A 109,218-nucleotide genomic window follows, 5' to 3' on the forward strand; every position below is an offset into this window, starting at 1 on the left:
CCCAGCGAGACCAGCTGGTGGATAGGCACGGTGTGGACGCGCCGCAAGGCGTTGAGCTAACGTGTACTAATGGCCCGTGAGGCTTGACCATATAACACCCAAGGGGTCTGCGACCCGCGCGCCGGAACGCCCGGCGTATCACGCCAGCATGATTCACCGCTTTTCGCCTGACGACCACAGCGTGCGGGAACCACCTGATCCCTTGCCGAACTCAGCAGTGAAACCGCTCAGCGCCGATGGTAGTGTGGGGTCTCCCCATGCGAGAGTAGGTCATCGTCAGGCACCCTATCCCGACCCCCGCGCCCACAAGGCGCGGGGGTCTGCGTGTGCATGGAAGGAAATGGGCCGAGCAGTGCAATAATTGTAAACACAAACGCCAGCCCTCAGGTTGGCGTTTGTGTTTGAGACGAGAGTGTTTGTGTTGAACCGAGAAATTAGCCGCACAGCAACTCAAGCGTCTCTACCAGGCTGTCCATCTCATCATCGGTGCCGATGGTGATGCGCAGGTAGTCTCGCAATACGTCTGTATTGAAATGGCGGACCAGGATGCCGCGCTCGCGCAGTCCTAAGAATAGCTGCGCCGCGTCGAATTGAGGATGGTTGACGAGGATGAAATTGGCCTGGGACGGCAATACTTGAAAACCCAGTTTTTCGAGGCGAGTCCGAGTGCGCTCGCGTGTCGTGATTACCGCCTCGCGGCAGGCCTCGAAGTGTTCGACGTCATCGAGGGAGGCAATGGCGACGGCACTGGCCAGGCTGTCGACGGGGTAGGAGTTGAAGGAATTCTTTACCCGTTCGAGACCTTCAATCAATTCCTGAGACCCCACCGCATACCCCAGCCGCAGGCCGGCGAGGCTGCGCGACTTGGAGAAAGTGCCGGTGACAAGCAGGTTAGGAAAACGAGCCATCAGCGGTACTGCACTCTCGCCGCCGAAATCGACGTAAGCCTCGTCGATCAGCACGACCGACTCCTTGGCCCGTTCCAGCAGCCCGGCGATGGCGTCACGCCCATGCCCGTGGCCGGTAGGGGCATTGGGGTTGGCGAAGATAATGCCGCCGGCATCGGCGCTGAAGGCATCGAGATCGACGCACCATTGCGAATCGAGTGGGTGAGTGCGGCGCTCGACGCCGTAAAGCTTGCAGTAGACAGGATAGAAGCTGTAGGAAATGGCTGGCATTTCCAGCGGCCTGGCTTGACAGAAGAAGGTCTGAAAGGCGAGAGCCAACACTTCATCGGAGCCATTGCCGACGAACACGTGCTTTCGTTCGACCCCCAAATCTGCCGCCAGCGCATCGCGAAGGGCGCGAGACTCTGAGTCGGGATAAAGCCGAAGATGATCGACGGGATAATCCCGCAGGACAGTGCCAACGCCGGATGCCGGCGGATAAGGGTTCTCGTTGGTATTCAGCTTGATCAGGCGTTCGCGGGGCTGCTCACCAGGCACATAGGGCGTCAGCTCGCGAACCGCGGGGCTCCAGAACTTGCTCATGGTTTCTCGCTAGATGGCACGGGGGTTATACAGCCATGGTGACCGGTGCGACGCGACCGCGCAAGCGACTGACGTGCTAGGATAACGGCCTTTTCCCGCATGCGAATTCACTGGATCTGTTCATGACCGCCCAAATTCTCGCGACCCTGCTGCCGGTGTTTCTTATCTCCGGCTGCGGGACGCTCTATGGCCGCTTTCGTACGCCCGACATACGCGGACTGAACACACTCAACATGGAACTCTTCGTGCCCATGCTGGTGTTCGCCGTGCTTGCCGACGGACAAGCGCCGCTGGAAGAGTATGCCAAGCTGGCCCTGGGCGGCGTGGTGGTCGTGCTGGGCTCGGGCCTCGTGCTTTGGCCGGTCGTAACGTGGCTGAAGCTGACCCCCAAAACCTTCCTGCCACCGATGATGTTCAACAATTCCGGCAATATGGGTATCCCGCTGTTGCTGCTCGCCTTTGGTGAGTCGGCGCTGCCTGCAGCCGTCGTGCTGTTCATTGTCGAGATGTTGCTGCACTTTTCGGTGGGGCTCTACATGCTCAGGCCCGGCACTTCTCTCTGGCGCTTGCTGCGCATGCCCATCGTGCTGGCAAGCATCGCTGGGCTTGCCGTCAACCTGAGTGGCCTTTCGCTCCCGGGCTGGTTGCTTGAGGCGTTGCACATGCTCGGCGGGGTCTGTATTCCCTTGCTGCTCTTCGCGCTGGGAGTGCGAATGCTGGACATCGACTTCGGCGACTGGAAGACCGGGTTGCTGGGCGCCTTGCTGTGCCCACTGTCGGGTCTGGTATTGGCGGCTCCGATGATCTGGCTGCTGGATCTGAGCGGCCTGCAGGCGGCTTCTCTCTGGGTCTTCGCGGCACTTCCTCCGGCGGTGCTCAATTACCTGGTGGCCGAACAATATCGTCAGGAGCCGCATACCGTGGCGTCGTTGGTATTGATTGGCAATCTTGGTAGTCTGATAGTGATGCCGGTGGTACTAGGGCTGGTATTCGTCTACGTTCATTCAGGCGTGTGATCGCATGGAACGCCCGGGAGCCGATGCTGTCCGCTGAAGGCGTGAGAGAGTATGCTATCAATCAGTCAGCCGTGGATTACGGTGTTAGGCCCATTGTTTAGGAGGAGCTACATGCAAATCAGAACGTTGCTGGCCGGGTCGGCCTTTATCGCCCTGTTGGCCGGCTGTGCTGCTGGACCCGGTGAGCAGGCAGCGGCCCCTGAGATGGCCGAGCCGCAAGCGACTTATCAGGGCACCTTGCCGTGTCGCAACTGCGACGGTATCGACATTAATGTCGAAATGACCGGTGATGAGTCCTCTGCGCCGGAAGATCGGACGTTTACCCTGGATGCCACCTATCGTAACCACCCGCAAGACCCACCCGACGAGAATTACGCCGGCAACTGGGAAGTGCTGAGCGGGACGGCTGAAAACCCCGACGCGACCGTCTACGAGCTCACGCCCGATGGCGATGGCCAGATCTACTACTTCATGCGTATCGATACCGATACCCTGGAACTGATCGACCCTCAGCGTCGACGCTTCCAGAACAACGACATGCTCCAACTGCAGCGCCAGTAACGGCTGTTCGTTGGCATGCAAGGGCGGCCCTCGGGCCGCCCTCGTCGTTTCTGGTGCTGTTAGAATAGGCGCCGTATCCGTAACGAGAGCAGCGTATGGCCAAAGCGAAAAGCGCCTTCGTGTGTACCGAATGCGGCGCCGAATTCCGCAAGTGGCAAGGACAGTGCAACAGCTGTCAGCAATGGAACACCCTGAGCGAGGTGCGCCTGGCGGCCTCGCGCCCCGGTGGGGCCGCAACTGTCAGTGCCGGACGTGGCGGCTATGCCGGCGACCTGTCGCGAGAAGTGGTCGACCTAGGCAGTGTCGATCTCACCGAAGTGCCCCGGCTTTCCTCGACTTTCGATGAGTTCGATCGGGTGCTGGGCGGCGGGCTGGTCCCGGGGTCGGCGGTGTTGCTGGGAGGTAATCCCGGCGCCGGCAAGTCGACGCTGCTGCTGCAGACTGCCTGCAAGCTGGCCCAGGCGCGCCGCGTCGTCTATGTCACCGGCGAAGAATCGCTCTCCCAGGTGGCGATGCGGGCAAATCGTTTGCAGCTGCCAACGCACGGACTCAAGATGCTGGCCGAAACCAGTGTCGAAACCATTCTTGCCGTGGCCGAGCGTGAACGGCCGGACATCCTGGTGATTGACTCGATCCAGACCATGCACCTGGAAGATATCGCCTCGGCCCCGGGGGGCGTGGCGCAGGTGCGGGAATCGGCAGCCGCCCTGACCCGCTTCGCCAAGCAGTCGAACACCGTGCTGCTGCTGGTGGGGCACGTCACCAAGGACGGCACCCTGGCAGGCCCCAAGGTCCTCGAGCATATGATCGATGCCTCGCTGTTGCTCGAGGGCGGGGCCGATTCGCGTTTTCGCACCCTGCGCGGCCAGAAGAACCGCTTCGGGGCGGTCAACGAGCTGGGTGTCTTCGCCATGCTCGAGCAGGGCCTGCGCGAGGTAAAGAATCCTAGTGCCATCTTTCTCTCGCGCAACGAGGAGCAGAGTGCCGGCAGCCTGGTGATGGTGGTCTGGGAAGGCACGCGACCGATCCTTGTGGAGGTGCAGGCACTGCTCGACGATTCCGCACTGGGCAATCCGCGCCGCGTCGCCGTGGGGCTGGACCCCAACCGCCTGGCTATGCTGCTGGCGGTGCTTCATCGTCATGGTGGGCTCTTCACCGGGGATCAGGATGTCTTTCTCAACGTGGTCGGCGGGGTCAAGGTGCTGGAGACCAGCGCCGATCTCGCCGTGCTGCTGGCAGTGGTATCCAGCCTGCAGAACCGCGCGTTGCCGCGTGAACTGGTGGTGTTCGGCGAAGTCGGGCTTTCCGGCGAGATCCGCCCTGTACCCAGCGGTCAGGAGCGTATCGTCGAGGCTGCCAAACACGGTTTTACCAGGGCGATCGTGCCTCGCGCCAATGCGCCCAAACGCCCTCCCGCCGGCATGGATGTCATCGCTGTGGACAAGCTCGCCGATGCCCTGGAGGCCTTGTGACTATCCCCGATTACCGCAAGGCATGTTGTAGACTGACAGAAATGCTGTTGCCAAGGAGAACGACATGAGCGCCATACGTCTGACTCAGTACAGCCAGGGAGCCGGCTGCGGCTGCAAGATCGCGCCCGACGTGCTCGACGGCATCCTGGCCAAGGCCGGGCCGGGCGCTAACCATGCCCGCCTCGTCGTCGGCAATCAGGACCGCGAGGATGCCGCTGTCTACGACCTCGGCGATGGTCGTGGGATGGTCGCTACCACCGATTTCTTCATGCCCATCGTCGATGATCCCTTCGATTTCGGCCGCATCGCCGCCACCAATGCCATCAGTGATGTCTACGCCATGGGCGGCAAGCCGCTGATGGCGCTGAGCATCCTGGGCTGGCCGCTGGAAAAGCTGGACGCCGATATTGCCGGCGATGTGGTGGCCGGTGCCCAGGCGGTGTGCCGTGAGCTGGGTGTGGCGCTTGCCGGCGGTCATTCGATCGAGTCGTCGGAGCCGATCTTTGGCTTGGCCGTCAATGGCCTGGTGGATCTGTCGCATCTCAAGCGCAACAAGGGGGCGCAGGTCGGCGACATGCTGTTCCTGACCAAGCCGCTGGGCATTGGGTTTTTGACCACGGCAGAGAAACAGGGGCTGATCCAGGCGGGCCATCAGGGCCTCGCCCGGGAGACGATGCTCGAGCCCAATGACATCGGTATCGAGCTCGCCCGGGTGAAAGGTGTGCATGCCATGACTGACGTCACTGGTTTCGGGCTGGCTGGACATCTCGCCGAAATCTGCAAGGCCAGTGGCGTGGCGGCGCATATCGATTTCCGGCGCCTGCCGCGTCTGGCTGAGGCCGAGGCCTATCGACGCCAGGGCGCCGTCCCCGGTGGTACCCGGCGCAATCGTGATGCGCTGGGGACGAGCCTGCCGCCAATGGATGAGGCGCACTGGCAGTGGCTATGCGATCCCCAGACCTCCGGCGGCCTGTTGCTCTCGGTACATCCTTCCTGGGAGGACGATGTCGAGCGTATCGGTCGCGAGCACGGTATCGATCTCGTGCCCTTCGGCGAAATCGTCAGACCCGACGGCCCGGCCCTGATCACGGTGCGCGGATGAGCCTGCCGCTGATCGAGCCTGACCTGGAGCTGCTGCGCGAGAATCGAGTACTGATTGATGTTCGCGCTCCGGTTGAGTTTGGCCAGGGTGCCCTGCCGGGGGCGATCAACTTGCCGCTGATGGACGATGACGAGCGTCGCCGGGTCGGCATCGAGTACAAGCAGCAGGGCCAGGACGCCGCCATCGCACTCGGCAAGCGGCTGGTCAGTGGCGCCGTCAAGGAGCAGCGCGTCGCCGCCTGGATGAAGTTGCTCGACGCCCATCCCGACGCGGTCGTCTACTGCTTTCGGGGCGGGCTGCGCTCCCAGGTATCGCAGCAGTGGCTGGCGGAGGCGGGTATCACGCGCCCGCGGATCCGCGGCGGCTGGAAGGCCGTGCGTCAGGCGTTGTGTGAGCGCATCGATGCCGCCGCGGAGCAGCCATTATTGGTGGTGAGCGGGCTGACCGGTTGCGCCAAGACGGCGTTAATCCTGCAGCTGGAAAATGGCCTGGACCTGGAGGGCTGCGCGCGGCACAAGGGCTCGGCCTTCGGGCGTCATCCGCTACCCGCCCCGTCGCAGATCGACTTCGAACACAGCGTCGGACGAGGCCTGCTGGACCTAGAGGGGCCTTTGGTAGTTGAGGACGAATCCCGCCACATTGGTGCGGCCAATATTCCGCTGCGCTTCTGGGAAGGGATGGTCAGAGCTCCGCGGATTCGCATCGAAATGCCGCTGGACTGGCGGCTCGAGCAGATCCGCAAGGATTACATCGACGATCTCTGGGACATCTATCGGGCCCAGTATGGCGACTGGCTGGGCTGGGCGCTGATGCGCAAGCAGCTCGCAACGGCACTGGGCCGGCTGCGAAAGCGCCTGGGCAGCGCGCGCCTGGCACGGCTTTCCCGCTTGCAGGCGCTGGCCTTTCGTGAGCACGAGCGCGGCAATCGACAGGCTCACGAGGCCTGGCTCGCGCCGCTATTAACCGAATACTACGATCCTCTCTATCGCCATCAGCTGGAAAAGCACACCGAGCGCCGCTTTCTGCATGTGGGCGACTGGGAGAGCTGTCTCGAGGCGGTGCGCCACTGGTCGCACGAGGCGAGACGCATCCCTGCAGTGGCGCTGCCGGCCTGAATATGACTGCGACGCGCTCAGGACGCGGTGCTGCGCAGCCACTGACTCAGTACTCGATCAAGCAGCGGGGCGAGGCGGTCGAAGCGCTTCGGATCGTCGAGCATCGCCGCGCTGTCCTGGGCATGGGGGCTGGTGTCGCTGCCGAGGGGCGCCGGCTGGTGGTCGAGCAGCGCAGTGACACTCGCGGCGGTCGCTTCCAGGTGGCACAGCAGGGCGACTACCCGGCCGTCGTCCCAGGTGAAGCCCTGCAATGGGCTCGCCTCGCTGCGGCCCAGCGCCAGCGCATAGTCGGGGAGCGCGAAGACGTCGCGGTGCCACATGAAGGCCTCGAAGGTGTCGGGCAGGTCGACGGGGCTCAACGGGGCGAGGTCCACCCGGTGCCAGCCGGTCTCGGCCATGGTGCCGCGGGCCACCACCGCTCCCAGCGCCTCGGCGATCAGCCGGGCGCCGAAACCGATGCCGAGTAGGGGTTTGCTGCTGTCCAGCGCGCGTTCGATGAGCTTGCGCTCTTGACGCAGCCAGGAGAGGGCGGCAGCGTCATCGATCGCGAGCGGTCCGTCGAGCACGACCAGGGCGTCACAATCGGCCAGGCGCGGCGTCAGTTCGCCCGCATGCAGATAGAACACCGTGTGGCTGTGGCCCATGCTGGTCAACCAGTCGGCGAGCCGGGCCGGTCCTTGATGAGGGCAATGCTGGAGCAGATGAAGATGCATCGGTGACCTCGCCGTTGATGAGATGGCAGGAACGACATGACAAGGGAGCGCAAGGGTACATGAAGCCGGCGCTGCGAGAACAGATATTGACCATCCTGGCCGAGATTCCCGCCGGGCGCGTCACCACCTACGGACGCATTGCCGCGATGACCGAGGGCGGCACGCCGCGGCTGGTGGCGCGAGCGCTGCGCGACCTGCCGGCAGGCCACGACCTGCCCTGGTTTCGGGTGATCACCGCCTCGCGTCGGCTTGCCGACCATGGCGGTGCCGACGAGCAGCGCCAGCGACTGGTCGCGGAAGGCGTGATCTTCGACGCGCTGGGTCGCGTGCCGGCCGAGCACCTATGGCCTTGAGGGCCATCACCCATTTCGATATTCCAGGCGGGGAAGCGTCTCATGATTGAGGATCGTCGTGACTTTTTTCAACGGCTGCGCCAGCTTGACAGCCGCCGCCAGCAGGCATTCATGGCCGCACTCTGCGAGCGGCTGCAGCCAAACTACATGCTCTTTGCCGAGAACAGCGGCGATGGTAATCCCACCGGGCTGAGGGCGATCCTCGATCTGGTCTGGGAGCGTCTGGCCGTCAAGGAGGCCCATATCGACTTCGATCGTCAGGCCGATAAGCTGGCCGAGCTGGAGCCCGCCGCGGGCGACGACAGTTTCGGTGCCCGCCGAGCGCTGGACGCCGTCGTGGCCCTCTCCGCGCTGCTCGATACCTTGCGTGGTGATGCGCCCGACGCCGTGTTCGAGGTCAGCCGTGTCTCCAGGGGCGGGGTGCGCGCCTTCATCGAGCTGACCGAAGGCGAGGACGATGCCGAGCGACTCGGTGAACTGGTGCGCCGACATCCGCTGATGGCGGACGAGCTTGATTTCCAGGAGGCCGTGCTGGAAGCGGTGGAGGGGCCTTTCGATCGCGAGTCGCTCAAGGCGCTGCGCCGCCTGGGGCGCAACGAGGGCGTCAGCAACCTCGGGCTCTCGGCCGACTGAGGGCTCTCTCGGCCGACTGACCCTATAAACGCATCTCGATGCCGCGCTCGGCCATGTAGCGCTTGGCCTCGGGGATGGTGTACTCGCCGAAATGGAAGATGCTGGCGGCGAGTACGGCATCGGCCCCACCCTTGGTCACCCCTTCGACCAGATGATCCAGATTGCCGACCCCGCCTGAGGCGATCACCGGCACGGTGACGGCCTCGCTGATCGCCAGTGTCACGCCCAGGTCGAAGCCGACCTTGGTGCCGTCGCGGTCCATGCTGGTCAGCAGCAGCTCGCCGGCGCCGTAGTCGACCATCTTCTTCGCCCATTCCACGGCGTCAAGGCCGGTGGGTCGGCGTCCGCCATGGGTGAAGATCTCCCAGCGGTCCGGCTCGCCCTCGGCGGACACCTTCTTGGCATCGATGGCCACCACGATACATTGGCTGCCGAAACGCTCGGCCGCCTCATGGACGAAATCGGGGTTGGTCACCGCCGCGGTGTTGATCGATACCTTGTCGGCGCCGGCGTTGAGCATGGTGCGGATGTCGTCGCAGCTGCGGATGCCGCCGCCCACGGTCAGCGGAATGAACACCTCGCCAGCGATGCGCTCGACCATCTCCACGGTAGTGTCGCGATCCTCGTGGCTGGCGGTGATATCGAGAAAGGTGATCTCGTCGGCGCCCTGCTGGTTGTAGCGTTGGGCGATCTCCACCGGGTCACCGGCGTCGCGGATGCCGATGAAGTTGACACCCTTGACCACGCGGCCGGCGTCGACATCGAGGCAGGGGATGATGCGCTTGGCGAGTCCCATAGTTCAGCTCCCGGTCCGGTTGACGAGGTCATCGCATAGCCGCTGGCCGGCGGCCAGGTCCAGCGAGCCCTCATAAATGGCCCGCCCGGTGATGGCGCCGAGAATGCCCGGCTCGCCGGTGGCGACCAATTCGCGCAGGTCATCGAGGTTGGTGACGCCGCCCGAGGCGATCACCGGCAAACCGCCTTCGCGGGCAAGCTCGGCGGTGGCTGCGACGTTGACGCCGGACAACATGCCGTCGCGGGCGATATCGGTGTAGACGATGCTGGAGACGCCGTCGTCGGCGAAGCGCTTGGCCAGGTCGGTCGCCTTCAAGGTGGAGACCTCGGCCCAGCCGTCGGTAGCCACATAGCCGTCACGAGCGTCCAGGCCGACGATTACGTGGCCGGGAAAGGCGCGGCACATCTCGCCGACGAACTCGGGTTCCTTGACGGCCTTGGTGCCAATGATCACGTAGGAGACGCCTGCCGCGAGATAATGTTCGATCGTCTCGGCGGAGCGAATCCCGCCACCGATCTGAATCGGCAGTTCAGGCCAGGCGCGGGCGATGGCGGTAACGGCCTCGCCGTTGACCGGGCTGCCCTCGAAGGCACCGTTGAGATCGACCAGGTGCAGGCGACGCGCGCCAGCTTCCACCCAGCGGGCAGCCATGGCCACCGGATCATCGCCGTAGGTGGTGGCGTCGTCCATGCGGCCCTGCTTGAGACGCACGCACTTGCCGTCCTTGAGATCGATGGCGGGAATTACCAGCATATCAGTGTCCTTGGTTGGCGCGGTCTCGGGCGCCTGTAAATGCGCGGCCTCGGGTGCCTGTAAAGAGCAGCGCCGTTCAGGGCGCCCAGTTCACGAAGTTTTCCAGCAAGCGCAGGCCAGCACGAGAGCTTTTTTCCGGGTGGAACTGGACCGCAAAGGTGGCGTCGCGACCGATGGCCACATGAGCCGTGACTCGGCCATAGTCGGTGCTGCCGAACACCGTGGCATCGTCGGCGGCCGCTACATAATAGCTGTGGACGAAATAGAAGTGTTCGTCCTGGTCGATGCCGTTCCAGAGCGGGTGGGCATGGTGCTGGTGAGCCAGGTTCCAGCCCATGTGCGGCACCTTCAGCCGGTGGCCGTGATCGTCGCGCATATCGGCCGGGAAGCGCTTTACGTTGCCGGCCAGGAACCCCAGGCAGTCGATGCCACCATTTTCCTCGCTGCGGTCCAGCAGCATCTGCTGGCCGACACAGATACCGAGCAGCGGCTTGTCCTGGCGGGCGAGCAGTTCCTGGACCAGGCCGCGCAGGTCGGTGCGCTCCAACTCGCCCATGCAGTCGCGAATCGCCCCCTGGCCGGGAAGCACCAGACGCGTTGCGCCGCGGATGCAGCGGGGGTCGCGGGTGATGATCACGTTCTCGTGGGTGACGTGCTCCAGTGCCTTGGCGACAGAATGCAGGTTGCCCATTCCGTAGTCGATGACGGCAATGGTCATGAAGCGCTCCTCGTGTGATCGTTCGGTGTGCTCAGAGGCAACCCTTGGTAGAGGGCATCTGCCCAGCCATGCGCGGGTCTTGTGTCACGGCCATGCGCAGCGCGCGGCCGAACGCCTTGAAAACGGTCTCGGCCTGATGGTGGGCATTGTCGCCCTTCAGATTGTCGATATGCAGAGAGACCCGGGCATGATTGACGAAGCCCTGAAAGAACTCCCGGAACAGCTGGGTATCCAGCCGACCGACGGCGGCGCGGGTGAATTCGACATTCATGAACAGTCCCGGTCGCCCGGAAAAGTCTACCACGACCCGCGACAGGGCTTCGTCCAGCGGAACATAGGCGTGCCCGTAACGATAAATGCCACGCTTGTCGCCGATGGCCTGATCGAAGGCCTGGCCCAGGGTAATGCCCAGATCCTCGACAGTATGGTGATCGTCGATATGCAGATCGCCTGATGCGGTGATGTCCAGATCGATCAACCCATGGCGGGCCACCTGATCGAGCATATGATCGAGGAATGGCACACCGGTATCGCATGTCAGGCGACCCTCTCCATCGAGGTTGATTGTCGCCGTTATCCGGGTTTCGGTGGTGTCACGGATGATCGTCGCGATACGCTCGGACATGTCGGGGCTCCAGCGCTATGGCGCTTGTCATAGGTAACCGATGCCTGCACCGGAATAAGTAGCACGGCGACTGACAGCTGTGCCTGACGCCGCGAGCCTGCCATTATAGAGAATCGCCCGCCCCATCCGCTACAATGCGCCCCATTCAGTATTGGCCGGTCCGCTTCATGGCCAGGGAGGTCCACACATGCCGGTGACACTCCAGCAGCTCGACCGGAGCGCCTGGGAGGCCGATCCCCAGGCCAGGCTCGATCTCGCCCGCATCTATGCCGACGCTCCCAGCGAGCGACTACCGCTGCCGGTGGATGATTTCATCCATGAACACCTGTTTGCCGGGCATTTCTATTTCTGTGCCCGGTTCGGCGAGCACTTGCTAGGCGCCGTGGCGGTACAGGACAGTGGCGAGGCCTGGTGGCTTTCGCACCTGTGCGTTCGCAAGTCGACCCGACGTAGCGGGGTCGGATCACGCCTGCTGGCGTTGGTCGGCGAGTCAGCGAGTCTCCAGGGACGCTGGATGCGGGTATTTGCCTCACAGCTGCCCGTGGCCGATCAGGTGCTGCTCTCCCGGCTCGGCTATCGGCTGACCCCGGCGGGTGATTATTTCGAACTCAACCTTCCAGGCAAGGGAGATAGTGAATGAAACGGATTTTGCGGACCCTGCTGGCCGCGGTCGGCATTCTCGCGCTGGTGATGGTCGGGGCGGTGATCTATGTCACCACCTTCTTCGATCCCGAGGATTTAAAGCCCCGATTGATCGAAGTGGTCCGCGAGCAGAGCGGCCTTGAGCTGACGCTCGAGGGCCCGCTGAGCTGGTCATTCTATCCGCGCCTGGGTGTCAGGGTGGAAAAGGCTGAGGCCTGGCTGCCAGACCAGGAAATCGAGGAAGAAACCCATTTTGCCGCCTTCAACCATGCCGAAGTCAGCCTCTCCTTTACGCCATTGCTGCGCGGTGAGATCGCCATCGATGGCCTGACGCTGGACGGCCTGCGGCTGAATCTGGAGCGCGACGAGCAGGGGCGTGGCAACTGGGAAGTGCTGGTCGAGCGGCTCTCCGAACGCAGCGAGGAGGCGGAAGGAGCCCTGTCGCCGGCCAGCGCTGGCCCCAATCCCGAGGGCGACGCTGAAGAGGGCCGGCTGGCCGTGGCACTCAATATCGCCAGCGTCCGACTGCGTGACGGTGAGGTTCGCTTCCGCGATCTGCAGGCGAACCAGGAGTGGCGGCTCGACAGCCTCGATATCGGCGGCAGCAACGTCAATCCCAGCGGTCCCTTCCCGCTCGAGGCCTCATTCAAGGCTTTCCTGTTTGATGAACTCGACTCGGAAGAGCAGGCGCTCGAGCCGCAGCTGGAGAGCGATGTCGCTTTCAAGAGCCGGGTGGACCTAGGGCTTGCCGAGGAGCGTTATGTGCTCGAGGACCTCAACCTGACCAGCGCCACTCGCCTTGGTGAATACGTCGACGAGCAGCAGGCTAACCTGCAGAGCAGCGAGATGATCATTGATGTCGCCGAGAATCGCTGGCAACTCGAGGAGGCCAAGCTCGACGTCAGCCTGCACCACCCGCGCCTGGGTGAGAAGCCCATGCCGCTGTCACTGGGCTTCGAGCTGGATGCCGACCTCGCGGAACAGGTGGCCCAGTTCCGCGAGCTGGAGTTGACCGGGGAAAATGGTCTGGAGCTCAGCGGTACACTCAAGGTGACCGAGCTGTTCGACGCACTCTCCTACAGTGGCCAGATGAACCTGGCACCACTGTCGCTGCGCCCCTGGCTGACTCGGCTCGATATGCTGCCCAACATGGCCAGCGATTCGGCACTAGGTGACGTGGCGCTGACCAGCCCCTATGAAGGGGATCTGGAACGTCTCGACTTGACCGGACTAACCCTCGTACTGGACGACAGTACTTTCACCGGTCGCCTGGGAGCCGCTTTCGATGGCGAGTCACTGGATTTCGATCTGGAGGGCGATAGCCTCGACCTCGATACGTATCTGCCACCCGCCGAGCCGAACGCTGACACGGCACGAGTGCCTTCCTTGCCGGGTATCGAGCGGGCCTATGCGCAGCCGTCGGGCGCCCTGGTGCCCGACGAATGGTTGGCGGCGCTCGACCTGGAAGGTGAACTGCGCCTCGCGGAGCTTCAACTGATGGATCTGGAGTTTCTGGATGTCCAGCTGACGCTATCCGGCAGTGACGGCCGCCAACGGTTGGTCGATTTCGCCTCGAGCTTCTACGAGGGCGAGCTGGCGGCCAGTGGCGAGCTGGACCTGCGTGAAGCGCCGTTGCGCTGGTCGCTGTCTCCGCGGCTCTCGCGCGTAGGTCTCGAGCCGCTGCTCGAGGCGCTGGGCGAACAGTCTCCGCCGCTGCGTGGTCGTCTGTCGATGGACGGCGATCTCGGCGCCCGAGGTAATGTCCTGGCTGAGCTCAAGCGCAGCCTGAGCGGCAACCTGGCGGCTCGCCTGGAGGAAGGCGCCATTCTCGAGACCAACGTGTCCCAAGTGCTGTGCAGCGCCGTCGCGACCCTCGAGGGCGAGCAGACCAGCCGTGAGTGGAGCGAGGACACCCGTTTCGATCGCGCCGAGGCGAGCTTCGTGATCCGTGACGGCACCGTGGAGAGCGACGATCTGACCGTCACGATTCCCGGCATCGAAGTGGGGGGTGAAGGGCAACTCGACATCGTCAGCGAGCAGTTCGACGTGCGCGCCGCGGCCCGCTTCGTGAATACCGCCGATGCTGCCTGCGAAGTGAATCCGCGTCTCGAGCGGGTGCCTTTCCCGGTGCGCTGTGAAGGCAGCCTGAGCGGCGACAATAGCGAGTGGTGCCGTTTCGACCGCGGGGCGCTGCAAGATACGCTGGCCGAGTTCTTGCGTAACGAAGCCTCGCAGCGTGCCGGTGAGGAAGCTGAACAGCGCCTCGAAGGCGCCCTAGAGGGGCTCGACGAGCGTATTGGCGAGGAGGCGGGTGGGGAGCTCCGCGATGCCCTGCGGGGTCTTTTCAACTGAGCACAAGATTTGTCCCGCATCGGCCCTGACCGACGCTTTTTTTCGCCTTGATTCTGGAGCAAGCATGACGCAAATGCCGCCCCCAGTGCTCGCACCCGACGTCTTCCAGCGTCGCCTGCTGGGGTGGTTCGACGCTCACGGGCGTCATGACCTGCCTTGGCAGCATGAACGCACGCCCTACCGGGTCTGGGTCTCGGAAATCATGCTGCAGCAGACCCAAGTCGCCACGGTGATTCCTTATTTCGAACGTTTCATGGCACGCTTTCCTAATGTGCTGGCGTTGGCGGGCGCCTCGCAGGATGAAGTGCTGCATTTGTGGACCGGGCTTGGCTATTACGCGCGCGGGCGCAACCTGCACAAGGCGGCGCGAGTGGTCGTCGACGAGCATGGCGGCGAGTTCCCCGTTCACAATCTGGACGACATGGCCGCCTTGCCGGGCATCGGGCGCTCCACCGCCGGGGCAATCATCGCCCAGAGCACCGGCCAGCGGGCGACGATCCTCGATGGCAACGTCAAGCGCAGCCTGAGTCGCTTGCATGCCGTTGAAGGCTGGCCCGGGCGTCCGGCGGTGGAGCGCCGGCTCTGGGCCCTGGCCGAGCATTTTACCCCTCGCGAGCGGCTGGTCGACTATACCCAGGCGATGATGGATTTTGGGGCAACGCTGTGCCGCCGTGGTCGCCCCGATTGCGCCCGCTGCCCCTTCAACGATGTCTGTCTCGCCCATGAGCGCGGCGAGGAGCGACGCTTTCCCGAGTCCAAACCCAGCAAGGCCCTCCCCACGCGCACGACCCTCATGCTGTTGCTGTGCGACGACGACGGCCGTGTGCTGCTCGAGCAGCGTCCGCCCTCGGGGCTCTGGGGTGGGCTCTGGGGCTTGCCGCAGTTCGATGACGGCGAATCGCTGCGCGCCTGGCTGGATGCCCGAGCGCCAGGTGCCAAGCTGGCCCCGAGCTGGGCGTCTTTCACCCATGTGTTCAGTCACTTCCGCCTGGACATCACGCCTCAGCCGGCACGGATTGCCCGATTAGATGCCGTCGGCGAAGCCCAGCGCTGGTACGATCCCGAGCAGCCGGACAGCATCGGCCTGGCGGCCCCGGTGAAGGCGCTCTTGAGCTCGCTTGCGCCCTTCACGCTCACCGCCCCCGCCGGCCCCGAACCCCTTCACCAGGAGTATTCTTCATGAGCCAGACCGTTTTCTGTCGCAAGTATCAGCAGGATCTAGAGGCCCTGCCGTTTCCCCCTCTGCCTGGCAAAAAGGGCCAGGAGATCCAGGCCAGTGTATCGAAACAGGCCTGGGAGGAATGGCAGGCGCTGCAGACCCGGTTGATCAACGAAAAGCATCTCAACATGCTCGAGCCTTCCTCCCGGGAGTACCTGATGGAGCAGATGGAACGTTTCCTCGACAATCGCGAGACCGACCAGGCCGAAGGCTATGTGCCGCGCGACAACTGACCTGGCTTCTGGCCTTCGCTGAGCGCCAGGCCCCGCCATCTTTTTGAAACGAAAGGGGGGTTGACGAAAACGGCCCCTTGGGGTTTAATACGCACCGTTGGCAGCGGCCAGATAGCTCAGTTGGTAGAGCAGGGGATTGAAAATCCCCGTGTCGGCGGTTCGATTCCGTCTCTGGCCACCACAACTGCTGGGGTATAGCCAAGTGGTAAGGCACCGGTTTTTGGTATCGGCATTCCCAGGTTCGAATCCTGGTACCCCAGCCACGCCAACCCTTTTCCGATTCTGTATCTCGTGCGAGTCGGTCCCGAGCCGGCATAGCTCAGTTGGTAGAGCAACTGACTTGTAATCAGTAGGTCCCGGGTTCGACTCCTGGTGCCGGCACCATAGAAACATCGGGAAAAACAACGAGATAGTTATTATGAAAACCGCCTTCCGGGGCGGTTTTTTCGTTTATGCGTAACACCATGCGTAACAACTCGGCGCTTCCTACCTATCTCTACTACCCTATCTCTGCAGTAACTAAAAAAACCATACGCAGAGTTGGCTTATCTCATGCTCGATTCGCAATACATGAAGGATCTGCTGCAGTCACTAAATGATGGCGGTTATGTCGGCGTCAAAAATGACTCTTTATGGCATCAGTTCGTGGGTGACGACGATGACCAGCAGGGCCAAGCCCACAAGTTCGTGTATCACATGGACGAGTTATACGGTGCGGGTCTGATGAGGCAAAGGAGCAGTCAAGCGGATGGCTGGGGGCACTGCCCAACGCTTTCCGGTAATTTCGATATCGCGTCAGTGCCCTTGGTGTTAACTCCTCTGGGTCAGGAGCTACTCGAAGAATTGAACAAGCCGAAAGGCTTGGAACGCTTTAAACAGGCTCTGCGGTCTGCGGGGGCTACGGCTGGCACTGAGGCTGTTCGTTACGCGACAGGTGCGATGCTGTCTGGGGGAGGCGCTGCAGCCGGCCTTGCCTAATCAGTCTTCGCCGGGGTGCGGTACCAGGGGGACGCTGAGGTCGTAGGTGTCCATCATGGAGGCAGATCGGTGGCCGCTGGCCTCTTGCTTGTCGTGCCGCGTGCCCCTGGTGTCGGTGATACCGCGGCGCTTGAGATCGTGTAGTCCGAAGCGCTGCCCGGCGGTGATCACCTTTTCGTCGATGGCCATCTTGATCAGCCGTTGCCAGGCGGTGTCGAGGCTCGACTTGCGCAGCTCACTTCCATCAGCGGCGACGATCAGCGGGCGGCTCTCGGGGTGCATGGGTACCGGGCGGCCCTTCGACTTCCAGATCCCGTCGCGTCGTTCGGTGGCGGCTTGCCAGGCGTTACGAAGGCGTGGGTACCAACGCACCACGTTGTCGCGGCTGCCCTTGCGGCGGTTTGTCAGCACACCGTCGACGGTGCTGTTGGCGTCGGAGAGCGTGACGACCTCGATGCCGCGCAAGCGCAGGATGTATGCCAACTCCATCACGATCCAGAGGTAAGGGGCGCAGGCGCCTTTTTCACCTCGGGTGCGCTGTCCGCGTTCTTTGGCGAAGGCGGTCAGCGTCGCAATGGTGGCCAGCTCTGGCAGGCGGCGCTGTTTCCGTTCTCGGGCCTGCTCGACGCCAGCCGCTGGGTTGATGTCGCAATGACCACGGTTGATTCCCCAGCGGAATAGCCTGCGCAGGTAGCGCAGCAGGTGATTGGCCTTGCTGGGTGTGCCTTCGGCGGCGATCTTGTCGACGAGACGTTGCACCAGGGCGGGCGTGAATTGCCGGGTGGGCAGGTCGCCCAGCGGCTTGCCGAGCTTGGTGGGTCGCTCGAGCAAGGCGTCGCGGCAGTAGTCATAATCGCTGCGAGTCTTGGGCGCGAGCGCCAGGTACTGCGCCGACTGGTGAAAACGATCGGCCAGGTAACGCAGCGTATTGCGATCGATGCCATGGCGCTGCTCGACGATGCGATGCAGCTCGGAGAGCGTTGCCATGTGATCGGCGATGTTCTGCCGACGCTGGCGGCCGCCTTCGTCGCGGCTCAACAAATACCAACGCCCGTGACCACGGTGATCAAAATAGATACCCGCAGGGATCCGGCCCTGGTCGATATGGGCCGGAATGTGCGGGTTGTGCTTGCGTCGCCTGGCGGAAGACTTCATAGGATATCAGCCGGATCCATGAGCTCGGTATTGCTGGCCGGCGTGATGCCGCCAGCGTGGTTGATCAGATCCAGCGTCGTCCAAGGCCCACCTCGACCATTGAACACGCGCACGCCTTGCTCCCTCAGGCAGCGAGCGACATCGGCGGGTCGCTGGTACCCGGTAATCTCCTTGAGATCCCTGCAGGATAATACGGTGGTATGGCTCATGCCTGCCCCCTTTGCTTCGCTCTCCAGCGGTTAAAGCGGTTGCGTACCTGTCGGAAGGTTCGCTCCGCCTCATAATCGTGATCCAGCTCGGCGCGGCTGCGGATATTGCAAGCCGCGCACAGCCAGTCGCGGGCGTCCTGCTCGCTATGGGTGCCGTCCGGCAGCTGGCTCTCGTCGAGCTGCAGCTTGTGGCGGCGTCGACGGTCCAGGTAGAGCCGAAAGGCTGGGTCCTGGCAGAGCATGGCCGCCGAGCGTGCCACGTGGCCGCCTTGTGGTGCGTTAGCGGACATGGCGACACCTCCGCTCACGGATGCCCTGGCATTCGATGCAGGTGGTCGCCCAGGGCGCCGCTTCGCGACGTGCCTTGGGAATCTCCTGACCGCACTCCTCGCAGTCGGGGTCGGTTGCCACCGGTAACGGCCGGCGTTGGCTGGCCAGGGCGTGAGCCAGGCGGCGCTCGGCGATGTCGGTGGCGATGTCAGCGTTGTCAGCCATTGTTGATTCGCTCCTGGATATCCTGGCCGTGGTGGTAGGCGCACTGGTGGCGATCGAGGGCGCGGCGCAGATCCGCCTCGCTGGCGAACGACACGACCATGGCGTGCCGGTGCCGCACGGCGCCTTGGTGGGGCGATAACACCTCGACTTCGCCGGCGTCCTGCAGGATGCCGTTGGGCTTATGGTGGTTTCGATTGGGCATGGTTGCCTCCTCATTGTGGTGAATGTCAGCACAGCTCGGGCGGGAAGAACTCTTCCGGCTCCGGTATCGGGGGTGGTTCGAACAGGCGCCGCGCAGCGGCGCGAGCGAGTTGGGTCTCGAGCTCGACGGATTCCATCTCGGCGCGGACCTCTTCGCTGGCTCGCCATTGGTGATAGCGCTCGATCTGGCGGGCGAGCTCCTCGTCGCTGGGTTTTGTGGGGGTCGTGTCGACCCGTGGGGCGGTGGTTTGCCCGTCGCGCCGGGGGCGCTCCGTACAGTTAGTGACACAAGTCCAAGGGGCCCCGACTTCGTCGGGTCCCGAACTACCCGCCCCCGAGCGGTGGTGCTTGGAGCGCACCTCCCAGCGATACAGGCGGGTGAGGTACTCGGATTCATGACCCAGGCCATCGCTGACGACCAGGCCCCAGGTGGTGGCCACCGGCTCGCCGTAGCGGCCCAATGCCTCGAGGCCCTGGCGCTCTTCGCCGGTGGCGTGACTGAACTCGGCGCGGCCGGTGTCCATGCGCTGCACAGTCCAGGGGCGGATCGGACGATCCTTTCGAGGTAGGTTGGGGCCGCCCATCAAGCGCAAAAACTTGTCCCACTCACCGGCATTCGCTGCTTGGCGGATCTCATGCAAACGGGCGGCGGCGCGTGGCTCGGGTCGGGTCGCTTCTTCCCACTGGCGGAGCTGGTCGGCCTGCTTCTCGGTAAGCCGGCGCACTTCACGCCAGACTGTGACCGACGGCAGCCCCACGAATTGAAACTGCCGAATACCCCACACGGCCGCCCAGGCCTCAATGCGGGGGGCGACCTCGTTCAGGTCGTGCTCATACCGGTCAAGGTGATCGTCCTCGACGCCGGCACGATCGAACTGCTCGCCGTTGATGTTCTTGCTGATGTATTTCGCGACGTAGCCGGTCGCCGTGCCCTTGGTGAAGTCGATCCGTTTTGCATCGAATCGCGCCGTTGTCTTGTTACCGCGTCGATCGAACAGCTCTTCCGGGGAATCCTGCTCGACATGGCAGCGTAGGATCTCGGTGACGTTTTCTTCGTCTTCCGATTTCATCCAGATGAGCAGGTGCCAGTGAGGCGTGCCGTCGTGATGCGGCTCCACCACACGGATGCCGTAGATCGCCAGCCCCTCGCGAGCGAGCTTGGCGCGCGCCTTGGCCCATGTTTGCTGCAGATGTTGCTGGGCTTCACGGGGCGTGCTGCCGTCGTACTTGGGGTTGCGGCGGCAGTGGTACCGGTTTCGTTTCCGCTTGGCATCCCAGCGTTTGTTAGCAATGACCGGATGGAAGCGGCTCGGCGTCGTCAGGGTATAGAACATGCCGACATGGCCGATGCGGCGCGACTCGGCCTCGGTGTCGGCAATTCGCAGCATGAGCTCGGCGCGGCGGTGATCGGGATTGGCCAAACCCAGCTCGGCGAGCTCGGCGAGGGTATAGGTCTGCCCCTCCTGGTTAATGGCCTCAAGGGTTTCGAGCAGGGTGCGGTTGCGTACCTTTTGCTGACGACGGCGCTCGATGGTCATGTTGCTGCAGTAGATGCCGGCCTGGGCGTGCACTCGGTGCGCCTCGCGCTGGACCTGCTCGAGGCGGCGCCCGGCGACCCGGCGAAGCTTGCGCCGCCACCATAGCGAGCAGCTCAGGCGGGCGAGTTGCACGGTGCTGGGAGTTTTCAAGCTAGGGGGCTCGACGCCATGCAGGCGGGCGCGCTTGCGCGCTTTGGCCAAGGCCAGCTCGTCGGCCACGGCGAGGCTCATCACCGGGGCGCGATGCCAGGCGAACACCGCCATGAGCGGAATACCGAACGGCGGCGGGGTGAGCGGATTGCGCCGCTCGGCGATCACGTTGGCCAGGTAGCGGGCCTGATCCGAAAGGCGGTCGCCCTCGAGGCGTGGTTTATCGGGCGAGGGCGGCAGCAGCCCCAGCCGCAGGCGGCGGTTGTGTTCGGCGATGCTACCGATGATGGCGTTCCGCTCGTCATCCACGGCCCGGGCGTGCGCCTCGGCGTAGCGGACCAGCGCATCGTCATCGTGGGTCGCATTGAGCGCGCCGACCGTCAGGCGTTTCTGCACACTTTCCAGCCACGCGCAGCCGGCCTTGATGCCCTCGAGGGTGGTCGTCTCGCGGTTGCGCAGCGCCTTGAAGCCGCGCGTTAAGTCGCCGGCGATGGGCGCGAAGCGTCGATACACACGATCGGGATCGATCAGCCCCTTGGCGTTGCGAGCCAACCAGCGGTTACCCGCGGCGTTGCCATGGCGTTTGGCCACCTGCACGAAGCCGCCGGCGAGATCCTCCGCCAGGCCCGGCAACGCGTCGAAGAAGGTGGCGCGCCATTGCCGGCACTCATGGGTGCCGAATTGCAGGGATTGCTCGAGCGCTCTCATGCTTTCCCCTGCCGGTCGCCAGTGGCCTCGTCGGCTTCCTGGAGGATGCCGTCGATGGTCAGCAGCTCGCCGCCAAGTGCGTGTGCGCGTTGACGTAGATGCTGGGCGAGGTCGGTCATGCCGTCGCGTTCGAGCTGTTTGGCGGTGGCTTCGAGCACCTCGAGGCCGCGATACATTTCGGTTATGGTTTTCTCGATCATCACGCCACCCCCTTTTCGATCAGGGCCAGCCAGTGCTGGGCGGCGCGGGTATCGCCCTCGGCGAGCGCCTGGCGGGCGAGGCTTGCCAGCTCTCGGCTGGGATGGGGCTTGTCGCCCTCGAGCTGGCGGCGCAGGCGGTTGGCGTACTGGCTCATGCGCTGGATGGCCCCGCGGATCGCCTCGCGGTTGAACTTGGCCATCTGCTCTATGGGCGTGAGCGCCTCGCGCGGGCTGAGTTTGGCGCTGGCCAGCAGGGCCTTGCGCTCGCCAGTGGCCAGGCTCGACCACAGCTCGGCGAGATCGTGATCGGCACAGCGTTGATGCAGCTCGGCACGCAGGGCGCCGAAGTCGGCGCGGTCCCGCTGGACGGCCGGCGGCTGGCTGGGTGTCGGTAGCTGATGAACGGACGCAGACATGGCAGCGGCTCCTGGAAGTGGGGTTTCAGTGCTCGAGGATGTGCGCGCTCTCAAAGCGCTCCGGATCGATGCGCGGCAGGCACTCATCGCGGCGGAGCTGGTCGACCAGGCGGCGCAGGTCGGTCACGGTCAGCGCGATGCTGCGGTTCTCGGCGTCGCGGAGCATCACCAGGTCGGAGGTGGTGGCGGCGATGTCGACGCGCATGCGGTGATTGACGCTCTCCAGTGCGGCGTAGGCTTGCAGCGCCTCGCGCTCGGCAACGTGCGCGGGCATGTCGTGCCGCTCGGTCAGCCGGCGGGTGCAGTGGGCCAGCGCGCTGTGGCGGCATTCCCAGCGCACCTCGAACAAGTAGCCGATGGCGAGGCTTTGGGCGTCCAACTGCGGGGCAGTGGCGGATTTCTGGCGTAGCGAGGTCACGATTCCCATGGGAATGCTCCGGTGTTGGTGCTGGTTAAGGGGTATCAGCTGGTTTCGGGCAGTAGTTGATCGAGCAGCAGACGGCGGCTAGCGGCTTCGATGGGAATGCGCACCTGCGGGTCCGGCTGGCGGCTGGGCGCCGTGGTGGTGGCGAATTCCACATAGATCTTTCCGGCCCAGCCGCATTGCGGGTTCGCGCACTGCACGTACACCTCATAAAACACCGGGGCGGGGCGCCGGCTGGTACGCGTGATCGCGCGGTCTTTGCAGTGGGGGCAGGTGATCCTCACCGGCGGCCTCCTTGATCGTTGATGTCGTATAGCGCTCGCCCGCGACCAGTGAGCCCAACGGTGCCCTTGCGCAGGCGACGGCGCGTCAGCCATTCGGCTGCCTGGTCGAGAGACTCGAGCCCCTCCTGGTCGCACACTTCCTGCAAGGCGATTTCCAGTTGCGGGTCGAGCATCAGGCTCAGTTCATCGGGCATTTTTGGGTGCTCCTTGGGGACCTTTTTCATGCCTGCCTTTATGGCGCGCGATGGGCCACAGTGGAGATACCGAGGTCGCTGAGGCCGAGCGTTTCGAGGGCCTCCTTGAGGACCAGCTGGCGGAGCAGCGTGGCGCGTGACATGCCGGTGTAGTCGACGAGGGCGTCGATCAACTTGGCCTCGTAGTCGTCGAGGTTGATGGCGGCATATCGGGAACGAATGCGACGGGTGTCCTGATGCATGACGGCGATTCCTTTTGCAGCGATTCAGTCAGCGACAGCGCTTTCGGTTTGGTACTGCTCGATGCCGCGCAGCAGCAACATGCGGGCGGTAGCGGAGAGGGAGCGCATCTCACGTTGTGCCAGTCCTTCCAGCTCGTTCCGCTCACTCTCAGTGAGGTGAGCCATCACTGGACGGTTGCAACCTCGCGGAGCGCGAGAAACGGGGGTGATGATGGTTTCAGTAGTGGCCATGGGTTAGGCTTCCTTAACATAGTGAAAGACAACGGCGCTTGTGAACGTATGTGCAATACAAAGAGAAATCTAATGCACGTTCGTGCATCTGTCAAAGGGTGCGAGGTAAAAACGTGCACTTAAACGATCGCCTCAAGGAAGAACGGCAGCGTATGTCCCTTTCTCAGGACGAATTTGCGCGATTGGGGGGTGTGTCCAAACGTGCTCAGGCGAACTACGAGAGCGGAGATAGAAGCCCTCAAGCTGATTATTTGGCCGCTTTAGATGCCGCTGGCGTGGATACGCACTTTGTACTTACCGGGCATCGAGAAACGGGGAGGCCTCCAGCGATAGCTGAGGCGGTCGGCCCGGGTGATTCACCCTGCCCGGTGCCGATGTACGACATCGAAGCCGCCGCCGGGGCGGGCCGATCGTTCGAAGGCGAGCCGATCGAGACGACGCTCTATTTCCCGAGCGACCAACTGGCCGCCCAGGGGCTGGACCCCGCTCAGGTGGTGGGCATTAAGGTGCGCGGAGATTCGATGGACGGCACCCTCGCCGATGGCGATTGGGTGCTGGTGGACCGTAGCCGGCGAGAAGTGCGCACCGATGGGGTGTTCCTTCTATTGATGCACGGCGAGCGGCGCATCAAGCGCGTGCAGCGGGTGGCCGGCGGGGCCTGGCTGCTAATCAGCGACAACCCGCGCTACGATAAAGAAATGATCAAGCCGCAGGATATGCGGGACGTAGAGATCTTGGGGCGGTGTGAAATAAAAATATCAAGGATTTCCTAATATTCTTTACGCAGGAGGCTCTAATGATCGATTTTTCAAAATTGACTGGAAGCTCAAGTACTACCGCATTAACTGATCCTTCTCTCATTTACGAAAATTCAGATCGGGAAACGGACAAAGGGCCTCTTCGACCAGCACAAGAATATGTATTAACTGACTGGCATACGAATAGGAGAAGTGACAAAGACGTTCTTGTTAAGCTGCATACAGGACAAGGGAAGACTTTGGTCGGTCTTCTGATGTTGCAGTCAAAACTGAATGAGACTGGAAACCCTAGTCTATATGTTTGCCCGAATAACTATTTGGTTGGGCAAACTTTGAAGCAAGCTAAATCGTTTGGCATTAGTTGCATTGAATTTACTAGTGACCTCCCTGTCGAGTTTGAGAACGGAGAGTCGATACTTGTATGTAACGCATCAAAAGCTTTTAATGGCTTTTCAAAGCTTGGAACAAGGCGTAGCAAGGTTGAAAACATTAATATTGTAATTGACGATTCGCATGCTTGCTCTGAAACAATAAAAAATGCGTGTATAATAACGCTGAAAAACGGGGAAGATGCGTATCGTGATATAATTTCTCTATTCGAAGAAGATCTTGAAGGGCAGGGTGAAGGAACTCTTCGAGAAATTAAGGATGGTGGCCGAGATGCACTTCTTCCAGTTCCTTACTGGGCTTGGTATGAGAATACTGGGAAAGTGGCTGATATTCTATCGAAAAATTTAAATAGTAATGATGTGAAGTTTGCTTGGGAGATTATAAAGGATGCCCTTTCAAATTGTCAGTGCTTAGTCTCCGGGAAAGAAGTAAGTATTGTTCCATATACCACGCCAATAAGGAATTTTGATTTTTATGAATCAGCTGGCCAGCGAGTTTTTATGTCGGCCACTATGGTTGATGATTCATTTCTTATAGCTGATTTAGGTATTTCTATACAATCTGTACAGAAACCTCTTGTGTACCCTGACGAAAAGTGGTCTGGTGAAAAAATGGTTCTAATTCCGAGTGAAATAGACTCCGAGGTGAACCTGTCTACGTTAGGAGAGCTTTTTTGCCAAGACAAAGAGTCAAATTCCATTGGTACATCGATTCTTGTTTCAAGCGAGCCTAATTCAAGAATGTGGACGCAATATGGCGCTATTTATGTAAGCAAAGACAATATTGATGCTGAGGTTGCAAAGCTACATAATGAAGAAGAGCGATATAAAGCTAGGGTGTTCGCGAATAAATATGACGGAATAGATCTTCCAGACAGTGCATGCCGCGTATTGGTGCTGTCTGGAAACCCTTATTCTAACGATCTTTCTTCTCAATATGAAAACACTGTCAGGGTGGGCAGTGATGTGGTTGAAAAACGCCTTGCTAGAAGTATAGAGCAAGGTATGGGGCGGTCGGTCAGGGGGGATAAGGATTATTCGGTAATAGTGTTGATTGGTCCCGATTTGGTTAAACAGGCTCGCTCGAAAAAGACCAGGCGTCACTTCTCCCCTCAAACAAACAAGCAAGTCGATATTGGGCTAAAGATTGTTTCCTTGGCCAAGGGGGAGCTAGAGCATGGTGGTGACATCAAGGATGTGTTAAAAAGCTTGATCAACAAATGCCTCAGCAGGGATAGTGCATGGAAAGATTTTTATAGGCAAGAAATGAACTCTATAAAAAGTACACATGCATCAAGTGAGTTCTTGGGTCTTTTCATGGCTGAGAGGCAGGCAGATGAAGCTTACCGAAATGGAGACTACTCTACGGCAGCACAAGTTATGCAGTCTGCGTTAGATAAGGAAGAGCTGAGTCAAAAAGAGAAGGCATGGTACTTACAAGAAATGGCTCGTCTCGTTTACCCATACAGCAAGACGGAATCAAATAAATTTCAATTGGCTGCTTTTTCTTCTAATAGACTTCTTCTAAAACCCAGGGATGGTATTAAGTACGACAAGATTTCATACATTCCAGAGGCTAGGGTTTCAAGGGTTATCTCTTGGGTAAATGGCTTTGATGAGCCACAAGAAATGGTAATTGAGATAGATGAAATTTTGTCAAATCTTCGGTTTGAGGGTGACTCTAAAAGGTTTGAAAGAGCTTGGGATTCGCTTGGTAAATCGCTCGGATTTACTACCCAGATGCCTGACAGTGAATGGAAGATGGGGCCAGATAACCTTTGGGTTGTGACAGACGGTACTTACCTTCTTGTTGAAGCAAAAAATGAAGTAAAGAAGACTAGATCTGAAATAGTCAAATCGGAGGCAGAGCAAATAGACTCTTCTATCGCTTGGTTCAAGGAACAATATCCTGGCGCAAATTCTGTAAACGTGCTAATCATTCCTGCTCGAAAATTTGCTAGAGGTGTCGCGGTCAACAACCCGATTAAAATCCTCGACGACAGTCGGCTCAGAGCGTTCAAGAAGCAGATCAGAAGGTTTTTTGTCGATCTTTCAAGAGTGAAGCCTGATCAACTTTCAGAGGATGGGGTGGCCGCACGACTGCAGGAGTATGAGTTGTGTGAACAAGATATATTGGATAAGTACTTAATTGGAATGATGCGGTAATAGTCTAAATATTCTTCCCGTTTGAGGTTTATATGTGCGGCCGCTTCGCTCTCTACAGCACTTACCCCAAGCTATCCGAATCTCTGCGCTTGCCGCTGGAGGCCGGGGAGGTAACGCCGCGCTACAACGTGCCGCCGGGTACCTTCATCTCGGCGGTGCGCCGCGCCGATGACGAGGCACCGCTGGTCATGGACGAGCTGTGGTGGGGCTACAAGCCGCATTGGGCGGGTGAGAAGGCGCCGCAGCCGATCAACGCCACTGTCGAGAAAGTGGCCACCTCCAACTACTTCAAGGGCGCGTTCGCCCATCACCGCTGCCTGGTGCCGGCCGATGGCTGGTATGAGTGGTTGCCGGTCGATGGCAAGAAGCAGCCGCATTTTCTGTGCCGCGAGGATCGTGAGCCGCTCTGGCTGGCGGGGATCTGGGCCGAACGGGCGGATGGCACGCCCGGCTGCGCGATCATCACCGAGCCGGCGCGTGGATCTGCCAAGGAGATCCACTCGCGCATGCCGCTGGCCCTGGATGCCGAGAGCCTCGAGCCGTGGCTCGACCCTGACCTGACCGACCGCGAGACGATCCGCAACGTCGTGCATCACCTGGATGCCGAGTTGATCACGCACTGGCCGGTGAGCACGCGGGTGAACCGGCCGGGGAATGACGAAGATGCGGCGCTGCTCAATCCTGCCTGATCTTTTTGTGCGAGAAATCCCATATTAGAAATCTCTTCACTTCCTATTTGATTGTAGCGTCAGCAATGTAACTATCCGTAAGTAGGCTATGGACAGCTTATCAGGGAAGCACGGGCAGGATGCTCCACTTTTTGCAGGGACGCTCATTAACCTGTTTCGACGTTTTTATTACGCTTGCTGTCGGCGATTTCCTACATGCTAAATTAATGCATGTTAATGTCTTCCTCATTTGGTCGTTGCTAATGTCAACACAGAGCCAAGGAGGGCTCAACGGGGGAAGATCGATTCGGGAAAGCTCGATCTAAACAAGGACGCGCGAGCGGGATGTTTGCGACAAGCCACCATGGAAGACAAGGCAAAAGCCCAACCTGTGAAGGTTGGGCTTTTTAATGTGTATCAGGTTCTTCCGTTGCTACCGCGCTTTGACGTTGGCTAGCTCACTCCACCGCGTGGTCCAGCGCGGCGTGCGATTCGCACAGCGCAGGTGCCAGGCGGCGCCGGGGCTGGGTCGCCCCAGCGTGACGGTGCCGCGCCCCATCTTTTGATTCAGCTCGTCCATCGCGGCCATCAGCCTGGCGCTGCGCTCGCGCTCGGCCTCGCTTTGTGCCGAATCGAGCAACGAGAGCTGCTGCCGGTTGGCATCGATCAGGTCGATCAGCATCACCCCCGCTTTCATGAAGCGATACCTAGGCTGGTAGATGGCCTGCAGGGCGCGGCTGGCCGCATGGAGGATCTCACGGCTGTCGTCGGTGGGCCGCTCCAGCTCGATGACGACGCTGGGCGAGTACTGCCGCAGGTCGGGGCGATGCGGATTGGTCTTGAGGAACACGTAGACCGCCCGGGTCAGGCTGTCTTGCTGGCGGAGCTTCTCGGCACTGCGCTGGGCGTGCTGGCGGATGGCTTCACCGATCTCGGCCAGGTCGCCGGTGAGCTTGCCGAACGAGCGCGAGGTCATGATGCGCTGGCGGGGTGCGTCGCTATCGTTCATGTCGATGGCGGCGCTGCCCTGGAGCTCGAGAACGGTGCGTTCGAGCGTGGTGCTGAAGCGCCGCTTGATGGTCTTGTGATCCTGCTGGGCGAGATCCCAGGCCGTGCGGACATCCCGCAGCGCGAGCTTTTCAACCAGGCGTCGGCCCACCCCCCAGATATCACCGAGCGCGGTGCGCTGCAGCAGGCCGCAGGTTTCCGGGCTGCCGGGGTGGAGCACACAGACGCCTTGATAGCCGGGAATCTTCTTCGCGGCACGGTTGGCCAGCTTGGCCAGGGTGCGCGTGGGGGCCACCCCCACGCAGACCGGGATGCCGGTGAACTGGCGCACCTGGTGATGCAGCGCCCGGGCGTGCTCGAGCAGCGGGCCCGGCGCGAAGCCATCGAAGCGCACGAACATCTCATCGATCGAGTACGGCTCCACCCCGGCGGAGAACTCCTCGAGGATAGCTTGCACGCGTGACGACATGTCGCCATAGAGCTCGTAATTGGACGAGAGCAGGTGGATTTGCCCGCGCCTGATCAGATGCTGCAGTTGAAAGGCGGGCGTGCCCATCTCCACCCCCAGCTGCTTGATCTCGGCGGAACGGGCGATCACGCAGCCGTCGTTGTTCGACAGCACCCCGACCGCTCGGCCGTTCAGCCGCGGCTGGAAGACGCGCTCGCACGAGACGTAGAAGTTATTGCAGTCCACCAGGCCGATCATGGCGCCGCTCATACCGTGTATTCGTGGATCACGGCGCGCACCACTCCCCAGACCTGGCAGTCGAGGTTGGCCAGCGGGATGGGCGGGTACTGGGCATTTCCGGAACACAGGTAAGGGCGGCGTCCGAGCATCTCGTAGCGTTTGACGATCAGCTCGCCTTCGACCGAAGCCACCAGGATATGACCGGGGCGAGCATCGATAGAGCGGTCGATCAGCAGCAGGTCATCCTCGTGGATGCCCAGCGAATCCATGCTGTCACCGGTAACGGTCATGAAGAAGCTTGCCGAGGGGCGCTTCACCAGGCGCTCATTGAGGTCCAGAGTCCGGCCCTCGTAGTCCTGGGCAGGGCTGGGGAATCCGGAAAGCCCCGCGCGGGTAAGGGCCAGGGGGTGGGGCAAGGCCAGGGTGAGTGGTGAGGGGTGGGGAAGAAAAAAGTCGTCGCGCATGGCCTGGCCTCTTGTGAATGACTGTTCTTTTATACAGTATTCACCACTGTGCGCCACACAGGCAAACGCTAATGTAGCGTGCAAGCCGAGCATTGAGACCGTAAATCCCGCGATGGCGGAGCTGAGTGAACAAAAGAAAAGGCAGGGGCGATGCGAGTGAATTACCTGGGCCCGCTCTGTGCGGGCATCGACCACCCGGCGCTGGACGGTTATGACCTGACCCGCTTTGCACCGACATGCTACCTGGTCGAAGTGAGCGATGAAGCCGGCGTGGCGGGGCCGCTGATGGAGGGGGATCTGCTGGTGGTGGATGAACAGAAGGCGGCGCAGCATGCCGACTTGGTGATCGTTGACGTGGAGGGCGAGCAGCGGCTGTTCAGCAGCCACCGGATCGGTGGCCAGCTGCGTATGGTTCCGCCGGTGGATCGCAGCGGCTCGTTTCCCGCGCGGCAGAGCGAGCTGCGCGGGGTGGTGGTCAGCCAGGCGAGGAGGTATGCGTTCTAGTCAGATTGGTCGGCTTCGAGGATCAAGCGAGCGACGATCGCGGACGGCAGCTCGCCGGTTTCATCTTCCAGCCGTTTCAGGGCTCGCTGTGCGTCGGGGTACAGCCGCACGGCAAGTTGCACGTACTTCGGCCCGAGGTCATAGCGGTTCTTCTGTGGTATCTCTAGCCACTCTTCAACGGCTTGTATGCCATTTTTCCCAAGCCCGTGCGGTGAGAGAGTCCCTTTCGGGTTCAGTTCGCCGTTGTGGTAGGCCTTCAGGACCTGCTCACGATCATCAAAACCGGCGGCAAGCAGCGCATTGGCGGCCTGTACCGGGAGTCCATAATGCCATTGCGCCTCGAGCCAGGCTTTTCGCTCACACTGTTTGACGTAGCGGCGGGCCATATTAGTCGTGATACCGAGTTCTTCGGAGATCTGCTTGAAAGTGAGACCTTGCTCGTGACACAGGTCGTAGGCTTGTTGCGGCGTTGAGCTTGTCATCGTCAGCCTTAAGTGCGGTTTTCCTCATTCTACCAGTTCAGTTTGCTCAAATTGGAGATTCGGCGCCTTGGCGGATCTCCATCTCGAGGGCGTTGATGTAGGCGGTATCGGTCATGTCGTGGGTGACTTGGGTGATCAGGCGGGCAAGTATGCCGCCAAGGATAGATGCGGATGCGCCATGCAGCGAAGAAGCGGCCTTTGCCAAAGATGGGGCGACTTTTTCTGTTACGTTCTCTAAAATTTCTATTCCATCACTATATTCGCCGCTAAATTTACTCTTATACGAGACATTCTGAAACCCCTTTGGGTGCTTGCCACTAAATAAAAGTACGTCATTGATAATATTTTATAATTACGCCATGCTTAATGAGTGAATTTAGTTAATCAAGCTTGGCGTTTATTTGGGGGAGAGATGAAAAAAACAACATTTATCTTATCAGCGTTATTAGCTACTACATTCGCGCTACTTCTATGGGTTCTAATGGATGGCTTTTCCCAGATTGGAAGTGCGAAAAAATATGAGCTAGCTTTTTCTTTTCTGACGAGTCTTATTGGTGTTTTAGTGGCAGCTGGTTTGGCGTATTGGTTTGCTTTGAAACAGTTTAGTATTCAAAAAGAACAGGAGGTGGCGGAGAATAAACTAGCCGCGACCATTGATCATCATAATTATTTTAATAGCCATGATATGCTTGCATGTCGTGGGCAGGTAGAGCGATTGCTCTATGAAAATCCAGAAGGTGACTTTCAAAAGCTATATGATAGGTTGGGTGAGGAAAGAACTCGAAGCTTGTTTGTTCTATCTAGATTTTATCAGCGGCTTCAGATTTCGATTGAGAATGATTTGGTTGAAGAGAGATTGGTTGTGCCCCTTTTCGGTGAGCTTTTTTATTGGTGGCACGAGAAGTGCTTTAGCTCAAGGTTGATGGGTCTTAATTGGGGGATGTGTGATAATATAAAAAAGCTAAAGGATTGGTTTGATAATAATGCTAGTGAAGAGGATAAGAAGAAGTGGAAGGAAAGGGCGAAAGAATCTCCAGCGAGTCAGGCTTCAACGTGAAGTGCCTGCGATGAGACTAAAAACTAATCATCTTATTTAAGGAATTAATTCGCACTGCACCGAGCTGGTATAGGCGGTGTCGGTGAGATCATGGGTCACGTTAGTGATTAACCAGGGCGTGGCGTCGATGGTGGCCTTGAAGCCTTCTAGCCGAACGGGCGTTTCGGGGTAGAGGTCGGGGCGGCCCTCGGCGATGTTCAATGAACACTCGGCGCCGCCGCGTTGGATGCGCTGCCACTCGCTCTTGGCGGCGTTCACGGCTGCGTCTTCGCTGGCGTAGGTGTGGCGCAGGCGCTTGAGGTTTTCGTCGCTGCCGGCGATGACTTCGCGGCGCTCGGCGGCGTCGGGGTCGTGCCAGTAGGCGAGCACGCCGGTGTAGGCGTCGCGGTCGGCTTCGATGTAGCGATGTCCATCGCCGTGGTGGCGGCGCAGGGTGACCGGGGCGATGGCCCGGCCGCTTACGGTGCTGCCCTGGCCGGCGGGCATGAACAGCAGGCGGCCGGCCTTGATGGTGGCGATGGCGTCATGCTGCTCGGCCAGGCGGGTGAGGAAGTGCAGGTCGCTTTCGTCGGTCTGGTCGAGGTGCTCGAGGTAGACGCCCTCGAGCAGCTGGCCGATGGCGGGGGTGAGGTCGTGGCGGGCGGCGATGGTGGTGACGATCTCGCCGAGGGTGACCTCGTGCCAGCTCTGTGAGCGCTTGCCGGGCAACTGGCGGCGCATGTTGGCGCTGCGCGCGCGGATGACGACGACATCGGGAGCGCCGGAGTGCTCGACCTCGTCGACGATGAACGACCCGCGTTCAACCAGGCCGGCATCCTGCCAGCCGAGTGCCAGGGTCAGCTCGGCGCCGTGGGGCGGCAACGCCAGGCGCCCGTCGTGGTCGCTGAGGGTGATATCCAACTGGTCGGCCTCGAGGCCGCGACGATCGGTGAGCCGAAGGCGCATCAGGCGGGCGTCGAGCTCGGGGCTGATGACCTGGCCGGCGAGCGTCAGGTGGTAGCCGGGGCGGCGTGCGGGCCTCATGCCAGAATTCCGGTGGCAGCGCGGGCCAGCGCGCCGGTGAGGCTACCCAGCAGGTCGGCGCGGCCATCATCCACGCGCTGCAGGCTGAGGGTGAAGCCGATGCGCTGCGCGCTGCCGTCGCGCATCTGGTGGCTCTTGTTTTCGTTCAGCGACTCGATGACGTAGAGCCCGTAAAACGACCCGTTGCCCTCGATCAGCGGCCAGGCGGCGCCTTCGTCGGCCATGGTGCGCAGCTGGTCGAGGTTCTGCTGGCCGCCGGTGAAGTGGGGCAGCAGGGTGCCGGTGAGGGTGATAGTGTCGTCGCCTGGGCCCAGGAATTGGCGCGCCGGGCGCTTGCCCACGCGGCCCTGGCCTTCGTGGCGCCAGGCGGTCTGGCGTTGCAGCTCCTGGTAAGGCGCGGTTCCCAGGGCGAACACGAACATGCCGAAGGCCATCATCATGGACAGTCTCTCCTATGAAAAATGAAATGCGATTTCAACTTGGCGCCCTCTTTTTTATTCTGTTCCTAATGGGTATCAGCATTTGGTTAGGTGACTGGAGATACCCCATCCGCATCGTGCAAGACGGTAGCCATGAGTCGCTTTTCATTCTCTTGGGCCTAGTGCTTGGCTTCACTATGCAGTCACGTACAGATGACGATTCCATCAGTGCCCTAATCTGTGCGATCGGTATGGCTGTCTCGAGCCTGTTAGTAGAAGGATTGGATATCGACCAACCCAACGTCGCAGAGATTGGTTTCGTTCTGTCTGGAATGTTTTTCATCACTATGTTGGGCACCGTTGTATTCCTGCTTCGGGCGTTGCGGTCTAGGATCCGTTACGAGCGAGATGCAACCCGTCTAGATGGCGAGTAATCAATCGAGGTCAAAGAATGCGCTCCGTTGTCGGGCCTCGGCGTCGCGCTGTGCCCCGGCCATGGCGCGCTGCACCTCGCTGGCCACGCGCTGGGCGAGGGCCTGCTCGTCCATGCCGGGCGCAGCATTGATGGTGATGTTGATGCCACCGTTGAGCGTGGAGCCACCGGTGGCGGGCGCGGACAGCGGGGCGCGGGCGTCGAAGCGGGGTGACCCCAGGGGGTCGGCGCTGGCGGCGCCACCGGCGGTGAGCGCGGCGCCGAGCATCAGGCCGCCGCCGGCCTGACGCAGGCGACTGACCATGGCGCGGGTCTCGTTTGCTGGGCCGTCCTGATTACGGCGGATGCCCAGGGCCAGTCCATCGGTGACATCGCCGCCGATGCGGGCGAACACTTTCGAGGGCGAGTGGGTGTCCAGCTCGTAGCGGGCGACATTCTCGGTGCCGTTAGCGAAGTCTTTCACCGCGCCCCAGGCGTTGCCGGCGCCGTTCTTGATGCCCTCGCCGAGTCCCTTGGCGACATCGACCCCGGCATCCTTCATGCGACCAGGCAGGCCTTTCAGGTAGCCGATGGCGGCGTCCCACTTCTCCTTAATGGCGCCCTTGAGATCCCAGTCGGTGAGCATGGACCCTACCGCCTCGATGGCGGCGCCGGGCGCTTGCTTGAACCAGACCCAGAACTTGGCGCCGCTGGCCTTGATGCCGTCCCACAGCTCGCTGAACCAGGGGCCGATCCAGTCCCAATTTTCGTAGAGCAGGTAGGCGACCCCGGCGACGGCGGCGATACCCGCGACGATCCAGCCGATCGGCGTGGCGGCGAAGGCGAGGCCCAGCGCCTTGATGGCACCGGTGGCCACCGGCAATGTCTTGGCGAAGGCGAGCAGGGCGCCGCCGGCCTTGACCAGCGAGGCGCCGAAGGTGAGCATTGAGAGCAGCGCTTTGCTGGCAAACAGACCGCCGGCGATCATCGCCAGATTGTCGTAGCCGCCGACCATGCCGGCGAGCTTGGAGACGACCTCGCCGATGCCGGTGGCGAGGCGGGCGGTGCCCTTGGCCAGGTCGGTGATGATCGGCACGGCGGCCTTGAGGTTGTCGCCGAAGCTCTTGGCGAACTGCTTGACCTGGTCGCGGTTCTCGGCCAGCCAGCCGGAGAGGTCACGCATCATGTCTTCTACCCCCGGCATCAGCTCGGCGCCTATGGTGTTCTTGATGCCCTTGAGGCTCAGCCCGGTATCGAGCAGGGCGTCCTTGAAGCTCTCGCTGCCGGCGGTGGCCTCGTCGCCGAGCATGTACCCGGTTTGCCGGGCGGCGCGGTTGTACTCGTCCAGCCCGGCGCTGCCGTCCTTGAGGACGTTGACCAGACCTACCCCGGCGCGCGAGTAGAGCTGGGCGGCGATGGCGTTGCGGCGGGTGGGGTTCTCGATCTCGGCCATCCGGTCGGCGACTTCGCGCATCGCCGCGGCGACGGGCATGTCTGCCAGCTTTTCAGCGTTCAGCCCCAGAGCTTCATAGCCCTTCACGGCAGCTCCGGTACCGTCGGCGGCTTCGCCGAGGCGCTTGGTGAACGCCAACAGGCTCGAGTCCATGGTCTTGGTGGCCACGCCGGAGCGCTCGCCGGCATAGCGGAACTCCTGCAGCTCGGCGTTGGTCAGGCCCAACTTGGCGGCGGTCTTGCCGACATCGTCGCCCAGGTCGGCGGTGGAGTTGGCCAGGCCGAAGATGCTGCCGGCGGCGGCGCCGGTGGCGAACACGGCCCGGCGGCCGAAACGCCCGACCTCGCCGGTCATGTTGCGGAAGCGCCCCGACACGTCGGCGTCGCTGAGGCGCTGCAGGGCGTTGCGCTGTCGGTTGATGCGCTCGTTGGTGGCGCGGATCTGGCGGTCGAGGGCCTGCTGCTGCGCGGTGAGCCCGCGGGTGCCATCCTCGGCCTTGGGCAGGTTTCGCGAGAGCTCGAGCACGCGGTCGCGCTGGTCGCGGTACTCGGCGTTGAGCTTGTCGACGGCGGCCTGTGCCTTGGCCTGCTGGTTGGTCAGGCGCTTGGTGGGGCCGGTGGCTGTCTTGATCTCTTGCGTGACGCGGTCGAGCTCCTGGCGCTTCTCGCGCAGGGCGTTGCGGGTGTCGAGGCTCTTGCGTGTCATGTCGCGGAAGGCGCTGATGCGCTTCTGCTGGTCGTTGAAGCCTTTCAGCTCCTCGCGGCTCTCGCGCATGGCGCGCCCGACGCCGCGGCTACCCTGCAGGATCTTCTTCAGCGGGCCGGTGGCCTGGTTGATGGCCTTGAGGGTGACGGATAGGTTCAGGTCCTTGGCCATGCCGGCTCCTGGTTAGCGACTGCGTTGCTTTTGTGGCTCGAGACGTTGGCGGGCGCGCTCTCGCCAGTCGGCGAGCTCTTCCAGGGGCATGGGGTCCATGTCGGCAGGACCCCAGTGGAACACCATGGCGATGTCGGCCATGGCGTCCTCGACCTGGTTGGGCAGGCTTAGCTCGCGGCGTCCGCCTGCATGCGCCTGGGTAGCAAAAAATTGGCCACCACGGTGCCCAGCTGGACCAGGTCGGCCGGGTCCATGTCGCGGATCTCGGGCTCGGTGAGCGCAGGATCGGTGATGCGCGGCAGCACCTTGGTGAGCGCCTGAACGTCCATCTGCAGCACATCGGTGAGGGCGACACCGCGCAGCGCGCCGCTCTTGGGCTTGCGGACATGGATCTCGGTGACGGTCTGCTTGCCGCGGGTGATCGGCGAGTCGAGCTCGACGGTCTCGGTGGGCACGCTGGGCAGCGGGGGGACCGGTGTTTCGGTTTGGGTGTCGGCGTGCTCGGTCATGGCGGTGTCTCTCCTGGTGATGGATCACGGCCCCGGTGGTGCCGGGGCCATGGTGAGGCGATAGCGGTGCAGTGGCGGGCAGCCTTACAGGCCAAGGTTCTGGCGGCGCTCGGCGAGGCGGTCGACGCCGCGCACGCGAAACACATAGCCGGGCACGTCGATCTCGATCAGCTCTTCGTCATCGACCACCAGCTTGTAATAGGTGCAGGTGGTGGTGACCTCGATGCTGTTGCTGTCGCCGGCGGTGACCTCGCCCATGGCGATGGTCTTGTGGCGGCCGCGCACGGTGACCTCGACCGGAATGGCCTGGCTGGTCTCGTCGGATTCATAGGAGCCGGCGAAGCGCAGCAGGTTGGCGTCGTGCTGGGCGGTGCCGTACTCGGTGAAGATCTCCTTGATGATGCCGCCGACCTGCCAGGCGAACTCGATGATCTCGTTGCCCATGTCGAGTTCGACGCCGCCGTCCATGCCGCCGCCGCGGTATTCCTCGACGGCGCGGGCGAGCTCGGGCAGGGTCAGCGAGGGCACCTGGCCCTGCCAGTTGTTGCCGTCGCCGAACAGGTTGAAGTCTTTCAGCTTGCGGGGAAGTGCCATGGTGTTGGCTCCTTGTGTGGGTTCCCGATGCCGAACCGGCTATCCGGTTCAGGCGGCGGCGACGTGCTCGGCGAAGTCGACGAGGTAACGGTCGGTGATGCGCTGCTGGAACATCAGGTTCTCGAGCGGCGGCACCGGCGTGTAGTCGTAATCGATGTAGAGCTTGCCGGCCTTGAGCACCTCGGGGGTGTTGAGCTCGGCATCGAACCAGGCCGAGCCGCCCAGCAGGTAGCCCTGGCGAATCCACTCGCGAAACTTGGCGTTGATGCCCTCGATGATGTCCTTGACCAGGCTGGGGTGCATTGGCAGATCCACGGCCCACAGGTGCGCCTCGGCGATGGTGTCGGCGATCACCTGGGCGGAGCGGGTGTAGTTCTCGAAGGCGAACAGCGGATCGATCGAGCAGGTGCGCGAGCCCCAGAAGCGGTAGCCGCCGCGGTTGATCAGCGTGGTGACCTCATGGCTGTTCAGGTAGCCGGCGTCGGTATTGGGGTCCTGCAGATCCCAGAACACGTCGCGACTGATGCCGGTGACGCCGTTGACCGGGCGGTTGGAGAGCGTCTTGTGCCAGCCGATGTCGTTATCCAGCTTGGCGCGCATGCCCATGGCGCGAGCCACGGCGGAGAGGTTGCGGGTGCTGTTCGTCGCGGTGTCCCAGCCGGTGAACTCGGGCCAGAGGATCATGGCTTCGCGGGCGCCGAAGTTCTCTCGGTACATCGCCGCCTCTTCGATGGTGGCGGAGTCGCCGGCGGAGGCGTAGACGAAGGCGCGCAGCTTTTGGGCGATGCCGATCAGCGCGGCGGTGACGTCGGCGTCGTCGAGCTCGGGCGCGCCGAGGATGCGCGGCTTGACGCCGAACGTCTGCTCGGCGGCGAGCAGCGCCTGCAGGCCGGTTTTCTTGCCGCTGGCGTCGACCCCGCCGATGACGTTGGACTTGGTGTCCTCGTCGGTCTCACCTTCGGCGACACGCACCACGACCACCAGGGTCTTGGCCTGGTCGGCGATGGCGTCGAGCGAGCGGGCCAGGGTGCCCTCGCTGCCGGCGTCGCCCTGGGCGGCCAGCAGATCGGTGAGCAGCACCGGGGTATCCAGCGGGAAGGGCTCGTCCTCGCCGTCGGTGAGATTGGTAAAGCCCACGGCGTTGACCACGCCGGCGCCGGTGCCGTCCTCGGCGGCGAGGACCAGGGCGCTGGCGTCGACCTCGGCGTTGACGGCGGCGGCGATCTCGGCGGCGGTGCTCGAGATCTCGCTGTCGATGTCGGTGGCCAGGCTGACGGTGATGTCGCTGCCCGAGACGCTGACGGCGAGCGTGGCCGAAGCGGTGCCCGGGTCGACGTAGCGCACGCGACTGGCATTGCCGTCGGTGCCGGGGTCGGCGGCAGTGTAGGTGACGCCGGAGTTCACGGCGGCGAAGTCGATCAGCCGGCTGGCGGCAACGCCGGCGGCGGCATTGGGGGCGGTAGCCACCAGCCCGATGACCGCGGTGGCCACGGTGCGGATGGGCCGGGTGCCCTCGTTGATCTCGACGACACGAATGCCGTGGTGTCGGTCCTGGGCCATGGGGAGCTCCTGCGCAGGGGGATGATGAGTCGATGCATGACGTGCTGCCATGCTTGCGCGCGCAGGGCGGGGGCTCTAGTGGCGGGGGTTGTGGATGGCGGGGTTACAACGCATGAAAGGAATAGCGCAGTGCTCGCATGATGTGTGCAAGACGGGATGTCAACGGGCTGAGCATTGATTGCCCCAATGTGGCAGAATGCCGCCGCAAACGCGCAAGGGGATTCAAAGAATGCAGAAGACTGAGTATAGGCCTGATATCGATGGCCTCAGGACAGTTGCCGTCTTAAGTGTTTTATTATTTCACGCTGGGTTTTCCTCGTTCTCAGGAGGATTCGTTGGCGTGGATGTTTTCTTTGTAATCAGTGGTTACTTGATCACGAAGTTAATTAAGGAAGAAATAGAGCGGACGGGACGCTTCTCATTTCCCAATTTCTATGTGCGTCGTATCAGGAGGTTGCTGCCCGCGTTACTGTTCACACTTGTGGCGACCCTTTTACTGGGAATATTTCTGTTTTCTCCGCAGCACCTCGAGCGCCTAGGAAAATCTACGATTGCAGCCTTATTTTCCGTTTCTAACTTTTTCTTCTGGTCAGAGAGTGGCTATTTCGATACTGCGTCCAACCTGAAGCCCTTGCTGCATACATGGTCGCTGAGTGTTGAAGAGCAGTTCTATATTGTCTGGCCGCTACTTATGTTGCTGGCGATCAGGTGTCTTGGTAAGTACGCTCCTTGGGCAATTGCAGCACTTGGTGGGATCAGCCTGCTGGGATCAGTGATGATGCTCAGTCATGATGCTAGCGGCGCCTATTTCCTTACACCGATCAGGGCCTATGAGTTTGCCATTGGCGCCGTATTGGTGTGGGTTGGCCAATACCGCTTGAGAAGTAATCTGCTGATGGAGCTATTGCTCATCACCGGCTTGTCGATGGTGCTTGTTCCTGTGTTCGTCTTTGATGAGAACACCGCCTTCCCAGGAGTTGCTGCCCTAGCGCCATGCTTGGGTACTGCCATGGCAATCTATGCCGGTCAGGCACGTTTCACCGGCATCCTCTTGCGCAATCCTGTTTCGGTAAAGATCGGCCTTATCAGCTACTCTCTCTATCTGGCCCATTGGCCTATTTATGTGTTTTATAAGTACTACATCTTTCGGGACCTTGTCTTGGTGGAAAAGTTAGGGGTTGTTGTCACTTCCCTCGTTGTAGGCTGGGGGATGTACAAATTCATCGAGACCCCCTTCCGAAAAGCGGGTGGATACCACGCTCCGAAGCGCAAGGTATTTGCTTCATACGCCGTCGCGGCTGCCACACTCGCTGCTCCATCAGCCATGATCTCAGCGAACAATGGGCTTGAGTGGAGAGTGCCAGGCGAGATAAGGGAAACGGTTGCAAACCTAAACCACAAAAGAAACGAGACATGGAAATTCATCAATGGTGATAATGCCATTGCAGTATCCCCATTCTCAGAAGATCAGAAGACCAAGGTTCTTATAGTTGGAGACTCTCATTCAAAGGACATCTTCAATGCCTTCTATCTCAGTGGATATTTATCAGAAAGCCATGAGTTTCGCAGTTCTGCAATCGGGCCCGGGTGCCTCTATGACGTAGTCGGACGTGCGGCTCCTGGATGGCTTTCACAGGACAAACGAAGAGGCTGTAACGAAGAAGCCTCCAAGTTTCTCAACGACCAGCATCTGAGCGATGCTGATTACATAGTTCTTTCATCCAGGTGGTATAAGCACACAGTGCAAGACGCAGCACCATTCATTGACTTCCTAAGAGATAATTACGACGCAAAAGTAATCCTAATGGGGCGAGCGGCTGAATTTCAAAGCGTGCCTGACTTGGTCATAAACTTCGGAAGGCTTGCCGGCGTTGAGCGGCTTATGTATGAAAGCAGGGACTCAGAGATCGATACAATCAATAAGCAGTTGAGCCTCATTGCTTCTAGCAAAGGGGTGCCATATATCGACAAGCTCCAAATCGCCTGCCTTCATAATAAAAACAAATGCTTTGCAGTGGATAAAAGCAACAACCTTCTTTACTACGACTACGGCCATTACACAATAGAGGGAGCCAGGTATTTTGGAAGAAGGATGATGGAGCTTGGTCTTTTTTCAGAGGTGTTGTAATAAAGAGAGAGGGGGCTCCCTCTCTCTACGTTGCTACTTCTCATTCCACTCTATTGCTTCAATTCCCTCCCGATCAACGATACCCTGCGCCGCGTCGATGGCGTCCTTGCGGTCACATGACCGCTGCTAGATATCCTCAATATGCGCTAGGGCGGTGAGGGGGGTAGCGTCCATCTGCTCGGGGGTGAGCATGCGTGTGACGTTAGACTGCCTTCGGAACGGCATCACCGGGTCGATTTCGCCGTCAGCGACGAGCCTCTGTGCCTTCGCGGCCAGGCCCAGGAGGTTGATCTGGTCCTGCGGGCAGGTTTGGATGGCGTCCGGCTCGCCGGCGATGTAGTAAGACATGCACTCAGCGAAAGCCCGGTCGCGGGCGGCGAGGTCGTCGAGTGGCTCGGGGGCGGTGGCACGCGCTGCTCTCCATCGAAGTGCCAGCCGGGTTGGACGCCACTGCTACACTTAACCCATTGGATAGAAGCATGGAAACGATCTGGTGTGTCGAAGTCTGTGATTTCGACAACGGCACCGTTAACAATATGAGCCCACATCCCTACCACTCCACAATCACGATGCCTCGGTAACCATTCCCGCCGTTCGGGGCAGAAATGCTGCTTCCTCCACTGCCTGATCCTAATGATGACGCGTCATTGCCAGTGGTTGAATTACCAACGCCGTGGGGACCACCCCCCTAACCACCCAAGACTTGTCCATTGCCCGCAGTGACGCTCCGGGAACCACTCTGGCCGCGATAGTTCACGTCCCCGCCACTGCCATCACCTCCTCCGCTAGGGGACGACCTGGGGATGGACCGCCAGTACTTACTGTCGCGCTTAGAAACGTGCCGAATGACGAAGCTCCACCGCTGGTGTCTCCACTTCCGGCTCCATAGGGGTCGACGGCATGGCGCAATTTATGGGGCCAATCTCGTTGGTAATACGCTACCGTGACATTTACCACCGTCAATGGGCATTCGCCGTGCATGAGTTCGATGATCATACCTTCCGCGATGCTTGGTGGAGCCCCTCGTACCATAAAGCCAAGAGCAAGCTGGGTCAGGTAGTTACGACCCTGCCGCCCGAACCCATGGCGGACCGTAAAGCGCTGTGACCAGGGCGGGATTGCCCCAGGCCTAGCCGTCACCACTCGACCGCTTCGATGGCCTCGCGATCCTGAGCGGCAAGGGTATTGGCAATCGAAGTGGAGAATCGCCAGTCCATTAAAGCCTCAAAGTAGTAATCCACGGCTCACCGGCAAACTAATAGCGCCATGCACTAGTTATGGCGCTAAAATCGCTAACCTTGCGAAACAATATATACAGAAAAATCTATTTAAGGCAATTATAAATCTCATATTCGGGCTTGAGATATTCTTCCGCCATCTTCATTATTTTCGGATCTACATTCATTTCAACTCCGGAAGGAGAAATGTTTTTTTTAGGGATGTTTAAAGATTTTCCCACCTTTTTCTCAAGAAAATCTTTCAGCAAGTCCATTCGCTCATATCTAAAGATTTTGTCAACCCCTACTATTCCTTTGGGTGTCATTACAAAGTCAACTTGACGCTTTCGTCTTGGAAAACTAACTTCCCCATCGCTCACATATGACATCAAGAAATCGTTAAAACTTATATCTCCTGTGTAGTTTTTGTGATTGACGTGGTTAGGGTTTGCAAGTTCTTCCCTTGCCCTATACCTATACCAACTAAATAGCCACTCCATGGGCTCTCTAAAAAGAGAGAACGTTGTTATCTTTCTACTTCCAACTACTTCCACAATTGGGGCGACCTTCTCATAATAATCTGCGACAGTCATATGCTTTATTGTGGGGTTTTTCTTGAGTATTATTTCGCAGAATGGTTCAAGCGCCGCCTCTAGAGATGTCGATGCACACTTCGGCATGCACACAAAACATAACCCTCTGTTTATGCTAACTAGCACAAGACCCTCCTTACAGGCTTTGCGATTTTACTCTACATTCGCAACCGGTTGGTTAGATATATCAACAAGCATTGCATAGAGAAATGGCACAGTCTATATGCTGATTTCGTTAACCATCACCAGGTCACGGCCGCAAGGGAAAACCGATCGCCAGCGGCGAGCGCTTGGTCGATGGCATCCTTGCGATCCCAGCTCTGTTGCAACAGCGCCTTGTAGTGGGCCAAGGCGGTATCGGTCATGGCGATGACTTGCTCCGGCGTCATCGCGTAACGGATGTTCGACGCGGCGCGGAACTCCTGGGCGGCTGCGGTCTCGCCGGCGACGACCAGGTCGCGGGCCTCTATGGCCAGGCCGATCAGGTTCTGGCGGTCCTCGGTGCGCATCTGCACCACATCGGCCGTGCCATCAGGCATTGTGTAGGGCAGACCGGTATCGAGCTCGACGTCCAGGGCGGCCTTGATCTCGCGGCCCTTTCGGACCGCGAGGGTGTCGAGATCCGGTGGCGGGATTGGTACCCAGGTGGGGCGGCCGTTCTCGTCGGCGCCGCGGCGGTGGCCTTCGGGTGGCTCGCCCCGCCCGTAGGTTTGCCATTCTTCGTTAGTGATTTTGACGGCATCGGTCGGCCAAGTGCCGGCGGCTTTGTAGTCGGCACGGAGGGCGACAGGGAAGAACGCATTAACTGAAGGACTATAAAACATATTGCGCCTCAGTGACCAATGACAAAGATTGAAGCAACATCGCTCGACGGGCCAACGGCCGACGACTTTGTTACCAAACAACTTGACAGACCTGGATCCAAGCCGAAAAGCGATACACCACCGTTGGACTGGCCGCTGGGAGTCACGTCCGTCGCAAATGCACGGAACGCGGCATTGGGAAATGCAATGGGATAGCTGACCGTCGCTTGGCCACTCGACGGAATTGACGACTCCAGAAACCACTGAATAATCAGCCCGCCCAGCCAGCTCGGAAGCACCAAATAGCCGTTGGGCCCTAGACTATAAGAAACCCCCCAGCGCAGCTTCTTCGGCGTTACTGCCGTGGTGTCATCGGTGCCGGCATCGACCTGGGCCTGAGTGGCGACCTTGAGCAGCCCCATCACCGACTCGGTGGCCTGCTTGACCCAGTTCTTGAGCTTCTTCGCTGTGATGAACTTGACATCATCTGTGCCGCCGTCGGTTTCGGTTTGGGTGGCGATGTACGCCATGCCCTGCTCGGTTTCTGTCGCAGCGGGGTGGTTGCGGCTGCCCTCGTGCTCGGCTCGCTGGGCGTCAACGTATTCGCGAGTGGCCAGCACCACCGAGGGATCGACCTTGAGCGTCACCGCGGCGGTGTCGCTGACCTCGAGGACGAAGCGCACGGTCTGGGTGCGGCTCGAGCCCTCCGAGAGCACCGGCTTGTAGGTCTCGGGATAGTTGCCAACACCGATCAGGTCGCCGTCGGTATCGATGATGCCGATCTCGCGGATGGTCCAGCCGCCGACATCGGGCGGCAACACCTGCTCGACGATGATCCATGAGGGATTGTCGGGGTCGGTGGTACTGGTGTTGATCGGCGCGCGGCGGACCACGTTGACCAATGCTTCGGCGCTGCTGTCGGGGGTGGGCAGGCTGCCGTTGCCATCGCCGACGGTGAGCTCGGTGATCTCGATGGTCTGCCCAAGCGCGATGGCATTGGCGAGTTTGGCCTGGCCGACATCAGTGAGCAGGGTATAGAACTGGGCCATCTGGGCCTCCTATGGCGTTTGCGGATAGACGGTGGCGATGTCGACGCTGTCGGTGGCCATGCCCACATAGCACCGGCCGGTCACTTGGGTTTCGGCGGCGATGAAGGGATACACGGCGGTGACATCGCCGTCGTACATGGCGCTGCCGAGATAGACGATGCCCTGGCTCTCGCCGGCGAGGTCGAGACCGGTGATGTGGCGGGTGAGCGGCTTGGCGTCGTCGACCAGCCGCTCGAGCTCCTGGTACATTGCATCGGTGATGCCAGTGTCGAGCACGCCGATGCGCAGCGCGAAGGTGCCGGGGTCGCCCTGGGGCTCGGTCTGCCACCACTCGGTGACCTCGAACAGGTAGCCCAGCGGCTCGACAACGCGGCGAAGGGCGCTGATCGTGCCTTTTTTGCGGTGGACGAAAAACGCGGTGGCGATCACCTCGCGCTTGGCGCCCTCCGACCACGCCGGGTCCCAGCGGTCGACACTGAACGCCCATGCGAGATAGGGCAGCAGGCGCGCCGGACAGGTTGCCGGGTGCCAGAGTTGGCGCAGCGGGACCGGCACGCGCTGGATCTCGGCCAGGGCCTCGGCGGCAGCGCGCTCGAGGGGCGTGCCGTTAGGTGGTAATAGTGCCCGGCGCTCGTCACTCATCGCTGCCCCCGATCACCACGGTGGTGCTTGTGCAGTGGGCGGACTGGGTTTCGTCGAGCACCACGTCGGCGGCCGGGGCGGTGAGCTCGACGCGCTGCACGCCCTCGACATGCAGCGCGGCATGGATGGCCGAGATGCGGATGTCGCGGCCGAGGCGGCGCTGCTCGCTGATGTAGCGCTCGAGCGAGGCCTCGGCGGCCTCAAGAATCGGTTCTTGTTCGGGCCCGGGGTAGACGTAAAGCGTGGCCTCGATGGCGTAGTCGGTGATGCTCGCCGACTGCACGGTGAGGCGGTCACCGACCGGACGGATGTCCTCGGCTGAGAGCGCGTCAGTGACGATGTCGATGAGATCCTGGCTGGCGGCGCCGTCGCCCTCGGTGGACAGCAACGTGACCAGCGCTTCGGCAGGCGCCGGGCTGATGGCTGTGGCATCGGCCACGCGGCCATCGGCGCTGCGGGCGTGGAATTCGTAGGCGCCACGCGGCCCGGCGACGCTCAGTCCCTCCCAGGCCTGCTGGGCGCGTAGGCGAAGATCCTCGTCGCTCTCGTAGGTCGGCGGCACCGGTGGGGTGGCGTCTTCGTCGCCTTCGTCGATCACCAGACGCTCGACCTCGAAGTTGGCGACCAGCTGGTCGAGATCATCGCCGCGGCTGTAGGCCAGCATCACCGCCTTGGCCGCTTCGTTGACGCGCTGTCGCCACAGCAACTCACGGTAGGCGTTCTCCTCGAGCAGCTTGGTCAGCGGCTCGCTTTCCAGCGCGAGCGTGGCCTCGACCACGCCCCGTTGGCTGGTGGGCACCAGTTCGAGCAGTGCCGCGCGGCGCTCGGCATAGATCGTCTCGAAGTCGAGGGGCTCGACTACCGTCGGGGCGGGGAGTTGCGAGAGGTTGATGGTTCCGCTCATGCGACGGGCACCTGGAGGTTAACGGGATCGCCGGCGCGGCTCTGGCCTTCGATCTCAAATAGGGCGGTGCCCGGCTGAGTAGTGCTGACGCTGCGACGGAAGGCGGTGACGCGGATGCGCGGCTCCCAACGAATAATCGCCATGACGCTCGCGGCGTAGGCCTGCAGCAGGGTGGCGTCGTTCAGCGGCTGGTCGATGAGTTCGGGCAGCAGGCTGCCGTAATCGCGGCGCATGACGCGCGAGCCGATGGGCGTGGCGAGGATGTCGCGCACGCTCTGCTGGATATGCTCGAGGCCCTCGAGGGCGCGGCCGGTCTGGGCGTTCATGCCGGGCATTAGACGACTTCTCCTGTGTTGCTGGGTCCGGACTCGACGCCGCTGTGCTGGTGGCTCGCGCTGATGTCCTTACCATCGCTGGTCACCGCCCCGGTGAAGGCGACATCGCCGGCGATGGTGGTGGTCTGTCCGCTGGGCTGGCTGAGGTTGCCGTTCAGGGTCAGATTGCCGTTGATCACGATGTCGGCGTTGAGCGTGGCGCCGCCGCCGGCGGTGGCGGTGAGCGTGGCCGGGGTGGTGACGAGCACATCGCCCTGGGCGGCGAGCGTGGCCGAGCCGGGCAGGGTGGCCTGCAGGTGACTGGCGGCGTGGTCGTACTCGATGGCCGCGCCGTCGGGCATCACGGCGTGGAAGACGTCGCCGCTGTCGCTGGGGGCTGGGTGCTGGGTGCGGTAGAGCCCGGCGAGCACCACCGCGCTGGCGAGGTCGCCGCCCGGTGAGAACACCACGACCTGCTCGTCGACGGTGGGCGGGCTCCAGGTGCGGGTGGTGCCGGCGCGCTCTTCGAGCCACGGCAGCCAGGCGGTGGTGATCTCGCCGGTGGCGACGCGCACGCGGGCGCGGGCGTGGTCCACCTCGGCGATGGTGCCGAGGCGGACCAGGTTGTGGATCAGGCGCAGCAGCTCGGCGGCGCTTTGCAAGGGGCGTTGGGTCATGGCGCCATGCTTGCCCGGTCGGGCGCAGGCGGGAAGCGGTGGCGGTTGTGGTCCTAGCGTTTACAACGCCGAACCGAGGCGCTCGAGGATCATGTCGCGGATCACGGCGCGGTCGGCGTCGCTGTAGCCGACCAGGCGGCGCTCGGGGTAGTCATGCCAGGGGCCGTTGCGGTCGACATTGTCGCGCAGGCCGTACTGGTGCACCCGGGCGATGCGGGCGACGCGTCCGGCAAAGCCGACGGTGGCGGCATCGGACATGCCGCGACCCTTGAGGAACTTGGCCTGGCGGATCTTGGCGAACATGACGCCGCGGCGGATGCCGCCGGACTGGTCGCGGGCCTGGGGCTTGCGTGGCGCGAAGGGTGAGCCGTCGGGGTTCTCCTGTCGCTTGATGCGCGCGGCCTGGCGTTTGCGCAGCTCGCGGGCGATGTCGCGGGCGAGCTTGCGGCGCTCGCCGGGCTGCAGGCGGGCGAGCAGCGGGGCGGCCCAGCTCTCCAGGGCGTCGAGGTCGTCGCTCACTCTTCACCCCAATCGGCGACCAGCGCGTAATCCTCGGTTTCCTCGACATCACGGATGTAGAGCTGCCAGTTGCCGGCGGCACAGGGGTCGATCTCGAAGGTGGGCTGGCGATGGTAGACATGGATGGTGCCGGCGTCGCAATCGACCAGGGCGACCACGCGCTCGGTGAGCACCACGTCGATGGCGAGATCCCAGGCGTTGTTGCTGAGTAGCTCGGCCTGAAAGTTCACGGCCTCTTCAGGGTTGAGGTCGGGCTGGTAGCGCGACAGCCACTGCAGCAGCGGGATCATCACGGCGTCGAGCTCGCCGCTGTGATCGGTGAGCACGATGCGCGCGGGCACGCGGTACTGGTGCGAGAGGTGGGCGCCGCGATGGAACTCGATGCGGCCGTCTTCGATGAAGGTCAGCAGCCGGTCGGGGTTGCGCTTGAGGTCGGGAATGCGCTCGAGCAGATAAGCCCGCAGCGAAGTGAGCTTTTTCATCGGGTGTCGGTCTCCTCGAGGAAGCCGCCGCGCTTGCCCTTGAGGGTGCCGGCGATCTTCTCGCCGCTACGCCCGGCGATATAGCCGCCCACACCGAGGGTCATCAGGTTCCACAGCGGCTCGGGCAGCTCCAGGTGCAGGCCGACGCCGAACATGGCGCCGAGATAGGGGGCAAGCAGGTAGTTGTTGGCGACGATGGCGACGATCACCAGCATCAGGATCGGCCGCCAGTTACGCTGCAGCCAGCTCTCGCCGGTAGCCTCGGCGAGCACCACCTGCATGCGGGCCTTGAGGCCGGCGTCCTGCTGGTCGATCAGGCGGCGCTGCAGCTCGGCCTTGAGCCGGGCGGCCTGGTCCTTGTCGGTGACGGCCTTGTCGATCACCTCGAAGACGGGGCCGGCGACGGTGCCGAGTATGTTCTTGATCATGTTCATGCTTGCCACCTTGCTGGGCCATTCTGGCGGGTATCGATGTGTATGAAGTTGGCGTAGCGGCCGAGGCTGGCCGAGGGGTGATTTTCCGCGAGCCAGGCATATACCGAGGGAGCGGGCACGCCCCGCACCTGGATGTCCGCGGCGCGGCCCAGAGTGTGCTGGCTGCCTGGTACGCCGCCGATGCGCGCGTTGTGGGAGGAACAGCGGCAGCCGCTGGTCACGGTAACGGGCTGGTCGAAGTGAGTGCGGAGCCGTTCCAGGATGGCCAGCGTTTCGACATCGACGGTGTCGAAACCACAGCCGCAACGACAGGCGAACTCGGCCCGGGTGAAGTGAGGCGAGAGGCGAGTCATGGGCGGTGTCCTTCGAGGGTGGTGACGCGCTCGTTGAGGCTGCGCACGTCGTCCTTCAGTGAGCTGATCTCACGGTTGGCGTCGCTCTTGCGGTAGTAGAGGTCGCTCCAGTCGCGCAGGTCACGGCGCAGGCTTTCGATCTGCTCGCCCTGGTAGACCAGGCGCTCGCGCAGCACGGCGGTGTGCTCGCCGAGCGTAACCAGCTTGAGGCCGGCCCAGGCGAGCAGGGCGACCAGGGTGAGCTGGATGCCGGTCTGCAGGTGCCGTTCAAAGACGCTGGGTTTCACGGTGTCCTCCGCCATGCGGTCCTCATGTCAGTTCCAAAGCTGGACGGTGTCGACCCGGGCGGCGGTCGGCGGCTCCTCCGGCAACCTGACCAGCAGCCCCTGGGGGAGAATCGGGCCGAGCTCGGCGAGCCCGGGGTTAAGGTCGAGCGCTTGCTCGGTGACGGCGGCTGTGCTGCCGAGCACGCGGTAGCAAAGCGCGTCGAGGGTTTCGCCCTGGTGGGTGCGCACGGTAGGCACTAGATGAGCTCCACGGTGGTATGCCGCTCGCCGAGGATCTCGCTGACCGCCCAGCGGGCGTCGCGGCGGTAGTCGTCGGCGGCGAGATCCTTGGCTTCGCCGCGCTCGTCGCCATCATTGGTCGCACTGTGGTCGCGGTAGCGCTCGAGCAGGCTGGCCATGGCGGTGGCGTAAAGTGCGCGCTGGTAAAGCAGGGCGTAATGCCCGGCGGCGGCCCAGACCGGCAGGGCGACGTCGTCGACGGTGGTGGCGCCGTCGTTGAGCTGGGCGGCTTGCCAGTCGGCGAGCTGACGGTTGACGTCGGCGAGCGCGACGCGCAGGGCGTGAGTGAGGCGCGGGGCGGTGACGGTGCCGTCGACGCGCTCGGCATCGCGGAAGTCGGCGGGGTCGATCTCGGGCCAGAAGCCGTTATTGGTCAGCAAGGCCGGCGGGGTGGCAGTCTCGCCGGTGCCGTAGGAAATCAGTGACGACAAGGCCGGGCCTCATAGGGAATAAGAAGGGGGTGGACCGGTTCGGTGAAGTGAGCCGAGGCCGTTCACCGACCGGTGCCCCCTTGACGTCGGCGTGCGACTCTTCTCTTTTCAGATTCGGGGTCAGGCCGGGGCCTCGTTGTGAGAGGCGCCCGGGTCGTTGGCGTTCTGGTGCTTCAGTTCGCGCTCGAGGCGCTCGATGTCCTTCTTGACGCCGGCGCGCTCATTGAGCTTGAGGGCGCGGCGCAGGTGCTCGAGGGCATCCTCGAGGTGGCCGCGCTTGTCGCGGCAGGCGTAGCCGAGCGCCTTGTGCAGCTTGGCGCGGATCTGGTCGTGCATGTCGGCGGCTTCGGTCAGGGCCACGGCGCGACTCAGGTGCATGACCAGCTCGGCGGCAACCGGGGGCAGTTCGTCGCCCTCGGTGGCTGCCAGCCGGGCGAGCGCTTCCTCGGCGACCTGCTCGGCGACGATCGAGGCGGTGTCACGCTCGAAACGGTCGGGGGTATCCAGGCCATGGCGCAGCGCGTACTCGGCCACTTCGATGCCGCCGGCGAGGTCGCCGACGTCGAGACGCCACAGCATCACGGTCATCAGCACGTCATCGGCGGCGCCGTTACCGCCCTCGAGCACGCCGGCAACGTAGGCCTCGAACTCGGGCAGCAGCTCGCGCTTCTTGGCGACCTTGGCTTCCAGCGACTTGATGGCCTTGAGCGTGCGACGCGCCTCCCAGAGGTAGGCGGCGTGCACCTCGTACTGTTCGCCGCCCTGGGCGTGGCGGGGATCGGCAGCCCCCGCCGCTTTCGCGGCGGTGGCTTGCTGGTAGTGCTCACGAGCGGGGCTGATCATCGATTCGCTCCTTATGCGCCGGTCCAGTCGCCGAAGATGATGTTTTCCACCAAACAGCCGAAGCCGTAATCCTCGACGACGTAAGCGTCGTTTGAGCTCTCGTAGTTCTCGACCCGGTTGCGCTTGGGGTTGTCCTGCAGGTAGCGGCGACGGCTGCCGTTCTGCCAGTACAGCGAGAGGTTTTCCGGCGGGGTGATCAGCAGGCTGCCGTCGGGCACGAAGGGCACCTGGGCACCCTGGACGCCGCCCATGCGCTTCTGGCTGATCAGCATATCGAGGGCTTGCTGCTCGGTAGGCTGCTGATACTCGCTGACCAGAGGGAAATACTTGTCGGCCATGATCTTGCGCCCGCAGATCGCGCGCAGCGCGGTATTGCCGCGGTGCCATGGGTCGATCATCTCGTTGACGACGTCATAGACCAGGGCGTCGAGGTTGGCGTAGTCGCCACCCGGGCCGACGCGGACCTCGCCGATGGTGGCGCCTTCGCTGAGTACGCGGGCTGAGGCGTTGTCGCGGTAATGCTGCAGCCAGCCCTTGTTGACGTCCTGCAGCAGCGGGTTCGCGACCGGATCAGACGCGGCGGCGCCGCTGGTACCGTTGAAGCCGATCATGATGCGATCGAGCGACTGCTGACGAATGATCGCGTTGCGCACGCGGGTCTGGAAATCGCGGAACTTGGCCCAGGCGTCGAGTTGGGCCCAGTTAATGTGGGTGTCGAACTCGGTAGACAGGCACTCGTAGTCGTGAGCCTCGAGGTTCGAGACATCACTGGTGGTGCGGTCACTGGAAGATACGTCGGTGCGCTTGGCAATCGGGCCGGAAACGCCGAGGCCGAGCTTCTGGCCCTTGAGCTCGTCGACACCTTGAACATTGATGGCACTCAGGAAGGCGCTGGATTCCTGAATCTTGGATTCCAGGGTCTGCTGGACGCTGGGCTCGACGTTGAATTGCTCGACGGCACTGGGCACGCCGGAGAGCTTGGCGACTTGGCCGAGCAGGCCGTTGTAGGCGATACGGGTCTCTTTTTTCATGGTATCTCGTCTCAGCAGTCAGTGAGCTGGGCATTCCCGCCGCCGGTGGCGGGGGCGCGGGCGGGGGTGTCCGGGGTGTGGTCGAGCTTGGTGGAGAGCTCGTCGAGCCGGGTTTTCGTCGCTTCGTGAGCCTGCTTCAGCTCGGCGAAGGCGGCGTCGCTGGGCAGCGCTTCGAGCTGGGTGGCCAGGGCGGTGTGCTTCTGCACGAACAGCTCGAGGGTCTGCTCGAGCTCGGTGCGGAAGTCGGCAAAGCCCTTGTCGGTCTTGGCGTCGTGCTTGGTGAACAGCGCCTTGACGCGCTCGGTCAGGCTCGGGCCCTTGTCTTGCGCGGCGCCTTCGTTATCGGCGGCGGCGAAGTCCAGCTCGGTTTCCACGGCGGCGGTGAAGACGTTGTGCGCGGTCTGCTTGCGGGCGGCTAGCGGGGAATCGGCGCCCTGCTGGGCCTGCTGGGCGCTGAACTGCAGCATGTCGGTGCCGAGGCTCGCGGGCGAGTCGGTGACCGCCAGGCCGACCAGGTAGGCCTCGCCGCTGTCGGCGAACTCGGGATCGACCTCGATGGAGGTGTAAACCTTCTGGCGCTCCTGGTTCATCTGCTTGAGCCGGTCGGTGGGGTCGATCTCGGCGAACAGCGCAAGCTTGCCGTCGACCTCGCGGGCCTCGAGCTTGGTCACGTCGCCCAGGGCGGGGAAGGGCCCGTCCGCGAACATGCCGCGCATGTGCTCCATCCAGACGCGGGCGCCGTAGGTTTTGGGGTCGAAATTCTTGGCCATTTGCTCGATCCACTCGCGTGAGATCTTGCGGCCGTCGGTGGTGGCGCCTTCGGTGGCGATCCGAAACATGGCGGGGTGCCTCTGCAGGTTGATCGGCGGAACGTTGCCGTCAGGTTCCGCGCAGGCGGGGCGGGGCTCAACGCGGGGGCGTTGTAGGCGCTTTATCCACAACGGACGGGGCCGCGAGCCTCATACGCGCGCGGTTAGGCTGGCGGCATGACAACGATGCCTGCCGACAGCCCCGATTCGCCGCGCGTGACCGCCCGCCACCTCTACTGGCAGGGGTGGCGCGTGGCGCGTATTGCCGAGTTCATCAACGAGAAGCCGCCGACCGTGCACAGCTGGAAGCAGCGCGACGGCTGGGACGAGGCCTCGCCGAGCGAGCGCGTGGAGGGGGCGCTCGAGGCGCGCCTGGTGCAGTTGATCGGCAAGGAGGCGAAGGAGGGGCGGGACTTCAAGGAGATCGACCTGCTGGGTCGGCAGATCGAGCGGCTGGCCCGGGTGCACAAGTATCAGGAAACCGGCAAGGAATCGGACCTTAACCCGAACATCAACGCCCGCAACGAGGCGCCGCGCCGCAAGCAGAAGCGCAACGCCCTGGACGAGGAACAACTCGAGGCGCTGCGCGAGGCGTTCTTCGATTCGCTGTTCGACTACCAGGCAAGCTGGTACGAGGCGGGCCAGAAGCACCGCATCCGCAACATCCTTAAATCACGCCAGATCGGCGCGACCTGGTACTTCGCCCGCGAAGCGATCGTCGATGCCCTCGAGCATGGCCGCAACAAGATTTTCCTCTCGGCCTCGAAGGCCCAGGCGCATATCTTCAAGAACTACATCGTGCAGTTCGTCAAGGAGGCGACCGATGTCGAGCTCAAGGGTGACCCCCTGGTCCTTGATAACGGCGCGGAGCTGCACTTCCTGGGCACCAACAGCAAGACCGCCCAGGGCTACCACGGCGATGTCTACCTGGACGAGTATTTCTGGATCGGGCGCTTTGCGGAGTTTCGCAAGGTGACCAGCGGCATGGCGATGCACAAGCAGTGGCGGCAGACGTATTTCTCGACGCCCTCGAGCATCGGCCATGAGGCCTACCCGTTCTGGAACGGCGAGATGTTCAACAAGCGCCGGGCAAAGGCCGACCGCCAGGCGTTCGATGTCAGCCACCAGGCGCTGGCCGGCGGGGCGCTGTGCCCCGATGGGCAGTGGCGGCAGATCGTCACCGTCGAGGATGCCATCGCCGGTGGCTGTGACCTGTTCGACCTCGAGCAGCTGCGCCTCGAGTACAGCGAGGACGAGTTCGCCAACCTGCTGATGTGCCAGTTCGTCGACGACAGCCAGAGCGCCTTCCCGCTGACGATGGTGCACCCGTGCATGGTCGATAGCTGGGAGGTCTGGGACGACTACCGGCCGTTCGCGCCGCGCCCGGTCGGCGAGCGTGGGGTGTGGATCGGCTACGACCCGACCGGTACCGGCGAGGATGGCGACGGCGCCGGCCTGGTGGTGGTGTTGCCGGCGCGCACCCGCGATGAGAAGCACCGCATCCTCGAGCGCCACCGGCTCAAGGGCGAGGACTACGAGGCGCAGGCCGATTTCATTCGCAGCTTCGAGCGCTGCTACCAGATCGACCATATCGGCATCGATGTCAGCGGGCTGGGCGAGGCGGTGGCGGAGCACGTCGAGAAGTGGTTCCCGACCCTGGTGCGCTACCAGTACACGCCCGACGTAAAGAGCCGCATGGTGATGCAGGCGCAGCAGATCATGCGCAAGAGCCGGCTTGAGTTCGACGCCGGCTGGGCGGATCTCGCGCAGTCGTTCATGGCCATCAAGCGCGAGCTGACGAATTCCGGCCGCCAGTTCACCTACACCAGCGGGCGCTCGAAGACCACCGGCCACGCCGACCTGGCGTGGGCGACGATGCACGCGCTACACAAAGAACCGATCGACGGCCCGGCCGAAGGCGCCTGGCGTTCCCTCATGGAGATGTACGGATGAATGACACCGCGACCCCCAAGCCCCGCGTGCGCGTTCCGGCCTACCAGGTCAGCGATAACGTGATGGATAGCCCGGCGGCGAGCTCGAAGGCCCGGGCCGAGGCGTTCAGCTTCGGCGATCCGGAGCCGGTCACCAGCATGCGTGATTTCTTCTACGAGGGGCTGTGGCTGTCGGCCGATGAGTGGTACGAGCCGCCGATCCCGCTGGACGTGCTGGCCAAGAGCTACCGGGCGACCGCACACCACGGCAGCGCCCTGCAGGTGAAGCGCAACATCCTGCTGCGCACCTTCAAGCCCCACCCCCTGCTGAACCGCCAGGCGTTCAGCGGCCTGGCACTCGACTACCTGGTGTTTGGGAATGGCTACCTCGAGCAAGTGTTCGGCCGGCTAGGCAAGCGCCTGCCGTTTCGTCATCTACGATCGCGCTACATGCGCCGGGGCGGACTGAACGCCGACCGCTATTGGTGGGTGCCGAACTTCGTCGACCGCGTAGAGCTGCCGGCGGGGCGGGTGATCCACCTGCTCGAGCCGGACATCGACCAGGGCATCTATGGCGTGCCGGACTACATCGGTAGCCTGCAGTCGGCTTGGCTCAACGAGAGCGCCACGCTGTTCCGCCGGCGCTACTACCTCAACGGCAGCCATGCCGGCTTCATCATGTACGTCAACGACGCCTCGCACGACAAGCAGGACATCGACGACATGCGCCAGGCGCTCAAGGACAGCAAGGGGCCTGGCAACTTCCGTAACCTGTTTCTCTACTCCCCGGGGGGTAAGAAAGACGGGGTGCAAGTGATCCCGGTCAGCGAGGTCGCGGCGAAGGACGAGTTCTGGAACATCAAGAACATCACTCGGGATGACCAGCTGGCCGGCCATCGCATCCCGCCGCAGCTGATGGGCATCATCCCCCAGAACACCGGGGGGTTCGGCGACGTGGAGAAGGCCGCGCGCGTGTTCGTCGCCAACGAGCTCGAGCCGCTGCAGGCGACCATGCGCGAGATCAACGACATCGTCGGCGAAGAGATCGTGAGCTTCCGGCCTTACTCGCTCGACGGAGAACCCTCCGGCCCACAGCTCGATCCGACCAAATAAAAAGCGCCCGTGGCCTTGGCCAACGGGCGCATATCGCTCGCGTTCATCCTTGATCGCTGGGGAGCCTTCCACGCTCCTCGAGCAACAGCTTTATCTTACCTAAAAGCTGTATAAATAGACAGGTGTTAAGGATGACGACTAAACCGATCCTCCCATGGATGGGAGGCAAGCGCCGCCTCGCAAAGCAGATCATTCCGCTTTTCGAGGCGCATACCGCTTATGTAGAACCGTTCTGCGGTGGGGCAGCGGTGTACTTCATGAAGGAGCCCAGCCAGGTCGAGGTCATCAATGATGTCCATGGCGAGCTGGTAAACCTCTATCGCGTGGTGAAGCATCACCCCGACGAGCTGATCCGGCAGTTTCGTTGGAGTCTGGTCAGTCGTGAGGAGTACATGCAGCACCGCGAGGTGGATCCTCGCCACCTCACCGATATCCAGCGGGCTGCCCGCTTCTTCTACCTCCAAAAGCTCGTCTTTGGCGGCAAGGTGCATGGGCAGACCTTCGGCACGTCGGCGACCAGTCCGCCACGCATGAACCTGCTGCGCTTGGAAGAGGATCTCAGCGAAGCCCACCTGCGGTTGTCCCGCACGGTGATCGAGCACCTCGATTGGGCGGAGTGCATCCGACGTTACGATCGGCCAGAGACATTGTTCTATCTCGATCCGCCGTATTGGGGTACCGCTGGCTATGGCAGCGAGTTCGCCCTAGAGGAGTACGACCGGATGGCAGAGCTGGCTCGCGACGCCCAAGGTCAGGTAGTGATCAGCGTCAACGACATTCCTGAGATGCATAGCGCCTTCGCCGGGCTGAAGATCCACACAACTCAGATCCGCTATACCGTTGGCAAAACGACCACCAGCAAGCGGGGAGAGCTGATGATCAGCAACCGCTGAGCAGCGCGCTCTGCTTCATTCTCGGCCGTCCAGCTCCTGGGCGGCTTTTTTCATGCCCGTTCAGCTTCCACCCTTGGCCTCCCACGGCGGCGCCCCGCGGCGCGCCGTCGACACCCCGCCCCGCCTGCGCTCTAAATGGGTCGTTTTTTATGCAGATTGGCACTAAGTGACAAGCCTACGCCCATGCTGGGCTCGATGCGGCTTTTCCTCGACCAATCCCGTATGCGGATTTCTGCGCTTTTATACACAAGCGGTTTTGTGCCCGCCTGCCTACGTAGCTGCATCATGCAAGCTTTTGATTTTCAGGAGGGCCGTATGCACGAGGTACGTAACACTTTTGCTTCTAAGGGGCTGTTGGCCCGCTAAAGTAGAGATACCTTGTAATCAGTAGGTCCCGGGTTCGACTCCTGGTGCCGGCACCATTGAAACATCGGGAAATACAACGAGATAGCTTTTATGAAAACCGCCTGTCAGGGCGGTTTTTTCGTGTGTACCATTCTTTGCTGCTACGTCTCCCTACCGATCGCCATCGCTATTAATCGATGGCAATGCACTCGTTTTCGAATGATTACGAGATGAATTTCCGTCAGGCGTTGTCGAAGCTGGACCCGCTACGCTGGTGGGGTAGACTGTGAAGCCTGCCGCCTATCGGCAAGCATACATGAGAAGGAGAAGACGCCAGATGCGCTTTGTACCCCGTTTCACCGATGGCCAGGCGTTTCCCGAAGCGCTGGGCAAGATTGTTTGTGTCGGCCGCAACTATGCCGATCATGCCCGTGAATTGAATAATCCGGTGCCCAGCGAGCCGCTGCTTTTCATCAAGCCGGCAACCGCTGCGGTACCGCTGGAGCGCCCAATCGATGCACCGTTTTCACGCGGCGAAGTGCATTATGAGACGGAGCTGGCCCTGTTGATCGGCAAGGAGCTTTCCGATGTAACGTCGGACGAGGCGGAGCGGGCGATCGTGGGTATCGGCCTGGCATTGGATCTCACATTGCGCGATGTCCAGTCGCGATTGAAGGAGAAAGGCCATCCATGGGAGGTCGCCAAGTCCTTCGATGGAGCCTGTCCGCTCTCGGCGTTTCTGCCGCTTGCCCAGGTGCCCAACTGGAGCGCGATTTCCTTCACCTTAGAGGTCGACGGAGAGCCGCGCCAGAAAGGCGAGGGCGCCGACATGCTGTTCCCGGTCTCGACCCTTGTCGCCGAGATGAGCCGCCATTTCACGCTCCAGCCCGGCGATGTCGTGCTGACCGGCACGCCTGCTGGCGTGGGGCCGCTGGAGCGCGGCGCGCGGTTACGCTTCACCCTGACCGGGGGGTTTGAGGTCAATACCCGCGTCGTGGATTGATCCTGGCGCCTCGAAAAGGCCACACGAGATAGTTACAAGCTAGTTATTCGAGTTAGTTATTCGAGTAGCTATTCCAGATAGGTGTAACCCTCGAGACCCGCGGACAGGTCGTCGAGAAAGTGCTGCTGTTCCGCCTCGCTCAGCTGGCTCGCGGCGAGCTGCTCGGCGAGGCGGGTGCGTAGTACTTCGGCATCAAAATTGACGTAGCCGAGCACATCGGTGACACGGTCGCCCTGCTGACTATGGCTCAGTGTCCAGTGTCCGTTCTCGTCCAGGGCGGCATCGACTGAATCGGTATCGCCGAATAGGTTGTGAAGGTCGCCGAGGATTTCCTGGTAGGCACCGACCAGGAAGAAGCCCAGCAGTTTTTCCTCACCGTCCTGCCATTCCGGCAGTGGCAGGGTCGTCTCGACCCCCTGACCATCGACATAACCATCGATACGACCGTCGGAATCACAGGTGATGTCCTGGATCACCGCGCGACGCGTGGGCTCGCGGTTCAGCCCCGACAGCGGCAGTACCGGAAAGATCTGCTGAATACCCCACACGTCGGGAACCGACTGGAAAAGCGAGAAGTTGACGAACAGCTTGTCGGCGAGCTTCTCGGCCAGTTCGTCGGCGATCTCCCGGTGGGCCCGGTTGCGGGTATCGAGCTGTCCACGCAATCTCGCGCAGGCGGAGAAATAGACGCCTTCGCCTTCGGCCCGGGCCAGGATATCGGCGATGCCGATGACGAAACGTTCGTGCAGCTCGCTCATCGCGTGCGCCAGGTCGTGCCAAGCCTCCACCAGGCCGCGTGGCTCGTGCATGGTTTGTAGCTCATCGTGCACTCGCCACAGCTCGTTGACCTGCGGGTCGCCCACCACCCGGCGCTGAGGGGCCTGCTCGCTTACCCGCTCCTCACCGATCACGTTGGTTATCAGTACCGCATGATGGGCGGTGAGGGCGCGACCCGATTCGCTGATCAGGTGGGGCGGTGGCAGCGCCAGTTCCTGGCAGGCCTGGGCGAAGGCACTGACCACGTTGCGGGCGTATTCGAGCATCGAGTAGTTGGCCGAACAGAAACTGCGCGAACGCGTACCTTCGTAGTCGATCCCCAGGCCGCCACCCACGTCCACGGTATCCACCGGCGCGCCCAGCGCCACCAGGCTCTGGTAGAAGCGGGCACACTCGCGCAGGCCGCGCTGGATGTCACGGATGTTGGCGATCTGCGAGCCCAGGTGAAAGTGCACCAGTTGCAGGCTGGCAAGGGCATCCGCCTCGCGAAGCTGTTCGACCACCAGCAGGATCTGGCTGGCGGTGAGGCCAAACTTGGACTTTTCGCCACCGGTGTTCTGCCATCGGCCGCGCCCCACCGAGGCGAGCCGGGCGCGAATGCCGATGCGTGGCGTGACGTCGAGTTGCGCGGCCTCGTCCAGAATCAGTGGCAGTTCCGAGAGTTTTTCCACCACCAGGTAGACGTGATGGCCGAGTTTCTCGCCCATCAGCGCCAGGCGGACGTACTCGCGGTCCTTGTAGCCGTTACAGACGATCAAAGAGGGCCCGTCGGCCGAGAGCGCCAGTACGGCGAGCAGCTCCGGCTTACTGCCGGCCTCCAGCCCCACTCGGCCGCGGCCACGCTCTTGTGTCGACAGTATCTCTTCGACGACGCGGCGCTGCTGGTTGACCTTGATCGGATAGACGGCGGTGTAGCCACCGCTGAACGTCTCCTCGTGCATGGCCGTATCGAAGGCCGCACATAGCTGCTCGACGCGGTCATGGAGGATATCGGTAAAGCGCACCAGCACCGGCAGGCGCAGGCCCGCCTCGCGCAGCTGGGAGGCCAGGCTATCCAACGGCAACGAGGGTCCTTCGACTTCGTTACCCAACGGTCGCACCAGGGCATGTCCCCCGTCATCGACGTCAAAGTAGCCGCTGCCCCATTGATCGATGTTCCAGGTGCGTCGCGCACGCAGCGATGGTTCGCCTTGGTTGCCGGTGGTTTGGCTCATGTTGCGTCCTCGGGCAATGGCAGGGCGCCGTATTGCAGTCGGGCGAGCAGGATAGTGCGAAACTGCTCGGGGTCATGGGGGGTCAGGTCGTGGGCCGGTGGGTCGACGTAGACCACCAGCAGGCGCGAGAGCCAATAACGCAGCGCGGTCATGCGCAGCATCATTGGCCATTCCTCGCGCTCGGCATGGGTAAGCGGGCGGCGGGCCAGATACGCCCGAAGAATGGCATCGTGGCGTTCGGCGTTGAGCCGCCCATCGGGCTCGGTGGCCCAATCATTGATGACGATGGCCAGATCAAACAGCAGGTCGCCGGTGCAGCCGTTATAGAAGTCGATCAGCCCACCCAGGCGGTCGCCATCGAACAGGGTGTTATCGCGAAACAGGTCACCGTGCAGGGCGCCCTGGGGCAGCTCGGGTCCCGTACCGAACACACCCTGATAGGTTTCCACTTCGTCCTTCATCAGAGCCTGGTCGTCCGGCGACAGGTAGACCAGTACCTTGTGATGCATCGGCAGCAGCCAATGCAAGTCGCGCGGGTTGGGGCGGTGGCCGGTAAAATGCTGCGAGACCTGATGCATGCGCCCCAGCGTATCGCCCAAGGCACGGCACTGCGTCAGGTTGGGGGCATGCGGGTGCTTGCCGGGAAGTCGAGGGAAAAGCAGCGCCGGCTTGTCGGCGAGACGATGCAGGGCTACCCCGTCGCGGTCATGCAGCGGTCCCGGGACCGGCAGGCGATGTTCGTCGAGGTAGTCGAGCAGGTCGACGAAAAAGGGCAGCTCATCGAAAGCGCCTTGCTCGAAAAGCGTCAGGACGAGCTCGCGTCTGTCGGTGGTGACGAAGAAGGTGGTGTTCTCCGTGCCGGCGGCGACGCCCTCCATCGAGACCAACGAACCGGCATCGAAGCGGCTCAAAAGCGCCTCGACCTGGGTCTCGGTAAGCGGTGTGAATACGGCCATGTCTCTCTCGCCCGGGTTGCCAAGCCGCCCATTGTAGCGACTTGCCAATATGATGCACGCGCTCGACCGATGGTCCTGTCATGAGGGGGCGGGCCATGCGGGGCGATGCTGGCATGGATGGGGTCAGAATTCCTTGAGAACCCATTGAGGCACGGCAAGGCGGTCGCCATCACGGCGCTCGAAGTTACCGTCGCCGTCGTGGTCCACCAGGTAGTAGGAAGGACCGCGGGAGGGCCTGATCTCGATCGCGTAGAGCTCGCCGTTGACCCGATATTCGCGGATGGTTCGGTCGTCTTCCTGGCGGATGGTGATATCCGGCGTGACGTCGGTTGAGGATTGCGCCAGTGCCGTCGACGAGGCCCCAAGCCCCAGCGACAACGCCATAGCGAGAATCGGGGCGAGAACCGGCGCGAGAACAACCGGGGCAAGGTGGGTATAACGCTTCATGATGACCTCCTGCGCCGCTGGGCGGCGTCGTTTTCCCTGCGCGGGATGTCTGCAGTGTATGACGTTGTGGCCCGATGGCCTAACGCCGGGACGGTAAAAGCCTGGCGCTGCGGGTATCATGGGGCCACTACGTTCCCGATTCCCTGTTCAAGATCAACGGATGCCGATTCATGGCCGACACCCCCATCGTTCTCGTCGACGGTTCCTCCTACCTCTATCGCGCCTTTCACGCCCTGCCACCGCTGGCCACTTCGAAGGGGCAACCCACGGGGGCCATCAAGGGGGTGATCAATATGCTCAAGCGCTTGATCAAGGATTACCCCGACAGTCCCATGGCCGTGGTCTTCGATGCCAAGGGCAAGACCTTCCGCGATGCGCTGTTCGAGCAGTACAAGGCGCATCGGCCGCCGATGCCCGATGACCTGCGCTCCCAGGTGACGCCGCTGCATGACTGCGTGCGCGCGCTGGGGCTGCCGCTGCTGTGCATCGAGGGTGTGGAGGCCGACGACGTCATCGGTACCCTGGCGCGCCAGGCGACCGAGGCCGGCCGCGATGCGGTGATCTCCACCGGTGACAAGGACATGGCGCAGCTGGTCAATGCGCACATCACCTTGGTCAATACCATGAAGGATGAAACGCTCGATGTCTCGGGCGTTGAGGCGAAGTTCGGCCTGCCACCGTCATTGATCATCGACTTTTTAGCGTTGATGGGCGACAAGGTCGACAATATTCCCGGCGTGCCGGGTATCGGCGAGAAGACCGCGCTGGGGCTGCTGAAAGGCATGCAGGGCGGTCTCGAGACGCTCTACGCTGACCTTGAAAAGATCAAGACGCTCGAAGTCCGCGGCGCCAAGACCCTGGCGAAGAAGCTTGAGGAGAACCGCGAGCAGGCGTTCCTGTCCTACCAGCTCGCCACCATCAAGACCGACTGCGAGCTTCCGGTGGGGCTCGATGACCTCGACATCGCCCACCCAGACCGCCCGGCGCTTTTCGAGCTCTATCGCGAGCTCGAGTTCAAGGCCTGGCTCGCCGAGCTGCTTGAAGGCAAGGACGAAGGGGTCGACGACATCCCGGCCGGCAAGCCCGTTGCGACAGGTGCGCCGCATAGCGAAACGGGCGAGGACGCGCCTGGCGGCAGCGCCGATCGCGACGACCACCTGATCCTCGATCAGCAAGCGTTCGATACCTGGTTCGCGCGCCTGGCGGCGAGCGAGGCCTTCTGCTTCGATCTCGAGACGACCAGCCTGAACTACATGGAAGCCGATATCGTAGGGGTCGGGCTGTCACTGTCGCCGGGGGAGGCGGCCTACATCCCGCTCGCGCACGATTATCTCGATGCGCCCGAACAGCTCGACCGTCTCGCGGTACTCGAAGCCCTGCGGCCGCTCTGGGAAGATGGCAGCAAGGCCAAGATCGGCCAGAACCTCAAGTACGACATCTCGGTACTTGCTCGCTACGACATCGAGGTTTCAGGGCCGCTGGAAGACACCATGCTCGAGTCCTACGTGCTCGACTCCACGGCTACCCGGCATGACATGGACTCGCTGGCGCTCAAGTACCTGGGCGAGAAGACGGTGAGCTTCGAGGACATCGCGGGCAAGGGCGCCAAGCAGCTGACCTTCAACCAGATCGCCCTGGAGCAGGCCGCTCCCTATGCCTGCGAGGATGTCGACATCACCCTGCGGCTGCATCGCGAGCTGCGCCCGCGCCTGGCCGCCGAGGGGCGGCTGGCGAGCGTACTCGAGGAGATTGAGCTGCCGCTGGTGCCGGTGCTGTCGCGCATGGAGCGCACCGGCGTGGCGCTGGACCCTGAACGGCTGCATGCTCAGAGCCTGGAGCTCGTAACGCGTATCCGCGAGCTCGAGGGCCAGGCCTTCGAGCTCGCCGGTCGCGAGTTCAACCTGGGCTCGCCCAAGCAGCTCGGCCAGATCCTGTTCGAGGAGCAGAAGATCCCGGTGATCAAGAAGACGCCCAAGGGCGCGCCGTCCACCGCCGAGGCCGTGCTCGAGGAGCTGGCGCTGGATTACCCGCTGCCCAAGGTGATCATGGAGCACCGCGGGCTTTCCAAGTTGAAATCCACCTACACCGACAAGCTGCCGCGGCTGGTCAACAAGGCGACGGGGCGGCTGCATACCAGCTACCATCAGGCGGTCACCGCCACCGGGCGGCTGTCATCGTCCGACCCCAATCTGCAGAACATCCCCATCCGCACCCTGGAAGGGCGACGTATCCGCCAGGCCTTCGTGGCGCGGCCGGGGTATTGCATCGTCGCGGCTGATTACTCGCAGATCGAGCTGCGCATCATGGCGCATCTCTCCGAGGACAAGGGCCTGCTTGACGCCTTCGCCGAGGGCCGCGACATCCACGCTGCTACGGCGGCCGAGGTGTTCGGTGTGCCGCTGGAGAAGGTGTCACACGACCAGCGGCGTAGCGCCAAGGCGATCAATTTCGGCCTCATCTATGGCATGAGCGCCTGGGGGCTGGGCCGCCAGTTGACGATCGAGCGCCAACAGGCCCAGACCTATATCGACCGCTACTTCGACCGTTATCCGGGCGTCGCCCGCTACATGGAGCGTATCCGCAGCCAGGCCGCCGAGGATGGCTATGTCGAGACGGTATATGGACGCCGCCTGCATCTGCCGGAGATCCGCTCCCAGAACCGCGCTCGCCGTCAGGGGGCCGAGCGAACCGCTATCAACGCGCCCATGCAGGGGACGGCAGCGGACATCATCAAGCGCGCGATGATCGATGTCGACGCCTGGCTGGGCGGCGAGGACTTTGATGCGGTCATGGTGATGCAGGTGCACGACGAGTTGGTCTTCGAGGTCAAGGATTCCCAGGTCAAGGATTTCATCCCCAAGGTAAAGGCCCGCATGCAGGCCGCTGCCGAGCTCAGCGTGCCGTTGACCGTGGAGGCCGAGAGTGGCGTGAACTGGGACGAGGCCCACTGAGGCTCCGCACCACGGCAAAAAAGCCAACGCAAAGGCCCGCGGCAGTTTACACAGCCACGGGCCTTGATATTACGACTCTTTACTACCCCCTCGAGGGGCAAGGCTTAGCGCCAGCCGGCGCGATCGAAGATACGAATCGCCTCGGGGTTATGTTCGCCCAGTTCGCTGACGTTGAGCTCGTCCTTCTTGAAGTCGCCCCAGGATTCCAGCACCTCGTCCTTCTCGACGCCCTCGACCACCGGGAACTCGTAGTTGCCAGCGGCGAAGATTTCCTGGGCCTCATCGGAGGCCAGGAACTCGAGGAACTGAATGGCATTCTCGCGGTTGGGCGCGCCTTCAACGACCCCTGCACCACCCACGTTGACGTGAGTACCGCGGTCGTCCTGGTTGGGGAAGAATATTTCGACCTTCTCGGCGATTTCCCGGTCGGCGGCGTCATCCGACTTCAGCAGGCGCACATAGTAGTAATGGTTGGCCACGGCAATGTCGCACTGGCCACTGGCAACGCCCTTGATCTGGTCGGTGTCGCCGCCCTCGGGGTCGCGCGCAAAGTTGTTGACCATGCCCTGGGCCCAGGCTTCGGCTTGCTCCTCGCCGTGATGGGCGATCAGCGAGGCCAGCAGCGACTGGTTGTAGATGTTGTTCGAGGAGCGAATGCATACCTGACCCTCGAACCGGGGGTCGGCCAGGTCCTCGTAGCTTGCAAGCTCGCTCTCATCGACCGTCTCGGGGTTATAGAAGAGGGCGCGGGCGCGCTGGCTGAAGCCGAACCACTGCCCATCGGGGTGACGCATGGCTTCCGGAAGGCGCTCGGCCAGCACCTCGGACTCGATGCCCTGGAAGATACCCTCCTGCTCGGCACGCCACAGGCGGCCGGCGTCCACAGTGATCATCACGTCAGCCGGGCTCGCCACGCCCTCGCGCTGGATACGCTCGAGGAGCTGGTCCGAATCGCCTTCGAGGACATTGACCTCAATGCCGGTCTCTTCGGTGAAGGCCTGGTAAAGCGCTTCGTCGGAGTCGTAGTGGCGCGCCGAGTAGACGTTGACCTCGTTGGCGAGCGCCTGGCCGGCGCCGGCCGAGCCCGCGAGGATGGCGACAGCGGGAAGGGCGAGTCGGTAGCGGTTCTTCATGTGTGACCTCGTTTATAAAAAAACGACCAATGAAACATAACGATAATGTTTAGCATTCTCTACTCGCCCATTGAAGCGCCTGGGCGTCTCGCCGTCAAGCCTTGCCAGCGATGCCAAAGTGCATTGGTTTTTCTCAAATGACGGGCCCGTCAATGTCGAATGCGATTCAATCCGAAACGCATTCGCTGCCGATTGCGAGTATGATGGAAGGGCCATTCTTGTCCTGCGATGAGCGTGCCTAGCCTATGACCAGTAAACTGAATCTTGCGCCAATCGACGATACGTCCACGCCCGAAGCCAATGTACTGGCGATGGAAGGGGTGCGGCACGCGTTCGATGGCCTGCCCGCCGTCAAGGGCGTCGACCTGCATGTCGCTCCAGGTGAAGTCGTCTGTCTATTGGGTCCTTCGGGCTGTGGCAAGACCACCTTGCTGCGTATCGCCGCCGGACTCGAGACCCTTCAGCAGGGGCGGGTATCCCTCAACGGGCAGACGATCGCCGAATCTCGCAAGCGTCACCTGCCGCCCGAGAAACGCAATGTCGGACTGGCGTTCCAGGACTCGGCATTATTTCCCCACTTGAGCGTGTTGCAGAACGTGACCTTCGGTCTCAAGCAACTCTCCGGCGAGGCGCGCACCGAACGCGCCATGGGGCTTCTCAAGCAACTGGGCATTGCCGGATACGCCGACGCCTATCCGCACACCCTCTCGGGTGGGCAGCAGCAGCGGGTGGCACTGGCGCGTGCGCTGGCGCCGTCGCCTGCCCTGATGCTGCTCGATGAGCCGTTCTCCAGCCTGGACGCCCGGCTGCGTGACCGCATCCGCGACGATACGCTGCACGTGCTCAAACAGGTCGGTGCCGGGGCCCTGCTGGTCACCCACGACCCGGAAGAGGCGATGTTCATGGCCGACCGCATCGCTCTGATGCGTGACGGCGCCATCGTGCAGACCGGCACCCCCAAGGAGCTCTACTGCTCTCCCTGCGATCCCTTCGTCGTGACGTTTTTCGGTGAGGTCAATCAGCTGGACGGCGTCGTGTCGGGTGGCCGGGTGGTCACCCCGGTGGGCAAGGTCGAGGCAGACTGGCTACCGGAAGGCGAAGCGGTGCAGGTGTTGATTCGCCCCGAGGCGCTGCGGGTCACCGAGCGCCACGACCTGCCCGCCTCCCGCCATACTCACAGCCATATCGTGATGGCCAAGCTGCTTGGGCGCAGCAGCCTGCTGCACCTCTGCGCCCATGGGGAAGACGGGCGCGAGGCGCACCTTCACGCCCGGATTCCTGGCGTCTTCCTGCCCGCGGAAGGCCAGCAGGTGGATATTCACCTCGACACCTCACAGGTGTTCGTCTTTCCGGCCGGTCGACGTGTTGTTGCCGGGGCGGGACTTGCGCATGGCGATGCTGAGCAGGATGACCGGGAGTATGCCCACTACGACGATCGCCAGTGACGACGTCGCCGCCTCGGCGAGCCGTTCGTCCGAGGCGAGGTTATGGGCCCTGACCGCCAGGGTGTCAAAGTTGAAGGGGCGCAGGATGATGGTTGCCGGCAGCTCCTTCATGACATCCACGAACACCAGAATCCCTGCGGCCAGCAGGCTGCCGCGCATGATGGGCGTGTGAACCCGCCGTAGCGTGCCGCCCGCGCTCTGTCCCAAGGTGCGGGCCGCAGCATCCATGCTCGGCGTCACTTTACCAAGGCTCGCCTCCACCGCATTGAACGACACCGCCAGGAAACGCACCACGTAAGCGTAGATCAGAATGAAGGCCGATCCGCTGAAGATCAGCCCGGCGATCATCCCGTAATTCGCCTGCAGCCAGCGGTTCAGGGTGTCGTCCAGCCAGGCGAAGGGGATCAGGATACCCACCGCGACCACCGAGCCGGGAATCGCGTAGCCCAGCGAAGCAATCCGCGTGGCATTGCGCGTCAGCGGGCTGGAATCGAGGCGTACACCATAGCTAAGCAGCACGGCCATGGCGACGGCGATCAGTGAAGCAATGGTCGCCAGGACCAGGCTGTTGCCGGCGAACTCCAGAAATTGTACCCCGAGCAGGGAGTCGCCCTGCTCGATGGCAAGATGCGCGAGCAGGCCGCTGGGAATCAGGAAGCCGATCAGGACCGGCAACAGGCAGGCTGCAACGGCGCCGAGGGCCCTCCAACCATGTAGCCGATATTCAGGAAGCTGCTGATAGCGGCTGGAGGTATGGAAGTATTCCCGCTTGCCTCGCGTCCAGCGCTCCAGCAGTACCAGGGCTATGACGAACAGCAGCAGGCAGGCCGCGAGCTGGGCGGCTGCGACCTGCTCGCCCATGCCGAACCAGGTGCGATAGATCCCCGTGGTGAAGGTATCAACCCCGAAGAACTGGACCGCGCCGAATTCGTTGAGGGTTTCCATGAGCGCCAGCGAGACCCCGCCGACCAGCGCCGGTCGTGCCAGGGGAACGGCGACGGTGAAGAACAGGCGCCAGGGCCCGCGGCCAAGAGTGCGGCCGACATCCAACATGCACACCGACTGTTCCAGGAAGGATGCGCGCGCGAGCAGATAGACATAGGGGTACAGCACCATGGTAATCAGGGTCGCGGCGCCTCCCAGCGAGCGAATGTCGGGGAAGTAGTAGTCTCCAAAGCTCCAGCCCATCATCTCGCGTAGCCAGGTCTGAAGCGGACCTGCGACCTGGAGAAAATCGGTGTAGGCATAGGCGATCACGTAGGTCGGCACAGCCAGCGGCAAAAGTAGCGCCCACTCGAAGAGGCGCTTGCCCGGGAAGCGGCACATCACCACCAGCCACGCCGTGCCGGTGCCGATCACCAATGTGCCAATACCTACCGTGACGGCGAGGAACAGGGTATTACTTAGGTAGCGCCCGAGCACGGTGCTGGCGAGGTGCGACCAGACGCCTTCGGTGGGCAGAAAGACATGAAAGAGAATCGCCAGCACCGGCAACGCGACGATCATGGCAATCAGCAGTATCAGCAAGGTCCAGGCACTGAAATGAGGCGTGAGGCGGCGCGACAGAGCCGTCAGGCGAGCGCTGGCAGGAATGGACAAGCGGGGCTCCTTGCGGATGACGGATCGTGAGACGGTCAATGCGAAATACTGACGACTGCAAATATTATCAGTTAGTGCCGGTGACTGCAGCTATCCGACACTCGGCACGTCTCCTCGATCACCGTCGAAGCGCGCCGATCGTCTGCCAGGTGGGTGAGGTGGCGTCGCGAGAGATGGCGTGGTGGGTAGTGTTGTGGTTGGAACGTTTGGGGATGATAGATGCAGTTGCCTCAGTGCGCCGTCCAGCCGCCATCCACCATCAGCGCGCTGCCCGTGACCATGGCCGCCGCCGGTGAGGCAAGGAAGACCACAGGGCCCATGATGTCCTCGATCTGGCCGAGTCGTCCCAGCGGAATCTTGGCCAGTACGGCCTCCCGGAAGCCGGGCTGCGCGAAGTAGGGGCGGGTCATGGGGGTTTCGATGAACGTCGGGCAGAGCGTATTGACGCGGATGCCACGGGGGCCAAGCTCTACCGCCATGGCGCGGGTCATGCCTTCCACCGCCGATTTGGATGCGCAGTAGAGACTGCGGTTGGCCGCGCCCACATGGCCCATCTGCGACGACACGTTGATCACGCTGCCGCCCTGCGGCATCCGCTCAAGCACCACCTGGGTGACGAAGTAGGTGGCGCGCACGTTCAGGTCCATCACCGCGGCATAGTCCTCGTCGTCGACCTCGTCGATCGGCTTGGGACGGTTGGTGCCGGCGTTGTTGACCAGGATGTCGAACTCTCGCCCGTCAAGCGCCTCGCGCACGGCGGCTCGGTCGTTGACGTCCAGCGCCAGCGCCTTGGCCGCAAGGCCGGCGGCAACCAGCGCTGCGACGACTTCATCGAGTCGCTCGCGATGGCGGGCCACCAGCGTAACCTCGGCGCCGGCGTGGGCCAGCGCGCAGGCGGCGGCAAGGCCGATGCCCTGGCTGGCCCCGGTGACGAGCGCCCTGCGCCCGTCCAGGCGCAGGGGCGGGGGTTGCGGCAGATTCATGCGTCGACCGACGAGGCATAGGGCACGTCACGCTTGCCGTAGCGGCGCACACGTTCATTGGCTTGCTCGCCGTGCCCGTAGAAGCCTTCCAGCGCGCACAGGCGAGAGCAGTAGCTGCCGATCTCGGCGGAGGCTTCATCGGTCAGCACGCGCTGGTAGGTGCAGGTCTTGAGGAACTTGCCGACCCACAGGCCACCGGTATAGCGCGCCGCTTTCTTGGTGGGCAGGGTGTGGTTGGTGCCGATCACCTTGTCACCGAAGGCCACGTTGGTGCGCGGCCCGAGAAAGAGCGCACCGTAGTTGGTGAGCTGCTCGAGATAGCGCTCCGGGTCCTCGGTCATGACCTGGACATGCTCGTAGGCCATATCGTCCGCCACCTGCAGCATTTCCTCATGGCTGTCGCAGACGATGATCTCCCCGTAGGTTTCCCAGGACTGCCGGGCGATTTCGGCGGTGGGGAGCTTGCCGAGCAGCTCGTCGATGGCGGCCAGGGTGTCTCTGGCCAGGGCCTCAGAGTTGGTCAGCAGGGCTGCGGGGGAGGTCGGGCCGTGCTCGGCCTGGCCGAGTAGGTCGGTTGCGCAGAGCAGGCCGTCGACACTGTCGTCAGCGATCACCAGGGTCTCGGTGGGGCCGGCAAATAGGTCGATGCCGACACGGCCGAAAAGCTGGCGCTTGGCTTCGGCGACGAAGGCATTGCCGGGGCCGACCAGCATGTCGACCGGCGCGATGGTCTCGGTGCCGATGGCCATGCTGCCGACGGCCTGCACGCCGCCGAGCACCAGGATCTCGTCGGCGCCGGCGAGGTGCATGGCGGTGACGATGGCCGGGTGAGGCTTGCCCTTGAAGGGCGGTGCGGCGGCCACGACGCGCTTGACGCCGGCGACCTTGGCGGTGAGCACGCTCATGTGCGCCGAGGCGACCATGGGGTAGACTCCGCCGGGAACGTAACAGCCGACCGAGTTGATCGGCAGGTGCTTGTGGCCGAGCACCACCCCGGGACGGGTCTCGACCTCGACGGGCTGCATGGAGGCCAGCTGGGCCTCGGCGAAGCGGCGGATCTGCGCCTGGGCGAAACGGATATCCTCGATATCCCGGTCGGACACCTCCAACATGGCCTGATCGATCTGCTCCTGCGTCAGGCGGAAGGAGGCGGGCGACCAGTTGTCGAATTTTTCGGAAAGCTCGCGAACGGCGTTGTCGCCGCGGGCTTCGATATCGGCGAGCGTGGTCTCGACGGTTTCTCTCACCTTACGGTCGGCGGCGGCGCGAGTGTCGGCGGGTGCGCCGGATTTCAGATGACGAATCATGGAAGTCTCCCGATAGTGATGTCGTGACCCGAAGGGGTATCGAGATAATAGTCAATCCCCAGGTGTTCGTTGGCGATATGTCGCGAGGCTAGGCGCTTTTGCACACGCCTGCCATTGACTCCTCCGCCCGCCGCCGGGTGGCGACGGGCGTCTCGTAGGGACTTGCGGGCTTGCAATCAACGACCCAGCAGTACGGCCGGTAGACCCGTGATCAGTACTGGGAAGAAGGCCATCAGGATGCAGGCCAGCACGATCAACGCACAGAAGGGGATTACCGCCTTGTAAAGATCGATGATCTCGACTCCGGGCGGTGCTACCCCCTTCAAATAGAAGAGCGCATAGCCGAACGGCGGCGTCAGGAAGGACGTCTGCAGCACCACCGCGACCATGACCACGAACCACAGCACATCCACGCCCATCTGCTCGACGATCGGCAGCATGATCGGGAAGCTGAGCAACACGATGCCGGTCCAGTCCAGGAACATCCCCAGGATGAACACCAGGAACAGCATCAGGATCAGTGCCCCGGTGGTGCCACCGGGCATGGCCATCACCACCTCATGGATCACCTGCATGCCGCCGCCCCGGGAGAAGACCCCGGTGAAGGCGGTAGCCCCCACCAACACCAGCATGACCATGGTGGTGGTCTTGCTGGCATCGATCAGAGTGTTGTAGCAGGTAGTGACCTTGCGGTCGCCGAAGATCAGGAACAGCACGAAGGCGATTAATACGCCGATGGCCGAGGCCTCGGTCGCGGTGGCGATGCCCAGGAACAGCGAGCCGAGTACGCCAAGGATCAAGCTCATGGGCGGCAGTACGTACTTGGCCAGCATGACCAGCAGCTCGCCGGTGCTGGTCTCGGCGCGCTCCTCGGCCGGTACTTTCGGCCCGTAGCTGGGCTTGACGTAACAGATGATCAGCACATAAAGCGCATACATCACCCCGAGCATCACGCCCGGCACCAAGGCGCCGGCGAATAACGCCCCCACCGAGACCGGCGAGTAGCTGGCCATCAGGATCAACATGATGCTGGGTGGGATCAGGATACCCAGGCAGCCGCTGGCCATGATCACCCCGGTGCTCAGCTCCTTGTTGTAGGAATACTTGAGCATTGGCACCAGAGCGATCATGCCCATTACGGCGATGGAGGCGCCAACGATGCCGGTGGTGGCCGCCAGCAGCACCGAGACGATGACGACTGTCAATGCCAGACCGCCGCGCAGGTTGGCCAGCAGCAGGCGCATGGTATCGAACATCTTCTCGGTGACGCCGGAGTCGTTGAGAAAGCGTGCCATCAACACGAACAGCGGGATGGCGACCAGCACATAGTTGTCGATGGAGTTGCCATAGATGTTGTTGATCAAGGTGCCGAGCACCTTGATGCCGGGGCCCAGCAGGGCACCCATCACGGCTACGCCACCGAGCACGAAGGCCAGCGGATGGCCCATGAACAGGCCGACCAGCAGGCCGCCGAACATGAACAGGGTGAGCATCTCGGCGCTCATGCGGCGTTCTCCTCGCGCAGTTGCTGGATGGCCCGGATGACGATGGCGACCGCCTGTAACAGGATCAGCACGGCGGCGATAACGATCACTGACTTCACCGGATAAACGGGGATGGCGACCATGCCATACGTGGTCTCGCCGCGGCTGAAGGAGCGCTCGAAGAACGCCCAGCCGTAGATAATCAGCATCCAGATGAAGGGAATGAAGAAGATCAAGTAACCGAGGATATCGAGGACGGCCTGCTTGCGGCGGGAGAGCAGGCGTTTGAGCACGTCGACCTCGACATGGGCATGATGGCGCAGGCCGTAGGCTGCCATCAGCATGAAATGGGCGCCGAACAGCATCTTCGTCACGTCGAAGGCCCAGTCGCTGGGGCGTCCGATGAGGAAGCGCATGGCGATGTCATAGATCACGATCAGCGTGATCACGGCGAGTAGCGGAGCGATCAGGCGGCCGAAGCCCTCGTTGAGGGAATCGATTGCCTTGGCAATGGCGTTCATGGTGAGGCTCTCGGAATCGGGCGAGGCAGACGAGTACAAGACGGCGCGGTAGCCGCCGGAAGAGGCCGGGCTCCAAGGGAGCCCGGCTCGACTCACTTACTGGTTCATGCAGGCCTCGAGCTCTTCCAGGGACGGCAAGTTGTCCATGGTGCGGCTCATGTTGAAGGGAGCCGAGATGTCACGCCAGGTAGCATACTCTTCCAGATAGCTGACCATGGAGTGGTAAACCTTGGCGTGCATCGGATCCTCGCACGCACCCTGCAGGATTACCTCGTTGGTGATTTCCTGGATGCGCTCGAGGTCTTCCTCGGGCAACTGATGAATCTCCACACCGTCGTCGATGAAGGACTGGGTGCCCTCGGTGGACTCGCGCTCTGACCAGGCCAGCGACCAGGTCATGGTGGCCTCGGCGGCGATCTTCAGCTTCTCCTGGGTTTCCTCGGAGAGAGCATCCCAGGCGTCCTTGTTGATCATCACGCCGAACACGCTGGCAGACTGGTGCCAGCCGGGTACGGACCAGTGGTCGGCCACTTCGGCGAAGCCCGCCTGGTAATCGACGCCCGGAGTGGAGAACTCACCGGCATCGATGACACCACGCTCGATGGCCTGGTAGACCTCACCCCCGGCCAGGGTGACCTGGGAGCCGCCCAGTTCCTCGAGCACACGACCCTGGTCACGGCCGGAGAGGCGCAGGCGCTTGCCCTCAAGATCGGCAATGCTCTCGATCGGCGTGCCACCCATGAAGCCGGACTCGTTGTTGGTGATACCGTAGGGCAGGTAGACCATGTTGTACTCGCCGTAGACCTCCTGGTAGAGATCCCAGCCACCCCACTGGTTGATCCAGTTGAGATAGTCCACGCCGTTGAACAAGCTGGTGGTGGTGGCCAATGGCGAGAAGGCCGGGCTCAGGCCGGCCCAGTAACCGGGCCAGTCGCCGGCGGCCTCGATGCTGCCGGTCTCGGTGGCGTCGAACACTTCGGTGCCAGGCATCAGGGTGCCGCCGGCGCGGAACTCGATCTGCAATTCGTCACCGGCGAGCTTGTTGACCAGCTCTACCCAGTGGCGGTCAATCTGGATCAGGTCGAGGTTGTCCGGCCAGGTGGTGGTCATCGTCCACTGTTCCTGGGCCTGCGCTGTCGAGGTGGTCATGGCCGCCAGGGCGATGCCGGCCGCGAGACCGGTCAACGTGAACTTGCTCATCTTCTTCATGTAGTGCTCCCCATTGGGTTGTTCTGTTTGTTACAACATTCGCTGTGCTTTGTCCTTCCTGCGCATTGCCTGGCCGTCGCGACACCAGGCGCCTGACGGTAAGTTGATCGGGTCGTCCAGGCAGTCAGACAACAGCAGATAAGCTAGCATGCGCGAGCGAGAAGTATCGACAGTGATTATAGAGCTTCCGACCGTAAACCGTCGTACCCAAAAGACCGGGTTTCTCGATAATTGCGTCTCTAAATCAAGTAGATGAAACGTTTGTGTGATATTTCTGCTGCAACGCAAGGAGGAGGGTCAGCGTTGAAATGACAGCCTGCTTTAGACCAAAGTTGATGGCCCGATGGCCTCATTGACGGTTCCGGATGCCCTTGAACCTCTCTGGGAGGCGCGTAAGCGGCTGATCAAGCAGCACTGGCGTGCGCTCGTATGGCTTACCGGCGAGGCCGGGGCGTGCCGCGATCATGTCCTGTCCTTGTGGCAAGCCCCTACCTGGCAAGCGCCGCTGTGGCTGTCTGCCGAGGCCCCCGCCGGTATCGACCCAAGCTGCTGGCGGGCCTCGAAGCACGCACGAACACGGCTGGGTGGCGAGCAGGATCTGGTAGTGATCGATGCCGTCTCGGCGCACAGCGGCTTCGACCCCGAGGCCTTCGGTGCCGTGGCCGGCACCCTGCAAGCCGGGGGCCTGCTGGTGCTGATGACGCCCCCCGATTGGGGCGTGTGCCCCGATGCCGACTACCAGCGTCTGGCCGAGCATCCCTGGCGGGCCGAGCAGCTCAGCGCCCGCTATCTGGCGCGCCTCGCCCGCCTGTTGCGTGCCGACCCCACCGTGATGCAATGGCCGGTCGGGCAAGCCCCCGCAGCTTGCCGGCTTCCCGAGGCGTCTTCATCCTTGCCACCCGCCCCCGTCGATGACCGCGACTGCCTGAGCGCCGACCAGGCCGGCGCCGTGCGGCGGCTCACCCGCTTGCGTCGTCGCCGTCCACTGGTGCTGACCGCCGATCGCGGTCGCGGCAAGACCGCGGCGTTAGGCATCGCCTGCGCAAGGCTGTTGGCGGCCGGCGAGCCGCAGGTGCTGGTGACCGCGCCGCGGCCCTCGGCCGTCGAGGGGCTCTTCGAGCGGTTGGCTGCCCTCTGCCCCAACGGGCGTCGCGAGGGCCAGGCGTTTCACCAGGATGGCCAGACGGTACGCTTTCTGGCGCCGGATGCCCTGACGCTGCTGGCCCGCCGCGGCGGGGCCGGTGGTGCGGGGAGTCTGCTGCTGGTCGACGAGGCGGCGGCGATTCCGGCCGCGCTGCTCGGTGGGTGGCTCGAGGCGTTTCCGCGCATCGCCTTCGCGACCACGGTGCATGGCTATGAAGGCTCGGGGCGCGGCTTCGCGCTGCGCTTTCGCGCTCAGCTCGAACGACGCACGCCCGACTGGCAGGCCTGCACCTTGAACCAGCCGATCCGCTGGGCGGCAGGCGACCCCCTCGAGTCGCTGGTGGCGCGTCTCTTGATGCTGGATGCCGAGCCCGGCGAGGCCTTGCCCAGCCGCTGCCCGCTTGAGTGGCAGTGTTGGTCGCGCGACGCCCTGGCGACCGACGAGGCCCGTCTGCGCTTGTTGTTCGGCCTGCTGGTACAGGCGCATTACCGCACGACGCCGGCGGACCTGCGTCGCCTTCTCGATGGCCCGGGCGTTCGCCTGGCCGGCCTGGCACCCCGTGCGTCCCACGAGCTTGCCCGCGACCCGCAGGCGGTGGTGGTGACCAGCGACGAGGGTGGTTTTACGCCCGCGCTGGCCGAACGGGTCGCGCGTGGCGAGCGACGCCCGCGCGGGCATCTGCTGGCGCAATCGCTGGCGGCCCATGCCGGCTCGCGGGAGGCGCTCGAGGCGCGGCTGCGCCGGGTGGTGCGCATCGCCGTGCATCCCGGTCGTTGCGGCGAAGGCCTTGGGCGGCGGATGATCGAGGCCGAGCATGCGCAGGCCCGAACGGACGGCCTCGACCTGCTGGGGGCGAGCTTTGGCGCCGAACCGGGGTTGATCGCCTTCTGGCAGGCATTGGGGTTTCACACGGTGCGCCTGGGCCTGACCCGCGAGACCGCCACCGGCGAGCATGCGCTGATGATGGTCTCGCCCTTGAGCGAGCGCGGTCAGCAGCTGAGCGGCACGCTGCGAGCCCGCTTTCAGCGCCAATTGCCGGGGCTGCTGGCCTTCGAGCTTGCCGACCTCGCACCGGCCGTGGCGGCGGCGCTGCTGGCCGAGGGCGCCAAGGGTAATGGTGTCGCCGAGTGTGGCGAGGGCGAGACTATTGACGCCCAGGACCGGCGTGATATCGATGACGTGGCCTTCGCCCACCGGGAACCGACCCTGGCCCGCCCGGCGCTGCAGGCGCTGGTGCGCCAAGCGCTGGCCAGCGGAAGAGACCCCGCCGATAGTGACGTGCAACTGCTGGTGGCCTGGGCCTTCCTGGGACACGACGCTGCCCGGCTGGCTGCCGACCAGGGGCTTTCGGGCAGGCGCGAGGCCATCGCTCGGCTGCGCCGAGCCGTGGCGGCGCTGGGAGAAGACCTTGCGTGATCACGCCGCTTTGCAGGTCGTGGCGCGGTGGGTAAGGTAGCGCCACCCCATCCTGAAGGCACTTGACCATGAACGACCACCTCGAAACGCTCTCGCCGCCGTCGCTGTGGCGCCACTTTCGCACCCTGTGCAACATCCCCCGGCCTTCGGGCCGTGAGGCAGAATTGGTCGATGTGCTTGAGCGCTGGGCGGATGCTCGCGGGCTGGCACACGATCGCGACGGCTTCGGCAACCTGCGCCTGTGCAAGGCCGCCACGCCCGGCCATGAGCGCGCGCCGGGCGTCATCCTCCAGGGTCACCTGGACATGGTGGCTCAGACCAATGCCGACCATCCTCACGACTTCACCCGCGACCCCATCGTCACTTATGTGGCCGATGGCTGGTTGCATGCCGATCAGACCACCCTGGGCGCGGACAACGGGCTGGGCGTGGCGGCGGCGCTAGCGATTCTCGAGGACGATACCCTCGTTCACGGCCCGCTCGAGGCGCTGTTCACGCTCGAGGAGGAGACCTCGATGGGCGGCGCCCAGCAGCTGGCCGAGGACTGGCTGGAAGGCAGCCTGCTGCTCAACCTGGATTCCGAGGATCGCGGGGAGGTCTATATCGGCTGCGCTGGCGGTGCGGATGTGGTCGTCGAGGCGCAGTGGCCCACGGTAGCGCTGACCGACAGCGAGCAGCCGATGCGTCTTGCGCTGCGGGGGCTGTCGGGCGGGCACTCCGGGATCGACATTCACAAGGGACTCGGCAATGCCAACCGGCTGCTGGTGCGAGTGTTGCGCGCCCTCGAGCCTTATGCTGCGCGGCTGATCGACTATCACGGGGGCACCCTGCGCAATGCCCTGCCACGCGAGGCCTTCGCTGGCCTGGCGCTGCCGTCGCAGCACATCGAGGCGGCCCGGGTACGTATAACCGCTCTCGAGGCCACGCTGCGTGCGGAGTTGGCCGGCATCGACGAGGACGTGACGCTCGGGCTCGAACGCGTTGAAGAACGGCCTGCCGAGGCCTTGAGCGAGCAGGCGAGCCGCGCGCTGATCGCCGCCCTGCACGTGGCGCCCTGTGGGGTCGAGCGCATGAGCGCCGAGTTGCCCGGTGTGGTCGAAACATCCAACAACCTGGGCGTGGTCAGCCTGGAGAAGGGGCGGTTCTACTTGTGTGCGCTGGTTCGCTCGCTGCGTGACAGCGCCACCCAGGACATGGCCGATCGCTTCGCGGCGCTGTTCTCGCTGATCGGGGCGCAGACCCATATCGAACACGCCTATCCGGGCTGGACGCCGAATCCGGCAAGCCCGCTACTGGCCCGCTTCTGTCACCTGCATCAGCAACGGCTGGGGGTCGAGCCTGGCGTCAAGGTAATTCACGCCGGCCTCGAGTGCGGGATTCTCGGGGGCAAGTATCCGCAGTTGGACATGATTTCCTTCGGCCCGCAGATTCGCGGCGCGCATTCCCCCGATGAACGCGTGGAACTGGCCTCTGTGGAGGAGTTCTGGATGCTGCTGCGCGGGTTGATCGAAGACTTGGCAGATTGAACAAACTGGCCGAGAACAGCACGGGCGGGGAGGTTACCCGCCCGCTCGATGATAGTCCTTGAAATAGTCCTTGAGATAGTTCTTGAAACAGTGCTTGAAAATGAAGGCTTGGCTGGGCTAACGCTCAGGTCCAGATAGCGCTCAGGTCCAAATAGCGCTCAGTCCAGATAGGCGCCCAGCATCCAGACGGTCTTCTCCTGCTCGCGGATATAGTCACCGGCCTGGGCGGCGGTGCCCTCGTCGTCGGCATCCGAGGCCAGCGAGAGCAGGCCGCGCTGCAACTCGATCAGCGTCTGGTAGCCCTTGAGCACGCCTCTCACGCAGGCCTTGCCGTCATGGACGTTCTTGTCTTCCTCGATGGAGGCGATCTTCACGTAATCGCTGTAGGCATGCACCGGCTGATGCCCAAGGGTCAAGATACGCTCGGCGACTTCATCGACCTTGGTCAGCAGGTCGGTGTAGAACTCCTCGAACTTCTCGTGCAGCTGGAAAAATTCCGGGCCCTTCACGTTCCAGTGATAGCCGCGCACGTTCATGTAGAAGATCTGGTAGTTGGCGAGCAGCTCGTTGAGCTTCTCGGCCAGCTGCGTGGCGCTGGCTTCGTGCAGGCCTATGGTATTGGTGTCGCTCATGCGAATGCCTCCTTGATCGCGGTGCTGCCAGTGTGGGCCACCAATGTGGCGAAGGAAGAGCCAATTCTGCCCATCGCCACCATAGCGTTGCTATATGACATGCCGGCGACCTATATGACATGCCGGCGACGCCGCACGATTTCAAGCGCCGCGTCGCGGGGCGGCGGCGATCAGCAGCCGGGCCAGGCTCTCGGCACGATCGGCCAGCAGCTCGGCACAGCGCTCCAGCGCCTCGTCAAGCGTCATCGGGCCATCGGCCAGGGCGAAGGCGGCACTGACGCCTTCGCCGAAGGCCGCCTGCCAGCCGGGCGCCAGGCGGCCAGCCAGCACCACCACCGGTACGCCGTGACGCTTCGCCTCGCGGGCGACGCCGACCGGGGTCTTGCCGGCCATGCTCTGGCCATCGAGCTGGCCTTCACCGGTGATCACCAGGTCGGCCCCGTCGAGCAGGGCGCCGAAGCCGGCCTGCGCCATCACCAGCTCGATGCCGGGGCGCAGTTCGGCACCCAGGAAGGCCCGCGCGGCAAACCCCATGCCGCCGGCGGCGCCGGCACCCGCCAGCTCACGATGATCCGTGCCCAGCGCCTTGGCCGAAACATCGGCGAAGCGGGCCAGGGCCGCGTCGAGCGTGGCCACATCGTCCGGCGTGGCGCCTTTCTGGGGCCCGAAGACGGCGCTGGCGCCGCGCTCGCCGAGTAGGGGGTTGTCGACGTCAACGGCGGTCTCGACGGCGAGCCCGGCGAGGCGCGGGTCGAGCCCGTCGAGGTCGAGCTCGGCGAGATTTTTCAGTGCGGCGCCGCCGGCGGGAAGCTCACGGCCCTCGGCATCGAGCAGCCGCGCGCCAAGGGCAGCCAGCATGCCCGCACCGCCATCGTTGGTGGCGCTGCCGCCGAGCGTCAGCAGCAACCGCTCGGCACCCGCATCCAGGGCGTGACGGATCAGCTCGCCCACGCCGTAGGTGGTGCTGTGCAGGGCGGTACGCTCGTCCGGGGGCAAGGCCTGAAGGCCGCTGGCCTCGGCAAGCTCCACATAGGCGGTGCGACTGGCCGCATGCCAGCCCCAGTCGGCATGCGCTGGGCGACCCAGGGCATCATGCACGTTGGCATGGCGTCGCTCGGCGCCGGTCGCGGCGAGCAGGGCGTCGAGGCTGCCCTCGCCGCCGTCGGCGAGCGGGCATTCGAGCGTGGTGATATCGCCATCCACGCGGCCGATGCCGAAAGCAATGGCACGTGCGGCATCGGCCGCGGCCAGGGCGTCCTTGAAACTATCCGGGCAGATCAGAATCTTCATGGGCAGGCTCTGTTATCATTTTCGCCCAGCTTAGCGGCTGAGCGGAGCCGGCAGAAGAGGTAAACCTTTTTCCGCCTTCTGACGGATGCGTACACTATGGCTATTCAGCTTCGGGAGTCAGCTCATGCGTCATTGGCCGTTGTCCCTCATGCTGGTTGTGGGCTTGCCGGTTCTCGCCGGCTGCCAGACCAGTCCTTCGACGCTGCCGGTGGCGGAGCCCGCGCCGTCGGCCGAGTGCCGCTGGTCAAGCGATTCGGCCTCGGTGCGCGATCGCATGCGCCGGGCGATGGCCGTGCTCGAGGCCGAAGGTTTTACGGTGCGTGACACCGATCCCGTGCTGGGGCTGGTCAGCGCCGAGCGAGCGCGAACCCTGCCCGGCACCAGTGGTATGTACGATCCCTGGGAGCGCAGCAGCCTATTCGGCGGTTACGGCGGCTTTGGTAGTCGAGGCGGCTTCTCCGGCGGCGTTGTGGTGGGGCTAGGGGGTGGATATGGCGGCTTGGGTCGTGATGCGACGCGTCTCGAGCGTGTGTCGCTGGTCGCCACCTCCGAGGAGACGAGGGTCTCCCGTGACTCCCAGGTGATCGACTGGCGCGGTGAAGTGCACGAGACGCGCAGCGCCAGCGATGCCGACTTCTGTCGTCGGCTGCGCGAGGCAATGCAGGCCATGCCGGTCGAGGAGGCGTCACCATGATAAAGCGGCTTTCCGTAGTGTCGACAGCGGTACTGATGAGCCTGTGGTTGGGCGGCTGTGCCACCACGGCGCCCCCCGCCGAGCCACGCGAGCTGGTCTTCGAAACGCCTCCCGCGGTCACCCTCGAGACGGCCGTGGCACTGCTGATGGAGCGTGGCTATGTGATCCGCCATGCCGATGGCCAGCTGGGTCGCGCCGAGGCCGTGCTGTCGCGCTGGCCCGGATACAGCGTTGAGCTCAATGTCGAGGGGGAAGGCAACACCAGCCGGGTGAGTGTCTCCGCCACCCGCGGTGGCCGCCCCCTGACGCCGCAGACCCTCGACCCTTTTCTGGTGGACCTGCGGTCGCGGCTGGGGCTCTTTCTCTGACTGGTGCTTCCTCTGATCGTCGCTTTTTCTGGTCGGCTCAGGGAGGCGCCTCTTTCGTTATCCTGAGGTGGCTCTTCGAATGATCGGTAGTTTTGACAGGCGCCACGCCACCCTGTGGCAGCGGCTCTCCGGGGCGAGTCTCGCTCTGCTGTTGCTGTTCCTGCCGACAGTGATTCATGCCCACCCCCATGGCTGGATCGACATGAGCATGCGCCTGGTGTTCGACGACAAGGGGCGTCTGGCGGCACTGCATCAGTCGTGGCGGATGGATCCTTTCTACAGCCTGGTCATCCTCGAGGAGCTGGGACAGGTCGACGGCGGTGACAGCCTGGAAGCCGGCCTCGACCAGCTGGGCAACGATATCCGCGGCAACCTGAGCCCACATGACTACTTCACCGAACTGCGCCTGGGCGACGACAGGCTGCAACTGGGGCAGGTGAGCGAGTACACCGTGCTTGAGCGCGGCGGGCGGGTCGAGTTCATCTTCCGCTTGCCGCTGGCAGAACCGGTGACGCTGGCGGGCGAGACCTTGCGCTATCAGGTATTCGACCCTAGCTACTACCTGGAGGTGGTGCACGAAGCCGGTGATGATGGCCCATTGAAAGAAGCGCTGGTCGTGAGTGGCCGGGATGGCTGCCAGACACGTATTGTGCCCGCCGACCCGGACCCCGAACGGGTGCTCACTGCCGCGCAACTGGATGTCGACGAGCAGGGCGAATCGGGGCTCGGTCGCTACTTCGCCGAGACCGGGGAAGTGACATGCGACTGATGGCACGACCGCTGCTGCTATGTGTTGGGCTGTTGCTGGTCGGGCTGGGACTCTATTGGCTGTGGTTTCAGGGCGGATTGCAGGCGCTGAGCCTGTCTATCGTGACTTGGCAGCGCGACTTTCACCGCGCCCTGACGCTCGCCATCACCGAGTTTTCCGGTACGCCCTCGCCGGCGGCCTGGGCGACCCTGCTCGGCGTCAGCTTCGGGTATGGCGTCTTCCACGCCGCTGGCCCGGGCCATGGCAAGGCGGTGTTGACCACCTACCTGCTTTCCCAGGGCGGCGCGCGACGCCGGGCGCTGGGGCTGTCGTTTGCGGCATCGCTGCTCCAGGGGCTGGTGGCGATCGGCCTGGTCGTGGTGCTGGTACACGGGCTGGGCTGGTTGACGCGCCAGGCCATGGGTAGCGTGGTCTGGGTCGAACAGGCGAGTTTCCTGATGGTCGCGCTCCTGGGGGGCTGGCTGTGTGTTCGGGCGCTCCGTCAGCTGCGTCGCCCGGTGCCGGCCCATGAGCATGAACACGAGCACGGCCATGAACACGGCCATAGCCATGTTCATGACCATATGTGCTGCGGCGGACACCATCATGTCGACCCCCGTCAGGCCAGCGATTGGCGAACGGCGATGGCAACGGTGGTCGCCATCGGCATTCGCCCCTGCAGCGGCGGCGTGCTGCTACTGGGGGCGGCAACGCTGCTGGGTCAGTTCGCGGTAGGGGTGGCAGCTGTGCTGGTGATGTCGTTGGGCACGGCCTTGACCGTCTCGGCGCTCGCGCTTGCCAGCGTGATGGCCCGCGGCTGGGCCGTGCGACGCCTGGCGCAGCAGAGCCGGCCGCCGCGCATCGGCCGAGTGATTGGCTGGGCTTCGCTGGGCGGCGGGCTGGCCATTGCCGGACTGGGATTGTCGCTGACGTTCACCGGCATCAGCCAGCCCGCGAGCGCGCCGCTGCTGGGCGAGCCGCCGGCGCGTGACGAAACCGGTGAGGGGCCATCGGCTCACCCCTTCGGAGGATGAGGCGCCGCCAGGGGCAGGGTGTCGAGCTGTGCGAGTAGGCGCTCATACAAGTCTTTCAGCGCCTCTGGCCGGTAGGCCTCGGGCTGGCCATGTCCCCAGACCGGCGCCGGCCAGGCGGCATCGCTGCGGTGGCGCACGACCACATGCACATGCAGTTGGGCCACCATGTTGCCGAGCGTGGCAATATTGAGCTTGTCGCCGTTGAAGCTGGCTTTCAATGCTCGCCCGACCGCGGTGGCTTCCCGCCATAGCTGTTGCTGCTCGCCCTCCTCGAGATCGAAGACCTCGCTGACCGCGTGACGCCGTGGCAGCAGAATCAGCCAGGGAAAGCGTGCATCGTTCATCAGCCGCACCTGGCATAGCGGGAGCTCGGCCAGCGCATGGCTGTCGGCTGCGAGGCGAGCATCGGGTTGAAAGTCAGGCATGATGAGCCTCCTTGAAGGGGTGGGGGCGGGCACGGCTGATGCGGTATCGCGCAAGACTTGCAGCGCTGAGTTTGCTGTGTCTTCCGGGATGGCTATGCTGACCGGTCTTGTGCCTACGGAAAAGCGAAACCTTCGATGACCGCAATGGAAGTACTGGCGCTGCTGGTGATCGGCACCGTGGCCGGCTTCATCAATGTGCTGTCGGCGGGCGGGTCCATGCTGACGCTGCCGCTGCTGATGTTCCTGGGACTCCCGCCGCAGGTGGCCAATGGCACCAACCGGGTGTCTATTGTGCTGCAGAGCGTTTCGGCGGTGGCAAGTTTCTTGCGCGCCGGGGCCCGGCATACGGGGCTGAGCCTGCGGCTCTCGGTGCCGGCCGTGCTGGGCTCGCTACTCGGGACCTGGTTGGCGCTGCAGGTCAGTGACACGCTGTTCGAGGCGGTGCTGATCACGGTGATGGGCGCCTCGGCACTGCTGATGCTGCTTCCCCAGCCGCGTCTGGAGACTCGCCCATTGACTGTCAAGCGCCTGACGCCGGCCATCTATCTGGCGATGTTCGGTATCGGGGTCTATGGCGGCTTTCTCCAGGTCGGTGTCGGCATCCTGTTCATTGTGGTGCTTTACCGCATGCTGAAGATCGATCTTGCCCAGGTGAACGCCTTCAAGGTATTGATCATACTGATGTATACCCTGCCGGCGCTGGCGATCTTTGTCTATCACGATCAGGTGCGCTGGGGATATGGGCTTATCCTTGCCGCCGGCAGCATGCTGGGCGCCTGGGTCGGCGTGAAAGTCAATGTCAGCGCGCGCGGCGCGCTCTGGGTCAAGTGGCTGACGATCATCGTGATCGTGGCGATCATCCTGAGGCTGCTGCTGGGATGACGTGCTAGACTCAATGTGCAGTTTTCTTAAACTTCCCACCATGCTGCAAGGAGACATGTCTCATGAAAAGGATTTTGTCGTTGACGCTCGTTACCCTCTTCACGGTGTCATTGCTGAGTGGCTGCAATACCATGCGCGGCGCCGGCGAGGATATCGAGCAAGGTGGTGAGGCGGTCCAGCGCTCCGCCGACTGATGCGATGGTGACAAGCCCTTCTGAAGGATGCTGAAAGGGGGGCTTAACGGGCGTCGTGCTCGTCCTGAGCACGGCGCTCTTCGGCTTCGGCCTGTTTTCTCAGCTTTTTCCTAAGCGCGGCTTTTTCAAAACGCAATTGCTGCGTTGGTGTGGCGATATCAAGTGTCGGCACCCTCGCCGGCTGTCCCTCCTCATCGACCGCCACCATGGTCAAATAGCAGCTATTGGTGTGACGGATCAGCTTCTGTCGAATGTCTTCGGCGACTACCTTAATACCGATCTCCATGGAAGAGCGACCGACGTGATTGACGCTTGCCAGGAAGGTGACCAGCTCACCGACATGAATCGGTTGTTTGAAGAGGACCTGATCGACCGAAAGGGTCACTACGTAGTGGCCGGAAAAGCGGCTGGCGCAGGCATAGGCGACTTCATCGAGCTTCTTGAGGATGGCGCCACCGTGAACCTTGCCACTGAAGTTGGCCAGATCGGGGGTCATTAACACCGTCATGGTTAATTCATGCTGGCGGGGAAGGTCGTCGGGAGTCATGCTCTAGTTCCATGAAGTTGAATTGTCAGTATAGGGCAAGCATGTTTTGCCTTGAAACGAAGGCGTATCACGCCAGCTGGCACGGACCCGACCAACGCGTCCGATATAACGAGCTTGAGCCACATATATTACTCGGTGCATGACACCTGCAAGGAGGCAATGATGGAACCCGCTTTTCGTATCGGCGCCGAAGTGCTGGATACAGCCAACCAGAGTGTAGGGTCGGTCGATGCCCTAGGAAATCATTATCTCAGGGTCATCTCGTCCGACGGCTCGCCGCTTTGGATACCCTATTCTCGGCTCGATGTCACGGATGGCAATCAGCTCTGCCTGATCGACAGGGTCGACGACACGCATGGCGCCGTCTTGACTTCGATGCCCCATGGGGAGCGCGACCCGGATATCGACCCCAATGACGATATCAACGAGGCCAGCGCCGAATCTTTCCCGGCAAGCGACCCGCCCTCCTATACCCGCGGCAAGGCCTGAAACACATCGCGCACGGCAAGAGTGCCGTGCGCGATGATCTCGCATGGCGGCAGGATCAGAACCAGGTCAGGCCGATGGAGATGATGATGCCGGTGATGAACAGCTGGATCAGGCAGAATCCCATGATGTCCTTGGCTTTCAATCCGGCGATACCCAGCACTGGCAGGGCCCAGAAGGGCTGAAGCAGGTTGGTCCAGGCATCGCCCCAGGCCACGGCCATCGCCACACGGGGGATGTCGACGCCCAATGCTTGAGCGGCGGGTAGCATGACCGGTGCCTGTACGGCCCACTGCCCGCCCCCGGACGGTACGAAGATGTTGACGATTCCTGCGCTGATGAACGACCAGAAGGGCAATGAGGTTTCGGTGGCAAACGAGATCAACCCCTGCGACATGCTCTCGGCAAGCCCTGACTGCACCATGATCGCCATGATCCCGGCATAGAAAGGAAACTGGATGACGATGCCGGCCCCGCCCTTGATCGCCTCCTGAAGGCTGTTGAGCAGGCTCTGGGGCGTGCGGTGAAGCACGATCGCCAGGGACAGGAAGATGAAGTTGACCACGTTCAGGTTCAGGCCGCCGCCGCGCAGGACGAAGTGGTCGAGCAGGTAGAGGACGCCCGGGATACCCACCAGCCAGGCCAGCGTCACGCTGTTCTCGAGCCGTTCGGCCGGACGCGTGACGCGCGGCCGGAAGGCCTCGTCCTCGCCCAACAACTTGGGATCGATGAACACGCTGTCCTTTTCATCGGGCAGCATCAGGCGATTGACCAGCGGCACCGCAATGAACAGGCAAATGACGATCGCCAGATTGAAGAGCGCAAAGATGGTCGAGCCAGTACCGATCACGCCAATCTGCTCGGCGGTAAAGTGGCCATCCGTGGCGATGGTCAGCGGTATCGAGCCGGCCAGGCCGCCGTGCCAGACGATGAAGCCGGAGTAGGCGCTGGCTACCAACAGGCGATAGTCCACCCGCACCAGCTTGGCCAGTTCCTTGGCAAACAGTGCGCCCACTACCAGGCCGAAGCCCCAATTGATCCAGCTGGCGGCAAGCGAGACCAGCGTCACCAGGATGATGGCGCTACCGGGGCTCTTTGCCAGGCTGGCAAGCCGTTGCAACAGTCGCTTGACCGGAGGGGAGCTTGCCAGCATGAAGCCGGTAACCAGCACCAGCAGCATCTGCATCGAGAAGGTCAGCAGACTCCAGAATCCATCGCCCCAGAAGCGCATCACCGCCAGCGGTGTCTGTCGCTCCACCCCGATCGCCGCGGCGGCGGCAATGAGCGTCAGCAACAGAACGAAAATAAAAGGGTCGGGCAGGTAGCGTTCGACCAGCCTGACGGCCGGTTTCGAGATGGCCTTGAGCATGATGGCGTCTCTTGTTCTGGTTAGGAAAAGGGCGGGCTTATTGGAAAATAACGCAAACTCAGCATCTTGCACCCATCAGGTTGTCAACATTGCCGTGCCGGTCAGGGATTGTCAAAGCGTGTTAGCGGCGGCATGCCCGAGGCTTTCCAGCGAGTGCGGCGAAAATGCAGGTAGTAGCCTGCCAATGTCGCCGAGCGCACCAGTGCGAAAATCAGGAAGGCGAGCCACAGACCATGGTTGCCAAGCTCTCGGGTCAGCCACCAGACAGGCAAGTAGACGGCGAGCCCCGCAAAGATGCTGTTGCGCATTTCACGAATGGCGGTGGCACCGATGAAGACGCCATCGAACAGGTAGCTCCAGACGGCGATCAACGGCATGACGGCCATCCAGGGTAGGTACGTGGCCGCGGTGTCGCGCACGGCCGGCAGCCCCGTCAGCAGGGCGATCAACAGGTTCCCTCCCAGCGCAAAGGCCAGGGAAGCGCCCGCGGCGGTCACCAGCGAAAACAGCGCCGCGCTCTTGACCGCTTGTCCGAACTCATCCCAGCGACGCCGCCCCACGGCGCGCCCGACGATCGCCTCGGCGGCATGGGCGAAACCGTCCAGTGCATAGCTCGTGAGCATGATGAACTGCAGAAGTACCGCATTGGCGGCGAGCACCGTATCGCCCTGTGCGGCGCCGCGCGAGGTAAAGAACGCCATGGCGAACAGGAGCCCGAGGGTGCGCACGAAGAGGTTGGCGTTGACCTGAAAGAGCTCTGCATAGGCGCTGAGCCTGAGCAGCCGCTCGCGCAGGAAGCGGCCCCTGAGGTGGCCCAGCTGGCGCAGCACCAGGACGCCACCGAAGGCCAGCGCCGTGTAGTCGGCGATCACCGTGGCCCAGGCCACGCCGTCGCTGGTCATGCCCAGGCCGACCACGAACAGCAGGTCAAGAACGATATTGACGCTATTGGTCAGCACCAGGATCGCCAGCGTGACCCGCGAGTTCTGCTGGCCGAGGAACCAGCCAAGGATAGCGTAGTTGGCCAGCACCGCCGGGGCCGAGAGAATACGTATATGGGCGTACTGCGCGGCGAGCTCGGTGGCGACCGGGCTGGCGTCGAGCAGCCACAGCCCGAGCGCGATCAACGGGCGAGAAAAGAGGATCAACAGCACGCCGATGCCCGCCGCCAACAGCAGCGACTGGCCCAGCAGGTTGCGGACCTCGTCGTCGCTCTCACGGCCCACCGCCTGGGAGGTGAGCCCGGTGGTGCCCATGCGCAGGAAACCAAATCCCCAGTAGAGGAAACTGAACAGGGTGGCGCCCAGGGTCACGGCAGCCAGATAGCGCGAATCCGGTAGATGGCCGACCACGGCAGTATCCACCAGCCCCAGCAGCGGCACGGTGATGTTGGAGAGAATAATCGGCCAGGCCAGCGTCCAGATGCGCTTCGGACCGGCGTCAGGGTTGGCGGGGTGGGTCAAGGACACGTCGATTTCCGGTGGCCGTCAGACCGCGCAGCATGGTGGTGCACGCCCTGGAAAGCAACATCCCCACCAATGGTGGGGCTGTGCTGAAGGCAAGTGACTGGCGTTATTAGAAACGGTAGCCGATACCGGCAGTGACCAGGTCGATCTCAAGGCCCTCTCCGTCAGATTCGATGTCGTAGCGTTCGTATTCGAGACGCATGACTGCTTGGTTCACTACATACTCGGCACCGATACCGTAGAAAGGGTCAGTACCGTCATCACTGGTAGTTAATGAACCAGATTGCTCATAGTAATCTTCGCTCTCGTCTAACTCAGCATCCCAAGCAATCATGCCCAGCTTGCCGTAGACACTGAAACCGTTCTGGATGGGTAGTTTGCCCACTAAGCCGGCGGTGAATCCCTCGACGCTCAGCTTAGCCCGGCCAGAGTAACCGGGAGCTGATGAGTTTGCGCTGAACTCACCGAAATTAGCGTACCCAGCCTCAATAGCAAAGTTGGGGTTGAACTGGTAACCGGCAAACAGCTTGTAAGCAGTATCGCTATCATCCGAGCTTACATTCGGGTAGCCCAGGCTTTCGTAATAGCCTTCCATATCGAAATCCAGCTCAGCATTGCCAAGTCCGACACCGATATACGGCCCCTCGTCGGGGTTGTACTGGTTGTACGGGTAGTTCTGGGCGAAGGCGGGGCCGGCGACAAGACTGGCCAGGGCGGCGGTGGCGAACAGACGTTTCATCATGGGTTCCCTTGCATGAAATGACAGGCGTCGGCCTGCCAGACTGGGCAGCCGCCAGGAGCGGCTACCCTGTATGTAAGCTCATGTGAAAGACTGTCATACTAGCGGCTAAAAAGGCTAGCCTTAATTAGCTTTTATTGCGACATGGTGCGCGGTGATCAACGCACCGAGATTGAAGGGGGCAAGAAAATGCGGATGAAAGGCAAGGTACAGAAGGCTGGCATGCACGCGCTGATGGCAATGCTGGTATCCACGCCGGTCCTGGCTCAATCGAGTGGCCAGCATGTCGAGGCGCAGCCCCATGGCGCGGCCATGATCGCCGATGCGGTGATCGCCAGGCCATTGTTGGCAGCCGCCACGGTGGGGGGAACGGCACTCTTCCTGGTGGCTCTGCCCTTTACGGCCTTGGGGGGAGGCGTAGGCAGCTCGGCAGAGACATTGATCAAGACACCGGCCGAAGCCGCATTTCGTCGCTGCCTGGGGTGTACCGTCAGCAAGAGGGCAGATGAGCGGTAACGCCTGCCTGTGCATTCACCATCGGCGCCTCGCTCGATGAGCCAGGCGTTGCAGGCTGGCGTGGAGCCGACCGTTATCACGCCGCGGTAATGACGCGATACTTGTCCATCAGCTCGTCGTGGGACTCCTTGCGTTCCGGGTCGAGCGGAATGCAGTCCACCGGACAGACCTGCTGACATTGGGGTTCGTCGTAGTGGCCGACGCACTCGGTGCACAGGTTGGGGTCGATAACGTAGATTTCTTCCCCGGCCGAGATGGCCCCATTGGGGCATTCGGGTTCGCAGACGTCGCAGTTGATGCACTCGTCGGTGATCATCAGAGCCATGGGTTACCTCACGGAAATCGCTGGCCGGCCGCTTTCGGCCGTATCCGGGCGCGTTCGATCGGGATGCCGTTAATCCCGAGCTTCTGGGTCAGGTATTGTAATGGCTCTTCAGCGTCTCGGCGACCCTTGGATTCACGTGTTGGGAAACGTCGCCGCCGAGCTTGGCGATCTCGCGCACGAGGCTAGAGGAGATATAGGAGTTCTCCACCGCCGGGGTCAGGAACACGCTCTCCAGCTCCGGCATCTGTGCACGGTTCATGTTGGCCAGCTGCAGCTCGTACTCGAAGTCGGAAACCGCCCGCAGGCCGCGCAGGATGACCCGCGCCTGTTGCTGTTTCATGAGCTCGGTGAGCAATCCCGAAAAACCTATTACCTCCACGTTGTCGAGTCCCGACACCACCTCGCGGGCCAGGTCGATGCGAGTATCGAGATCGAGTACCGGGCCCTTGCCGGGACTGCCGGCGATGGCTACGACCACCACGTCGAAGAGCCTTGCGGCGCGTTCGATGAGATCGAAATGGCCGTTGGTGATGGGATCGAAGGTGCCGGGATAGATCGCCGTGGTCATCAGTGCTCTCCGTCGTCGAGTCGTCCGAAAGGGTTGTCCACCGCCAGCGATACCGGCTGTGCATAGCCGGGAATGTGGATGAACTCGTGGCTCATCTCGAGCTCGGTGCCTTCCAGCACGCCTTCCCCGAAGCGGTAGCGGGCCTGGAAGCGCCCACGGTCGGCCTCGCGAAGATAGTGCGCGGTGGCCTCGCGGGTGACGCGGCGACGCGCCTGCCAGTCGGTCACGGCGGCGTCGCCGTGGCGCTTGACCAGCAGACGTTCGGTGACCCGTGCCGAAAGCACCACACCGGTGGCGTTGTTGCCGCCAAAGCCCTTGGCATTGATGAACGCGGCATCGGCGACGAACGCCAGCGGCTCGCGTGAGAAGCGCAGCCGTTCGGAGCTGACGTCGTGGGCGACCTCGTCGAGGGTGGGAATGCCCGGCAGCAGGTCATGGGCGAAGCTGCCAAGGGCACTGGTCAGCTGGTCGCCGGCGGCGCTGCCCTGGGAATGACCGACGAAGGCCTTGATGGCGACGACCGGCCACGCCTCGATGCCATAGGCGCGGGCCACCAAATCGAAGACGTGCGACTCGGTCACGCGATTCTTGGGCGTACTGGTGCCGTGGGCATGCAGGAAGCTGCGCTCGCGCAGTGCCGTGTCGCCGAGCATGTCGCGGACCAGCGAGGCGGCCTTGCCCAATGTGATGTAGTTACCGATGCCCGGCGCCGAGATGGAACGCTTCCAGCCATCGGCATTGACGAAGACGCCGGGCACGCAGCCGTGAATCTCGGCCCCGACCTCCAGCGCCAGCGCGTCGTCCATCAGCATCACGAACTGGCTGGATTCGGCAATGGTGAAGCCGCAGTTGCGGGCGAAGGGGCGGCAGGCGCGCTGATAGTCGGTGTCGGTGAGCAGGTCGAGTGCATCGAGGGCTTTCAGGCTGTCATCGTCGGCCAGGGCGCCCATGGCGCGAAAGCCTTCGATGATCTCCGGCGTCACCGGCGCATCCGAGGTGCCCACCATGACCACGCGCCGCCGACCGGCGCGAATGTCCTCGACGCCGAGCCGCAGGTTGTAGAGGAAGGTGGCACAGGCACCGAGCGCGGCACCGGTTCCCCCCACGCTGCCCAGCACGTAGGCATTGAGGAAATCAGCGGGCATCTGGCTGTAGCCCAGCGGCATCTGCTTGGAAGTCGCGCGGTTACCCGACACGAAGCTCTTGAGCAGCCCACCCCAGCCTTCATCGTCGAGCTGGCCGATGGAGTTGCCGGCGTAGACGGCGATCGCGTCCGGGTCGAGGCGATCGCGCAGATTATCCCAGCCGAGGCCGCATTCGCCCAGGCAGTCGCTGGCCGAGAAGATCGCCATGGAAAGGCCACGCGGATGATGCACGCTGCGATAGAAGCGGCTCGGCTCGAAACCGCTGGGCAGCTGACCGGCGGCGCGCACCTGGGCGGTGCGGGTCTCGGGCAGCATCACGTCCAGGGTGCCGGCGGGGACGGTGACTTCCCGGACATGACGGTCGACGTCGCGGACCTGCCAGGTTGGCGGCAGGGTGTCGGGCAGTTGACGACGACGGATGCGAAAGGTCAACGGCGAGTCGATGGCCAGGTTCGCGCGGCGATTGGCCGGCAGGCCCGCCTCGTTGAAGCGCGGGTCCTCGATGCGGCGGATGAGGGTATGGTCGAGCACTTGCTGGCGTGTCTGCTCGACAATGACCGCGGCGTCCAGAACATTGCCCTCGGTGTCCTTCCAGGCATCCTCTTCCTGTCCATTGGCCAGGCGCATCATCGCTGCCAGGCCGAGCAGCGTGCTGGCCTGATCGTCGTCGGAAAGGGCGTCGAGCACGGTGCGGCGAAACGCCTGATGACCCGAGGTTCTGCCGGCGGGATTCACGCCGCCCATGCCGACGATCACCGGTAAATGTGACAAGCCGGAATCCTCGCTGTGCTGTTGGAAGTCTGCTGATCGCTTATGGTTATCAGGCCATCGATCATAGCACTCGCTCCGGCATGGCGTCATGCAGCGGCCGGGGCAACATGACGATAGGCAGGTCCACGCAGCGGAATCGTAGCTGCTAGAATCGCTTTTCCGTGTCCTGTCCGGTTGACGGTCCATGCAAGCCAGCTCCCGTTCCATCGTATCGAATCAGTCGGGTCCCCACGATGACCTGCCCAGGCGTGTGGGGCGCGCGCTGACTCACCCGCTGCAAAAGCCCGTGGCCGAGCATACTCGCGAGGCCTTCACGGCCGCCGCGCGCTGGCGCAACGCGCTCGGCGAATCGCCGTTGATCCTCGATGCCGGCTGCGGCGTTGGCCTCTCGACCCGCCGGCTCGCCAAGCAATTCCCTGACCATGCGGTGATGGGTGTCGATCGCAGCGCCGATCGGCTGTCGCGCGAACATGGCCCGCTCCCCGCCAATGCCTTGCTGGTACGCGCCGACCTGGTGGACTTCTGGCGCCTGGCGCTGGCCGATGGCTGGCAGCCGGCGCGCCATTACCTGCTCTACCCCAACCCTTATCCCAAGGCGTCCCAGCTCAAGATGCGCTGGCAGGCGCATCCGGTCTTCCCTGCCATTCTGGCCCTGGGGGGCAGGTTTGAGCTGCGCTCCAACTGGCGGCTCTATGTCGAGGAATTCGCACTCGCCATCACCCAGGCAACCGGCGCGGCGGTAGACGCCGCACGCTACGAACCCGAGGACGATTACCTGACGCCTTTCGAGGCAAAGTATCATCACAGTGGCCACGCATTGTGGCGATTGACGGTGACGCTGCCCCACCGTCCGCAGCTGCTGCCCTGAGCGTGCCGACCGGCTTGCCTGCACAGTGCATTGCAGGGCAGAAGAGGAGATAGGGAGTCAGCGTGCACGGTGATCGCGAAACCGTTCTCCCAGCGTATGGCGCAGCCAGCGCGCAATGGGTCCCTGATTCCGATCACGACGCGAAATCGTCTCCACCTCGACCACCGGGGCAATGCCCAGGGCCTCGCTGTCGAGAGTCACCAGACGGTCGTAAAAGGGCGGGTAGTGCGCGATATGCTGCGGAACCAGCGCCCAGCCGAGGCCTCGGGTCGCCAGCTCGCCCATTGAATAGAAACTATTGAGGCGCCAGAACCGGGCGCCAAGCGGCCTGCCGGTGTCGCCAAGGGGTCGCGAAGTGATCATCAGCTGACGATGGCCGGCCAGGTCGCTGACGGCCGGCGCTGACAGCTGCGCCAGCGCGTGCTCGCAGCCGACCACCAGGACCTGTTGCAGTTGCGCGATGCGAATCCCCTCGAGCAGTGAACCCTGACCCTGCTGGCGCAAGAGAATGCCGAGATTCGCCGTGCCGTCCTCTACCCAACCGGCAATATCGTCTTGGGAGCCATAGAGCAGGGTCAGCTGCAGGGCCGGGAAGAGATGGGCCAGCGCTTCCAGGGTCTCGTCCACGGGTGGCATCTCGACCAGCGCCTCGTCGATGGCGGCGACCAGATGCGCTTCCTCGCCCTGAACGATGGAGGCGGCGCGGGCCTCGAGACGCTGACATTGCCGGAGCACCGCCCTGGCCTCATGCACGAGGGCCTCTCCTGCCGGTGTCAGGCGTGGCAGCCGACAACGGCGATCGAACAGCGGGCAGCCGAGGTCGAGCTCGAGATGCGCGATGGCAGTGCTGACCGCGGACTGGGCCTTGCCCAGATGGCGCGCCGCCGAGGAGAACGAGCCCTTCTCGGCAGCGGCGATCAGGCTCTCCAGCTGGTCCAGGCTCCAACGCACGGGAAGCTCCTTCTTCAAGGGGAATAGCCGCGGCTTGTCTCCAAACTATCTGATTTGGCGATGGATACCAACTCGCCTCCATCGTTATGATGGCTAGACTAGGGGCGTTGTCGCGACCCGACCGGTCCGGCGCGTGGATAGGTAGAGGTGGGCGATGCGCTCCTGGAAAGAACGAATGGCTCATAGCATGCTCTTCGAGCTGGGTGGCCTGGTGCTTGTCACGCCGCTGGCTAGTCTGTTGTCGGGACATGGCTTGGGCGATATCGGCGTATTGGCGCTCGGCCTGGCAACGCTCGCCATGCTCTGGAACCTGGTCTGGAACCGCCTGTTCGACCGCTGGGTACCGACGCGTCGGCGCAGCTTCCTTCAACGCCTGGCACAGGCGCTGGGCTTCGAGTCGGGCCTGTTGATCATGACCCTGCCGGTGGTGGCGTGGTGGCTCGAGGTGGGTTGGCTGGAGGCGCTCTGGCTAGATCTCGGTTTCGTGGTGTTCTTTCTGTGTTATGCGATGGTCTTCAATACGGCGTTCGACGTGGTGATGCGCCGTCGCCTGGCGCAAGGAGGTGTGCGTTGAGTTTTATCTATCTGGCCTTGGCGATCATTGCCGAGGTCATCGGTACCAGCGCACTCAAGGCCTCGGAGGGTTTCACCCGGCTATGGCCGAGCGTCACGGTGGTAGTGGGCTACGGTGTGGCGTTTTATCTGCTTGCGCTGGTGCTGCGCAGCATTCCCGTCGGCATCGCCTACGCCTTCTGGGCCGGGCTGGGGATCGTGCTGGTCACCCTGGTCGGGATCGTGGTGTACGGCGAGAAGCCGGACCTGCCGGCGCTGGTGGGTCTGGCGATGATCGTTGGCGGCGTGGTGGTCATTCAGGTTTTCTCCTCGGTCTCGGCCCATTAAGCTGGCTCATTCTTCCGGCTTACCCCAGACCCAGGATGCCTGCCTCCCATGTGTGACCGATACAAGCTGTTTCGACTGACCTTGCTGCTGTTAAGTGTCGTCCTGTCGGCTGTCCAGGCCCAAGCCCAGGCATCGGGTTTCAGCGGTTTGTCCGCGCTGGTCGAGCGGGGATTTCTGGTCAGCGCCGAGGCGCGATTGCTCGATAACAACGAAGTGCTCGGGGCGATCGAACCCAAGCGTCAGCTGTCGCCGGCCTCGGTGAGCAAGGCTTATGTGGCGGCCGCCGCCCTGGATCGTTGGGGGCCGCAGCATCGCTTCGACACGCGGCTGGTGAGCGAGGGTAACCTCGACGCGCACGGCAGGCTGCATGGTGACCTGGTGTTCGATGGCAGCGGCGACCCGGCGCTGAGCTCCGAAGATCTCTGGCGGCTGGTCCAGCGGCTGCATCAAAGGGGCGTTCGCGAAGTCGACGGACGACTGGTAATCAGCCAATGGCGCTTCGGTCCGGTGGAGTGCATTACCACCGATCGCTGCGATGCTCACTCGCGGGTGGACAATGCCTACAGCGCGCTGTTGTCCTCGGCCGGCATTAATCATGGCAGCTGGTGCGTGAACGTGGCGCCCGGGGCGGCTGCCGGCGAGCCTGCCCGCATCACCAACTGCGACAGCCACACGCCGCTCATCGATATCAACAACCAGGTCGTGACCCGGCCCGACGACAGCGGCACGGAACTGCATGCCGAGCGCATCTCGCGCGGGGCGGGCGACACCATGGTGGTCAAGGGGCAGATGTCGCTCAACGCTTTGCCGCGTCAGCTGTATCGCGCGAGTTCCGACCCGGCCCTGCAGACCGCCACACTGCTCAAGGCGATGCTCGACGAGGCCGGCGTCGCGATCAAAGGCGAGGTAGTGACCAGCATCGCCGAGCCACCTCCGGCCGCCTGGCGGCTCGCGCAGGTGGAGGGTAAGCCCCTGCAGGAAGTGCTGCTTCGCACCATGAACTATTCCAACAATTTCATGGCCGACATGCTGGCACTGGACCTGGTCCGCACGCCGCGGGCCACTCTCGACCTCGGCGGCGCCGCCATCGAGCGGTTCGTGGCCGGCATTCCCGGGCATGGCGAACTGACGCTGCGCAGTGGCAGTGGCCTGACGCCCGACAACCGTACCTCGGCGCATGGCATCAACACCTTGCTTGAGAGCATGTATCATCGCCCTTCGCTGTTTCCCAGCTTCGTCGCGAGCTTCCAGTCGCCCGGCAATGGCGTGATGCGGTTCATTCGCCGTGGCTCGTATGACTTTCAGCATAATGTCATGCTCAAGACTGGCACGCTCAACGAGCCGGTGGCGGTGCGTGCGATCGGCGGTTACTTTCGCACCCAGCGCGGCCGCTGGGGCGTCTTCAGTGTCCTGGTCAACGGCACCTCGACCACGCCCTGGCTCAACTGGACCCAGGTATTCGATCCGCTTACCGAGGATCTCACCCGCATGATCACCGAGCACTGACTATTGGCCATTGACAGGGACGGCCCCATGAAACCCCGACATACCGGCTGGCGACACCTCGTGCACTCCACGCGGTATTCGCTCAAGGGCCTGCGCGCCGCCTGGCTCAATGAGGCGGCCTTTCGCCAGGAGCTCGGCCTTTGCGTGGTGTTGCTGCCGCTGGCCTGGTGGGTCGGCGACGGTCCGGTGGAATGGATACTGCTGGTGGGTAGCTGTCTGATGGTGTTGATCGTCGAATTGCTCAACAGCGCCATCGAGAGTGTGGTGGATCGCATCGGCACCGAGCACCACGAGCTTTCCGGGCGGGCCAAGGACATCAGTTCGGCCGCCGTGATGCTGTCGTTGCTCGCCGCCGGGCTGACCTGGGGCCTGCTGGCCTGGCAGAAATACCTGGGTTGATATTCTCGCTGCCGGGTTATGGCGTGGAGGCGGCTTCGCTATGCTGGTGACATCAGCGAACCGGATACGAGAACGCCATGGCCCTTCCCGATAATTTCCTGCCACTGACCGACATCCCCGAGCCATTGCGCCCGCCGCTGGCGCATGTTCGTGAGCGCCTGGCCGCCGCGCTGGAACAAGCCGACAACCTGGCCGATATGACCGGCGCAGAATCGCCCCTCGAGGACTGGCTGGCGCTGTCGGAGGCCCGACGCGAGCAGCTTGCCAGGGTGCTGGCGGTGTCGAGCTTTGCCGCCGATACGCTGGTGCGCTATCCGGAGTGGTTGTTTCACCTCGATGCCAGCGGCGAGCTCGAGACCGCCCCGGAAGCCGAGACGCTGCGCGGCTGGCTCGATGAGCGCCTCGAGTCCGCCGAGGACGAAGCGGCGCTGCAGGGGGCCGTGCGCCGCTTTCGCCGCGCGCGCATGCTGGGCATCGTCTGGCGCGACCTGACCCGTCCGGTGGGTACCGACATGTGGGCGACCGGCGCGGCAGTCTCGCATCTCGCCGAGACTTGCCTTGAAAGCTCGCTGGCCTGGCTCGAGGCGCATGTCGCACCGCGCTGGGGCTATCCCGCACCGCGACGCGACGGCAGCGAGCAGCGCCTGGTGGTGCTGGGCATGGGCAAGCTGGGGGCCGGCGAGCTCAACCTGTCTTCCGATATCGACCTGATCTTCGCCTTCCCCGAAAAAGGCGAGACCGAGGGCGGCCGCAAGGCCCTCGAGCATCAGGAATACTTCACCAAACTCGGCCAGAAGTTGATCACCGCGCTCGACGCGGTGACCGCCGACGGTTTCGCCTTCCGCGTCGACATGCGCCTGCGCCCGCTGGGCGAGGGTGGCCCGCTGGTGGGCAATTTTCCGATGCTGGCCGGCTACTACCAGGATCAGGGCCGCGAGTGGGAGCGCTACGCCATGCTCAAGGCGCGGCCGGTCGCCGGCGACCGCGAGGCCGGCGCCGAGCTGCTGGCCAGCCTGCGCCCCTTCGTCTATCGCAGGTACTTGGATTTCGGGGCCATCGAATCGCTGCGCGAACTCAAGTCGATGATCAACCGCGAGGTGCGGCGCAAGGGCATGGAGGGCAACATCAAGCTCGGCCCCGGCGGCATCCGCGAGGTGGAGTTCGTGGTCCAGGCCTTTCAACTGATACGGGGCGGCCGCGACACCGAGTTGCAGGTCACCTCGCTGAAGACGGCGCTGGAACGTCTACCCGAACTCGGCCTGCTGCCCCAGGAGGTGGTCGACGAACTGCTGCCCGATTACGCCTTCCTCCGCGATCTGGAGCACGTGCTGCAGGCGCTGGAAGACCGTCAGACCCAGACGCTCCCCCAAGACGATATCGACCGCGAGCGCGTGGCCCTGGCGCTCGGCATGGCGGACTGGCCGGCGGTAATCGCGCGGCTGGACGAAGTTCGCGGCCGGGTACGCCAGCACTTCGATGCGGTGATTGCTGACCCCGAGGACGAGGTGGAGGAGAGCGGCGATACCGAGGAGAGCGTGGCGGTCGGCCTGGAGGAGTGGCGCGCGCTATGGCGCGATGAGCTCGAAGACAGCGAGGCCGCGGCCCTGCTGGAAGCGGCCGGTTTCGCGACGCCAGACGTCGCCATGCGGCGCCTGCGAACGCTGCGCCATTCACGCCAGATAAAGGCCATGCAGCGCATCGGCTTTGATCGTCTCGGTGCCCTGATGCCGATGCTGCTCGACGCCGTGGCGGGCAGCGAGGCGCCGGATACCTCGCTCGAGCGTGTGTTGCCGCTTATCGAGTCGGTATTGCGGCGCACCGCGTACCTGGCACTGCTGCGCGAGAATCCCGACGCCCTGGGGCACCTGATGGGGCTGTGTGGCGCGAGTCCCTGGATCGCCGAGCAGTTGGCCCGTCATCCGGTCCTGCTGGACGAGCTGTTGACCCCCGAAACGCTCTATACACCGGCCGACAAGGTGCTCCTTTCGGACGAGCTGCGCCAGGCCCTGGGTCGCCTTCCCGAGGACGACGAGGAGGCCCAGCTCGAGGCCTTGCGGGTCTTCAAGCACGCCCAGGTGCTCCACGTGGCGGCCTCCGATATCGCCGGTACGCGTCACCTGATGAAGGTCAGCGACTATCTCACCTATATTGCCGAGGTGATCCTCGAGGCGGTGCTGGCCATGGCCTGGAAGCACCTGACGCGCAAGCATGGTTTTCCCCAGCGTCGCGACGGGGAGCGAGCCGGCACCGAGCCCGAGTTCCTGATCGTCGGGTATGGCAAGCTCGGCGGCATCGAGCTCGGGTATGACTCCGACCTGGACCTGGTGTTCATCCACGATGCCGCAAGCCAGGGTAGCACCGACGGTAAGCGCCCGCTGGACAATGCCGTGTTCTTCACGCGTCTGGGGCAGCGGATCATCCATCTGCTCACCGCCATGACGCCCTCGGGGACCCTCTACGAGGTGGACATGCGCCTGCGGCCCTCCGGTAACTCAGGGCTTCTGGTCACGCCGCTGGAAGCCTTCGCCGACTATCAATACCACCAGGCCTGGACCTGGGAGCATCAGGCACTGGTGCGGGCGCGGGTAGTCGCCGGTAATGCGACCCTTGCCGAGCGCTTCGCCGCGATTCGTGGCGAGATACTTGGTGGTGAGCGCGATCTCGAGGCGTTGCGTGTCGAGGTGGTCAAGATGCGTCACAAGATGCGCGATCATCTGGCCAGCAAGGGCAAGGGCGACGATTTCGACCTGAAGCACGACCCCGGCGGCATGGTCGATATCGAGTTCCTGTGCCAGTACGCGGTGCTTTCCATGTCCCAGGAAACCCCCGATCTATTGGCCTGGAGCGACAATATTCGTATTCTGGAAACCTTGGAAGCGACCGGTCGCCTGCCGGAGGAGGATTGCCAGCGCTTGCGTGATGCCTACCTTGCCTACCGCAGTGCCGTCCACCGCGCCTCCCTGACCCGCGAGGCGAAGCGGGGGCGCGACGCCGATTTCCAATCGCATCGTCAGGCCGTGACCGAACTCTGGCAGCGCCTGCTCGAGCCACAGGAGGCGCCGCAATGAAGGGCGCCTTCGTTATGATACTCGGACAGGCAGACGAATTTGACGACAACACGCAGAGCACACGAAAGGACGTAGATTATGTCGATGGCTGACCGTGACGGTCTCATCTGGTTCGATGGCGAGCTGGTTCCCTGGCGCGATGCCCAGGTGCACGTGCTGACCCACACCCTGCATTACGGCATGGGTTGCTTCGAGGGCGTGCGTGCCTATGCCACCGAGCAGGGCACGGCCATATTTCGCCTCAAGGAACATACCGACCGCCTCTTTGACTCCGCCAAGATTCTTGGCATGGCGATGCCCTTTGGTAAGGCGCAGATCAACGAGGCGTGCCGGGCCGCGGTGCGCGAGAATGGCCTCGAGGAAGCCTACCTGCGCCCCATGGTGTTCTTCGGTAGCGAGGGCATGGGGCTGCGCGCCGACAACCTCAATACCCACGTGATCGTCGCCGCCTGGGAATGGCCGTCGTACATGTCACCCGAGTCGCGCGAGCTCGGCATCAAGGTGCAGACCTCCTCCTTCACCCGCCACCACGTCAACATCGCCATGACCCGGGCCAAGGCCAACGGACAGTACATCAATTCGATGATGGCACTGGCCGAGGCGCAGCGCGGCGGCTACGACGAGGCTCTGCTGCTCGACCCCCAGGGCTATGCCGCCGAGGGGTCCGGCGAGAATCTCTTCGTGGTCAAGAACGGCGTCATCTACACGCCGATGCTGACCTCCTGCCTGAACGGCATCACCCGCAACACCGTGCTGCACATGGCCGAGCATCTAGGGTATGAGCTGCGCGAGAAGCTACTGACCCGCGACGAGATCTACATCGCCGACGAGGCCTTCTTTACCGGGACCGCCGCTGAGGTGTTGCCGATCCGTGAGCTCGATGGGCGCAATATCGGCGAGGGCCGACGCGGGCCCGTCACCGAGCAGATCCAGTCGCTGTACTTCGACCTGGTCAAGGGCAAGCAGACGCTGGAGGCCGACTGGCTGACGCCGGTGGCGTGAATCGCTGCCTCCCTCCAGGCTCCTGGAGTTTCTGAAGCCCCCGCCTGTGACGACAGGCGGGGGCTTTTACCTTCTGAACAGCGTTCAGGACGCCACCTCCTGAAAACGTCAGTGAATACAAAATAGCCAGATTGGTCATTTCTCTCCGGCAGCTGCGTTGCGCCTAAACAAGGGCCGGCACTAAGCTCCACTATCCAACTTGCAGACAGGCAAGTTGAAGAATAAATACTAGAACGTCAGGAGAGTATCATGTTCAAGAAAACCACGCTGGCAGCCTCTATCTTAATGTTATCCGCGACCACTGCGTCTGCAGATGGCCCCTATAAAATCGGCATTACGCAAAATAATGTGGGTGTCGATAGTTACCAGACGACCTATGAAAGTGCCTTCGAGAAAGCGGCAGAAGCGAACGATAATGTCGAGGTCGTTATCCTCGATGCCGGAGGAGACGTGGCGCGACAGATTGGCCAGGTCAACAATCTGATTCAACAGCGAGTGGATGCCATTATCATATGGCCGACCAACGGCCAGGCCGTCATACCTGCCCTTCGCCAAGCCCATCGGGCCGGCATCCCGGTGATTGTGACGAATTCAAAGATCGCTGAAGCCGGAATGGAATTCATCGCCGCCTTCTCCGGACCCGACAATGTCCAGCAGGGGGTCTCGTCCGCCGAGATGATGTGTGATGCCCTCGGGGGTGAGGGACAAATCGTCCAGGTTGCCGGTCAACCGGGTTACACCACGGCCATGGAGCGCTCGCAAGGCTTCGAGGAGCGGCTGGCGGAGGTATGCCCCGGCGTCGAACTCGTGGAGACCCAGCCCGCCGACTGGAACCGCGAGAAGGCTCAGCGCGTCATGGAAAACTTCCTCACCAAGTACAATGACATCGACGGCGTTTATGCCGGAGATGACAACATGGGAGTGGGTGCCTTGAATGCGGCCAAGGGAGCCGAGCGGGCCGAAGGAATTATCTTTATCGGTGCCACCAACTTTGCCGTAGGTTACGAGGCTATCGAGCGTGGTGAGTACTATGGCTCCATCTATCAGTCTCCAGTCGATGATGCCGAGGCAGCACTGCAGACGGCGCTCGATATCCTGGCGGGAAAAGAGGTGCCGAAGATGAACTTCTTCGAAACTCCCAAGATTACGGCTGCCAATATCGGCGAGTTTGAAAAGCCTGTCTTCTGATGCGCCAAGTTCGCGGCTCGCGAACAGTTTGCGAGCAATCCTTCATCAATACGCCTTGGCTTTACTATCGGGTGCGTGAGCTTTTCGTTTCCGGTGTCACGTCTGTCAGCGGCGATAGATAGTAAAAAGCACAAGGCGATATCCAGGCAGGTGAGCAACATGGCTACTGCAGAACAAGGCAGCAATAGAGTGATGTTTGGCAGAGTAAGTAAGTCAGGCCTGATGAGTTTTCTGTCGGCTCAGGGAATATTGATCTTCTTCCTGCTCAGCATGGTGGTGTTCTCTTTCTTTTCCGAGCAGTTCCTGTCGCAGTCCAACGTCATGACGGTGGTTCGCCAGGCATCGATTATCGGCATCATCGCCGTCGGGGTGACCGTCGTGATCATCGGCGGCAATCTGGACCTGTCGGTTGGGTCAATGCTCTCTTTCGCGACCGTGCTGGTCGTCGATCTCCATGACAAGGTCGGACCCACTACTGCCATCATTCTCATGTTCGCTTTGACACTGATGGTGGGGGCAATCAATGGTTTTCTGGTGGGCTTCATGCGGCTGAATTCACTGATCGTGACCTTGGCGATGCTGTCGGCGATCCAGGGCGGCATCCTGATCTATAGCGGTGGCCAGAATGTCGATATCGCCAACCAGGACGGTACCTGGTTCTCGGTCTTCGGTCGTGGCTACGTGGCGGGGATTGCCGTACCCGTGGTCATCTTCGCTGTCCTTGCCATCATCGTGCAGATTGTCATGTCCTACACCAGTTACGGCAGGCGAATCTTCGCCGTCGGGGGGAACCCCGTGGCCGCCGTCTATTCGGGCATCAGGAAGAACTGGTGCGTCTTCAGCACCTATCTGATCTCGGCATTCTGCGTTGCCTGTGCCGCTCTGGTGCTGGGGTCACGCGTCATGGGTTCCCAGAACAATGTGGGTCAGGGTTACGAGCTGCTGGTGTTGGCCGGGATCATACTGGGGGGGACCAGCCTTCTGGGCGGCGCCGGGAGCATCTGGAAGACAGTGATCGGTGTGCTGATCCTGGGCTTCATCCAGAACGGTCTGTTGTTGATGGGCTACCCCTATTACACCCAATGGCTCGTCACCTGGGTGATCATCATCCTGGCCGTCTGGCTGGACCTTGCCAACAAGCGCAAGCGTCTCCTTACGACCCATTCCTGAACATGGTGAACAACATGATAAATGTGAAGGGTTTTCTCAAGGGTGGCGGTTTTGTTCAGCCAATATGGGTGTTCGTCATCGTCATTACCGTCTTCTTCAGTTTTATGTCAGATTATTTCCTGTCGGTCGGGAACCTGACGAATATTCTGGTGCAGACATCGACCATCGGCTTGATTGCCCTGGGCATGACCTACGTGATGATCAACGGCAATATCGATCTCTCCGTGGGTGCCATCCTGGGCCTGGCGGCGTCGCTGTCGGTGGGGCTGCAAGACTATGGCCTGGCGGTGGCCGTGATAGCGGCGCTGGCGTCGGGCCTGATCATTGGCGCCATCAATGGTCTGATCGTCTGGAAGACCGGCGTCAACGCCTTCATCGTCACGTTGGGGGCCATGATCGGGGTCCGTGGCCTGATCTTCGTCTACACCGGAGAACAATCTTTCTACGCAACCAACTTTGCCTTCTCGGACTTCGGTGCGGCTTCGATTGGGCCCTTTCCGCTGCTGGCCATCATCTTCCTCGTCTGCGCACTGATAATGCATCTGGTGTTGAAGAAGACCGGCCACGGTCGCAACACCTTCGCCGTCGGCGGCAACGCCGAAGCGGCGCTGGATGCCGGGATTCGCATCGGCCGCCACATGACGATCAACTTCATCATCGTGGGCTTCTTCGCCGCCCTGGCGGGTGTACTCCTGGCGACCCAGATGGGAGCGGCAACGCCCAACCTGGGGCGCGACTATGAACTCTGGACCATCACCGCCGTGGTGCTCGGTGGCACCAAGCTGACGGGCGGTTACGGCAGCATCACAGGCACTCTTGGCGGCGTGCTCGCCATCGGCATCCTCCGCAATGGCATGAACATGATGCAGGTGCCGGCCTTCTACGTCCTGGTGATTCTCGGGGTGATCCTGATTTCCGTCCTGGTCATTGACCAGAAGCTCAATGTCCATGCCAGCAAGGGAGTCAGCATATGAATACCTCAGCCACCCGCAGCCATGTTGCTGATCATTCGGGCGCAGCGGCTCCCGTACTTTCACTGATCGATATCACCAAGAAATTCCCGGGTGTCGTGGCCCTCAACAAGGTGAGCTTCGACGTCCGGCCTGGCGAGGTGCATGCACTGCTCGGCGAGAATGGTGCTGGCAAATCGACACTGATGAAGGTGCTTGCCGGCAAGCACCAGCCCAACGGGGGAAAGATCGTTCTGGAAGGCGAGGAGAAGTCCTTCGAGAATCCCAAGCAGGCCAAGAAGAGCGGCATCGTGCTGATTCATCAGGAGCAGTCATTGGTGCCCGAGATGTCGGTGGCCGAGAACATCTATCTGGGTAGTCTGCCGCTCAAATGGGGAAACCGCGTCGACTGGAAGAAGTTGCATGCGGACAGCACCGAAATCCTTCAGCGGCTCAAGTGTTCCTTCACGTCGCGGGAAATGGTCAGTCACCTCTCGATTGCCAAGAAACAGATGGTCGAGATTGCGCGCGCACTGGTCTTCACTCCCAAGGTCGTGGTCTTCGACGAGCCGACCGCCTCCCTGACCGATCACGAGAAACCGGTACTGTACGACATTATCAAAACTCTGCAGGAGCAGGGCGTCGGCATCGTCTACATCTCGCATCGTATGGACGAAATCTTTCATCTCTCTCAGCGGATCACGGTGCTCCGGGACGGCGAATACAACGGGACCGTCAATACCGCCGAGACCAATGAGGATGAAGTCACCAAGCTGATGATTGGTCGTAGCCTCGAACTCGACCACGCCAGCAAACCCCACGATTTCAAGGAGAACATGCTGGAACTTCGTCACCTCACGGTGGATGGGGTCTTCGAAGACGTCAGTTTTAATGTGCGCAAGGGCGAGATCGTCGGTATGTACGGCCTGGTGGGGGCGGGACGCTCAGAAGTCGCCGAAACCATCTTCGGGCTGCGCCGTCCATCGTCCGGCGAGATCCTTCTCGAAGGCAGGGCCGAGACGATCGGTTCCAGCCATGAGGCGGTGGAAAAGGGCATTGCCCTGGTACCGGAGGATCGCAAGGACCAGGGCCTGATCCTGGGGATGAACTGTCGCGACAACATGACGTTGTCTGCCCTCGGCAGCGTGTCGTCGATGGGGTTCATGAAGACCAGTGCCGAGAAAGTGGTGCACGACAAGTATCAGTCCGCGATGAAGATCAAGACGCCGAGTTGGCGGCAGAAGGTCGGTAACCTCAGTGGGGGCAACCAGCAGAAGATTGTCATCGGCAAATGGCTGCACACCCATCCGAAGCTGCTGATCCTGGACGAGCCGACCCGGGGAATCGACGTCGGCTCCAAGGCCGAGATCCATGCCCTGATCAAGGAATTGGCGAGAACGGGGTATGCCGTGCTGGTGATCTCCTCCGAAATGCCCGAGGTCCTGGGCGTCAGCAACCGCATCATTGCCATGTATGACGGACGGATCACGGCGGAGTTCGACGGGGACGCAGTTTCCGAGGATGAGCTGGTGCATGCGATCACCGGCCAGGTCGCGCAGGCGCCCAAGGTCGCGACTGCCATAACCGATGATGCGACGGTGCCCTGACGCACTCACGTTTCCTTTGTCTTTTCGATCCCACAACGTGCGTCGCCTTCTTCGAGGCGGCGACGGGACACTCACGGCAGCAACGAGGACTCCTCCATGACGCCATTCACCTACAACGGATTGCCTTCACGGGTCATCTTCGGCCACGGGACCCTCTCCCGGCTGGCCGAGGAGGTGGCGTCGCTGGGTTGCCACCGCGTGCTGGTGCTCTCCACGCCCGAGCAGGAGGGCCAGGCTCGCCAGGTACTCGAGCACCTCGGCGAGCGGGGCGCAGGTATCTTCGCCGAGGCAAGGATGCATACCCCCGTCGAGGTCACCGAAAAAGCATTGCCGATCATCGCCTCTCTCGACATCGATGGCGTGGTCGCCATCGGGGGCGGCTCCACCATCGGCCTGGGCAAGGCCATCGCGCTGCGCACCGACCTTCCTCAGGTGGTGATTCCCACCACCTATGCCGGCTCCGAAATGACGCCGATCCTCGGCGAAACCCAGAATGGCCTCAAGGCGACGCAGCGCACCCTCAAGGTACTGCCGGAGGTAGTCGTCTATGACGTCGACTTGACGCTGGGCCTGCCCGTCGGCATGTCCGGCACCAGCGGCATCAACGCCATCGCCCATGCGGTGGAGGCGCTCTATGCCCAGGATCGCAACCCGGTCATCTCACTGATGGCGGAAGAGGGCATCACGGCACTCGCCCGCAGCCTACCGATCATTGCCGGCAATCCCGGTGACCACGACGCCCGCTCGGATGCCCTCTACGGCGCCTGGCTTTGCGGAGCCTGTCTGGGCTCGGTGGGGATGTCGCTGCATCACAAGCTCTGCCATACCCTGGGCGGCTCTTTCGACCTGCCCCATGCCGAGACGCATACCATCGTGCTGCCTCACGCCGTGGCCTACAACGCCGAGGCCGCGCCCGAGGCGATGGCCCGCATCGCCAGAGCGCTGGGCAACCGCGATGCTGCCGGCGGCCTTTATGACCTGGCAAGCGCGGTGGGGGCTCCCTTGGCGCTGCGAGATATCGGCATGCAGGCGCGCGATATCGACAGGGCCACCGAGATTGCCACGCGCAATCCCTACTGGAATCCGCGCGAGATAGAGACCGACGCTATCCACCGCCTGCTGAGCGATGCCCATGCCGGCCGACGCCCGACGACCATGGAGGCCATCGAATCATGAAGACCTTGCTGACCAATGCCACCGTCCTGACCATGGACCCGCAACTCGGTGACCTGGAGCGCGGCCAGGTGCTGGTGGAGGACGACCGCATTCTGGCCGTCGGTCACGACCTGCCGTCGCACGCGGCGGCGGTGGTCGATTGCCGAGGCGGCATCCTGATGCCCGGTCTGGTCAATGCCCACATGCACACCTGGCAGACGGCCCTGCGTGGCGTCGCCGCCAACTGGACGTTGCTCGAGTACTTTGGCCATGTGCATCGTGGCCTGGCGGCGCTGTTCACGCCCGACGACATCCGGATTGCGACACATATGGGCGCCCTGAACCAGCTCAACTGCGGCACCACCACGCTGGGTGATTGGTGTCACAACAACCCGACCTCGGCGCACACCGATGCGGCAGTCGAGGGGCTACAGGCGTCGGGTATCCGTGCGGTCTTCTTCCATGGCTCCCCGAAGCCCGACCCCAAGCCGGGCCAGCCGCATTTCAGCGAGATTCCCCATCCCCGCGGTGAGGTCGAGCGGCTGCTCGCCGGCTCGCTGGGCGACCCCGACGGCCGCGTGACGCTGGGGCTGGCCATCCTCGGACCGCATTACTCCACACTTGACGTGTCGCTGCACGATTTCGCCCTCGCCAAGGAATTCGGCCTGGTCGCCTCCATGCACCAGGGCGGCGGCAAGGCGGTCAGCCCAGGCAGCTGGGATGTGATCGAGGAGCAAGGGCTACTGGGCCCCGATATCAATATCGTGCACGGACAGAGCCTGGATGACGGCCAACTGGCCCGCTTCTGCGCAAAGGGCGTGACCTTCTCCATCGCGCCGGAAAACGAGATGACCCAGGGGCATGGCTTCCCGATCACCGGCCATGTTCGCCGGCATAAGGGTGTCGTATCGCTGGGCGTGGATCTCGAATCGGTAATATCAGGCGACATGTTAACGGTGGCCCGCATGGCATTGGGCATGCAGCGCTCGCTGGACAACGACGCCTCGCGACGCGAGCAGGGCAGCATCCCTGACACCTCCACCATCCGCACCCGCGAGGCACTGGAATGGATCACTATCGACGGGGCCCGCGCTCTCGGTCTCGACGCGCGTATCGGTAGCCTGACGCCTGGCAAGCAGGCCGACATCGTGCTGCTGGACACGGTGCTTCTGAACATGCAGCCCGTCAGTGACCCGGTATCGAGCGTAGTCATGCAGGCAAGCCTCGCCAATGTCGACAGCGTCATGGTGGCGGGTGAATTTCACAAGCGAAACGGCAGGTTGTTGGAAGACGTGGAGGACGGCGTCAGGCAGCTCGAAGTCTCCGGTCACCGCATCTATGCCGAACTGCAGTTGCGTGAGCAAGAAACACGGGAAAAACAGGAGACATCATCATGACAACCACCTCCAGGGTCGCCTGGGTCGGTCTTGGCAAGCTCGGCCTGCCCATGGCCGCCAGGATCGTCGGCGCCGGCCACGTCGTTCAGGGCTTTGACCTCAGCGCCCAGCGGATGGGACTGGCCGAGGCCGTCGGGATCCGTGCCTACGCGGATCTTGCCTCTGCCATCGAGGGCTGCACGCTAGTGTTCGTCTCGATTCCCGATGACAAGGCGCTGCTCGGCCTGACGCTCGACTCGGGCGATCTGATCGAGAAGATGGCGCCGGGTAGCGTGCTGATCGAGACCAGCACCGTCAGCATCGAGGCCTCTGCTCGGGTGGCCGCCGCCGCCAACAAGAGGGGCGTTGCCTACCTGCGCTCACCGGTGTCGGGCAATCCGGTTGCCGCCGAGTCAGGCACGCTCTCGGCGATGGTCTCGGGCCCGCGTGATGCGCTGGAACAAGCCATACCGGTAATGCAGAGCTTTACCAAGGCTCAGTACTGGCTCGGTGAGGACGAGCAGGCGCGCTTCGCCAAGCTGGCCATCAACCTGATGATCGCGGTGAGTGCCGGGATGATGGGAGAAGCCTTGGCCATGGCCCGCAAGGGCAACATCGGCTGGGACGCGATGCTCGAGTTGATGGCCGACAGTGCCGTGGGTTCTCCGATGGTCAAGTACAAGGCGCTGCCCCTCAAGGAACGGGACTTCACCTCTACCTTCTCGGCGGCGCAGATGGCCAAGGACCTCGACCTGATTCTTGGCTGTGCTCATGGTGCCGGCGTGCCCGTGCCTCTGGCCGCACAGATGCGCGAGGCCTATGCCTCGCTGATCGGCACGGGGTACGGCGAGGATGACTATATCGCCACGGTCCATCACACCGAGCGTCTCTCGGGGCTTGCGGCCCTGCAGAGCGCCCCACGGGGATGACGAAATGCGAAACCTGAATGCAGATAACATCACCGATGCGGTGATCGAGCAGTTCTCGGGCTGCGAGGATGAGCGGCTCAAGAGCGTGCTGAACAGCCTCGTGAGTCACCTGCACGCCTTTCTCCGCGACGTAAAACCCTCGGAGCGGGAATGGACCGAGGCCATCGACTTCCTGACCCGGACCGGGCAGATGTGCGACGACAAGCGCCAGGAGTTCATCCTGCTGTCCGATACGCTGGGCGTGACGATGTTGGTGGATGCGATCAATCATCAGACCTCGGACCCACAGATCACCGAAAGCACCGTGCTGGGACCCTTCTATGTCGCTGATCCTCCCGAGGCGGGCCAGGGAGAGTCCATTGACTGGGGTGTGGAGGGCGAGCCCTTCTTCGTCGAGGGCCGCGTGCACGATGAGCAGGGCGAACCGTTGGCCAATGTCGTCATGGATGTCTGGCAGTCGGACAGCGAGGGTTTCTACGATGTCCAGAAGGAACTCGATAGTGCCTCCCT

At 62.7% G+C, this 109,218-nt stretch carries 119 protein-coding genes, 3 tRNA genes and 2 rRNA genes (1 of these 124 only partly in view); 56 read left to right on the forward strand and 68 right to left on the reverse strand.

Annotated features, from left to right (window positions below; all coding sequences use genetic code 11):
* Nucleotides 1-91: ribosomal RNA gene (locus BM341_RS12255) — 23S ribosomal RNA — on the forward strand; the annotation flags it as partial.
* A 75-nt stretch (nt 92-166) separates the two neighbouring features.
* Nucleotides 167-282: ribosomal RNA gene (rrf, locus tag BM341_RS12260) — 5S ribosomal RNA — on the forward strand.
* Nucleotides 283-434: 152 nt separating this feature from the next.
* On the opposite strand, the gene hisC is transcribed toward rrf, so the two are convergent.
* Nucleotides 435-1,490, reverse strand: a complete 1,056-nt coding sequence (gene hisC, locus BM341_RS12265; protein ID WP_089796357.1) for a histidinol-phosphate transaminase — start codon at nt 1,488-1,490, stop codon at nt 435-437.
* Between the two features lie 122 nt (nt 1,491-1,612).
* On the opposite strand from hisC, the gene BM341_RS12270 reads away from it, so the two are divergent.
* From BM341_RS12270 to mnmH, 5 genes are all read left to right on the forward strand, one after another.
* Nucleotides 1,613-2,506: an AEC family transporter gene (locus BM341_RS12270; RefSeq protein ID WP_089796359.1), complete on the forward strand. Its 894-nt coding sequence runs from the start codon at nt 1,613-1,615 to the stop codon at nt 2,504-2,506.
* Between the two features lie 111 nt (nt 2,507-2,617).
* On the forward strand, nt 2,618-3,067 hold the full coding sequence (locus BM341_RS12275; RefSeq protein ID WP_089796361.1) for a copper resistance protein NlpE N-terminal domain-containing protein: 450 nt from the start codon (nt 2,618-2,620) through the stop codon (nt 3,065-3,067).
* 95 nt (nt 3,068-3,162) lie between these two features.
* Entirely contained in the window at nt 3,163-4,539 is a 1,377-nt protein-coding gene (gene radA / locus BM341_RS12280; protein ID WP_089796362.1) for a DNA repair protein RadA, read from the forward strand.
* Between the two features lie 64 nt (nt 4,540-4,603).
* On the forward strand, nt 4,604-5,641 hold the full coding sequence (gene selD / locus BM341_RS12285; RefSeq protein ID WP_089796364.1) for a selenide, water dikinase SelD: 1,038 nt from the start codon (nt 4,604-4,606) through the stop codon (nt 5,639-5,641).
* Nucleotides 5,638-6,756, forward strand: coding sequence for a tRNA 2-selenouridine(34) synthase MnmH (mnmH, locus tag BM341_RS12290; RefSeq protein ID WP_089796366.1), 1,119 nt, complete (start codon nt 5,638-5,640; stop codon nt 6,754-6,756). The genes selD and mnmH overlap by 4 nt, the downstream gene beginning before the upstream one ends.
* A 17-nt stretch (nt 6,757-6,773) precedes the next feature.
* On the opposite strand, the gene BM341_RS12295 is transcribed toward mnmH, so the two are convergent.
* A complete protein-coding gene (locus BM341_RS12295; RefSeq protein ID WP_089796367.1) occupies nt 6,774-7,469 on the reverse strand; it encodes a type 1 glutamine amidotransferase in 696 nt (231 codons plus the stop codon).
* 59 nt (nt 7,470-7,528) lie between these two features.
* Between BM341_RS12295 and BM341_RS12300 the strand changes: the two genes are divergently transcribed.
* A complete protein-coding gene (locus tag BM341_RS12300; protein WP_089796369.1) occupies nt 7,529-7,822 on the forward strand; it encodes an MGMT family protein in 294 nt (97 codons plus the stop codon).
* A 42-nt stretch (nt 7,823-7,864) separates the two neighbouring features.
* On the forward strand, nt 7,865-8,455 hold the full coding sequence (locus tag BM341_RS12305; protein ID WP_089796371.1) for a YjaG family protein: 591 nt from the start codon (nt 7,865-7,867) through the stop codon (nt 8,453-8,455).
* A 22-nt stretch (nt 8,456-8,477) separates the two neighbouring features.
* Here BM341_RS12305 and hisF read toward each other — a convergent pair whose 3' ends face one another.
* From hisF to hisB, 4 genes are all read right to left on the reverse strand, one after another.
* Nucleotides 8,478-9,251, reverse strand: a complete 774-nt coding sequence (hisF, locus tag BM341_RS12310) for an imidazole glycerol phosphate synthase subunit HisF (RefSeq protein WP_089796373.1) — start codon at nt 9,249-9,251, stop codon at nt 8,478-8,480.
* Between the two features lie 3 nt (nt 9,252-9,254).
* The gene (gene hisA / locus BM341_RS12315; RefSeq protein ID WP_089796375.1) at nt 9,255-10,004 is read right to left on the reverse strand and encodes a 1-(5-phosphoribosyl)-5-[(5-phosphoribosylamino)methylideneamino]imidazole-4-carboxamide isomerase; all 750 of its coding nucleotides are present in this window, start codon (nt 10,002-10,004) and stop codon (nt 9,255-9,257) included.
* Nucleotides 10,005-10,080: 76 nt separating this feature from the next.
* Nucleotides 10,081-10,722, reverse strand: a complete 642-nt coding sequence (gene hisH / locus BM341_RS12320) for an imidazole glycerol phosphate synthase subunit HisH (protein WP_089796376.1) — start codon at nt 10,720-10,722, stop codon at nt 10,081-10,083.
* 31 nt (nt 10,723-10,753) lie between these two features.
* The gene (gene hisB / locus BM341_RS12325) at nt 10,754-11,347 is read right to left on the reverse strand and encodes an imidazoleglycerol-phosphate dehydratase HisB (protein WP_089796377.1); all 594 of its coding nucleotides are present in this window, start codon (nt 11,345-11,347) and stop codon (nt 10,754-10,756) included.
* A gap of 187 nt (nt 11,348-11,534) precedes the next feature.
* On the opposite strand from hisB, the gene BM341_RS12330 reads away from it, so the two are divergent.
* From BM341_RS12330 to BM341_RS12365, 8 genes are all read left to right on the forward strand, one after another.
* Nucleotides 11,535-11,987, forward strand: a complete 453-nt coding sequence (locus tag BM341_RS12330; RefSeq protein WP_089796378.1) for an acetyl-CoA sensor PanZ family protein — start codon at nt 11,535-11,537, stop codon at nt 11,985-11,987.
* Nucleotides 11,984-14,341 (forward strand): AsmA family protein, encoded by a 2,358-nt coding sequence (locus BM341_RS12335; RefSeq protein ID WP_089796379.1) that lies wholly within the window; start codon nt 11,984-11,986, stop codon nt 14,339-14,341. Before BM341_RS12330 ends, BM341_RS12335 begins: the two co-directional genes overlap by 4 nt.
* A gap of 64 nt (nt 14,342-14,405) precedes the next feature.
* A complete protein-coding gene (gene mutY, locus BM341_RS12340; protein WP_089796380.1) occupies nt 14,406-15,524 on the forward strand; it encodes an A/G-specific adenine glycosylase in 1,119 nt (372 codons plus the stop codon).
* On the forward strand, nt 15,521-15,793 hold the full coding sequence (locus BM341_RS12345; RefSeq protein WP_089796381.1) for an oxidative damage protection protein: 273 nt from the start codon (nt 15,521-15,523) through the stop codon (nt 15,791-15,793). The genes mutY and BM341_RS12345 overlap by 4 nt, the downstream gene beginning before the upstream one ends.
* Before the next feature lie 105 nt (nt 15,794-15,898).
* Nucleotides 15,899-15,974 (forward strand) — tRNA-Phe (locus tag BM341_RS12350).
* Between the two features lie 7 nt (nt 15,975-15,981).
* Nucleotides 15,982-16,056 (forward strand) — tRNA-Gln (locus BM341_RS12355).
* 45 nt (nt 16,057-16,101) lie between these two features.
* A tRNA-Thr gene (locus tag BM341_RS12360) sits at nt 16,102-16,177 on the forward strand.
* 168 nt (nt 16,178-16,345) lie between these two features.
* Nucleotides 16,346-16,771 (forward strand): hypothetical protein, encoded by a 426-nt coding sequence (locus BM341_RS12365; RefSeq protein WP_089796382.1) that lies wholly within the window; start codon nt 16,346-16,348, stop codon nt 16,769-16,771.
* Here BM341_RS12365 and BM341_RS19555 read toward each other — a convergent pair whose 3' ends face one another.
* Genes BM341_RS19555 through BM341_RS12430 form a run of 13 tightly spaced genes read right to left on the reverse strand, consistent with a single transcriptional unit; the run spans nt 16,772 to nt 23,218 of the window.
* Nucleotides 16,772-17,926: a site-specific integrase gene (locus BM341_RS19555; protein WP_089796383.1), complete on the reverse strand. Its 1,155-nt coding sequence runs from the start codon at nt 17,924-17,926 to the stop codon at nt 16,772-16,774.
* Nucleotides 17,923-18,135, reverse strand: coding sequence for a DUF4224 domain-containing protein (locus BM341_RS12375; RefSeq protein ID WP_089796384.1), 213 nt, complete (start codon nt 18,133-18,135; stop codon nt 17,923-17,925). The genes BM341_RS19555 and BM341_RS12375 overlap by 4 nt, the downstream gene beginning before the upstream one ends.
* Complete coding sequence (locus BM341_RS12380) at nt 18,132-18,425, reverse strand: hypothetical protein (RefSeq protein WP_139233012.1); 294 nt, start codon at nt 18,423-18,425, stop codon at nt 18,132-18,134. The genes BM341_RS12375 and BM341_RS12380 overlap by 4 nt, the downstream gene beginning before the upstream one ends.
* Entirely contained in the window at nt 18,415-18,630 is a 216-nt protein-coding gene (locus BM341_RS12385; RefSeq protein ID WP_089796386.1) for a TraR/DksA C4-type zinc finger protein, read from the reverse strand. Before BM341_RS12385 ends, BM341_RS12380 begins: the two co-directional genes overlap by 11 nt.
* Nucleotides 18,623-18,832, reverse strand: coding sequence for a hypothetical protein (locus tag BM341_RS12390; RefSeq protein ID WP_089796387.1), 210 nt, complete (start codon nt 18,830-18,832; stop codon nt 18,623-18,625). The genes BM341_RS12385 and BM341_RS12390 overlap by 8 nt, the downstream gene beginning before the upstream one ends.
* Before the next feature lie 25 nt (nt 18,833-18,857).
* Nucleotides 18,858-21,227: a replication endonuclease gene (locus tag BM341_RS12395; RefSeq protein ID WP_089796388.1), complete on the reverse strand. Its 2,370-nt coding sequence runs from the start codon at nt 21,225-21,227 to the stop codon at nt 18,858-18,860.
* Entirely contained in the window at nt 21,224-21,427 is a 204-nt protein-coding gene (locus BM341_RS12400; RefSeq protein WP_089796389.1) for a hypothetical protein, read from the reverse strand. The genes BM341_RS12395 and BM341_RS12400 overlap by 4 nt, the downstream gene beginning before the upstream one ends.
* Nucleotides 21,427-21,843 carry a hypothetical protein gene (locus BM341_RS12405; protein ID WP_089796390.1) on the reverse strand — a complete coding sequence of 139 codons (417 nt, stop codon included), beginning with the start codon at nt 21,841-21,843 and terminating at the stop codon, nt 21,427-21,429. Before BM341_RS12405 ends, BM341_RS12400 begins: the two co-directional genes overlap by 1 nt.
* Nucleotides 21,844-21,868: 25 nt before the next feature.
* Complete coding sequence (locus BM341_RS12410; RefSeq protein WP_089796391.1) at nt 21,869-22,270, reverse strand: hypothetical protein; 402 nt, start codon at nt 22,268-22,270, stop codon at nt 21,869-21,871.
* Nucleotides 22,271-22,305: 35 nt separating this feature from the next.
* Nucleotides 22,306-22,551, reverse strand: coding sequence for an ogr/Delta-like zinc finger family protein (locus tag BM341_RS12415; protein ID WP_175507861.1), 246 nt, complete (start codon nt 22,549-22,551; stop codon nt 22,306-22,308).
* Nucleotides 22,548-22,745 carry a hypothetical protein gene (locus BM341_RS12420; protein WP_089796393.1) on the reverse strand — a complete coding sequence of 66 codons (198 nt, stop codon included), beginning with the start codon at nt 22,743-22,745 and terminating at the stop codon, nt 22,548-22,550. Before BM341_RS12420 ends, BM341_RS12415 begins: the two co-directional genes overlap by 4 nt.
* 38 nt (nt 22,746-22,783) lie before the next feature.
* The gene (locus tag BM341_RS12425; RefSeq protein ID WP_089792609.1) at nt 22,784-22,987 is read right to left on the reverse strand and encodes a hypothetical protein; all 204 of its coding nucleotides are present in this window, start codon (nt 22,985-22,987) and stop codon (nt 22,784-22,786) included.
* A 24-nt stretch (nt 22,988-23,011) separates the two neighbouring features.
* Nucleotides 23,012-23,218, reverse strand: a complete 207-nt coding sequence (locus tag BM341_RS12430; RefSeq protein WP_089796394.1) for a hypothetical protein — start codon at nt 23,216-23,218, stop codon at nt 23,012-23,014.
* Between the two features lie 113 nt (nt 23,219-23,331).
* Between BM341_RS12430 and BM341_RS12435 the strand changes: the two genes are divergently transcribed.
* The 3 genes from BM341_RS12435 to BM341_RS12445 are packed head-to-tail and all read left to right on the forward strand — an operon-like array spanning nt 23,332 to nt 27,220.
* On the forward strand, nt 23,332-23,991 hold the full coding sequence (locus BM341_RS12435; RefSeq protein WP_139233013.1) for an XRE family transcriptional regulator: 660 nt from the start codon (nt 23,332-23,334) through the stop codon (nt 23,989-23,991).
* A 23-nt stretch (nt 23,992-24,014) separates the two neighbouring features.
* The gene (locus tag BM341_RS12440) at nt 24,015-26,531 is read left to right on the forward strand and encodes a DEAD/DEAH box helicase family protein (protein WP_089796395.1); all 2,517 of its coding nucleotides are present in this window, start codon (nt 24,015-24,017) and stop codon (nt 26,529-26,531) included.
* A gap of 32 nt (nt 26,532-26,563) precedes the next feature.
* Nucleotides 26,564-27,220, forward strand: coding sequence for an SOS response-associated peptidase (locus tag BM341_RS12445; protein WP_089796396.1), 657 nt, complete (start codon nt 26,564-26,566; stop codon nt 27,218-27,220).
* A 412-nt stretch (nt 27,221-27,632) separates the two neighbouring features.
* Here the strand turns inward: BM341_RS12445 and BM341_RS12450 are convergent, their stop codons facing one another.
* Both BM341_RS12450 and BM341_RS12455 read right to left on the reverse strand, forming a co-directional pair.
* A complete protein-coding gene (locus BM341_RS12450) occupies nt 27,633-28,925 on the reverse strand; it encodes a Y-family DNA polymerase (RefSeq protein WP_245784265.1) in 1,293 nt (430 codons plus the stop codon).
* Nucleotides 28,922-29,359: a LexA family protein gene (locus BM341_RS12455; RefSeq protein ID WP_089796397.1), complete on the reverse strand. Its 438-nt coding sequence runs from the start codon at nt 29,357-29,359 to the stop codon at nt 28,922-28,924. Before BM341_RS12455 ends, BM341_RS12450 begins: the two co-directional genes overlap by 4 nt.
* 150 nt (nt 29,360-29,509) lie before the next feature.
* Between BM341_RS12455 and BM341_RS12460 the strand changes: the two genes are divergently transcribed.
* A complete protein-coding gene (locus tag BM341_RS12460; protein ID WP_089796398.1) occupies nt 29,510-29,863 on the forward strand; it encodes a LexA family transcriptional regulator in 354 nt (117 codons plus the stop codon).
* Here the strand turns inward: BM341_RS12460 and BM341_RS12465 are convergent.
* Complete coding sequence (locus tag BM341_RS12465; RefSeq protein WP_089796399.1) at nt 29,860-30,345, reverse strand: sigma-70 RNA polymerase sigma factor region 4 domain-containing protein; 486 nt, start codon at nt 30,343-30,345, stop codon at nt 29,860-29,862. The two genes, BM341_RS12460 and BM341_RS12465, sit on opposite strands and share 4 nt — an antisense overlap.
* Before the next feature lie 412 nt (nt 30,346-30,757).
* Between BM341_RS12465 and BM341_RS19035 the strand changes: the two genes are divergently transcribed.
* Nucleotides 30,758-31,402, forward strand: coding sequence for a hypothetical protein (locus BM341_RS19035; protein WP_139233014.1), 645 nt, complete (start codon nt 30,758-30,760; stop codon nt 31,400-31,402).
* Nucleotides 31,403-31,438: 36 nt separating this feature from the next.
* Here BM341_RS19035 and BM341_RS12470 read toward each other — a convergent pair whose 3' ends face one another.
* Together BM341_RS12470 and BM341_RS12475 are read right to left on the reverse strand one after the other, a co-directional pair.
* Nucleotides 31,439-32,425: a phage late control D family protein gene (locus tag BM341_RS12470; protein ID WP_089796400.1), complete on the reverse strand. Its 987-nt coding sequence runs from the start codon at nt 32,423-32,425 to the stop codon at nt 31,439-31,441.
* Nucleotides 32,422-32,865: a phage tail protein gene (locus tag BM341_RS12475; protein WP_089796401.1), complete on the reverse strand. Its 444-nt coding sequence runs from the start codon at nt 32,863-32,865 to the stop codon at nt 32,422-32,424. The genes BM341_RS12470 and BM341_RS12475 overlap by 4 nt, the downstream gene beginning before the upstream one ends.
* 14 nt (nt 32,866-32,879) lie before the next feature.
* On the opposite strand from BM341_RS12475, the gene BM341_RS12480 reads away from it, so the two are divergent.
* Complete coding sequence (locus tag BM341_RS12480) at nt 32,880-33,278, forward strand: hypothetical protein (protein WP_089796402.1); 399 nt, start codon at nt 32,880-32,882, stop codon at nt 33,276-33,278.
* Here the strand turns inward: BM341_RS12480 and BM341_RS19270 are convergent, their stop codons facing one another.
* The 5 genes from BM341_RS19270 to BM341_RS12505 form a co-directional block, all read right to left on the reverse strand.
* Complete coding sequence (locus BM341_RS19270; RefSeq protein WP_089796403.1) at nt 33,279-35,585, reverse strand: phage tail tape measure protein; 2,307 nt, start codon at nt 35,583-35,585, stop codon at nt 33,279-33,281.
* A gap of 12 nt (nt 35,586-35,597) precedes the next feature.
* Nucleotides 35,598-35,726: a GpE family phage tail protein gene (locus BM341_RS12490; RefSeq protein WP_089796404.1), complete on the reverse strand. Its 129-nt coding sequence runs from the start codon at nt 35,724-35,726 to the stop codon at nt 35,598-35,600.
* 26 nt (nt 35,727-35,752) lie between these two features.
* Entirely contained in the window at nt 35,753-36,094 is a 342-nt protein-coding gene (locus BM341_RS12495) for a phage tail assembly protein (RefSeq protein WP_089796405.1), read from the reverse strand.
* A gap of 84 nt (nt 36,095-36,178) precedes the next feature.
* Nucleotides 36,179-36,688 carry a phage major tail tube protein gene (locus BM341_RS12500; RefSeq protein WP_089796406.1) on the reverse strand — a complete coding sequence of 170 codons (510 nt, stop codon included), beginning with the start codon at nt 36,686-36,688 and terminating at the stop codon, nt 36,179-36,181.
* Nucleotides 36,689-36,736: 48 nt separating this feature from the next.
* The gene (locus tag BM341_RS12505) at nt 36,737-38,248 is read right to left on the reverse strand and encodes a phage tail sheath protein (RefSeq protein WP_217646232.1); all 1,512 of its coding nucleotides are present in this window, start codon (nt 38,246-38,248) and stop codon (nt 36,737-36,739) included.
* A gap of 229 nt (nt 38,249-38,477) precedes the next feature.
* Between BM341_RS12505 and BM341_RS12510 the strand changes: the two genes are divergently transcribed.
* A complete protein-coding gene (locus BM341_RS12510) occupies nt 38,478-40,376 on the forward strand; it encodes an acyltransferase family protein (RefSeq protein ID WP_175507862.1) in 1,899 nt (632 codons plus the stop codon).
* 126 nt (nt 40,377-40,502) lie between these two features.
* On the opposite strand, the gene BM341_RS12515 is transcribed toward BM341_RS12510, so the two are convergent.
* Complete coding sequence (locus BM341_RS12515; protein WP_483866657.1) at nt 40,503-40,811, reverse strand: DUF4376 domain-containing protein; 309 nt, start codon at nt 40,809-40,811, stop codon at nt 40,503-40,505.
* A gap of 465 nt (nt 40,812-41,276) precedes the next feature.
* On the opposite strand from BM341_RS12515, the gene BM341_RS12520 reads away from it, so the two are divergent.
* Nucleotides 41,277-41,483 carry a hypothetical protein gene (locus BM341_RS12520; RefSeq protein ID WP_139233015.1) on the forward strand — a complete coding sequence of 69 codons (207 nt, stop codon included), beginning with the start codon at nt 41,277-41,279 and terminating at the stop codon, nt 41,481-41,483.
* Nucleotides 41,484-41,700: 217 nt separating this feature from the next.
* Here the strand turns inward: BM341_RS12520 and BM341_RS19045 are convergent, their stop codons facing one another.
* The 17 genes from BM341_RS19045 to BM341_RS12600 form a co-directional block, all read right to left on the reverse strand.
* Nucleotides 41,701-42,312 carry a sulfotransferase family protein gene (locus BM341_RS19045; protein WP_139233016.1) on the reverse strand — a complete coding sequence of 204 codons (612 nt, stop codon included), beginning with the start codon at nt 42,310-42,312 and terminating at the stop codon, nt 41,701-41,703.
* Between the two features lie 116 nt (nt 42,313-42,428).
* Entirely contained in the window at nt 42,429-43,010 is a 582-nt protein-coding gene (locus BM341_RS12525; protein ID WP_089796410.1) for a DUF4376 domain-containing protein, read from the reverse strand.
* Nucleotides 43,011-43,018: 8 nt separating this feature from the next.
* On the reverse strand, nt 43,019-44,038 hold the full coding sequence (locus tag BM341_RS12530; RefSeq protein ID WP_089796411.1) for a phage tail protein: 1,020 nt from the start codon (nt 44,036-44,038) through the stop codon (nt 43,019-43,021).
* Nucleotides 44,039-44,047: 9 nt separating this feature from the next.
* Complete coding sequence (locus tag BM341_RS12535; protein WP_089796412.1) at nt 44,048-44,680, reverse strand: phage tail protein I; 633 nt, start codon at nt 44,678-44,680, stop codon at nt 44,048-44,050.
* Nucleotides 44,673-45,584 (reverse strand): baseplate assembly protein, encoded by a 912-nt coding sequence (locus BM341_RS12540; RefSeq protein ID WP_089796413.1) that lies wholly within the window; start codon nt 45,582-45,584, stop codon nt 44,673-44,675. Before BM341_RS12540 ends, BM341_RS12535 begins: the two co-directional genes overlap by 8 nt.
* Nucleotides 45,581-45,919, reverse strand: a complete 339-nt coding sequence (locus BM341_RS12545) for a GPW/gp25 family protein (protein WP_089796414.1) — start codon at nt 45,917-45,919, stop codon at nt 45,581-45,583. The genes BM341_RS12540 and BM341_RS12545 overlap by 4 nt, the downstream gene beginning before the upstream one ends.
* Nucleotides 45,919-46,575 carry a phage baseplate assembly protein V gene (locus tag BM341_RS12550; RefSeq protein ID WP_089796415.1) on the reverse strand — a complete coding sequence of 219 codons (657 nt, stop codon included), beginning with the start codon at nt 46,573-46,575 and terminating at the stop codon, nt 45,919-45,921. The genes BM341_RS12545 and BM341_RS12550 overlap by 1 nt, the downstream gene beginning before the upstream one ends.
* A 60-nt stretch (nt 46,576-46,635) precedes the next feature.
* Nucleotides 46,636-47,094, reverse strand: a complete 459-nt coding sequence (locus BM341_RS12555; protein WP_089796416.1) for a phage virion morphogenesis protein — start codon at nt 47,092-47,094, stop codon at nt 46,636-46,638.
* The gene (locus BM341_RS12560; protein WP_089796417.1) at nt 47,091-47,576 is read right to left on the reverse strand and encodes a phage tail protein; all 486 of its coding nucleotides are present in this window, start codon (nt 47,574-47,576) and stop codon (nt 47,091-47,093) included. The genes BM341_RS12555 and BM341_RS12560 overlap by 4 nt, the downstream gene beginning before the upstream one ends.
* Nucleotides 47,573-48,010 (reverse strand): holin family protein, encoded by a 438-nt coding sequence (locus BM341_RS12565; RefSeq protein WP_217646233.1) that lies wholly within the window; start codon nt 48,008-48,010, stop codon nt 47,573-47,575. The genes BM341_RS12560 and BM341_RS12565 overlap by 4 nt, the downstream gene beginning before the upstream one ends.
* The gene (locus tag BM341_RS12570) at nt 48,007-48,363 is read right to left on the reverse strand and encodes a D-Ala-D-Ala carboxypeptidase family metallohydrolase (protein WP_089796418.1); all 357 of its coding nucleotides are present in this window, start codon (nt 48,361-48,363) and stop codon (nt 48,007-48,009) included. Before BM341_RS12570 ends, BM341_RS12565 begins: the two co-directional genes overlap by 4 nt.
* Nucleotides 48,360-48,665, reverse strand: a complete 306-nt coding sequence (locus tag BM341_RS12575; RefSeq protein ID WP_089796419.1) for a hypothetical protein — start codon at nt 48,663-48,665, stop codon at nt 48,360-48,362. The genes BM341_RS12570 and BM341_RS12575 overlap by 4 nt, the downstream gene beginning before the upstream one ends.
* Nucleotides 48,666-48,677: 12 nt before the next feature.
* Nucleotides 48,678-48,887: a tail protein X gene (locus tag BM341_RS12580; RefSeq protein ID WP_089796420.1), complete on the reverse strand. Its 210-nt coding sequence runs from the start codon at nt 48,885-48,887 to the stop codon at nt 48,678-48,680.
* The gene (locus BM341_RS12585; protein WP_089796421.1) at nt 48,887-49,360 is read right to left on the reverse strand and encodes a head completion/stabilization protein; all 474 of its coding nucleotides are present in this window, start codon (nt 49,358-49,360) and stop codon (nt 48,887-48,889) included. The genes BM341_RS12580 and BM341_RS12585 overlap by 1 nt, the downstream gene beginning before the upstream one ends.
* 120 nt (nt 49,361-49,480) lie before the next feature.
* Nucleotides 49,481-50,203, reverse strand: coding sequence for a phage terminase small subunit (gene gpM / locus BM341_RS12590; protein ID WP_089796422.1), 723 nt, complete (start codon nt 50,201-50,203; stop codon nt 49,481-49,483).
* A gap of 11 nt (nt 50,204-50,214) precedes the next feature.
* Nucleotides 50,215-51,234 (reverse strand): phage major capsid protein, P2 family, encoded by a 1,020-nt coding sequence (locus BM341_RS12595; protein ID WP_089796423.1) that lies wholly within the window; start codon nt 51,232-51,234, stop codon nt 50,215-50,217.
* A gap of 11 nt (nt 51,235-51,245) precedes the next feature.
* Nucleotides 51,246-52,073, reverse strand: coding sequence for a GPO family capsid scaffolding protein (locus BM341_RS12600; protein ID WP_089796424.1), 828 nt, complete (start codon nt 52,071-52,073; stop codon nt 51,246-51,248).
* A gap of 147 nt (nt 52,074-52,220) precedes the next feature.
* On the opposite strand from BM341_RS12600, the gene BM341_RS12605 reads away from it, so the two are divergent.
* The 4 genes from BM341_RS12605 (at nt 52,221) to BM341_RS12620 (ending at nt 57,328) form a co-directional block, all read left to right on the forward strand.
* Complete coding sequence (locus BM341_RS12605; protein ID WP_089796425.1) at nt 52,221-53,996, forward strand: terminase large subunit domain-containing protein; 1,776 nt, start codon at nt 52,221-52,223, stop codon at nt 53,994-53,996.
* Nucleotides 53,993-55,087, forward strand: a complete 1,095-nt coding sequence (locus BM341_RS12610) for a phage portal protein (protein ID WP_175507863.1) — start codon at nt 53,993-53,995, stop codon at nt 55,085-55,087. Before BM341_RS12605 ends, BM341_RS12610 begins: the two co-directional genes overlap by 4 nt.
* A gap of 131 nt (nt 55,088-55,218) precedes the next feature.
* Nucleotides 55,219-55,980, forward strand: a complete 762-nt coding sequence (locus tag BM341_RS12615; RefSeq protein ID WP_089796426.1) for a DNA adenine methylase — start codon at nt 55,219-55,221, stop codon at nt 55,978-55,980.
* 682 nt (nt 55,981-56,662) lie between these two features.
* Nucleotides 56,663-57,328: a fumarylacetoacetate hydrolase family protein gene (locus BM341_RS12620; protein ID WP_089796427.1), complete on the forward strand. Its 666-nt coding sequence runs from the start codon at nt 56,663-56,665 to the stop codon at nt 57,326-57,328.
* Nucleotides 57,329-57,396: 68 nt separating this feature from the next.
* On the opposite strand, the gene speA is transcribed toward BM341_RS12620, so the two are convergent.
* The 3 genes from speA to BM341_RS12635 all read right to left on the reverse strand — a co-directional run bounded on the left by speA (nt 57,397) and on the right by BM341_RS12635 (nt 60,722).
* The gene (speA, locus tag BM341_RS12625; protein ID WP_089796428.1) at nt 57,397-59,319 is read right to left on the reverse strand and encodes a biosynthetic arginine decarboxylase; all 1,923 of its coding nucleotides are present in this window, start codon (nt 59,317-59,319) and stop codon (nt 57,397-57,399) included.
* A complete protein-coding gene (locus BM341_RS12630; protein ID WP_089796429.1) occupies nt 59,316-60,275 on the reverse strand; it encodes a homoserine kinase in 960 nt (319 codons plus the stop codon). The genes speA and BM341_RS12630 overlap by 4 nt, the downstream gene beginning before the upstream one ends.
* A 123-nt stretch (nt 60,276-60,398) precedes the next feature.
* Complete coding sequence (locus BM341_RS12635; RefSeq protein WP_089796430.1) at nt 60,399-60,722, reverse strand: DUF2782 domain-containing protein; 324 nt, start codon at nt 60,720-60,722, stop codon at nt 60,399-60,401.
* Between the two features lie 170 nt (nt 60,723-60,892).
* Between BM341_RS12635 and polA the strand changes: the two genes are divergently transcribed.
* Nucleotides 60,893-63,673: a DNA polymerase I gene (gene polA, locus BM341_RS12640; protein ID WP_089796431.1), complete on the forward strand. Its 2,781-nt coding sequence runs from the start codon at nt 60,893-60,895 to the stop codon at nt 63,671-63,673.
* A gap of 104 nt (nt 63,674-63,777) precedes the next feature.
* Here the strand turns inward: polA and BM341_RS12645 are convergent, their stop codons facing one another.
* On the reverse strand, nt 63,778-64,806 hold the full coding sequence (locus BM341_RS12645) for a Fe(3+) ABC transporter substrate-binding protein (protein WP_089796432.1): 1,029 nt from the start codon (nt 64,804-64,806) through the stop codon (nt 63,778-63,780).
* Between the two features lie 245 nt (nt 64,807-65,051).
* On the opposite strand from BM341_RS12645, the gene BM341_RS12650 reads away from it, so the two are divergent.
* On the forward strand, nt 65,052-66,251 hold the full coding sequence (locus BM341_RS12650; protein WP_089796433.1) for an ABC transporter ATP-binding protein: 1,200 nt from the start codon (nt 65,052-65,054) through the stop codon (nt 66,249-66,251).
* On the opposite strand, the gene BM341_RS12655 is transcribed toward BM341_RS12650, so the two are convergent.
* The 6 genes from BM341_RS12655 to dctP form a co-directional block, all read right to left on the reverse strand.
* The gene (locus BM341_RS12655; protein WP_089796550.1) at nt 66,138-67,757 is read right to left on the reverse strand and encodes an ABC transporter permease; all 1,620 of its coding nucleotides are present in this window, start codon (nt 67,755-67,757) and stop codon (nt 66,138-66,140) included. The genes BM341_RS12650 and BM341_RS12655 overlap by 114 nt on opposite strands.
* A gap of 323 nt (nt 67,758-68,080) precedes the next feature.
* Entirely contained in the window at nt 68,081-68,833 is a 753-nt protein-coding gene (locus tag BM341_RS12660; protein ID WP_089796434.1) for an SDR family NAD(P)-dependent oxidoreductase, read from the reverse strand.
* On the reverse strand, nt 68,830-70,140 hold the full coding sequence (hisD, locus tag BM341_RS12665) for a histidinol dehydrogenase (protein ID WP_089796435.1): 1,311 nt from the start codon (nt 70,138-70,140) through the stop codon (nt 68,830-68,832). Before hisD ends, BM341_RS12660 begins: the two co-directional genes overlap by 4 nt.
* A gap of 176 nt (nt 70,141-70,316) precedes the next feature.
* Nucleotides 70,317-71,645, reverse strand: a complete 1,329-nt coding sequence (locus tag BM341_RS12670) for a TRAP transporter large permease (RefSeq protein ID WP_089796436.1) — start codon at nt 71,643-71,645, stop codon at nt 70,317-70,319.
* On the reverse strand, nt 71,642-72,145 hold the full coding sequence (locus BM341_RS12675) for a TRAP transporter small permease subunit (protein ID WP_089796437.1): 504 nt from the start codon (nt 72,143-72,145) through the stop codon (nt 71,642-71,644). Before BM341_RS12675 ends, BM341_RS12670 begins: the two co-directional genes overlap by 4 nt.
* Nucleotides 72,146-72,241: 96 nt before the next feature.
* Nucleotides 72,242-73,354 (reverse strand): TRAP transporter substrate-binding protein DctP, encoded by a 1,113-nt coding sequence (gene dctP, locus BM341_RS12680; RefSeq protein WP_089796438.1) that lies wholly within the window; start codon nt 73,352-73,354, stop codon nt 72,242-72,244.
* Between the two features lie 343 nt (nt 73,355-73,697).
* On the opposite strand from dctP, the gene BM341_RS12685 reads away from it, so the two are divergent.
* Nucleotides 73,698-75,914, forward strand: a complete 2,217-nt coding sequence (locus BM341_RS12685) for a tRNA(Met) cytidine acetyltransferase TmcA (RefSeq protein ID WP_089796439.1) — start codon at nt 73,698-73,700, stop codon at nt 75,912-75,914.
* Between the two features lie 68 nt (nt 75,915-75,982).
* Nucleotides 75,983-77,440: an aminoacyl-histidine dipeptidase gene (locus BM341_RS12690; protein WP_089796440.1), complete on the forward strand. Its 1,458-nt coding sequence runs from the start codon at nt 75,983-75,985 to the stop codon at nt 77,438-77,440.
* Nucleotides 77,441-77,598: 158 nt separating this feature from the next.
* Here the strand turns inward: BM341_RS12690 and BM341_RS12695 are convergent, their stop codons facing one another.
* Together BM341_RS12695 and BM341_RS12700 are read right to left on the reverse strand one after the other, a co-directional pair.
* The gene (locus BM341_RS12695; protein WP_089796441.1) at nt 77,599-78,072 is read right to left on the reverse strand and encodes a Dps family protein; all 474 of its coding nucleotides are present in this window, start codon (nt 78,070-78,072) and stop codon (nt 77,599-77,601) included.
* Nucleotides 78,073-78,213: 141 nt separating this feature from the next.
* On the reverse strand, nt 78,214-79,362 hold the full coding sequence (locus tag BM341_RS12700; protein WP_089796442.1) for a glycerate kinase: 1,149 nt from the start codon (nt 79,360-79,362) through the stop codon (nt 78,214-78,216).
* A 124-nt stretch (nt 79,363-79,486) separates the two neighbouring features.
* Here BM341_RS12700 and BM341_RS12705 point away from each other — a divergent pair, with 124 nt between their 5' ends.
* The 4 genes from BM341_RS12705 (at nt 79,487) to BM341_RS12720 (ending at nt 82,206) form a co-directional block, all read left to right on the forward strand.
* Entirely contained in the window at nt 79,487-80,056 is a 570-nt protein-coding gene (locus tag BM341_RS12705; RefSeq protein WP_089796443.1) for a hypothetical protein, read from the forward strand.
* Nucleotides 80,053-80,424: a hypothetical protein gene (locus BM341_RS12710; RefSeq protein WP_089796444.1), complete on the forward strand. Its 372-nt coding sequence runs from the start codon at nt 80,053-80,055 to the stop codon at nt 80,422-80,424. Before BM341_RS12705 ends, BM341_RS12710 begins: the two co-directional genes overlap by 4 nt.
* Before the next feature lie 79 nt (nt 80,425-80,503).
* On the forward strand, nt 80,504-81,193 hold the full coding sequence (locus BM341_RS12715; protein ID WP_089796445.1) for a DUF1007 family protein: 690 nt from the start codon (nt 80,504-80,506) through the stop codon (nt 81,191-81,193).
* Nucleotides 81,184-82,206: a nickel/cobalt transporter gene (locus BM341_RS12720; protein ID WP_245784266.1), complete on the forward strand. Its 1,023-nt coding sequence runs from the start codon at nt 81,184-81,186 to the stop codon at nt 82,204-82,206. Before BM341_RS12715 ends, BM341_RS12720 begins: the two co-directional genes overlap by 10 nt.
* Here the strand turns inward: BM341_RS12720 and BM341_RS12725 are convergent.
* Nucleotides 82,188-82,631 carry an HIT domain-containing protein gene (locus BM341_RS12725; protein ID WP_089796446.1) on the reverse strand — a complete coding sequence of 148 codons (444 nt, stop codon included), beginning with the start codon at nt 82,629-82,631 and terminating at the stop codon, nt 82,188-82,190. The two genes, BM341_RS12720 and BM341_RS12725, sit on opposite strands and share 19 nt — an antisense overlap.
* A 135-nt stretch (nt 82,632-82,766) precedes the next feature.
* Here BM341_RS12725 and BM341_RS12730 point away from each other — a divergent pair, with 135 nt between their 5' ends.
* Together BM341_RS12730 and BM341_RS12735 are read left to right on the forward strand one after the other, a co-directional pair.
* On the forward strand, nt 82,767-83,513 hold the full coding sequence (locus BM341_RS12730; protein ID WP_089796447.1) for a sulfite exporter TauE/SafE family protein: 747 nt from the start codon (nt 82,767-82,769) through the stop codon (nt 83,511-83,513).
* Between the two features lie 62 nt (nt 83,514-83,575).
* On the forward strand, nt 83,576-83,707 hold the full coding sequence (locus tag BM341_RS12735; RefSeq protein WP_089796448.1) for an entericidin A/B family lipoprotein: 132 nt from the start codon (nt 83,576-83,578) through the stop codon (nt 83,705-83,707).
* A gap of 43 nt (nt 83,708-83,750) precedes the next feature.
* On the opposite strand, the gene BM341_RS12740 is transcribed toward BM341_RS12735, so the two are convergent.
* Nucleotides 83,751-84,254 carry an acyl-CoA thioesterase gene (locus tag BM341_RS12740; protein WP_089796449.1) on the reverse strand — a complete coding sequence of 168 codons (504 nt, stop codon included), beginning with the start codon at nt 84,252-84,254 and terminating at the stop codon, nt 83,751-83,753.
* Between the two features lie 159 nt (nt 84,255-84,413).
* Between BM341_RS12740 and BM341_RS12745 the strand changes: the two genes are divergently transcribed.
* Complete coding sequence (locus tag BM341_RS12745) at nt 84,414-84,743, forward strand: hypothetical protein (protein WP_139233017.1); 330 nt, start codon at nt 84,414-84,416, stop codon at nt 84,741-84,743.
* A gap of 55 nt (nt 84,744-84,798) precedes the next feature.
* Here BM341_RS12745 and BM341_RS12750 read toward each other — a convergent pair whose 3' ends face one another.
* The 3 genes from BM341_RS12750 to BM341_RS12760 all read right to left on the reverse strand — a co-directional run bounded on the left by BM341_RS12750 (nt 84,799) and on the right by BM341_RS12760 (nt 88,317).
* Nucleotides 84,799-86,109, reverse strand: a complete 1,311-nt coding sequence (locus BM341_RS12750) for a short-chain fatty acid transporter (protein WP_089796451.1) — start codon at nt 86,107-86,109, stop codon at nt 84,799-84,801.
* Nucleotides 86,110-86,210: 101 nt separating this feature from the next.
* On the reverse strand, nt 86,211-87,578 hold the full coding sequence (locus BM341_RS12755) for an MATE family efflux transporter (protein ID WP_245784267.1): 1,368 nt from the start codon (nt 87,576-87,578) through the stop codon (nt 86,211-86,213).
* A gap of 106 nt (nt 87,579-87,684) precedes the next feature.
* Entirely contained in the window at nt 87,685-88,317 is a 633-nt protein-coding gene (locus BM341_RS12760) for an outer membrane beta-barrel protein (RefSeq protein WP_089796452.1), read from the reverse strand.
* Nucleotides 88,318-88,509: 192 nt separating this feature from the next.
* Here BM341_RS12760 and BM341_RS12765 point away from each other — a divergent pair, with 192 nt between their 5' ends.
* Nucleotides 88,510-88,830, forward strand: coding sequence for a hypothetical protein (locus tag BM341_RS12765; protein WP_089796453.1), 321 nt, complete (start codon nt 88,510-88,512; stop codon nt 88,828-88,830).
* A 76-nt stretch (nt 88,831-88,906) separates the two neighbouring features.
* On the opposite strand, the gene BM341_RS12770 is transcribed toward BM341_RS12765, so the two are convergent.
* The 3 genes from BM341_RS12770 to BM341_RS12780 all read right to left on the reverse strand — a co-directional run bounded on the left by BM341_RS12770 (nt 88,907) and on the right by BM341_RS12780 (nt 91,612).
* Complete coding sequence (locus BM341_RS12770) at nt 88,907-89,155, reverse strand: YfhL family 4Fe-4S dicluster ferredoxin (protein ID WP_089796454.1); 249 nt, start codon at nt 89,153-89,155, stop codon at nt 88,907-88,909.
* 88 nt (nt 89,156-89,243) lie between these two features.
* Nucleotides 89,244-89,723 carry a pantetheine-phosphate adenylyltransferase gene (gene coaD, locus BM341_RS12775; protein ID WP_089796455.1) on the reverse strand — a complete coding sequence of 160 codons (480 nt, stop codon included), beginning with the start codon at nt 89,721-89,723 and terminating at the stop codon, nt 89,244-89,246.
* Complete coding sequence (locus BM341_RS12780; RefSeq protein WP_089796553.1) at nt 89,723-91,612, reverse strand: beta-ketoacyl synthase; 1,890 nt, start codon at nt 91,610-91,612, stop codon at nt 89,723-89,725. The genes coaD and BM341_RS12780 overlap by 1 nt, the downstream gene beginning before the upstream one ends.
* A 211-nt stretch (nt 91,613-91,823) precedes the next feature.
* Here BM341_RS12780 and trmB point away from each other — a divergent pair, with 211 nt between their 5' ends.
* A complete protein-coding gene (trmB, locus tag BM341_RS12785) occupies nt 91,824-92,507 on the forward strand; it encodes a tRNA (guanine(46)-N(7))-methyltransferase TrmB (RefSeq protein WP_089796456.1) in 684 nt (227 codons plus the stop codon).
* 57 nt (nt 92,508-92,564) lie between these two features.
* Here trmB and BM341_RS12790 read toward each other — a convergent pair whose 3' ends face one another.
* On the reverse strand, nt 92,565-93,458 hold the full coding sequence (locus BM341_RS12790; RefSeq protein ID WP_089796457.1) for a LysR family transcriptional regulator: 894 nt from the start codon (nt 93,456-93,458) through the stop codon (nt 92,565-92,567).
* A 154-nt stretch (nt 93,459-93,612) separates the two neighbouring features.
* Between BM341_RS12790 and BM341_RS12795 the strand changes: the two genes are divergently transcribed.
* The 14 genes from BM341_RS12795 to BM341_RS12860 all read left to right on the forward strand — a co-directional run.
* Complete coding sequence (locus tag BM341_RS12795) at nt 93,613-94,032, forward strand: PACE efflux transporter (RefSeq protein ID WP_089796458.1); 420 nt, start codon at nt 93,613-93,615, stop codon at nt 94,030-94,032.
* Nucleotides 94,029-94,358: a DMT family transporter gene (locus BM341_RS12800; RefSeq protein ID WP_089796459.1), complete on the forward strand. Its 330-nt coding sequence runs from the start codon at nt 94,029-94,031 to the stop codon at nt 94,356-94,358. The genes BM341_RS12795 and BM341_RS12800 overlap by 4 nt, the downstream gene beginning before the upstream one ends.
* A 48-nt stretch (nt 94,359-94,406) precedes the next feature.
* On the forward strand, nt 94,407-95,864 hold the full coding sequence (dacB, locus tag BM341_RS12805; RefSeq protein ID WP_089796460.1) for a D-alanyl-D-alanine carboxypeptidase/D-alanyl-D-alanine endopeptidase: 1,458 nt from the start codon (nt 94,407-94,409) through the stop codon (nt 95,862-95,864).
* Nucleotides 95,865-95,891: 27 nt separating this feature from the next.
* Complete coding sequence (locus BM341_RS12810; protein ID WP_089796461.1) at nt 95,892-96,263, forward strand: diacylglycerol kinase; 372 nt, start codon at nt 95,892-95,894, stop codon at nt 96,261-96,263.
* 77 nt (nt 96,264-96,340) lie between these two features.
* A complete protein-coding gene (gene glnE, locus BM341_RS12815; RefSeq protein WP_089796462.1) occupies nt 96,341-99,331 on the forward strand; it encodes a bifunctional [glutamate--ammonia ligase]-adenylyl-L-tyrosine phosphorylase/[glutamate--ammonia-ligase] adenylyltransferase in 2,991 nt (996 codons plus the stop codon).
* A gap of 78 nt (nt 99,332-99,409) precedes the next feature.
* Nucleotides 99,410-100,333, forward strand: a complete 924-nt coding sequence (locus tag BM341_RS12820) for a branched-chain amino acid transaminase (protein WP_089796463.1) — start codon at nt 99,410-99,412, stop codon at nt 100,331-100,333.
* A 249-nt stretch (nt 100,334-100,582) separates the two neighbouring features.
* Nucleotides 100,583-101,521, forward strand: coding sequence for a sugar ABC transporter substrate-binding protein (locus tag BM341_RS12825; RefSeq protein WP_089796464.1), 939 nt, complete (start codon nt 100,583-100,585; stop codon nt 101,519-101,521).
* A gap of 222 nt (nt 101,522-101,743) precedes the next feature.
* Complete coding sequence (locus tag BM341_RS12830; protein WP_217646234.1) at nt 101,744-102,691, forward strand: ABC transporter permease; 948 nt, start codon at nt 101,744-101,746, stop codon at nt 102,689-102,691.
* A gap of 14 nt (nt 102,692-102,705) precedes the next feature.
* Complete coding sequence (locus BM341_RS12835) at nt 102,706-103,665, forward strand: ABC transporter permease (RefSeq protein ID WP_089796554.1); 960 nt, start codon at nt 102,706-102,708, stop codon at nt 103,663-103,665.
* Nucleotides 103,662-105,248, forward strand: a complete 1,587-nt coding sequence (locus BM341_RS12840; protein ID WP_089796466.1) for a sugar ABC transporter ATP-binding protein — start codon at nt 103,662-103,664, stop codon at nt 105,246-105,248. The genes BM341_RS12835 and BM341_RS12840 overlap by 4 nt, the downstream gene beginning before the upstream one ends.
* Before the next feature lie 96 nt (nt 105,249-105,344).
* Nucleotides 105,345-106,424, forward strand: a complete 1,080-nt coding sequence (locus BM341_RS12845) for a maleylacetate reductase (RefSeq protein ID WP_089796467.1) — start codon at nt 105,345-105,347, stop codon at nt 106,422-106,424.
* Nucleotides 106,421-107,800 carry an amidohydrolase family protein gene (locus BM341_RS12850; protein WP_089796468.1) on the forward strand — a complete coding sequence of 460 codons (1,380 nt, stop codon included), beginning with the start codon at nt 106,421-106,423 and terminating at the stop codon, nt 107,798-107,800. The genes BM341_RS12845 and BM341_RS12850 overlap by 4 nt, the downstream gene beginning before the upstream one ends.
* Nucleotides 107,797-108,708: an NAD(P)-dependent oxidoreductase gene (locus BM341_RS12855; protein ID WP_089796469.1), complete on the forward strand. Its 912-nt coding sequence runs from the start codon at nt 107,797-107,799 to the stop codon at nt 108,706-108,708. Before BM341_RS12850 ends, BM341_RS12855 begins: the two co-directional genes overlap by 4 nt.
* A 4-nt stretch (nt 108,709-108,712) precedes the next feature.
* Nucleotides 108,713-109,218, forward strand: partial view of an intradiol ring-cleavage dioxygenase gene (locus BM341_RS12860; RefSeq protein WP_089796470.1) — the 5' portion only. The gene runs 355 nt beyond the window's last position; only the first 506 of its 861 coding nucleotides appear in the window; it begins with the start codon at nt 108,713-108,715; its stop codon lies beyond the right edge, outside the window.

Source organism: Halomonas korlensis (genome assembly GCF_900116705.1).
Lineage (GTDB): Bacteria > Pseudomonadota > Gammaproteobacteria > Pseudomonadales > Halomonadaceae > Halomonas > Halomonas korlensis.

Excerpts from the sequence above, each read along its gene's own strand:
- BM341_RS19555 (WP_089796383.1), bottom strand. The coding sequence starts at position 17,926 with ATGAAGTCTTCCGCCAGGCGACGCAAGCACAACCCGCACATTCCGGCC.
- BM341_RS12615 (WP_089796426.1), top strand. The coding sequence starts at position 55,219 with ATGACGACTAAACCGATCCTCCCATGGATGGGAGGCAAGCGCCGCCTC.
- glnE (WP_089796462.1), top strand. The coding sequence starts at position 96,341 with ATGGCCCTTCCCGATAATTTCCTGCCACTGACCGACATCCCCGAGCCA.
- BM341_RS12455 (WP_089796397.1), bottom strand. The coding sequence starts at position 29,359 with ATGCGCGACGACTTTTTTCTTCCCCACCCCTCACCACTCACCCTGGCC.
- BM341_RS12855 (WP_089796469.1), top strand. The coding sequence starts at position 107,797 with ATGACAACCACCTCCAGGGTCGCCTGGGTCGGTCTTGGCAAGCTCGGC.
- BM341_RS12345 (WP_089796381.1), top strand. The coding sequence starts at position 15,521 with ATGAGCCAGACCGTTTTCTGTCGCAAGTATCAGCAGGATCTAGAGGCC.
- BM341_RS12510 (WP_175507862.1), top strand. The coding sequence starts at position 38,478 with ATGCAGAAGACTGAGTATAGGCCTGATATCGATGGCCTCAGGACAGTT.
- BM341_RS12630 (WP_089796429.1), bottom strand. The coding sequence starts at position 60,275 with ATGGCCGTATTCACACCGCTTACCGAGACCCAGGTCGAGGCGCTTTTG.
- BM341_RS12405 (WP_089796390.1), bottom strand. The coding sequence starts at position 21,843 with ATGTCTGCGTCCGTTCATCAGCTACCGACACCCAGCCAGCCGCCGGCC.
- hisH (WP_089796376.1), bottom strand. The coding sequence starts at position 10,722 with ATGACCATTGCCGTCATCGACTACGGAATGGGCAACCTGCATTCTGTC.
- BM341_RS12535 (WP_089796412.1), bottom strand. The coding sequence starts at position 44,680 with ATGAGTGACGAGCGCCGGGCACTATTACCACCTAACGGCACGCCCCTC.
- BM341_RS12375 (WP_089796384.1), bottom strand. The coding sequence starts at position 18,135 with ATGAGCCATACCACCGTATTATCCTGCAGGGATCTCAAGGAGATTACC.
- BM341_RS12390 (WP_089796387.1), bottom strand. The coding sequence starts at position 18,832 with ATGCCCAATCGAAACCACCATAAGCCCAACGGCATCCTGCAGGACGCC.
- trmB (WP_089796456.1), top strand. The coding sequence starts at position 91,824 with ATGCAAGCCAGCTCCCGTTCCATCGTATCGAATCAGTCGGGTCCCCAC.
- BM341_RS12730 (WP_089796447.1), top strand. The coding sequence starts at position 82,767 with ATGACCGCAATGGAAGTACTGGCGCTGCTGGTGATCGGCACCGTGGCC.
- BM341_RS12655 (WP_089796550.1), bottom strand. The coding sequence starts at position 67,757 with ATGATCGTCGCGTTGCCGGTGCTGGCGATTCTCTTTCATGTCTTTCTG.
- BM341_RS12735 (WP_089796448.1), top strand. The coding sequence starts at position 83,576 with ATGAAAAGGATTTTGTCGTTGACGCTCGTTACCCTCTTCACGGTGTCA.
- hisF (WP_089796373.1), bottom strand. The coding sequence starts at position 9,251 with ATGGGACTCGCCAAGCGCATCATCCCCTGCCTCGATGTCGACGCCGGC.
- BM341_RS12635 (WP_089796430.1), bottom strand. The coding sequence starts at position 60,722 with ATGAAGCGTTATACCCACCTTGCCCCGGTTGTTCTCGCGCCGGTTCTC.
- BM341_RS12305 (WP_089796371.1), top strand. The coding sequence starts at position 7,865 with ATGATTGAGGATCGTCGTGACTTTTTTCAACGGCTGCGCCAGCTTGAC.
- BM341_RS12365 (WP_089796382.1), top strand. The coding sequence starts at position 16,346 with ATGCTCGATTCGCAATACATGAAGGATCTGCTGCAGTCACTAAATGAT.
- BM341_RS12645 (WP_089796432.1), bottom strand. The coding sequence starts at position 64,806 with ATGAAGAACCGCTACCGACTCGCCCTTCCCGCTGTCGCCATCCTCGCG.
- BM341_RS12570 (WP_089796418.1), bottom strand. The coding sequence starts at position 48,363 with ATGACTCGCCTCTCGCCTCACTTCACCCGGGCCGAGTTCGCCTGTCGT.
- hisC (WP_089796357.1), bottom strand. The coding sequence starts at position 1,490 with ATGAGCAAGTTCTGGAGCCCCGCGGTTCGCGAGCTGACGCCCTATGTG.
- BM341_RS12420 (WP_089796393.1), bottom strand. The coding sequence starts at position 22,745 with ATGCCCGATGAACTGAGCCTGATGCTCGACCCGCAACTGGAAATCGCC.
- BM341_RS12400 (WP_089796389.1), bottom strand. The coding sequence starts at position 21,427 with ATGATCGAGAAAACCATAACCGAAATGTATCGCGGCCTCGAGGTGCTC.
- BM341_RS12330 (WP_089796378.1), top strand. The coding sequence starts at position 11,535 with ATGCCGGTGACACTCCAGCAGCTCGACCGGAGCGCCTGGGAGGCCGAT.
- BM341_RS12675 (WP_089796437.1), bottom strand. The coding sequence starts at position 72,145 with ATGAACGCCATTGCCAAGGCAATCGATTCCCTCAACGAGGGCTTCGGC.
- BM341_RS12650 (WP_089796433.1), top strand. The coding sequence starts at position 65,052 with ATGACCAGTAAACTGAATCTTGCGCCAATCGACGATACGTCCACGCCC.
- BM341_RS12505 (WP_217646232.1), bottom strand. The coding sequence starts at position 38,248 with ATGGCCCAGGACCGACACCACGGCATTCGTGTCGTCGAGATCAACGAG.
- BM341_RS12720 (WP_245784266.1), top strand. The coding sequence starts at position 81,184 with ATGCGACTGATGGCACGACCGCTGCTGCTATGTGTTGGGCTGTTGCTG.
- BM341_RS12835 (WP_089796554.1), top strand. The coding sequence starts at position 102,706 with ATGATAAATGTGAAGGGTTTTCTCAAGGGTGGCGGTTTTGTTCAGCCA.
- BM341_RS12600 (WP_089796424.1), bottom strand. The coding sequence starts at position 52,073 with ATGTTTCGGATCGCCACCGAAGGCGCCACCACCGACGGCCGCAAGATC.
- BM341_RS12380 (WP_139233012.1), bottom strand. The coding sequence starts at position 18,425 with ATGTCCGCTAACGCACCACAAGGCGGCCACGTGGCACGCTCGGCGGCC.
- BM341_RS12740 (WP_089796449.1), bottom strand. The coding sequence starts at position 84,254 with ATGACTCCCGACGACCTTCCCCGCCAGCATGAATTAACCATGACGGTG.
- BM341_RS12475 (WP_089796401.1), bottom strand. The coding sequence starts at position 32,865 with ATGATGATGGCCTTCGGCATGTTCGTGTTCGCCCTGGGAACCGCGCCT.
- BM341_RS12725 (WP_089796446.1), bottom strand. The coding sequence starts at position 82,631 with ATGCCTGACTTTCAACCCGATGCTCGCCTCGCAGCCGACAGCCATGCG.
- BM341_RS12820 (WP_089796463.1), top strand. The coding sequence starts at position 99,410 with ATGTCGATGGCTGACCGTGACGGTCTCATCTGGTTCGATGGCGAGCTG.
- BM341_RS12440 (WP_089796395.1), top strand. The coding sequence starts at position 24,015 with ATGATCGATTTTTCAAAATTGACTGGAAGCTCAAGTACTACCGCATTA.
- BM341_RS12385 (WP_089796386.1), bottom strand. The coding sequence starts at position 18,630 with ATGGCTGACAACGCTGACATCGCCACCGACATCGCCGAGCGCCGCCTG.
- BM341_RS12760 (WP_089796452.1), bottom strand. The coding sequence starts at position 88,317 with ATGATGAAACGTCTGTTCGCCACCGCCGCCCTGGCCAGTCTTGTCGCC.
- dacB (WP_089796460.1), top strand. The coding sequence starts at position 94,407 with ATGTGTGACCGATACAAGCTGTTTCGACTGACCTTGCTGCTGTTAAGT.
- BM341_RS12830 (WP_217646234.1), top strand. The coding sequence starts at position 101,744 with ATGAGTTTTCTGTCGGCTCAGGGAATATTGATCTTCTTCCTGCTCAGC.
- BM341_RS12825 (WP_089796464.1), top strand. The coding sequence starts at position 100,583 with ATGTTCAAGAAAACCACGCTGGCAGCCTCTATCTTAATGTTATCCGCG.
- BM341_RS12430 (WP_089796394.1), bottom strand. The coding sequence starts at position 23,218 with ATGGCCACTACTGAAACCATCATCACCCCCGTTTCTCGCGCTCCGCGA.
- BM341_RS12490 (WP_089796404.1), bottom strand. The coding sequence starts at position 35,726 with ATGGCCGACATCGCCATGGTGTTCCACTGGGGTCCTGCCGACATGGAC.
- BM341_RS12545 (WP_089796414.1), bottom strand. The coding sequence starts at position 45,919 with ATGCCCGGCATGAACGCCCAGACCGGCCGCGCCCTCGAGGGCCTCGAG.
- BM341_RS12460 (WP_089796398.1), top strand. The coding sequence starts at position 29,510 with ATGCGAGTGAATTACCTGGGCCCGCTCTGTGCGGGCATCGACCACCCG.
- BM341_RS12465 (WP_089796399.1), bottom strand. The coding sequence starts at position 30,345 with ATGACAAGCTCAACGCCGCAACAAGCCTACGACCTGTGTCACGAGCAA.
- BM341_RS12450 (WP_245784265.1), bottom strand. The coding sequence starts at position 28,925 with ATGAGCGGCGCCATGATCGGCCTGGTGGACTGCAATAACTTCTACGTC.
- BM341_RS12530 (WP_089796411.1), bottom strand. The coding sequence starts at position 44,038 with ATGGCCCAGTTCTATACCCTGCTCACTGATGTCGGCCAGGCCAAACTC.
- BM341_RS19035 (WP_139233014.1), top strand. The coding sequence starts at position 30,758 with ATGAAAAAAACAACATTTATCTTATCAGCGTTATTAGCTACTACATTC.
- BM341_RS12795 (WP_089796458.1), top strand. The coding sequence starts at position 93,613 with ATGCGCTCCTGGAAAGAACGAATGGCTCATAGCATGCTCTTCGAGCTG.
- BM341_RS12850 (WP_089796468.1), top strand. The coding sequence starts at position 106,421 with ATGAAGACCTTGCTGACCAATGCCACCGTCCTGACCATGGACCCGCAA.
- BM341_RS12690 (WP_089796440.1), top strand. The coding sequence starts at position 75,983 with ATGAACGACCACCTCGAAACGCTCTCGCCGCCGTCGCTGTGGCGCCAC.
- mutY (WP_089796380.1), top strand. The coding sequence starts at position 14,406 with ATGACGCAAATGCCGCCCCCAGTGCTCGCACCCGACGTCTTCCAGCGT.
- BM341_RS12470 (WP_089796400.1), bottom strand. The coding sequence starts at position 32,425 with ATGAGGCCCGCACGCCGCCCCGGCTACCACCTGACGCTCGCCGGCCAG.
- hisD (WP_089796435.1), bottom strand. The coding sequence starts at position 70,140 with ATGATTCGTCATCTGAAATCCGGCGCACCCGCCGACACTCGCGCCGCC.
- BM341_RS12275 (WP_089796361.1), top strand. The coding sequence starts at position 2,618 with ATGCAAATCAGAACGTTGCTGGCCGGGTCGGCCTTTATCGCCCTGTTG.
- polA (WP_089796431.1), top strand. The coding sequence starts at position 60,893 with ATGGCCGACACCCCCATCGTTCTCGTCGACGGTTCCTCCTACCTCTAT.
- BM341_RS12710 (WP_089796444.1), top strand. The coding sequence starts at position 80,053 with ATGATAAAGCGGCTTTCCGTAGTGTCGACAGCGGTACTGATGAGCCTG.
- BM341_RS12770 (WP_089796454.1), bottom strand. The coding sequence starts at position 89,155 with ATGGCTCTGATGATCACCGACGAGTGCATCAACTGCGACGTCTGCGAA.
- BM341_RS12745 (WP_139233017.1), top strand. The coding sequence starts at position 84,414 with ATGATGGAACCCGCTTTTCGTATCGGCGCCGAAGTGCTGGATACAGCC.
- BM341_RS12765 (WP_089796453.1), top strand. The coding sequence starts at position 88,510 with ATGAAAGGCAAGGTACAGAAGGCTGGCATGCACGCGCTGATGGCAATG.
- BM341_RS12695 (WP_089796441.1), bottom strand. The coding sequence starts at position 78,072 with ATGAGCGACACCAATACCATAGGCCTGCACGAAGCCAGCGCCACGCAG.
- BM341_RS12520 (WP_139233015.1), top strand. The coding sequence starts at position 41,277 with ATGGCGCAATTTATGGGGCCAATCTCGTTGGTAATACGCTACCGTGAC.
- BM341_RS12840 (WP_089796466.1), top strand. The coding sequence starts at position 103,662 with ATGAATACCTCAGCCACCCGCAGCCATGTTGCTGATCATTCGGGCGCA.
- BM341_RS12610 (WP_175507863.1), top strand. The coding sequence starts at position 53,993 with ATGAATGACACCGCGACCCCCAAGCCCCGCGTGCGCGTTCCGGCCTAC.
- BM341_RS12410 (WP_089796391.1), bottom strand. The coding sequence starts at position 22,270 with ATGGGAATCGTGACCTCGCTACGCCAGAAATCCGCCACTGCCCCGCAG.
- BM341_RS12780 (WP_089796553.1), bottom strand. The coding sequence starts at position 91,612 with ATGGGCGGCGTGAATCCCGCCGGCAGAACCTCGGGTCATCAGGCGTTT.
- BM341_RS12565 (WP_217646233.1), bottom strand. The coding sequence starts at position 48,010 with ATGAACATGATCAAGAACATACTCGGCACCGTCGCCGGCCCCGTCTTC.
- hisA (WP_089796375.1), bottom strand. The coding sequence starts at position 10,004 with ATGCTGGTAATTCCCGCCATCGATCTCAAGGACGGCAAGTGCGTGCGT.
- BM341_RS12660 (WP_089796434.1), bottom strand. The coding sequence starts at position 68,833 with ATGAATCTGCCGCAACCCCCGCCCCTGCGCCTGGACGGGCGCAGGGCG.
- mnmH (WP_089796366.1), top strand. The coding sequence starts at position 5,638 with ATGAGCCTGCCGCTGATCGAGCCTGACCTGGAGCTGCTGCGCGAGAAT.
- BM341_RS12685 (WP_089796439.1), top strand. The coding sequence starts at position 73,698 with ATGGCCTCATTGACGGTTCCGGATGCCCTTGAACCTCTCTGGGAGGCG.
- BM341_RS12750 (WP_089796451.1), bottom strand. The coding sequence starts at position 86,109 with ATGCTCAAGGCCATCTCGAAACCGGCCGTCAGGCTGGTCGAACGCTAC.
- BM341_RS12550 (WP_089796415.1), bottom strand. The coding sequence starts at position 46,575 with ATGACCCAACGCCCCTTGCAAAGCGCCGCCGAGCTGCTGCGCCTGATC.
- BM341_RS12810 (WP_089796461.1), top strand. The coding sequence starts at position 95,892 with ATGAAACCCCGACATACCGGCTGGCGACACCTCGTGCACTCCACGCGG.
- BM341_RS12540 (WP_089796413.1), bottom strand. The coding sequence starts at position 45,584 with ATGAGCGGAACCATCAACCTCTCGCAACTCCCCGCCCCGACGGTAGTC.
- BM341_RS12395 (WP_089796388.1), bottom strand. The coding sequence starts at position 21,227 with ATGAGAGCGCTCGAGCAATCCCTGCAATTCGGCACCCATGAGTGCCGG.
- BM341_RS12335 (WP_089796379.1), top strand. The coding sequence starts at position 11,984 with ATGAAACGGATTTTGCGGACCCTGCTGGCCGCGGTCGGCATTCTCGCG.
- BM341_RS12620 (WP_089796427.1), top strand. The coding sequence starts at position 56,663 with ATGCGCTTTGTACCCCGTTTCACCGATGGCCAGGCGTTTCCCGAAGCG.
- BM341_RS12670 (WP_089796436.1), bottom strand. The coding sequence starts at position 71,645 with ATGAGCGCCGAGATGCTCACCCTGTTCATGTTCGGCGGCCTGCTGGTC.
- BM341_RS12845 (WP_089796467.1), top strand. The coding sequence starts at position 105,345 with ATGACGCCATTCACCTACAACGGATTGCCTTCACGGGTCATCTTCGGC.
- radA (WP_089796362.1), top strand. The coding sequence starts at position 3,163 with ATGGCCAAAGCGAAAAGCGCCTTCGTGTGTACCGAATGCGGCGCCGAA.
- BM341_RS12575 (WP_089796419.1), bottom strand. The coding sequence starts at position 48,665 with ATGGCGGAGGACACCGTGAAACCCAGCGTCTTTGAACGGCACCTGCAG.
- BM341_RS12595 (WP_089796423.1), bottom strand. The coding sequence starts at position 51,234 with ATGAAAAAAGAGACCCGTATCGCCTACAACGGCCTGCTCGGCCAAGTC.
- BM341_RS12425 (WP_089792609.1), bottom strand. The coding sequence starts at position 22,987 with ATGCATCAGGACACCCGTCGCATTCGTTCCCGATATGCCGCCATCAAC.
- BM341_RS12270 (WP_089796359.1), top strand. The coding sequence starts at position 1,613 with ATGACCGCCCAAATTCTCGCGACCCTGCTGCCGGTGTTTCTTATCTCC.
- gpM (WP_089796422.1), bottom strand. The coding sequence starts at position 50,203 with ATGATCAGCCCCGCTCGTGAGCACTACCAGCAAGCCACCGCCGCGAAA.
- BM341_RS12300 (WP_089796369.1), top strand. The coding sequence starts at position 7,529 with ATGAAGCCGGCGCTGCGAGAACAGATATTGACCATCCTGGCCGAGATT.
- BM341_RS12715 (WP_089796445.1), top strand. The coding sequence starts at position 80,504 with ATGATCGGTAGTTTTGACAGGCGCCACGCCACCCTGTGGCAGCGGCTC.
- BM341_RS12445 (WP_089796396.1), top strand. The coding sequence starts at position 26,564 with ATGTGCGGCCGCTTCGCTCTCTACAGCACTTACCCCAAGCTATCCGAA.
- speA (WP_089796428.1), bottom strand. The coding sequence starts at position 59,319 with ATGAGCCAAACCACCGGCAACCAAGGCGAACCATCGCTGCGTGCGCGA.
- BM341_RS12700 (WP_089796442.1), bottom strand. The coding sequence starts at position 79,362 with ATGAAGATTCTGATCTGCCCGGATAGTTTCAAGGACGCCCTGGCCGCG.
- BM341_RS12605 (WP_089796425.1), top strand. The coding sequence starts at position 52,221 with ATGACAACGATGCCTGCCGACAGCCCCGATTCGCCGCGCGTGACCGCC.
- BM341_RS12705 (WP_089796443.1), top strand. The coding sequence starts at position 79,487 with ATGCGTCATTGGCCGTTGTCCCTCATGCTGGTTGTGGGCTTGCCGGTT.
- BM341_RS19270 (WP_089796403.1), bottom strand. The coding sequence starts at position 35,585 with ATGGCCAAGGACCTGAACCTATCCGTCACCCTCAAGGCCATCAACCAG.
- dctP (WP_089796438.1), bottom strand. The coding sequence starts at position 73,354 with ATGAAGAAGATGAGCAAGTTCACGTTGACCGGTCTCGCGGCCGGCATC.
- BM341_RS12295 (WP_089796367.1), bottom strand. The coding sequence starts at position 7,469 with ATGCATCTTCATCTGCTCCAGCATTGCCCTCATCAAGGACCGGCCCGG.
- coaD (WP_089796455.1), bottom strand. The coding sequence starts at position 89,723 with ATGACCACGGCGATCTATCCCGGCACCTTCGATCCCATCACCAACGGC.
- BM341_RS12560 (WP_089796417.1), bottom strand. The coding sequence starts at position 47,576 with ATGAAAAAGCTCACTTCGCTGCGGGCTTATCTGCTCGAGCGCATTCCC.
- BM341_RS12495 (WP_089796405.1), bottom strand. The coding sequence starts at position 36,094 with ATGACCGAGCACGCCGACACCCAAACCGAAACACCGGTCCCCCCGCTG.
- BM341_RS12480 (WP_089796402.1), top strand. The coding sequence starts at position 32,880 with ATGAAAAATGAAATGCGATTTCAACTTGGCGCCCTCTTTTTTATTCTG.
- BM341_RS12500 (WP_089796406.1), bottom strand. The coding sequence starts at position 36,688 with ATGGCACTTCCCCGCAAGCTGAAAGACTTCAACCTGTTCGGCGACGGC.
- hisB (WP_089796377.1), bottom strand. The coding sequence starts at position 11,347 with ATGTCCGAGCGTATCGCGACGATCATCCGTGACACCACCGAAACCCGG.
- selD (WP_089796364.1), top strand. The coding sequence starts at position 4,604 with ATGAGCGCCATACGTCTGACTCAGTACAGCCAGGGAGCCGGCTGCGGC.
- BM341_RS12525 (WP_089796410.1), bottom strand. The coding sequence starts at position 43,010 with ATGTTTTATAGTCCTTCAGTTAATGCGTTCTTCCCTGTCGCCCTCCGT.